We start from the raw sequence: 115,343 nt of genomic DNA, 5'->3' as shown, positions 1-115,343 counted from the left end.
AAATGTCTTCGAACATTTGATCTTCATCAACATCTAAGCCTTCACGTGCAATCGCGATATAACCGCGACGGTCAAACATGTAAGCCACTGAACCAGCAGCGCCCATTGTCCCGCCATTACGAGTAAATGCAACACGAACGTCTGAACTTGTCCGGTTCTTATTGTCAGTTAAAGCGTGTACTAAAACGGCAACACCACCTGGTGCGTAGCCTTCATAAGTAATTTCATCGTAGTTCGCGCCATCGCTACCGTCAGCCTTGTCAATTGCCCGTTTGATGTTATCTTTAGGCATGTTAGCTGAACGTGCTTTATCCATAATTAAACGTAATGCGGCGTTAGAACTTGGGTCAGGACCGCCACTTCTCGCAGCCATGAAAAGCTCACGGGATAGTTTTTGGAAAATCTTGCCGCGTTTTGCATCTTGTGCATTTTTACGACCCTGAATATTATGCCATTTTGAATGTCCTGACATATCTAACTCCTCTTTTCGATTATAGAATTCTGGTACTAAGTCGTTATCTATGATAGCAAATTATCAACTCAAAAGCAATGGTAGTCACGTTTATCGTCGTTTTTTACGACCTGTAAAGTATAAAATAACACTCATAATGACAATCCCTGATAAAGCGCCCACACTATCGAGCATGACATCTTGAAAAAGTGGTGTCCGATCACCCGTTAACATTTGGTGGAATTCATCAGTGGCGGCATACCCGGTGGCGGCCAGCCAACTGAAGATGCCCGCTAAGAAAGTGCCTTCGATTCGGGGACGTAATCCTAAATAACTAAATAACGCTAATAAGAAATATGTGCCGAAGTGGGCACCCTTGCGCACAAAGAATTCGACAAACTTAAAATAACCACTTGCCTTAACACTTTGTTCACTGCCTGCATAATGGAAGGAGAATTGACTCAACCACTGCTTAAGTGGTTCATTTTTCAAGACGCGTTCCAAAAGTGGGACGGATGTTTGTTCATGATACGTCATTGATGAGCTATAAAACAAAATTGCCATCATGACAAGTGCCAACACTAAGAACCAATCGCTCTTTTTCTTAAACATGCTTAATCCTCCGCTAATTAATCTCAGATTACAGTATACCAAAGTTGTTCCAAGCATTAAAATCAGATATACTACCATTTGAAAGAAGGTTTTAAAATGCCCGAGCAAGATCGTTTTTACCAACCTCAAAACGCCAAAGATGCCATGCGTTTTGTCCAAAAATTATTCAACCAATACAACCAAGCACCACTAACTGAAGAATTAGTCGCATACCATCAAAAATTACTCGCTTATCTCACCAATGACGTCACCGTTGAAGTCCAAAAACAAGGCAACTCAGAACAAGCTGCCAAATTAAATGGCATGATTGTCGCCATGCAAGACTGGCTAAAAATTCGTGTCAGCGGGAAACCTTACGCTGGCAAAATGCAACATTTCAAATTTATGCCTGATCAACAACAAACGACATTTAAGCAACGGACAATTAAAGGCAGCAAGCCCAACAACCTCCGGACATCGCCTCGTCGTTAAAGACGCTTGCTATTTTAGCTGAAAGTGCTAAAATATCTTTTGTAAGCGTTTGGGCCCGTAGCTCAGTTGGGAGAGCGCCTGCTTCGCATGTAGGAGGTCGCCAGTTCGAATCTGGTCGGGTCCATCAATTTAATCCCATAAAAAAGAACCGCCAACAATAATTGTTGGCGGTTCTTTTTTACTATCTTAGTCATCGTAGCTTGCTGATGCATCAAATTCACTTAAGCTAGCAGAATCAACCTTCTCAGCATTTAAATAGTCTGTAAACTTCGCTGATTTAATAAAGCCCGTCCCGGGATTTAGATAAATATTGCCATCTTCTCCTAAACCAATTAATTCAACGCCATCAATCTGTTGTTCATCTTTTGGTGAAACATCTTCAATCGTCGTCAGATAAGCAAACCGAATCCCCCCTTGTGTCACGTTACTATCAGTCGCTTTAATTCCAAATGCTTGGGGGCGGCCCCACATACCTGCTAAACTCGGTGTCCGATAGGCAATTAACGCCCACTTACCAAAATTTTCTGCATTTTCAAATTGGCTGATAAGCGGATTAACTTTAGTCATTGTGCCTCGTTTTTCAAGATAAGTTGGCGTTTTGGTTGCTGATTCAGTCATCACTGTACTTGTTTTATAAGCCCCTGAATCCGGTGTTTGATACGCTGCTTTCGACCCACCGACCGAATCCGATAGCCGCATAATAAGCTGATTATCATAAACCGCAAAATTAAAGCGTTCATCAGGCGCTGACACACTTGACCGATCACGGTACTGGTTACCCGCAACACTCAATTGACTCATGTCATAAACATCCCCCTGGTTATGATCAAAAGTAATATGACCTTGATCATCTAAATGGTACTGACCCGTCATATAGGCTACTGAGCCAGCACCATAGGAATTGTAGACTGCTTGCCAGTTAAAAGTACCATCTTGATTAAAGGTTAGCCAAACCTGATTCTTATCAATTCGGCCCATAAAATTCTTACCACCAATCAACTTTTGCGCGACCACTTTCGGTGCTAATTGATATTGCTTAGCTTGTTGTGTCTTGAATTGATCGAAATCAACCACTTTAGTTTTTACTTTATATAATTTAACCTTATTAATTGAACCTTCTAAATATTTAGGCGTTATTTTAATTTCAATTGGCTTATTTTCAGCTGCTGTTAACTGATGTTCGTCCCTATATTGATATGCAGTTGGCGTTGCCTTTTGTTTAAGCGCACTATCACTTGCGTAAGTGACTTCAACTACTTTTTGAATTTTAATGATAATCTGTTGCGTCTTCTTATTCACCTGATAGGTCCCTGATTCAACAAACTTACCAGCATATCCGTTACTGGCGGTAATATCTTGTCGGAATGTACCATCCTTTTTAAAGCTCATTAAATAATCATAATCTGGATCTTCATGAGACTTATTCCCCGTATAAGTCCCGTGATAAGTGCCACCGCTAACATTATTTTGTGTTGTAGTTTGGTGTTGTGCGTGACTAATCTGTTTAGCTAACTTCACTTGGCGACTACATGCAACCAATAGTAAGCTAGCAAATGCCAGCAGCATTACTAATTTCATTTTTTTCATTATGACGCTCCCCCTAGTCATGAATATGTGTCGGTGCGATTGTTGTCGTCCCGATAACCCGCATATTTTTTAAATCAACAATTTCTTTTTCGTAATCTGTTGGATCGGCGCCCGGACCTTCTCTTATAAAGCCATATACAGCAACGTCACCAAAGCGTCTGATAGCGGGTGTGGCAGTGCCTTGAAAGAACAATTTATAACTGCCATCACTTTCTAAAGTTATCACCGCATCATCATCAACGCCACTATTACGCCAGACACGCCACATTACATTCATTCTTTTTCCAACCAATAGATTATACAGTTCAACTCCCATATTCGTATCAATAACCGACTCACTCGTTACCTTTAGACTCGGATCCTGCCCCGCAACTTCTGCCTTCAACTGCGTTAATTCACTACTTCCAGTTGGTGCAGTTTCCACTTTTGTGGTATTCGTTGTTTGACGCGACGTGCTAGTTGTCGTCTTACGACTTTTTTGCGATTGAACTTCATTTTGCGCGGCTGTCTTAAAATGGTTGAACGATATCATCGCATGTTTTGTTGGTCGCAACTGAATGCCATTAACACTTCCCTGTAAATAATCCGACTTAATTAGAATATTAATCGGTTTATCCTCTGCTGCTGTCAGAGCCTTGCCCCCTTGTTGTTTACGATAATCATAACTAATTGGTGGCTGTTGATGGGATAAATCATATTCAGTCGCGTAAGTGACTTCCACAACTTGCTGAATGTTAATCACAATTTTAGCTGTCTGCTTATCAATTGTGTAGGTCCCTTGCTCTACAAACTTGGCATAATAACCATCTGTTGCAGTAATATCTTGTCTGAACGTCCCATCTGCTTTAAACGCCATTAAATACTCGTAGCTTGGGTCCGTCTTCGTACCAGCCCCTTGATAACTACCCGCAAAGTTCTGTCCAATAATCTTAATCCGACCATTTTTAGTAGTAGGTGACACGACATGTTGCTCTACTTTTTTTGCATGCTTAGTGTTGTCCTGACACCCTACTAGTCCCACCGTTAGTAGTAAGAAAGCACCCATTAGTACCTTGTTTTTAACTCTCACCTTTATTCCCCCAATAAAGTATTTTTACATTTTACTAATCATGTGATTAGTTTAACGCATTAATTTTCTTAATATTAACATGGTCCGCCTAACGATGAAAACTATTTCTTAGTGGACTGTCAGATTTAACTATGCCGTGCACAACTTAATTGTTGCCAAATGTTCGCGAAAACGTTATAGTTATGCTAATATCTAGGGGGTTTTTATAATGACTGATAAAATTTTTACAAAAGAAACACTCGCACAATATAACGGTCAAGATGGCCAACCAAGTTACGTTGCTGTTGAAGGTATCGTCTATGACCTATCCGCAATGGGACCTTGGGAAGGTGGCAAACATTTTAAAGGCTTGAGAGCTGGACAAGACTTAACAGAAGCCTTCGCAAACTCACACCACACACCTAAACGACTTCAAAATCTCCCTCAAATGGGCCGCTATGAAGGTTAATAATGACTTTCATCAAAAAAACACCATCAATTCTGGACAATTGCGTCCACATTGATGGTGTTTTTTTAGAATAAGATCGTAATTAATAAAATAGCAGCAGCAACTTGGAAAACGACTAACCCGCCGGCATAAAATAACAATTGTTTGCCTTGATTAAATAGTGTTTTTAAGTTTAACCGTAAGCCGATTGCGGCTAAGGCGGTCATTTCACACCACGTACTCAAGAAATGGCAGATTGTTCCGAATTGACCTGGGAAAAGATGTAGGCTGTTGATCACACAAAAGATTAAAAAGCCTAAAACGTACCAAGGTACTAAGCTACTCTTTTTAGCCAATAGTTGTTGACTTAACTTCGTATCGGTTGCTTGGCTTTGTTTCTTCTGATGTAAATAACCAAAACCGGTCACTACAAAGACTAAACAGATAATTCGCAAGATTTTAAATAAGGTTGCTGTGACGACAGTGCCTTGATTAATCATGGTGGCACTGGCGACCACTTGACCCACAGATTGCACCGTGCCACCAATTAAAATCCCTCGAGCAAGATTATCATGGCCCCATAACAGTGTCCCTAAAACTGGCAGTGCCAACATCAAGATTGTCCCCATAAGATTGACCATTGTGATGGCAATCCCAGTATCTTCATTATCCGCATCAATCACGGGCGCAATCGCCCCGATTGCTGAAGAACCGCAGACCGCATTCCCACCGGCCATCAATAAGTACGTGCCTTCGCTAAAGCGCAAGCGCCGGCCCAACCAGATGGCAAAGCCAATTGTTAAGCTCATCTGCAAGACCGTTAGAACAACCCCTTGCCAGCCAATTTTTTGAATACTTTGGAATGTGATTGTCGCGCCTAATAACATCACCGAATATTCCAAGAGTCTTTTTTCAGAAAATTTCGTGCCCGCGGCTAAGCCCGGTTGTTTTAACCAGGTATTGCCTAAAATAATGCCAACAAATAACGCGATGGTTGCACCACCTAACATTGGTAACCATAATTGTGCAATATAGTAGCTTCCAATCGCGATGACCAATGATACAATAAAGCCAGGTAATTTCTTAATCAATGATTGCATTTTACTCGCTTCCTCTCAAATCAATAAGTTAACTATACCGAAACTCTTTCAATTAATAAAATAAATCTTTATAATAGTTGTTATTAAGAATTTTAATGGAAGTGATATGATGTTTAAAACGCTCGAAATTTTCAAGACGGTTTATGAAACTAAAAATTTTACGACTGCGGCCCAACTCCTTTTCCTGTCGCAACCAACCGTTTCAGTGCAAATCAAACAACTTGAAGAGTCGCTCGATGTTGTTTTATTCGAACGCAATGGTCGCCAACAAATCGTGCCCACCAAACAGGCGGATTTATTCTACGAGCAATGCCAGCAATTACTGGATTTATGGCACCAAGATCTCCATCAACTACAACATCAAGAAAGGCAGGCTAAAATCCCCTGCCGGATTGCTGCTTCACACACCACGGCGGCCTACTTCTTACCGGCGTTACTTAGTCGCCACCGTGCTGCTTTAGATGCTTTAGAAATTGAAATCTGCACGTTAAATTCCTCGCAGATTATCGAACAGTTGTCGCAACACAAATTGGACTTTGGCTTTATCGAAAAACCATTAACGGAAAAAGATATCGTTCGCACGCCGCTACAAACGGATCAATTAGTTTTAGCCGGTCAACCAACCGAACCGTGGCTCTTACGTGAAAATGGTTCTGGCGTCTATCATTACACGATGAATTATTTAAAGGAAAATAATTTAACGCTCGATAACGTGATGACAGTTAAAAGTAATGCCATTATCGTCCAATTATTACGACAAGGATTAGGCCAATCATTGATTTCAAGTGCCGCATTACTTGATTATCCAGAGATTCCCTACCGACCGCTTTCCAAACAGTACCAACGCCAATTTTACCTGGTTAATCGCAAGGGTTTACCCCAACCAATCCAGGATTTCGTTGCGACATTACTGGCGACCCCACTACCAATTGAATAGGAGTGTTCCACTTTGACAAACTCACCACAGATTAAAAAAGAACTGACTGGTTACATCATTCGTGATGTTTTCAGTTCACTCGGCCTTTCCATCTATATTTTGGCCGATACCTACTTCATCGCTTACGCGGTTGGCCCAATTGGCTTGGCCGCGCTCAATATTGATTTACCACTTTTTAACCTTTTTAACGGCTTAGGATTGATGCTCGGTATTGGTGGCGCAACAATTTTCTCGATTAATAAGGTTAACCATCCCGAAAAGAGTCAGGCGATTTTCACTGAAGTCCTCTCCTTCGGAATTTTATTGGGGCTAATCATCATGAGCCTCGGTTTGATTTTTATTCATCCGCTCCTCCATCTACTGGGTGCTAATCATGAAACGCTCGGGCCTAGCTTGGCTTACCTACGCGTTATTTTAATTGGGAGCCCACTCTTTATTCTCAATAATTTGGTTCTCAGTTTCGTGCGAAACGATAGCAATCCACATCTAACCATGATTGCGACCCTTTCTCAAAGTTTATTCGTGATTATTTTTGATTACTTATTGATGTTCCCACTACACATGGGCATGATGGGGGCGGCCCTCGCGACGATTTGTTCACCGCTCGTCAGCCTTTTGATTTTAACGCAACATCGTCATCACCCGGAACGCTTACTCACCCTCAAAAAACTCACGTTAAACTTCAAACCAACGTTTAAAGCTGTCCAATTGGGTTTTCCTTCTTTCTTAACCGAAATGAGTACCGGCGTTAGCATTTTCGTCTTCAACATCGTTATTTTGCATTTAGCCGATAACTACGCCGTCGCAGCTTACGGCATTATTGCTAATATCTTACTTGTCGGTTTATCGTTATTTAACGGTGTTGCCGTTGGAGTCCAACCAATCGTCAGCCGTGAATTTGGTAAACGAAACTGGCATAACGTTAAAACTAGTTTAAGAATCGGTTTGTTATCAGCACTCGGGATCGCAACTGGCCTGTATCTAGTCCTGCTTGGATTTAAAGAACCGATCATCGCCATTTTCAATCATGATCACAATCAATTACTCGTTCATTACGCGGCCGCCGGTATTCCGTTGATTTTCATCAGCTTTTTCTTCTCAAGTATGAATATCGTCAACAACCTATTTATGACGGCCATTGCCCAACCGCGACTATCATTTTTCGTCGCGATTATGCGCGGGTATGTCCTCTTGATTGGGAGCGTCTTATTATTATCAGCCTTGTTTGGCCTAACGGGTGTCTGGCTCAGTGTGCCGCTCACCGAATTAGTGGTCTTAATCGGCGGCTTCTTCATCACTCACAGTTTATTGAACACGCTTGGTGAATAATCTAAAAAGGGTAAGGACAAAAGTTATTTTTGTCCCTACCCTTTTTCAATATTCTATTTTAATTTTGCACTCAGTGGCTTCTGAGGATCGACCGGTTGTTGCACAATTAGTTCCTCAATCAAATAAACAATCGTTTCATTTTCCGGTAAACTTGTGTGTTTGGCATCATTACCACTCACAAACATCGACATGTAATGGGCGATTTGATTTTGGAAGACTTCCCGACCTGCCGCAACGCTAGAAGCTGGGACAATGCCATCATCCCCACCAGTCGTTGTGCCACCAACGGAATAGACAACCATTTTTTTAGAAAGGTGTTCTTTTTGAGATTTTAAATCCGTTAACATTGGGCTTTCATCTTTGATGCTGGCATTTAACCCATTATAGGGTGTGCCAATCGTTAATAAACGGCTTAATTGCGCCTCTTTAGGATAGCGTTCTGCATACCGCGTTAACACTAACCCGCCGTTAGAATAGCCAACACCATTAAATTTCTTAAAATGGTATTGCTTAGTCAGCTGTTGCATTGCCTTTTCAAACCATTCAGTTTGCTTAAAGACATTCTCGTCCCCGTCATTATTGTTTTCAAAACTGACCACAATTAAAGGGACTTTATCGCGCCAAACAATCTGGCCCTTCGTTTTGACTTGACCATCCGCCATCACTTCCACTTTAAGAATACTATGTTGGCGATAATGTTGGTTAACTGTTTTAAAAAGTTGATCGAACCGGTCATTAGTGCCACCACTGCCGGGTACAAAAACAATCGGTTGGCGATCCGCTTTTTGCGGGCTAACCAGGCCTTGAACCGCAACTCTAGTGGTACCCAGTGTCCCAATTACCCCACCAACGACTAAACAAAAAACACAAATCAATACTATTCTTAATTTTCGCATCCTGAAACTTCTTTCTTACAGCTTGTCATTAATTTTAGTTGGTAAAATCATTTGAATATCCGCTGGAATCGGCGCTGTAAACTGTCTTTTCTGTTGACTGAACGGATCATTAAAGGTTAATTGGTACGCATGTAATGCTTGGCGGTCAATTCCCCAACCAAGCGGCCCCTCATAAAGTTGATCACCAACTAACGGATGATCTAAATCACTCAAGTGAACACGAATTTGATGTGTTCGGCCGGTGTGAATCTGGACTTTTAAGACAGTTAAGCGCTCATCTTGTGCTAAACGCCAATAATCAGTCCAAGCACTTTGTCCGTCAGCAATCACCCGCCGACGTGGTTCAACCCCGACACGGCCAATCGGTGCTTTAATCGTCCCAAATTCAGGTAGTCCAGTCCCCGCAACAACTGCTAGATAAAATTTTTGCAATTGATGTTGTTCAATCTGCGGTTGAAGTAAGCTTTGGGCTACTTGGTGTTTAGCCGCTAACACAATCCCGCTCGTGTCAAAATCAAGACGGGTAATAATATGGGGTACTAAATCGATCGCCCCATTTTGTTGCCAGTAACCTTTAATCCGGTTCAACAACGTATCTGTCGTATTAGTTGGTCCAGGGATTGTTGCCAGGCCAGCCGGTTTGTTCACGACTAACCAGTAGTCATCCTCATAGAGCACTTCAATCGGTACTCCACTGACCGCGACCGTTTCATCGGCTGGTTCTGCAGGTAATGTCAGACTGACCTGATCGCCGTTTTGAACTTGGTCAGCAGGACTGCTTAACCGATTATTTAAGCGAACCGGTAGACCCTGCGCCTTAATTTTGGCATATAGGCGCTGACTAATCCCATTTTTTAGAAGGAACTGTTTCATTGTTTGTGATTGTTGTGTGGCGACTTGCCATTTAATTTCCATCACTTGTTAACCTGCTTTCGAAAACTCTTACGTTTATTATACTTGTAATACCTATTTAAATTCAATCCACTAACCCTTTTAGTTGCCAAAATGTGGCGGAATTCGCTATGCTAGAAGTGTAGTCAATTCAATATTGGAGGTTACATCTATGACAAAAAATGTAGCAGTTTTAATTGGTAGTTTACGTAAGGATTCATTTAGTAAGGCAATTGCCAAACAATTGATGCCGTTATTCCCAGAAGACATGCATTTAGAGGTAATTGAAATTGGTGATCTCCCACTTTACAATCAAGACTATGATGATCTTGATCAAGTACCCGAAGCCTACACGACTTTCAGAAATAAAATGCAACAGATGGACGCCGTATTATTCGTCACACCTGAATATAACCGCTCCGTACCGGCCGTCTTAAAAAATGCTTTAGACGTTGGTTCACGTCCTTATGGTGCGAGTGTCTGGGATAACAAGCCTGCCGAAATCGTCAGCGTTTCACCAGGTGCCATTAGCGGTTTTGGCGCTAACCATCATTTACGCCAATCACTCGTTTTCCTAAACATGCCAACAGTTCAACAACCCGAGGCTTACATCGGTAATGTAATGAACCTATTAGACGACAATGGCCAAGTTGCTAACCCAGATACAATCGCCTTCTTCCAAGTGATTGTTGATGCATTTGTTACATTGATTAACCGTTATATTGACTAAATCTTAATTAATTCAACCGTCGATCAGTTTTCGACGGTTTTTTTGTCCATTCAAAATAAATTTAGTTTTAATTCAAACGATTCGTATGCTATACTAACAAATGAATTTATGTCATTTTAGATACATTTTATTTATTTTTGTATCTATTAAGATATAAAAACTAATATACTTATTTTGGGGGAAATTTTTATCATGGCAAAGAAACAATATTCACTAACATTAATCGGCTTTGGTTTAGCGGTATTAGGGTTTCTTTTTTCGCTTCCAGCGGATTTTGGATTGGGGCTTATTATACCATCACTACTTGAAATAGCAGGATTCGTCCTATCAATTATTGGAACAGTTAAGAAGGATCACAAAAAATTAGCGATTACCGGTATCGTAGTGACTAGTTTATTACTTCTAATCTTCATACTAGGATCCGTTGCTGACAACGAAATTGAAAAAGAACAATATCAACAAGAACATCCTATTTCATCTTTAATGCAACAATAAATAACCAATCAAAAAGCCCTTCTAAAATCAAATTTCGATTTTAGAAAGGCTTTTTCTAATCATTACCACTTAGTCGCATTCCAGATACGGCCGTCCAGTTCACCCTGACGTTGTTCAATCCGAGTTGCTAATGCTCGATTGAGTTCTGCAAGCGCTTCATAGAAGGCTTGATCCTCATACGTGGTTGCTTGTTGTTTGAGCATTTGAATTTGTTGGTTTAACCATTCTTCGTTTGTCATTAACCTTCGCCTTCTTCCTGGCGAATCAGTTGCACTTGCCAACCTAAATCGGTTAACAATTCACCTTGTTCTGTCAACTGATCAGCTAATAACGCAAGCTGTTGCTGCTGATCTGAATCAGTCGCAGCCGATTGGCGGTGTCGCAACTGCTGTTCAAACCACGCCACCTTTTGTTCAAAGTTAAAAGTCGTTTGCGTTAAATAGCGCTGGTAATCAACTAATAATAATTGGCGGGCTGTTTCGGTTAAATAACTAAATTGATGAATCGCAAGCGGCGGTAAATAGGTCATCCCTAATTTCCGTGCGACTAATTCATATGGCCGTAAAATTTCGGAAAGCGTTGCTTGCTCGCTGCCACCAGCTTGAAAATGTTTGCCAGCAATCCCGGTCGAGACAACAACCCCCAACGATTTCCCTTGTAGCGGCATTCGCCCGCTAAATGCAAATTCACCAGTTAAAACAGTATCTAACCACGTTTTGAGACTGGCTGGTGCAGCATACCAATAGAGCGGAAATTGGAAAATGATCCGCTCATGGTTGCGCAATAAGGCTTGTTCCGCGGCGATATCCAGCTGTTGAATGGTTGCTAAATCGTGCCAAGTCACTTCATCTTGAAACGGTGTCGCACTCGCCTTCAAAAAATTCTGAACAAGCGAGTTGGCCATTTCAGGATGACTGACAATCACTAATGTTTTCATACACTGCCAACTTTCTATTTCTAAAAGTTCATTGTACAAAAATTAGCTTTAAATTGCGACTAATAGAGTTCCAAATATTGCTCGCGTTCCCATTCAGAAACTTGTTGACGATAGGCTGCCCATTCCAATGACTTAGAATCCATGAAACTTTGATAGAGATAAGTGCCCATTGAATCTTTAATAATATCATCTTTAGCTAGTTCTTTAAGCGCATTGTGCAAGGTTGATGGTAAATCAGTAATATGATTTTCCTTCCGTTCTGTTTCATCCATGCTGTAAATGTTACGATCAACACCTGCTTCTGGTGAAAGGCCTTGTTCTAATCCTGATAAACCAGCTGCTAAGATTGAACTGATCGCAAGATATGGGTTTGCACTGGGGTCAACACTCCGCAATTCAAGACGCGTTGATAAACCACGTGATTGTGGTACTCGGATTAATGGTGAACGGTTATGGCCTGACCAAGCCACATAAACGGGTGCTTCAAAGCCAGGTACCAAGCGTTTGTATGAATTAACAGTTGGGTTGTTGATAGCCGTAATCGCACGAGCATGGCGTAATAAGCCTGCTAAGAAGTGATAGGCTGTTTCTGATAATTGTTCTTTGCCATTTTCATCGAAGAAGGCGTTTGTCCCATCTTGGTTGAATAATGACATGTTGATGTGCATCCCTGAGCCATTGACACCGTGTAATGGTTTTGGCATAAAGGTTGCGTGAAGCCCATGTTTACGGGCAATTGTTTTAACGACTAATTTGAAGGTTTGAATATTATCGGCTGCATCGACTGCATCGGCATACTTGAAATCAATTTCATGTTGGCCAGGTGCAACTTCATGATGACTGGCTTCAACTTCAAAGCCCATCTTTTCAAGTTCCAATACGATATCCCGACGACAATTTTCTCCCAAATCAACAGGGGCAAAATCGAAATAGCCACCTTGATCGTTTAATTTTAAGGTTGGTTTGCCAATTTCATCTAATTTAAAGAGGAAGAATTCTGGTTCAGGCCCGATGTTAAAATCTTTGAAGCCTTTATCTTGCATTTCGCGAACCATTTTTTTCAAGTTATTGCGAGGATCACCTAAGAATGGTTCCCCATCAGCAGTGTAAACGGAACAGATTAAACGAGCTACTTTGCCATGTTCAGCTTCCCATGGGAAAATCAACCAAGTACTTAAATCAGGACGCAAATACATATCACTTTCTTCAATCCGGACAAAACCGTCGATTGAAGAACCATCAAACATCATTTTGTTACTTAAAACTTTGTCTAATTGACTGATTGGGACTTCCACATTCTTGATAATCCCATTAATATCCGTAAACATTAATCTTAAGAACTTAACGTTTTCTTGATCCACTAATTGCTTGATTGCTTCTGCTGTCAACATTTTTCGTGCCATTAATCTAGTCGCCCCTTAATATAATTTAGATGATTGTGAAATAGATGGTCGTTGTCCTACTAATCCACCGACCGAAAGCATTTCTTCGGCTAACAATTGGCGGGCCTTGGTATCGGTCAGATGCCGTTGTTTTATTTTTTGTGCTTGCTTGCGGTAAATCTGGCGAATTTGACCCATCGTGGCTCCTTCTGCTAAATAATCCTTAATCTCTAATAGGCGATCAACATCATTCAACGAAAATAATCGTTGGTGCCCCGGCGTACGTTCGGGCAAAACAAGTTCTTGACTCTCATAATAACGGATTTGACGCGCCGTTTGACCGGTTAACTTCATCACCGTTCCAATCGGTAAAACCGCTAAATTTCGTCTTAATTGCTTTTCAGCCATCTATTTCACCTCACTTGCATTTTATCTTACCAGTCGACTTCTTACCGGTCAACATTTCATGTTAGGTTTTCTGACATGGATGGCATAAAAAAAGGTAAACCGTTTTGGTTTACCTTTTAAAAGCTATTCTTCATCAATCAGCTGGATTAAACCGCCCGCAAGCATAAATAAATGCGTAACGACGGGTCCCACAAATTTAAAGCCCCGTTTCTTTAAGTCTTTGGCAAGTCGGGCACTAATTGGCGCTGATTTATCGGAGACCCCAGCCATTTGTGAATCAAGTAATTGAGGTTGATTGTCAACAAACGCCCACAAGTACGCTGAGAAACTACCGAACTCATCCTGCACTTTTTGAATCGCCCGCGCATTCTGAATAGTGGCGCGAATCTTTCTTGTATTGCGAATCATATCTGGTGCTTCTTGAAGTCGCTCAACATCAATTTCATCAAATTGTGCAACCCGATCAATCACCATCCCCGCCATTTGTTGCCGTAAAATTGGAATTTTACTAGCGGCTACTTTCCAACTTAAACCCACCTGGAAAACACCAACCGTTAAGAGTTCAAACCAAATTTGATCATCATCAGTTGGCGTTCCAAAATAGCGATGATAGGCTTGAATACCATCTGTCGCTATTTTAAAATCATTTTTCGCTGTCTCATCTACCATCGATAAACCGCCTGTCCTGCACTTTCTGTTGGAAAGCCCACTTTCTTCGCTAATTCGCTGTAATGCGTTTCTAAATAATCGTAACACGCTGTCGTGTCATGGGCCATGAAAAACGGTAGTAACCCCATCGAATCATCAAATTGAATGTGTTCCTCTTGCGCATAGGCCTTCAAGACTTTTGCCAACTGATAAAAGTCCTGATTGGTTACATAATATGGCACTAAGGATTGTTTTGTATCAATAGTGACAATGGCGCGATAAGCGTGACCGATACCTGGTAGTCCCCCAATCCCCGCTGCTGGTCCAGCAGTTTGGAAGACTGCATAATGGACAGCTCGAATTACTGTTGTCGCCAATTGCTTAACCATCTTCGTGGGCATCACTTTTAAATAATCTGTCTGTTTCAAACTGATTTGATGTGGTGCTAACGTTATTAAATAAGGCGTCCGTGTTTGCCGCCAATGTGTCGGCATCGTTTGCCCGTCCCTGATAACAGCGACATCTGTCAACGTTTCACTAAACTGTTGCCTTAAGTCAACATAGTACCGCTCTGGTTTTTGGATAAGCTGTCCCAAAGCGGATAACGGCACTGTTTCTTCCGTTTCAGATAAATGCCAATGCTGTCGTAATCGCGTTAACAGCGAACCTGATTTGGTAACTGTTTCAACGTCTAACAGTTCGTTCAAGCTCACGTTATAAAGTTGTGCAAGTCCGACTAATAAGTTCAAATCCGGTACACTTTTGTCGGTTTCCCACTTAGAAATAACTTGGCGTGAAACATTAAGTTTATCCGCAAGCGTCTGTTGTGAATACCCCGCACCTAATCGAAATTGTTTTAAGCGCTGACCAATTAACATCTAACCACCTCCAAGACCTACCGTAGCGAAAACCGCCTTTTTTCACCAGCAACAATCTGAAGCAATGGTTAAATCAGACCGCTACGATTCGTTGCACCCTTATCATACCACGCTTTACATACAAAAAAAGCGGTGAATCAAACGTCAATTTGATTCACCGCTACCTGTTTATTTTTCAAAGAATGTTGTTTGCACTGCCCGACTAATGGCGAGTTTAACGTGCGCATAAGTTAAACCACCTTGTAAATAAAGCGTGTAAGGTGCCCGCAATGGTCCGTCAGCTGAAAATTCGATGCTGGCGCCTTGAATAAAGGTCCCGGCAGCCATCACGATTTGATCTTCGTACCCGGCAAAGTCACTTGGAATTGGCGTGACAAAAGAATCGATTGGTGATTGTGCTTGTACACAACCCGCAAACTTAACCATGTCATCAGGATTACCAAAGTTAACTGTTTGAATTAAATCAGTTCTAGGGGCATCCCATTTTGGCGAAACGTTCAAGCCCATTTGTTCCAAAAGCGCTGCTTCAAAAACGGCACCTTTGATGGCATTTCCTGTAACACTTGGCGCTAAGAAAAAGCCTTCGAACATTAATTGTAAGTTACCTTGTGTGGCCCCTTCACTGGCACCAACACCTGGCACCGTTAAGCGATAACCAATCATTTCAATCAAGCGTTCTGGCCCAACAATGTAACCACCTGTTTGGGCAATACCACCACCAGCATTTTTAATCAATGAACCGGCCATGACATCCGCGCCGACTTCCGTTGGTTCGATTGTTTCTGAGAATTCGCCGTAAGCATTATCAACGAAGACAATCAATTCGGGATTAATCCCCTTGATAAAACGCACCATCTCTTCAATTTTAGCAACCGTAAAACTATCGCGATCGGCATAACCACGTGAACGTTGAATCGCAACGACTTTCGTTTTAGCCGTGATCTTCGTCTTAGCTGTTTCAAAATCGACCGAGCCATCTGCCAATAATGACACGTAATCAAAGCCAATTTGATATTCCTTCATCGAACCAATGCCGTTACCGGCCATCCCGACAACTTCTTGGAGCGTATCGTAAGGTTCTCCGGTCAGATAGAGTAAATCATCTCCAGGGCGTAACATGCCCAATAAAGCTGTTCCAATCGCATGTGTGCCAGAAACCAGTTGTGGCCGAACAAGCGCGTCTTCCGTCTTGAAAAAACGACTATAGACCGCTTCTAACTTATCGCGTCCTTGGTCATCGTTCCCATAACCCGTTGTTCCGTTTAAATGTGATTCTGAAATATTTTCTTCTTGAAAGGCTTGCAGCACCTTTGCTTGATTATTAATGATTTGTTCATCTAACGCTTGAAGTCGTGGCGCAATTTGAGCGTCAACGGCTTCAATTTTGGTCCGTAATTCTGGTGCTAACGAATCTTGCCAATTCATATTATTCACTCCGTTTCCACTATTTCTGTAACCAGGTTTGGATATCTGCTTGGATGCGCGCTAAGTCTGCTTCTTGATGCTCGACTAGATTATACCAGTTAACAGGAATTTGGTTTCTAAACCACGTTAATTGCCGTTTTGCATAATGGCGCGAGTTTTGCTTCACTTGATCAATAGCTGCCTCTAGTGAACACTCACCATCAAAGTACGGGAAAAATTCCTTATAACCAATACCGCGAACTGCTTGCGGACTTGTTGCACGGCGTTCATAAGCCCATCCTGCTTCTTCAATTAATCCGGCGTCCACCATTTGGTCAACACGCTGGTTAATCCGCTCGTACAAGACAGGACGCTCGCAATTCAAGCCAATAATAAAGGTATCATAGCGCAACTCCTTAGGCTTTTGTTGCGAGAATAAAACACCCGTTGTTTCATAAACTTCTAACGCCCGAATAACGCGACGCGTATTGGCCGCTGGAATTTTTGCCGCAGCATCTGGATCAATCTTAGCCAGCGCCTGCCATAAATCAGTTTCTGAATGCTGTTCTAAGTATGCTTGCCATTTATTGCGAATACTGAAATCCTGTTCAGCATCCGTTGCACTTCCCAGCGTCATATCATACAACAAAGCTTGCAAATAAAGACCTGTCCCACCAACAATCAACGGTAGATGTTGACGGTCAGTAATTTTTGTAATCAACTGTTGACCTTGTTGTTGAAAGTCAAAAGCCGTGAAACGTTCATCAATATCAGCGACATCGATTAAATGATGCGGCGCAATGGCTTGTTCTGCCGGCGTTACTTTGGCCGTACCGATATCAAGATGACGGTAAACTTGCATCGCGTCTCCAGAAATAATTTCGCCCTTCAACTGTTGTGCCACTTGTAGGCTAAGTGCCGTCTTACCAACACCCGTGGGCCCTACAATGACAATTATCTTTTCTTTTTTCATTATTTCACCACACTAATTAACGTATTTTACTAGCTATTCGCGCCTAAATACGCGATAATGAACATATAGTTTGAATGAATGATTGAGGAGGTTTTACGATGAAACATAAATTTTTTAAAGGTTTCGTAATCGGGACTGTTTCTACTGTTGGTGCGATTGCCGGTTCACTCTTTGCATTTAAGAAAACCGTGTTAGATCCTATCGAAGAAGAAGAAAATAAAATCGAAGAAAATCGTCGTCGCGCTAACCGTAAGAGCCATTCAGCTCACCAAGGCTAAGCGATTAAAGATGATCACAAGACGTTGACCTGCTTTTGTGGGTGGCGTCTTTTTTTGTGCTGAAACGTGCTTTTCAAAGCTGCCTCTTGTGCTTTGCTACGTACCGCAAACAATCGACTAGCGTCGTTTATTCACGATACTAGGCAAATGCTCAGAATCAAATCGCTTTGAAAAGCACTCTTTTTCTTGAAACGTACTTTTATCGCTAGCTTTCTGTGCTTAACTACGTGTGCCAAACTAGCGATTACATCGCTAATTCGTCACCCTAGGTTAATGCTCAAAAGCTGACCAAGCGGTAAAAGCACTCTTTTTCATATAAAAACCCAAAAGTCTGCTGTTTTTCACTGGCGACTTTTGGGTCTTTTTTTAATCTACTTTTTACGTTTTGTTTTTCCTGTCCAGTTGTTAAAACCTTTTTGGAGCCATTTAACGTTCGTAAAACCTGCTTTGCGAAGTTTTAATGCTGCACGAACGCTTAATGTAATGCCTGTATCATAGAGGTAGACCGGCAAATCCATTCGTAATTCACCCATGTTTTGTTTCAACATTGGGTAAGGAATGCTCCGAGCACCTAAGATATGGCCAGCATCGAAATCCTTGCGTTCACGCAAATCAACGATTTGGGCTTTACGCATGTTTTCTTCAAATGCCTTTTCAGTCAGTTCGCCGCCTAGACGCTTACGTTGGATTTTATAGTAAACCCACACGCCAATTATCCATAACAAAATAGCGATCAAGATAATATTAACAACAAACATTGGATTAATTGTCCCGATTACAAACATCTACAAAACTTCCTTTTTAACAGATTATTGTTGGTCAAATTGTAAAGCTAATGAAGCAGCACCGATAACACCGGCAACGTTACCTAAGTTAGCTAAACGAACCTTCATTGTTTGCTTAACATTTGGGAATGTAAATTCTTCAAAGTAAGCTTCAACTTGTTTACGTAAGAATTCACCAGCAGCTGAAACACCACCACCGATAACGATGTAGGCTGGGTTCAACATGTTACCAACGTTAGCTAAAGCTAAACCAAGGTAGTATGACACGCGGTCAACCACTTTGACAGCCAAAGGATCTGATTCCTTAGCCAAGTCGAAAACAAGTTTTGAACTGATTTGTTCGCCATCATCTAACATTGTCTTCAATTTTGAATTACCAGCATATTCTTCAGCCATGTCACGCGCAACACGCACAACACCTGTTGCTGAAGCATAAGTTTCTAAACAACCTTTTTTACCACAAGTACATTCGTAACCGCGTGGTTCAACAGTCACGTGACCTAATTCACCGGCAGAACCAGCAACACCGTGTAGTAAATGACCATCAGCAACGATCCCGCCACCGACACCAGTACCAAGTGTCACGAAAGCAACGTCAGGTTGGTTTTCACCAGCACCCTTCCAACGTTCGCCTAAAGCGGCTACATTGGCATCATTATCAACTGCTAGTTTCATATGTGTGCCAGCTTCAATATCGCGACGTAAGTATTGCGTTACTTTCCAGTTTAAGTTGAAGGCACCAATAACAGTACCTTCTTCACTGTTAACACTACCAGGTGTTCCCATACCGATTCCGATGAAATCTTCTGGTGTCATGTTGTATAAATCTAAATGATGATTAATCAATTCAACGATATCGGGCACAATGTGGCTACCTTCATCTAAAATATCTGTATCGATACTCCAACGTTGTTGAATGTCGCCATCCACTGTCATAATTGCAAATTTAGCCGTTGTACCACCTAAGTCAACGCCGATTAACTTCTTGTCTGTCATTTAAACTTTTCCTCCAATAATTCATGATTGAATGTTTGTTTTTCTTCCAACCGATGTTCATGTACTAGCACCATCTTAGCGTCGCGATACACTTTACCATCGATTAAACCAGCATCGTAGACATGACGTAACTCGATACTCGTTAGCTCAATATCCCAAAGTCGCTTACCAACATGGACATAAACACCAAATTGTTTTAAAAGTTGTTGTACATCATAAAGTGTTCTCATCAACTTCACCTATCATATTATACCTAAATTTATTAACGATTCATACCCAAGTAGACAAATAAAATGAGGGTAATGACGTAAATTAACCCACTAACCACACGGTTTAGCGGGTTAATTTTCCCGATACGTGGTGCGCCAAGTGCCATACTACTTAAAAAGCCACCTAAAATACCGCCAACCATCCCGTACATCGCATTGCGATTAACGACAAATTGTAATCCGGCTGTTAAAAATAGGAATAACCAATACTGGCGCGCAATCTGACCAAAAACTGGATTATCTTTGAACGCATCACCAAGCATTAAAAAACCACCAAAAATCCCAAGAACGGCTAAGCCCGCTGTAATCGTTTGCGAACCTGTTCCTAAGAAAAGGCCTTGTGTGATTAAACTTGCTAAACTACTGAGTATATAGATTGCTAATAAGCGCCAATGACCAATTAATGATTCTAATTGGCTCCCGACAAAATATAAAATAACACAATCCATTAAGAGACTTAAAAAACTAATATGGTTAATTGAAGCCATTAAAAATGGGACAACCCCACCTGCCAGCAAGCCTTGCACCGACGTAATTCCCTGCGCCCAAATCATTGGTGCAACAAACATTAACCCAAAATAAAGGACGTTCATGATAATCAAAGCATAAGCGACAAATGGTATTTCTCGCCAATCTTTGGTAGTATGATTTACTTTCATCTCTTCTCCTTCTTAAGCCGTAATAATGTGCTTTAGTTTAACATCAAATTGATCAACTGACCAATCAGGCACCTTCACTTGTTGTGGCTTTAAAGCGAGTGCAACATTGTTCATCTGATGCGCTGCCAGATAGCGATCATAATACCCACCACCAAAACCAACACGCCAACCGTCTAGACTAAAGACAACCCCTGGCACAATCATTAAGTCCGGCACAATTGGCTCACCAGTTATCTGCGGCTCTAAGACGTCAAAATGACTTCTCTCAAGGACCGTTGTTGGTGTCAACTCATAAAAGGCCATCTGACGCTTAGGCAAGGTTCTGGGCACTACAATCCGTTTACCAGCCGCTTGTGCAGCCTCAATAATCGGTTGCGTTGCGACTTCAATCGGTTGATTAAGCGTCATTCCAATCACGGTTGCGGATTGAAAAGCCGCACTGTCAATTAATTTTTGTAACAAGATTGCTTCTTGTTGTTGCTTGTTAGCGGGTTGTTGGGCTAAACGCTGTAACGCTGCCAAACCCTGTTGTCGGACTTGTTGCTTAGTTTGCACGAAGACCCCTCCTAACAAAAAAAGCCCGGGCAAGCGCCCCGGCTTTTTTTATGCGTCACTATTTAGTTTCACGGTGTAAAGTTACTTTGCGTTCGCGTGGGCAATATTTCTTTAATTCCAAGCGATCTGGATTGTTACGTTTATTTTTGTTTGATAAGTAACTACGTTCGTGACATTCTGTACATTCCATTGTAATGTGAACACGCATTGATATAGCCTCCAAGCTGTAAGTAAATTTCTAAAAAACTGTTTAATTCTTAGACTCTTAGTATCATACCATTTTTTCTAGTATCTGAAAAGGTTAATTCGCAATATTTCATTTTGAAATATTATTTAATTTGTAGTAATCGGTAATCATTTCACGCGCCAACAAGGTATTGTAGTGCCCTTCATCGGATGTCAAGTTAGGGAAAACAATCGCGATGGCGACTTGTGGATCATTATATGGGGCGAACCCAACAAGACTTGATGTGACGGTTTCCACTTGCTTGCTGTTTGAATCATTAGGATCTTCACGTGCAAATGATTGCGCCGTCCCTGTTTTAGCGCCAAAGGTTGGTTTGATATCTTTCAAGGTGTGCGCTGTCCCCCAAGCATTAGTCCCGTTGACAACGTTGTACATCCCTTCTTTAACAACATTAAAGTACGATTTTGGTGCGTTAATCGTGTTCAAGACCGTTGGACTAGTCTTAGATTCGAGTTTACCTAGATTTCCATCCGTCCCTGTTTGTTGAATGGAATCCACCAAATAAGGTTTCATCCGGTTACCACCGTTGGCAATTGCTGAAATATATTGTGCCAATTGAATCAAGGTATAGGCATCGTAGTTCCCGTAGGATAAATCCAGTGCGGAACCCACGGCTGTACTCCCATCATCCGTTAAAGTTGGTCCTTCAATCCCTTTTGCTTCACCTGGTAAATCGATACCTGTTTTTTGACCTAAACCAAATTGATTGAAGTAACCCCGCATTTTTGTAAAGATATCCGGTGAAATCTTGATGCTCTTATTGGGAATGTACTCAGCTTTCCCTTCGCGCAATGCTAATTGCATCATGTAAATATTGGAAGAAACTTCCAAAGCCGATTGTGCTGATAATGACCCGAAAGTCCCCACTGGGTAAACAGATTTCTTAACTGGGGTACTTGGTAAATAAATTGGCGTATCCGGCAAGGTATTATTACTTGGTGAAATAACACCGTCCATCATCCCACCCATCACTGTGGCCCCTTTGACAGCAGAACCCATGACGAAGGTGCGATTGATAACCCCTAGCGCGTCATCGCTGGCTTGCTTAGTAGTACGGTCGTTTTGTTCACCAGCCATCGCTAAAATCGCACCGGTTTTTGGATTCATCGCAACCGCGTAAGCACCGTCAGAGTAAGTCGTTGCGCCAGCAGCGACTGCTTTGGCATAGATTTTCTTCAAGGCTGCTTCCACTTTTGTTTGGTAGGCTTGATCGATGGTTAAGTTTAAATTACTTCCTTTTTGGCCCTTGAAGAGCACTTTGCTTGAGAGAATTTGGTTGTTATTACCAACTTCCACTTGGGTTTGTGATTTAGAGCCATGCAAAATACTTTCGTATTGCTTTTCTAAATAACTGGTCCCAACCCGGTCGTTTCGTGAATAGCCTTGGGCTAATAACGAATTGATACCGTCTTCTGGTAATCCTTGTTCTTCTGTTGAAACATGCCCGATAATACTGCGCATTGAATCACCGTTAGGATATGAGCGTTCCCAATCGGTCCCGACATTGATCCCAGGTAAACTGGTTAAATGTTCACTAATTTCAGCAATTTCTTTATCCGTTACATTGTCATTCTTGATGTAAACTGTTGAGAGTTGATAAGCACCACTCATGATTTTAAAAATCGCTGCGGCTTGTTTTTGTTTATCTGATAAGCCAGTAAATGACTTTTCAACAAGATCAATTGTTGATTGATAAACCGTCTTATCCGGAATTTTAGAACCATCAGCCGCTACTTTTTTAGATTTTGGTAGGCGAGCATTCCATTTTTTAAGATTCTTCGGATTGCTGAGGTAATAATCAATCTGATCACGTTCCGTCAACGTATCCAACTTATCGATGGTTAGATATTTCGTTAACTGATTAGCCTCCGCATACATTTTATCCGCCAAGACGTTCATATTCTTCGTATACGTAATTGCTGATTTAGCACTATTGCCGACCAACACACGCCCCTTGGCATCTAAAACCATCCCCCGAGGGACATTGCCTGTCACGATTTTTTTATCGGTACTATTGACCATCGCCTGATAACTCGCACCATTTAAAACTTGCAAGCGCCCCAATTGAATAATCAAGGCTGCAAATAATGCAAAAACGATAAAAAATAGGAAGTTAAGTCTGAATGGAATATGGGATCTCTCCCGGTTTCTCTTGGTTTTTTTCTTCATAATTTTCACGGACAATCAGTTACTCCTTATTATTAGGCTTTTTGAAAAAGCCTTGCGATTCTTTATTTAAATCTTAATAAAATAAGATTGTTGTACATAGCATATGCTTCATTGGTTAAGTTTAGCAAAATTATCCATAACAAGCTATGCCCAATCTCTAAATTCAAGTGAGATTATGGTATCCTAAAGAGGATTAACATTACTGTTATATTTTACAGCTTTTCATCATTAAAAGCTGTTCATCAAACTAATTTTTAGATTTTTTTATTAATTGGAGGTTTCTCGTGACTCGATTATACACTTTTTTACGACGCCACTACGCATTAGGCCTTAGCTTCTTACTTCCTTTTGCCATTATTTTTATTTATGGCTTAAGTCGCCACGTCTTTCCGTTTGGCGGACAAACAATTATGACGGTTGATTTAGGGCAACAATACATCGATTTTTTTGCCTATTTTAGAACGACCTTACTTCAGCATCCCGATACCTTCTTTTATTCATTTGCCAAGGGACTTGGCGGTGATATGCTCGGCGTTTGGGCCTACTATTTAATGAGCCCGTTTAACCTACTCGTCTTATTGACGCCCGGTAAATGGTTGAGCTTTGGCGTTTGGCTCATGGTATTGCTCAAATACGGTTTTAGTGGGCTGAGTTTTGCCTATTATCTCAAGAAAAGTCGTCTACTAAGTGGTTGGTGGCTGCCAACACTCAGTCTAGCCTATGCATTATCTGGCTTTGCAATTGCCAACCAATTTAACGTGATGTGGTTAGACGCCATGATTTGGTTGCCACTAGTCGTTTTAGGCATCGAACAACTCTTTGAGCGCCATCGTTTTTGGTTATACCCACTTAGCTTAGCGGCCTTATTGATTATTAACTATTATATGGGCTACATGGTTTGTTTATTTGTGATTGCTTATTTTTTCTGGGCAAGTGTCCATCATTTTAAAACTTGGCGCCAAACTTGCCTCGCCTATCTCAAATTTGCCGGTGGTTCAATCCTAGCTGGCTTGTTAGCGGCTTGGCTGTTATTACCGACTTTCTTCCAATTAACACAAAGTAAGGGCCAATATACGATTCAAAAGATTCATTGGAAAATTGAATATAATCCCCTCAAAATCCTCTCTAAATTAGTGGTTGGGAATTTCAATTTCGATCAGATGCCAAAAGGCGAACCCAACATTTTCGTTGGCAGTCTCGTTTTAATTGGTTTTATCGCCTATTTCCTAACCCGTAGCATTCCGATTAAAGAACGACTGGCCGCATTACTAGTGACTGCTTTTCTCGGCTTATCACTGTGCTTTGAACCACTCGATTTACTCTGGCACGGCATGCAATTCCCAGTTTGGTACCCTTATCGCTTCTCTTATGTGATTAGTTTCTGGCTAATTGTCTTAGCTGTTCAGCGATTGCATTATCAGCCACAGTTTAAGTGGTACAGTTTGCTAGCACCACTTTTACTACTAGCGGCATCACTTGCTTATACTTTCAAACACGTCAAAACATTTTCGGCGTTATCTGAACGACAAGTACTCCTTAGCGTTGGTTTTTTAATCGCGGTCAGCTTAATTTTAATGTTGCCAGCACGCTTCAAACGCTATACTACCGTCTTTTTATTACTGGTTACCGGCGGCGAAATGACCGCCAATGCAGTTCTCAGCTTAAATCAAATTAGCTACGTTTCACAAAAGGATTACGCTGATTATACTGAACAACTCCAATCAGCTATCGCCGCCGTCCCTAACAAGGTCCCATTCCAACGGATTGGTAAAACGTTCATGCGGACTAAAAATGATCCGATGCAAGCCAATTATTTCGGCGGTTCTCACTTTAATTCGATGTTGGAACCGAGCTATCCTAAATTCATGGGTAGTATCGGTGAACCTGCTGGTGATGGTTCCGTTGCCGATACCAACCAAACGATGTTCACTGATGCATTATTAAGTTATCGGTATTATTTAAACAGCACCAGCGTCCAAGCAACCGTGCCGCGCAGTACCAACAAACCCGATTTAAGTGACTATCGCCAAATCAAGCAAAACGGTCAGATTGCTATTTATCAAAATGATAATGCGTTACCACTCGGTTTTGCGGCTTCTGATAAAGTGCTTAAGCATAAAGTCACGGCGGACTATCCGATTCTTGAACAGGGGAACATTGCAACCAAGCTAACGGATAATCCAACACTTGGCAATCAATTATTTACCCTTCAATATTTCAACACCGTTTCTTATCAAAATACTAAACAAAAACCGAAGTTAAACGAAACCTTCCTCCGCATTAATTCTAAAAAAGATGCGCACGTGACCTACACCTTCACGCCGACGACGAATGACCCTTACTATTTAACACTGGGCTCAAGTCTCGAGAAGAATGCTGTGCGCTTGACGTTAAACGGTCAACCGATTACGCAATACGATACCTTTAGAGATACGGTTGCACTTAACTTGACTAACAAGGCACTCGGGAAACCACAGACGTTAGACATCGCCTTTTCAAAGGATGAAATTTGGCTTCAAAACATCAATCTCTACAGTCTTAACTTGGAAACATTAAGCAAGATTACAACGCAATTAAAACAATCACCGTTACACATCAAACACTTTTCAAATACCCATATCAGCGGTGATATCACGATCAAGCACAAGGATCAGGTCTTAATGACGACGATTCCTTATGCCCCTGGCTGGCAAGTAACGGTCGATAACCACCCCGTAAAAGCAGTCAAAGGGCTCAAGAACTTCATCGCAGTTCCATTAAAAGCGGGTCATCACCAAATTGAACTGACTTACCGGCCACCTTATTTCAAACTAGGGCTTCTAATCTCAGTGGTATCAGGACTAATGGCAATCTTAATTGCGATTATAACGCGCTATTTTAGAAGAAGACGATTATTTTAAAAAAGAAGAGTGTGGTATAAGTCGGGTATATTCTGAGGATTAACAGAGAGCGGCGGATAATTGCGTTAGCAATTATTCGTCGTTCGGCGTTAACCACAGGAATATGACTTATAGAACACGTTTAGACAAATCATATTTAAACAGAATAAAAAGACGTTCGGGCAAAATTAATTTTGCCTGAACGTCTTTTTATTCCGTATCCGTGTCCGCCAAGATCAACGCGTTTTCAGCGTAGTTAATATCTTTGCGTAACTCATCCGCCAATCCCCATGAAATCTTATGCTGTTCCAATAATTCTTGAATCGCAAGTCGTTCACTCGTTAGCGCCTTGATTCGTAATTTTTGTAGTTGTTGTTCGTAAATATCCGTCTTCGTATGGCCGATATTTTTCATATTTTCAATTTGATTCCGGTAACGAATAATAATTTGATAAATAACTTGCCGGTTATAATGATGCTGCCGGTTCTCAGGTTGTTTCAAGAAATACGACAGTTGTTTGATGCCCGCTTTAGCCATTTCCTTTTCGGTCGTTCGCCATTCAGTGAGCGCCGCTGTCGATTTCTGCGATGTCTTTAATCTCGCTATCAATCGCTTCAACATCGTCAAACCTCTATAAAACATCAATTGGACATGACGCCAACTGAAATTACTGCCAATCACCGACAAAGCAATTTGTTTTTGCCGTAATTTCCGTTTACCACGACGGTAAGTTTTGGCCGTAATTTCACCATCAGACCGCAATGTTTCTAATTTTTGCCGTTCCCCTTCAAAGGCAACCTGCCGCAAAATTAATTCTTCTGCAATCAACGGTGGTAATTCATCGCCTTCTGTCTGCTCATTTTGTTGATTTTCAAAACGGCGCATCATCAGTTGATATTCAGCAATTAAATCTAGTGCCGCCCGATTATTTTCAATATGACGCAGCGATTCAACCGTCCCAACTGCCACACGATACATATAGATTTTGGCATCAAATTCACTCAGCAGTTGATCATCAACTGGTACGAGTCCTGTCTCATCATTTGTATCTTCGTGGGCAGTCCCCCGTAATTCAATCGGCGTTCTCACCTTAGTTAATATTGGGATAAAGATAATCGCCATCACCAAGCTAACGATAATAACGCCGGCTGCAATAAATAGCATTAAACCGCGTTCTGGAAATGGTGACCCATCAGCAAGCACAGTCGGTACAGAAAGCACCCCGGCCATCGTAATGGCTCCTCGCACACCTGAAAGCCCTGAAAGGACTGAAATTTTAAGGTTATCTTTTAATTGCTTCGGATTCGATTTGTTGGTGTACAACAAGTAACTTAATGTCCAACAGGTTCGAATTAAAATTAGAATTCCCCAAACCGCTAATACCAGGAGAATTTCTTCTCCCGTATTAATCAGTGGACTATGCACCGTCCCCCTCATCGCAACTGGTAATTCAATCCCTAAGATTAAAAAGACAAGGCCATTCAATAAATAAACACCAATCGACCAAGTTTGTTCCGTCACTAATTTTAATTCTGGTAAATAATCCAAGTAAATATTGCGACTTGCGTGACTAATAATCCCAGCCACAACCACGGCAATCACACCTGAGGCATGGAGTAAATCTTCAACCACTAGATAAATCACAAAGGGGGTAATCAACTGCAAGACGGTGTGGAAAACAACATCTTCAATCCCTTGTTGCAACATAAACAGTCGAATAAAATGAATTGCATACATCAACAACATCCCAGCAATTGCGCCAACGATACTGATGTATAAGAAATCACCGGCAGCTTGTTGAATCGAGAAGTAGCCAGTTACCGCAGCGGCAATCCCGTATTTAAAACTAATCAAGCCACTGGCATCGTTAATTAAACTTTCGCCACTAACCAAATGTAAAACACGTGGCGGCAAGTCAGCTTGTTCTGAAATCGACTGGACCGCCATCGGATCCGTTGGTGATAAAATAGCGGCTAACGCAAAACTCGCCGCCAATGGCAACTTAGGCACTAGCAAATGAATCGCTAAGCCCCCAATCAATGTAGTGACAAATACTAAGAAAATCGCGTTTCCAATAATCGGTCCTCGCAGCGCCCATAATTCCCTTTTAGGAAACCGGCGGCCGTCGTTAAACAACAACGGCGCGACAAACACTAACATAAACCAATCTGTTTTTAATGGAATCTCAACTGAAAAAAGTAGTGCCACCAGCAAGCCCAACCCAATTTCAATCAGGCTGACCGGTAGTCGTGGTACATAGTGACCGATGATATTAGCGACAATCAACAGCATCACTAACAAAATAACAGCTTCAATGATAGCCATCTAAATCCCTCACTTTCATGCAAAAATAGGGGTCGTACAATGACTGGCCCCCATTTTCACTATTCTGATTTTTTACCGATAATTCGCACTTCTGGTTCAAGGCGAACTTCGAATTTGTGCCAAATTGTTTCTTGAATATACGCAATTAACGTTAAATAATCAGTGGCAGTTGCGCCGCCACGATTAACAATAAAACCAGCGTGTTTTTCTGAAACTTGTGCGCCGCCAATTTGATGTCCTTGAAGGCCTGCTTTTTGAATTAAAGGCCCCACAAAATGGCCCACTGGTCGTTTAAAGACACTCCCACATGAAGGATATTCCAACGGTTGTTTAGCAGCGCGTAATGCGTTTAACTCATCCATTTTCTCGCGGATGGTTGGTGCAACACCTTTAGCCATTTCAAAACGGGCTGACAATACAATACTCCCATTTTCTTGGATTAAACTATGCCGGTAGCTGAAATTTAATTCGACGTTCGTTAACGTTTCAATTTCATTATCCTGCGTTAAAATTTCGGCAGATGTTAAGACATCACTAATCTCACCACCGTATGCCCCAGCATTCATGAATACCGCGCCCCCAACGCTTCCAGGAATCCCAGCCGCAAATTCTAACCCCGTCAAACTACCACTATAGGCAGCCTCAGAGGTTTGGATAATCCCAGCTCCGGCTTGTGCAACCACAGTTGTGCCCTGCACATCGATTTGATCCATGGCGGTCAAGATAATCACTAAGCCACTAATCCCGTCATCACGGACGATTAAATTACTAGCATTCCCGATCACAGTAATTGGTAATTGATTCTGCTTAGCGGCTACTAATAGTTGGCGCACTTCAGGAACTGACGTTGGTAAGGCTAATAAATCAGCCGGACCACCGGTTTTGGTGAAGGTATATTTACTTAAAGGTTCATTGGTTTTAACATTAATTGTTTGATTTGCTTCTAAAAATGCGTTGATTTGACTTAACACGGCTGTCGTTCCTCTCAAATAATCTTATTCTAGTTTAACAAAGTAGACCGTAATTGAACAGTCAACACTTCTTTTGCGTAATTACTCATAGACCGTTAAAATATAGGATAGAAACGAGGCGAAGCGCTATGAAATTTATCTCTTGGAATGTTAATGGCTTACGAGCCGTTTTAAAAAAGGATTTTATGACTACCTTTGAACAATTAGATGCCGATTTTTTCTGTCTACAAGAAACAAAAATGCAAGCTGGTCAAGTTGAACTTGATTTACCTGGCTACCATCAATACTTTAATTATGCCGAGAAAAAAGGTTATTCTGGTACGGCTATTTTCACGAAACATGAACCACTCAATGTCACTTACGGTATTCAACAACCTGAACATGACCATGAGGGCCGTGTAATTACATTAGAATACCCTCAATTTTTCTTGATCACTTGCTACACCCCTAATTCGCAAAATCAATTAAAACGGTTAGATTACCGCATGACTTGGGAAAACGCGTTTAGAACTTACGTGCAACAACTAGGCACGCAAAAACCGGTTATTTTCTGCGGCGATTTAAACGTGGCGCATGAAGCAATTGATTTGAAAAACGATCGAACCAACCACAAGAGTGCTGGCTTTTCTGATGAAGAGCGGGCCCAAATGACGACACTTCTTCAATCTGGATTCACAGACACCTTCCGTTATTTTTATCCTGAACAAGCCGATATTTATTCTTGGTGGAGCTATCGATTCCATGCACGCGATAACAATGCCGGTTGGCGGATTGACTATTTCATCACTTCTGACGAGCTCCAACCAAAATTAATGGATGCCAAAATCCATACGGAAATCTATGGTTCAGATCATTGTCCCGTAGAACTTGACACACAAGATTTATTCGCTTAGAATAAGCAAACTTCAAATAAAGCGAGGTAGAAACAGTGAATTTCGTTGCAATGGATTTTGAAACCGCCAATGGTCAACGCGACAGTGCTTGTTCAATTGCACTAGTCGTTGTTCGTAACGACCAAATTGTCGATCAATTTTACACCCTTATTAAACCCGAAACTTATTTTAGTAGCCGTAATAGCCAGATTCACGGTATTTATGAAGATGATGTGGCCCAAGCCCCTAAGTTTGATCAAGTTTGGCCACACATCGCACCTTTTTTCACACCGCAAAAATTAGTTGTGGCGCACAATGCGACCTTTGATATCGGTGTCCTTCGTAGCACACTCCAACACTACGACATCCCAGAACCTCACTATTTAGCCCTCGACACTTTAACAACTGGTCGTCGGCTTTATCCCCAATTTAAAAATCATAAGTTAAATACATTATGTACCAACTTAGAAATTCCACTCGAAAATCACCACAATGCACTAGCTGACAGTATCGCATGCGCCAAAATTCTGATTAAAGAAGCACAAGAGTTTGGCACAGACCCACTAAAACAGGTCACGAAAATAATCGGCTAGAGTGCCCTTCAAAGTGGTTTAACTTCGAGTACTTGCATAGTGTTGTGAGTAAGCGACTTTAGTCGATTATTTGCAATACGTAGCAAGATGGAGAAGTTAGCTTTGAACGCACGTTTTAAATAGCATGCCCTTCAAAGCGATTTAATCCTACCAACAAAAGAGGCTATCAGTAACTGAAATGGTTACTGATAGCCTCTTTATTAGCAATGGTGGATTAAAGCTAAATCAACATTAAGGTGTGTCATTAATACATTTAACCATTAGCAATCGCACTAATGATTAAATAGCTTTTTATCCACTAATAATTGTACCACATTTACTTTATTACGTTAACTTATTTTTTGCTGATTCCCCGGCGATTTCCAAAACTAAGAATGAAAACTGTACTGATAACCAACAAGCCCCCGATGACTTCCCAATGATTGAAACTCGTTTTTAAAAATAACACTGTCCCAATTGTCGCAGCTAACGGTTCAAAAGTATTCAATAAACCGGCTGTTGTGGGGGTAATGTAATTCAAGCTCCCTAAAAAGCAAAGGTTAGCCAAAGCTGTCCCAAAAATGGCAATGAATAACACACTGATGATTGTGGGCATGTTCATTGGTGGTGCATCCACCCAAAATGGATGAATCACATTAAATAACACGCCTCCAATTAGCATTGCCCAGGCCACAATCACCAACGTATCATACTTCTGAAATAATTTACCTGGGATTAACGTATTTAATGCACCTGAGAAACCAAGACACAAGCCCAAGCCTAATGCTGCGCCTGAAATCGATAACTGAGTGAGTTGCCCCTTAGTGACCAATAACCAAGTCCCCAATAAAGCGACAATAACAGCGATTAATTCGGTTCGGCTAGGTGTCTTATGATAGATCACAAGACTGATAATGATAATCATGACGGTCCCTAATTGTTGCAAAATCGTCGTAGTCGGTGCGTTGCTAGCTTGAATTGTTAAAAAATAAGCGTACTGGACAGCCGATAATCCTAAAATAGCAAAAGCCAATAGTCGCCCAGCATCTCGCGGTTGCCGCCAAACTGCTGTGACAGTTTTCGGTTGCTTACTGAATGCATAACCTAATAAGAAGAGCCCTGATAACCCCATTTTGACGCCCATCAACCACTCTGGTGCAATTGGTGTATCTGTAAATAGCCATTGTGATACTGGCCCCTGAATACCCCAAAAAATTGAGCCTAAAATTGCTAAATAAATCCCTTTTCTCCGTTGTTGTATCACGTTTAAATCTCCTACTCTATATTAATCAAGCGCACCATTTGCAATACTGGCAGCATGCCAACTGCCGGATCATAATAGCCCGCTTCTAGTTTGGCCTCAATTTGAAAACCAAATTGCTGATAAAGCTGAATCGCACCTTGGTTACGTGCTTGAACTGTTAATACGATTCGGCGCGGTTGTCCACTAGCGCTGATTGCTTGTAATAGTGCGTCTAACAATTGTGTGCCAATTTTTTGTCGCCAGTATACTTTTAAAACGGCAACACTTATTTCGCCAATGTGTTGCAAGCCTGGTTCGGGTTCACTCACAAGCCGAGCAGCCCCGACAATCTTAGCCCCATCAACTGCCACCCATAAAGCATCAGTTGAACTATCAAGCACGGCTCGTAACGTCAGTTCGCAAAACGCCTCAGACATCGCCAAGTTTTCCGCTGCGATTGGTAAAAATGGCGTTTCCTGTACCACTTGGTTTAAAAAACATAAATAAGCCCGTGCATCCGTTACCTGCACAGGCCGAATTACTAAAGATTTAGTTGTCAAAACTAGCCTCAACCAAGGCCGTGTAACGCGCACCGTGCGGTTCAAAAACAAGTGTCCGCATTTGATCGTCGTCATCATTTTTATTGAAATGAATCGTCAAGTAGTCACTTGGTAATTCATCAGCAATAAATTGACTCCATTCAATGACTGAAACGCCATCCCCATCAAAATATTCCTCTAAACCAAGATCACTGGCGCCGGTTTCTTCTAACCGATAAACATCCATATGATAAAGTGGAATCCGGCCATCTGGGTATTCTCGAATCAAAGTAAACGTGGGACTTTTGATATACCGTTTAATATCCAAACCTTCCGCTAATCCCTTAGTGAAAGTTGTTTTACCGGCACCCAAATCACCATCGAGTAGTAAAACATCGCCTGCTTGCAATTGGCGGCCTAATTTTTTAGCAATCGTAATCGTTTCTTCTGGTTGCGTTGTTTGAAATTCTAACATAATTCGCCTCATTCTATTGACTCTTTGTCTGCATTATACCGAAAAATAACAAGTGAGGAAAGCATTGCTATCCGAAGATTCTCAAAAGCAAACATAAAGAGGCTTAAGATAACGTCACCATTATCCTAAGCCTCTTTGATTAAATGCTAAGACACTCTAGTTTTGTAATGCTTGGGCAGCTGTGATGATGGCTAACTTGTAAACATCTTCTTCGTTGCTCCCGCGTGATAAATCTGAGATTGGTTTATTTAAGCCTTGTAGGATTGGACCGATTGCTTCGAAGTTACCGAAACGTTGGGCAATCTTGTAGCCAATGTTCCCTGATTGTAATTCTGGGAATACGAAGACGTTGGCTTGCCCAGCGACTTTTGAATCTGGTGCTTTTTGGTTAGCAACTACTGGGACATAAGCGGCATCGAATTGTAATTCACCGTCGATGTCTAAGTCAGGTGCTAATTCTTGGGCAATCTTCGTTGCTTCTTGGACTTTTGTCACTTCTTCACCACGGGCAGAACCCATTGTTGAGAAGCTCAAAAGTGCCACTTTAGGATCAATATCAAATAATTCAGCCGTGCGTGCTGAAGCCACTGCAATTTCTGCTAATTCTTGTGCATTTGGATTGATGTTGATCGCACAGTCTGAGAATAAATAACGTTCATTGTCGCGACCGCGTTGCATGATGAAGGCCCCACTTGTCCGTTGGATGCCAGGTTTTGTTTTAATAATTTGAAGAGCTGGACGGACTGTATCACCGGTTGAGTGAACAGCACCTGAGACCATCCCGTCGGCCAAATCAAGATAAACCATCATTGTGCCAAAGTAATTAGGATCTTGTAAAATAGTTTGGGCTTGTTCCGCCGTTGCTTTACCTTTACGACGTTCAACAAAAGCTGCTACCATTGTGTCAAAATCTGCTTGAGGATACGCTTTAGGATCAATAATTGTAATCCCTGTGAGGTTAAACCCTTTGGCAGATGCAATGCTTTGAATATCAGCTGCATCCCCGATTAAAATTGGTTTTAAAATTCGATCAGCATTTAAACGGGCTGCTGCACCAATAATTCTAGGTTCTGTTCCTTCAGGAAAAACAATCTTAAAATCATGACTCGTAATTTTTGCTTTCAAACTTTCAAATAAATCCAAAATAGTAACCTCCATAAAAGCGTTTTATTTATAATCTGATACAATCATACAACGTTTCTTATCGTCCGACAAGTCAATAATGAGAGCGTTTTACTTTTGTTCAGAAACGTCTTGTGGTAATTGCCAATTAATGGGCGTCATTGCCCACTGTTTTAACTGCTGATTTGTTTGTGAAAATGGTTTGGAGCCAAAGAAGCCATGGTAGGCTGCTAGCGGACTTGGATGAACAGCCGTTAACACCGCATTTTGACTTTCATCGATTAAGACCCGTTTAGCTTTAGCCGCATTGCCCCATAAAATAAAGACCACGTGCCCGCGTTTTGACAAGGCCGCAATCGCCGCATCAGTTAGTTGCTCCCAACCTTGCTGGCGATGAGAATTGGCCTCACCGGCTCGCACAGTCAACACAGTATTTAATAGGAACACGCCTTGATCTGCCCAGGCCTTCAAATAGCCATGATTAACAGGATTAAAACCGACATCCGTTTGTAGTTCCTTATAGATATTCTTTAATGATGGCGGCACTTTAACCCCTGGCAATACTGAGAAACTACAGCCATGCGCTTGATGTGGACCGTGATAAGGATCTTGACCCAGTATCACAACTTTGACTTGTTCGAATGGCGTCCACTCGAAAGCTTGGAAAATATGGTGCATTTCCGGATAGACCGTAGTCGTCGCATATTCTTGCTTCAAAAATTGATGCAACTGACCATAATAAGGTTTGGCAAACTCTGGTTCTAAGACGGTTTGCCAATCATTATGAATAATTGTTTTCATTTTTTCACCTCATCGATTAGTTTATCCTGTTTTAACACAAGTTGCTAGAAGAAAGTGCCCTCCCATGCTAAGATATAACTAAGTCTTTAAAAATACGTTTTCAGGAGGAATTGAATTGATTTCACTTATCGCATCTGACATGGACGGTACCCTTTTAAATGATAAAATGCAGGTTTCTGACGGTAACATCAATGCCATCAAAGCGGCTCAAGACGCTGGTATTGAATTCATCGTCGCTACCGGGCGCAGTCGCAACGAAGCACTTCCGCTAATGGCTGAAGGTGGTATCAAACCAGCCTTAATTACCATGAATGGCGCCCAAGTCTTCGATCAATTGAGCAACGAAGTCATCAACATTCCAATTGAACCCGCTACTGTCGTGGCAGTTACGGATGAATTACGCGCTAGTGGTTACTATTTTGAATTGATGACCACTGCCGGGAACTATTCTGACAGCCAGGTCAATCGCATTCAAAACGTGGCCGATCTATTAGTCGACCTCAATCCTGATACTAGTTATAAAATTGCCGTTGCCTTAGCTGCAGCGCGTCTAGAATTAATGAATATCAACTATGTCGATGATCATTATGCCGGCATTATTGCTGATCCAACCATCAAAATTGTTAAAATTATTGCTTTCAGTACGAAAGGTCTTGCGGATTTAGAACCCGTGAAGGTTTTCTGTGAAGAACGTGGCGATTTAATTGTCACCTCCTCTTCTAGCAACAATATCGAAATCAACCACATCAACGCGCAAAAAGGGATTGCACTTGCAGCCTATGCCAAGGAAAAAGGAATTCCAATGTCTGAAACAATGGCGATTGGTGATAATCTCAATGATTATTCCATGATCGAAGCAGCAGGCATTGGCGTTGCGATGGCTAACGCAGTGCCCACAATTACCGACTTAGCTAATTACCATACCGCTAAAAACACACAAGACGGCGTTGCCCAAGCCATTTATCACGCCATTGATCTTAACCAAGCAGCCGAAAAGAAGTGATAGGTTATGCCTGATTTATACATTAAGCATCAAGCAAGTGCCTTAAAAGGGGTCTCAACGATTATGGATGACCACCAACGGCCCTTATTCCTCTTAGTCGGCAGTCGCGGCTTACGCCAAGATGGCTTTTCACTCTACCGGCTTTCGGGTGAATTACTCGGTGAAATCAAACAGAAATCACTCGGGTTTTCACCCAGTTTTGAACTATTTCAAAACGGCCAATCAATCGGCAGCCTCCAGAAGATTTGGGGTGTTTGGCATGAATTCGTCTATGTTAAAAATCTCAACTGGCTAATCATGGGCGACCTAATTCAGAATCAATACCGCATTATCTACCATACCCAAACCATCATGCAAACTAATATCATCCTGACAAGTGCTGGGCCTACTTTTAAATTAGCGATTGCGGAAGATGCAGATCAGGTCTCTTGTATCTTGATTGCAGCCGTTTTAAACCATTGGGTGTATACACAACCGAAGGCTTTCATTCGTAAATTAGCACCTAACACGCTTCGCTTTAGTTAAACAAATGAGTCACCGTCAAAAGCGGTGACTTTTTTGTTGCCCAACGTTAAATTCATAAAAATTTGCGTCCCCTTTTTTTAATTGGTATAGTTGAATATGTTATTTTTAAAATTAAAGGGGTCTTTACAATGCCAACTGGCGTCATTATTAATTCATTATCCGTCTTATTCGGCGGTATTATCGGTGGTTTATTGGGTGATAAACTATCCGCTAGATTCAAAACAGAGATCACTTTAATCTTCGGCGTTTGTTCAATGGGAATGGGCATCAACGCAATTGTCGTCATGCGAAATATGCCGGCCGTTATCCTCGCAATTGTCTTAGGGACTGGCATTGGACTAGCCGTTCATTTCGGTCACTGGATTGATCGTGGCGCCATCTTAATGGAAAAGCCCATTTCAAAACTATTTCCAGTTCGTAAAACAACTTTGACAGATGCTGAATTTATTTCAGCCCTCGTAACCGTCATCGTTTTATTTTGTGCAGGCGGCACCGGTATCTATGGTACGCTCGATGCCGGTATGACTGGTAATAGCACCATCCTTATTTCCAAATCAGTGCTCGATTTCTTCACCGCAGCGATTTTTGCTTGCAACTTAGGGTATGTCGTTTCAGCCATTGCCATTCCGCAATTTATCATCTTCTATATTATTTTCTTACTCGCTAAATTAATTTTCCCATTAACCACACCTACCATGATTGCCGATTTCAAAGCCTGTGGTGGCTTTTTAATGCTCGCAACTGGTTTCCGAATGGTTAAAATTAAAGAGTTTCCCATTGCGGATATGATCCCGGCAATGATCCTCGTCATGCCACTTAGCTGGCTATGGACCACGGTGATCATGCCGCTGTTATCGTAAAATTAAGATTCAGTCACCAAACTAAAAAACGTTATTAGCATTCGTGCTAATAACGTTTTTTAGGTTAGTAATCAATACGATACCGGATACTCATACCGACTTTTAATCAATTCGTGTGCTTCATTTGACTCATATAAATTGCGAGACTGCTGATTCTCAAGTTCAATTTCATAAAGACTACCCACTGGAAAATTCCGAATTATTTCTATGGGTAAATATTGCTTCATCATTGGTTCAGATAGTCCCTCATCGTCGGATTCAATCAAATTAGCGAGCATCCCCGTTGACATTTCTTTTACCGGAATATATTTTTTAATATAAAAATAGGTTCTACTATTCGTCTGTCGACTTAGCCACTGGATTCTTTCTTTGAATGGTCTAGTCTTTAGCCACGTATAATGCTCTAAAAAACGACGCCAAAAAGCGAGTTCAGTTGAGTAAAAGCGAATCTCCCCGCCATTGGTCAAATCATTTATTTCTGTTCTATCGGCACTTCCTTCTAATAAACCACTCAGCATTTCAGAAACTGGTTGATTGAATTCTGAATATTCGTTGGACTGCTCCAAAAGCATTGTTTCCTGTTTTGATAAGCCAACAATATTAGGAGTTGTCGAAGTGCCCCTAAATGAATATTCACTATCTCCTGACATTGATTTCATATATAGTCTTGTTAAAGCCTTTTTACGTTGCTCTTTCGTCAATTTAACGGTTATATCAAACCCGCCGTCTTCATCAGCAAACATCCAATCGTGTGTTATCTTGGGTGCTATCCCCAGCACTGTTCGATAGTAACGATTACCTGCCGTAATATATGATCCGTATTCTGCTTTTGGCACATGACACATCGTTAAAATAAGTACACCAAATAACAACATGATAGTTAGGCAACCAATTGAACAGCCCCTTGCCCAGCGCATCGTTTTTTACTTCATTTCTAAATGATCCTCCAATTCTACCGTTCTATAGTTAACGTGTTAAACCACTTTCGTATTAGTATATCATCGCTATTATTAAAGTAAAAGGCTCGGACAAACGTAAATTTGTCCGAGCCTTTTTCTAAAATTTTAAATTAAATAGCTTTGACCATATGTTCATAACGGTGATCACCAATCATTAGCTCACCTTTTTTAACAAAACCCATGCGCTCGTATAATTTCTTAGCACCGGGATTTTGTAAATCGACGCTGAGGCTGATCATCTTCTCGCCGCGTTGTTTCAAGTAATCAGGTAAAGCCCTTCAAAAGTGCGGTCCCAACACCACGTCCTTGTGCGTGTTCAGCCACAGCTAGTGTGTCTAAATACCATTCACCTGGTTGGGCTTCTTTATCCGTGAAAAAGCGAGTTTCTTCAGGTAAACCGATTTGTGGGAAAAGTGGTGCTAATACATCATCGATGTGGGCTTCCTTTTCTTCTGGGAAACCAACGATAATCCCTAATATTTCACCGTCTTCTTCATAAACAAGCGTATTAGCATAACTATACCGGTATTCTGGCATCTCAAATGCTTGTTTTAAGATCTTAAATAGATTTTCGAGCGGTATCTCCTGAAAAAGTGGCATCTCCATTTCTTCAAAAACAATATTAATAATGGGTAAGACACTTTGTGCATCTTCAATTGTTGCTTGACGAATCATTCAAAAACCTCCTTCAATATCCTTTAAGCATACGGGGGAATTCACAAATCGTCAACTTTCAACTAATCTAAATCTGCACGATAATCCGCCATTTTCTTAGCGAATAACTCTCCGTTAGTCGGCGGCGTATAGGTCAACGCATTGGCGCCAGCCTCAATCGTACTTAGAATGGCCTCTTCATCATGCCCACCTGTCGCGATGATTGGAATCTGAGGGTATTTTTGGCGAATCGCTTTAATAATCGCTGGTGTCTTCGCCGCACCACTTACATTGAGAATTGAAACCCCGGCTTCAATCTGGGCCGCATAGTTCTGACGTTCGGAGACAACCGTACCGACGATTGGCACATCCACTACCTTATTAATCATTTTAATGGTCTCAACAGAAGTTGGCGCATTGACCACCACACCCATTGAACCAGCCGCTTCCGCCAATAAGCCCATGTATGCGGAGCGACTACCAGATGTTAATCCGCCGCCAATCCCGTTTAAAACTGGAATGGTCGCGACATTACTGATGGCATTCATTACCGCGGGATGTGGTGTAAAAGGATAAACAGCTAATACAGCATCCGCATTGGTATTATTGACGATTGCTACGTCAGTCGTGAAGATCAACGTTTTAATTTTTTGGCCTAAAATCTTAATACCACCAACTTGGCGCGCAATTGCGGGTGGTCCAACAACACTCGTTTTAAGTGGTGTATAAATTTCCGGTATAAATTTTTCTGTCATTAATCAGTCCTCCTCATTTAAAAGTTGTTGTAATCGCTGCGCCAATGCCGTTAGTTGAGACGTATTGAGACGCGCAAAATTAATTCGAAAAGCAGCCTGGTGCGCACCAAATAATGTGCCTGGTGCTAGTGCCACATGCGACGCAACAAATGGTGCTAGTGCATACGGTTTAACTGCTCGTGTCCCCCAAATATAAAAACCACCTTGGGCCACACTGAACTGCCAGTCAGGTAATGCACGCGCCAAAAACTGTTGCGTCTGCTGTGCCCTTGTCTGTAGTTGTTGACGCAACGTGACTAATTGCGTTTGAAAATGCGGCTCCTGAATTGCCAAGGCCGCCATCACTTGCGACATAATACTCGGAACCAAATCCATTTCCCGCTGAACACGCACCAATTGGTCAATCACTTGCGGCGTTGCGGCGACCCACCCAATTCGGGTGCTGGCACCCATGATCTTGGACAAAGAACTCATATAAATCACATTTTCAGGATCAAGTTGCTTGAGCGTTGGCAAGGCTGGCGTCGTTTCAAAGCGTAACCAACCAAAAACATCATCTTCAACAATCGGCACTTGATAAGTCTGGCAAAGCCGAATAACCGCCTGTCGTCGTTCTAAGCTCATGACTTGACCCGTCGGATTTTGATAATTTGGATTGAGAATGACTAATTTAATGCGATGCTTTACAATCAGCTGCTCCAGCGCAGCCAATTGAATGCCTTCTGCATCGAGCGGTGCACCAAACGAGCGAATCCCCGTTGCCTCAAATAAGGTTGCTTCATGGAAAAACGATGGCGATTCAACCGCCACTGCATCCCCCGGTACCAATAAACCCTGTAATACTAGAAAGAGCGATTGTTGCGCACCCGCTGTCAGTAAAAGTTGCCCTTCAGGGAGCACCAATTTTTGATTCTCCTGATTCAAGCGGTTAATCGCCGTTAACAATGGGGCATAACCAAGTCGTGTTTCTGCTTCTTGAGCTTGGTTAAAATCTTGCCACGTTAACGGTGGAAATTGGAATTGCGGCATCAAATCAGCTGGTAAGTCGCTCGAATAAACATCGATTAAATCGGCGGGTTGCTGTGCAATTAATTGTTGCAGTGCTAGACGCTTAGCCTGCCCAACTTGAAAAGGTTGCGACGTTAAATACGTATGCCAATTAACGCGCCGCTGTGCTTGTTGTTCACCAGCCTGTTGACTGACGAAAGTCCCACTACCAACACGCCGCACCAATATACCATCTGTTGTCAGCTCATCAAACGCTCGCGTCACAGTCGAGCGATTCACTGTTAATTGTGTTGCTAACCACCGTTCTGCCGGTAATTGTTCGCCTGGCGATAATAACCCCTGCTCTAACAGATTAATCACCATTTTTTTAATCGCTAAATATTTTGGTTTCTGTGCTGGTAAATAACGTGCCCAATCTATCAAGTCCTCACCTCTCTTTAAGTGTATAAATTGGCTGGTAAAAAAACAAGCCAATTGGCTCTTTTGTCACCGCACACTATCCGTTAAGGTTAATATAACCAAAAGGAGGCGGCTTATGTCAAACATTCTAACTATTGCTGGTTCTGATACATTGGGTGGCGGTGGCTTGCAGGCGGATTTGAAAACCTTCGAAGCCTTTGGTCACTTCGGTGTCAGTGCTGTGACCTGCCTCGCAACGGTCATGCCGGATCAAACTTTTCAAATTCAGAATATCGAAACCGAAACGGTATTAGCCCAGATTGAAGCCATTTTGCATTACGTGCCACTAACGACTATCAAAATTGGCTTAATCAACGATGCCACGACACTTGAAAAAATTGGTCATCTTTTACAAAAACAACCGCATTTGCAAATCATCACGGATCCGGTCTTGGCCTTCAAAGAAACCACTGATAAGCTGCAACAACACTATCTAGATAGTCTGAAGGAATTCTTATTGCCGCAATCCCTAGTCGTAACCCCTAATCTAGTTGAAGCCCAAATACTAAGTGGCTTGCCCCAGATTCAGACACGGGCAGAACTGGAACAAGCCGCAACCATTATCCAATCTCTCGGGCCACAACACGTCGTTATCAAGGGTGGACAACGTTTCCCTGGTGATGACGCCATCGATTTGTTGCATAGTGGCACAACTAACCACTACCTCAGCGCACCACGCTTAACTAGCGCAACCCGCAACGGTGCTGGTTGTACCCTATCAGCCGCCATTACGGCTGAAATTGCAAGCGGTCATGCCGTTTATCCCGCAGTTAAAGCGGCTAAACAATTCGTCTATCACGGGATTCAAAATGGGATTCAACTGCGCCATGGCTTCGGTAATGTGCGCCAAGGAGGCTCATATGAATTTTAAGCAGCGTCAAATACCCGTTATTGCGATTCTAACGGCCCTCACCGTTTCTTTATCTATGTTATTCATCATTCCCGTCCCAGCAACTAAAGGTTTTGTCACGCTCTGTGAAGTGGGTATTTACACCACGGCAATTATTTTAAAGAATCCGGGTGGTTTAGCAGTTGGTGCGTTGAGCGGTTTACTAATCGATTTATTGTCAGGTTATCCGGAATGGTGCTTGTTCTCCCTTTTAATTCATGGGACCCAAGGCTTTGTTGTGGCGTACCTCACCCGCAATGATGAACGGCCCAGACGCTTATTCATGCCACTGCTATGCGGGAGCGTCATCATGGTCGTTGGTTATTGTTTAGCCACGAGCTGGCTTTTCGGTTGGGCCGCAGGAATCGCCTCTATTTTTAGTAATATCGTCCAAAATGGCTTTGGTATTTTAGTCACAGTTCCCCTGGTCAAACAACTTTACCGGGTTCGTCCCCAACTTTTTAGTGAATAGGAGTTTTTTATATGTCAATTAATCTCAATCAAATTAAACAGGATTTAACCCAAATTACCAACGACGTCTTAACAGCCGCCAATCTAAGCCGCGGCGATATCTTCGTGCTCGGTTGTTCAACGAGTGAAGTCGTTGGCGGTCACATTGGCAAAGCCTCTAGCCGCGAAGTCGGCGCAACGATTATCGAAACCCTTTTAGGCATTCTCAAGCCACTCGATATCCAATTAGCTGTTCAAGGTTGTGAACACATCAATCGTAGTTTAGTAATGGAACGTTCCGTCGCTGAGGCACACGATTTTGAAATTGTCTCAGTCGTTCCTGCAATGCACGCTGGTGGGGCTTGTTCCGTCGCTGCTTTTGAACAATATAGCGACCCCGTTGAGGTGGAACATATCGTCGCCCATGCCGGCCTTGATATTGGGGATACGGCCATTGGCATGCACGTGAAGTTTGTGCAAGTTCCCGTTCGTCCTAGTCTCGATACATTAGGTGCTGCACACGTGACAGCACTCCGATCACGACCAAAATACGTCGGTGGCCCACGCGCTACTTATGACATTTAAGCAAATCTAAAAAAGGCATTCAGAAATTAATCTGAACGCCTTTTTATATTCGTCACTCTAAGTTAATGCTCAAAATCTGATTGAGCTTTAAGACCACTCTTATTTGAAACGTGCCTTTAAAACTAGCTTCTTCCGTTTAGCCACGTTAGACAAATAATCGATTCCATCGCTTATTTGTCTCCCTGAGCTAATCCTCAGAGTTTTAAAACCACTCTTATTCTACTGTAACACTTTTTGCTAGGTTTCTTGGTTGGTCAACGTCGTAGCCTCTTTGAAGACTTGCATAATAAGCAATCAGTTGTCCTGGGATGATCCCTAATAATGGTGCTAGTAATGGATTAACATTTGGTAAGATGACTTGGTCGCCAGCTTGTGCGTGATCTTCGCTGACAATCGTTAACGTCTTAGCGCCACGTGCGCGAACTTCTTGCAAGTTGCCCCGCGTATGATCGATCGTCTTAGCATCTGTTAAGAAGGCCATCACTGGTGTGCCATCTTCAATCAAGGCAATCGTCCCATGTTTCAATTCACCGGCAGCAAAGCCTTCTGCTTGAATATATGAAATTTCCTTCAACTTCAAGGCAGCTTCTAAACTCAAAGCATAATCTTCGCCACGGCCGATGTAAAAGGCATTGCGCGTTGTCTTCAAGTACATCGTTGTGAAATCTTCAATCGCTTGTTTTTCACTCAATAAAGTTTCCATGCCAGTTGCGACTAAAGCCAACTCATGATTAACGTCGAAATCTTGGGCGGCCTTGATAGCGGTATGGCGACCAAGTGCTACTGCTAAGAATAATTCAACTGCAATTTGAGCTGTATAAGCCTTCGTTGAAGCGACCGCAATTTCAGGACCCGCATGAAGCAACAATGTATAATTGGCTTCTCGTGAAAGGGTTGACCCTTGGCTATTAGTAATTGTTAAACTTGGATAACCTAATCTATTCGTTTGCACCAATACTTGACGACTATCAGCTGTTTCACCACTTTGTGTTAGGAAAATGAAGAATGGTTTCTTCGATAGAATTGGCATGTGATAGCCAAATTCACTCGCCACATGAACTTCCACTGGTTTTTCCGCTAATTTTTCAAATAATGATTGACCAATTAAACCGGCGTGGTAACTTGTCCCGGCTGCCACAATGTAAATCCGGTCTGCGTCATCAATTGCCTTAAGAATTGCTGGATCGATTTTCATTTGACCAGCGTCATCCACATATTCGGTTAACAAACGGCGCATTACTGCGGGTTGTTCGTCAACTTCTTTTAACATGTAATGGGGGTAAGTCCCCTTGCCGGCTGCACTGGCATCCATGTCAACATGGTAGCTATCACGGTGAATGAAAGTCCCGTCTAAATCTTCAATTTCAACCTTGTCCTTTTTAAGAGTGACCATTTCGCGGTCGTGAATTTCAATAAAGTCTTTGGTTTCGTTTAACATCGCTAAAGCATCTGAACAAACAACGTTGAAATCAGCACCGACACCAATTAATAATGGTGACTTATTCTTAGCCACGTATAACGTCTCCGGATCGTTCCGATCAATCATGACAAAGGCGTATGAGCCTTCAATCAAGGTTAGGGCCTTGCGGAAAGCTTCCTTAGCTGATAGTTGTTCTGTCTTAGCTAAATAAGCGATTAATTGAACTGCCACTTCAGTATCTGTTTCACTTGCAAAGTTGACTTGGCTTAAATAAGTTGCACGTAATTCAGCGTAGTTTGTTAAAACGCCGTTGTGGACCAAGTAAAAACGGCCATCTTCTGAAACGTGTGGGTGAGCATTGGCTTGACTTGCAACACCATGCGTTGCCCAACGTGTATGACCAACACCAATTGTACCCTGTACTTCAGGACCAACTGCGGCTTTTAAAACACTAATTTTACCTGGTTCTTTAACCAAATAATCGCGACCACTTTGACTATTAACATAAATCCCAGCTGAATCATAACCCCGATAAGCTAATTTTTCTAAACCATTTAATAAAATTTCAGTCGTATCTTCTTTACCAATCACACCGACAATTCCACACATATCAAATTCCTCTTTTTCTCTTTGGTTTTATTTTTAAATTTAATTGGTATAACACTTAAATATAATAACACCAACGTTTTTATTGTCAACATTTTTATTGGTATATATCAATACAAAACATTGGTATAGTCCTGAATGAATCCTATTAAATTATGCTATACTAGACCTATTCAAAACTTAATTGGGAGTCTTGGTCATGAAAAAAGCTATTCTAATGCTTCGCCTCATTTCGCTAATCGGGTTACTAGTCGGGTTGGGTTTCATCTTGGTTGCCCCTCAGACCGTCGCCTTACATATCACCGCTGATAACGTCGTTGATTCATCTGGTAGTCGCTTCATGTTGCTCCTCGAACCACTCTTATTGATAATCGTCAATGAAGTCAGTATCCTCAGCATCAAACGCTATCGCCGCAACTTCTCGTTAACCGAGGCGCCGATGATTCTTGTTAAAGAGTGGTATTACATCTCCGCTGCGATTGTCTTGTTGATTACTTTTAGTTTTTTGATGTATCAACAAATCACTTGGCATTAAAATCATAGGCACAAAAAAATGGCCTTACCTCAGATGAATACTGGGTAAGGCCATTTTAGAAAAACATTCAATTATATATATCAACTTGATAGGGCCTAATACATTTTATCCCCTTTTATTTAATACATAACCAACATTACTTTCTTAAGTAGAAATAACCAAATTGCGCAACAAAAATAATAGTTAAGACGGTTAGAAGCCACCACCAATTAATATCTAAAGGGAGAACCTTTAAAAAAACCAACCCAAAATATATAATTCCTAAAATAATTACCTCTGTTGCAAAATTCCCAATAGCCTTATACAACGCTAATTTCATAATTATTCCTCCTATTTCAATGCCGAGTTTCCATCTAAAAATCTAAATCTATCGGAATTCTTTCCAGAACTATCTATCAGCCTTTTTTGCGCACCCATACTATCATAATATTCTCCAGTTTGTATAACAACTTCCGCTTAATCTAAAATTGCCAGTAATCCTAAAACCCTGGATCACTGGCAATTTTGTATTAATGCTCAGTTGCTACCCGCAACCCAAAGCACTCTTTTTTAATTATTCACCAATTTCAGATTGAACGACTGCGGCAATTTGGTCCGCATATTGGTTAACCTTTTCTTCAGTAGCGGCTTCACACATGACACGTAATAGTGGTTCTGTCCCACTAGGACGAACCAAGACGCGGCCATCACCGTTCATTTCTTTTTCAACAGTATCAATAGCGGCTTGGATCTTATCATTTGTTAACCAAGCATCCTTGTCTTTAACTGTTAAGTTAACTAATTTTTGTGGGTAAGTTTGAACTGGGGCTGCCAATTCTGATAACTTCTTACCGGTTTGTTTCATGACATTCATTAATTGAATCCCAGTTAACATCCCGTCACCAGTGTTATGGTAATCAAAAATAATAATATGGCCAGATTGTTCGCCACCTAAGTTAAAGCCTTTTTCGCGCATTTCTTCAACGACGTGGCGATCACCAACGTCTGTTTGGGCAGATTTCATTCCATTAGCTTCAATTGCTTTATACAAGCCAATGTTACTCATCACTGTTGTGACAATTGTATCTTGTTTCAAACGACCTTTTTCAGAAAGATAGTGACCCAAAATAAACATGATCTTGTCGCCATCAATAATGTTCCCTAATTCATCGACTGCGATACAACGATCGCCATCACCATCAAAAGCTAAGCCCATATCAGCGCCTGATTCCAAAACCTTTTTAACAAGGTTTTCAGGATGAGTTGAACCCACACCATCATTGATATTTAAACCGTTAGGATGAGTAGCAGTTGTTGTGAAATCAGTTTCTAAATCAGCAAAGACCCGGCTAATCAAACCACTTGTTGAGCCGTTAGCGCCATCAACAGCCACTTTTAAGCCTTCTAAATCATCAGGAATTGTATGTTCCAAGAATTGTGTATATTTCAAAGCACCTTCTGGATATTCTTCAACAGTCCCAAGGCCTTCACCTTCTGGACGTGGTAATGTATCTTCTGGTGCATCTAAAATAGCTTCAATTTCTTCTTCAGTGGCATCTGGTAATTTATAACCATCAGCTCCGAAGAATTTAATCCCATTATAAATAGCGGGGTTATGTGATGCAGAAATCATGATCCCGGCACTTGCTTCTTGAACCTTAATTAAATAAGCAACCGCTGGCGTTGTGATGACGCCTAATGATAGGACTTCAATCCCGACTGACAATAAGCCAGAAATTAAAGATTGTTCCAACATTTGTCCTGAAATCCGTGTATCGCGAGCAACTAACACTTTAGGCCGTTGGTTTTTATCAGCATGTTTTGTTAAAACGTAGCCGCCAGCGCGACCTAATTTAAATGCCATTTCTGGGCTTAATTCTAGATTAGCAACGCCACGTACACCGTCAGTTCCAAAATATTTTGTCATGTCTAATTATCTCCATTCCATCTTCTTAAACGTTTTATGATTCGTTCGTATTTGCTGTACTGCTTGAGCTGTCACTACTGCTACTTGACTCACTGCTTTGATTATTATCAGTCGTCTGGCTCTCACTTGTCGTACTACTGCTACTACTTTGCACTTGGCTTTGACTCATTGAAGTCGTCGACTCCGATGAAGACTGCGTCGTTGTTTCTGTACGACTAGTCGTCATCCCAGTTGGTGCTGTCACCTTAATATTGACCTTCACCTGTTTAGGATGACTGTCATAGACGCCACTTGGAAGCGTCAAAGTCACCGTACGCGTCGTATCTTTAGTGATATCCGCCATATCAATCGTTACCGGTAAGTCTGTTAAAGTCGCTAAGGTTTGTTTCTTCCCATACACGGTTACTTGTTCAGTTTCTGAACTCAATGTGTATTCGTAGCCACTCCTCTCACCGGTTTTTTTGTAGACTCAACGGGACCGTTTTTTTATTCATCTGAACGGCAATTTTAATATTAACCGTTTGAGGTGAAATTAAAACATTCACCGTCTTACCATTACGATCAACCGCTTGTAGAAGTGTTTCTTCATTAATATCATTTTTGGTCCCTTTATCAGGATCAATTGTCGCTACCACTCGTGCAACTGAATTAACAGCTGCCTTGGCACCACTGACTTGCACGACATCTTGACTAATCTTAGGATTGCCAATACTATAGCCAGTCGCCAAATTTTCTTCCTTGACGTTAACTTGTACTGGGAATTCCTTAGTCAATTTATGTTCAATTTTAACCTTGATTGTAGCTGGTTCAATCTTCACTTTGATGTCTTTGTTAATCCCGGTTTGTGTTAATTTAACCGTATGCGTCCCAGCACCTAGCTTCGTTAAATCACCAATCACCCGAAAATTCAACGTATTAACAGCAGATGTAATCAACGCATTAGGACCTGATAAGGTTACTTTAACTTTTTGAGGATAACCGGTAATAAAGTATTTATCGGTATCCGCATTAATTTGCAACGGGACCTTCACGGTTTCACTGCGTGTCGCTAACATTTGTGTGTTGTTATTATTAATTTGGCGCGTGGTATTAATTTTATCAATATTAACGTAGCTAAAAAGGAGTAACGATAAGAAAAGCGCTAATATCCGGTACAACCAAGGCCCTTCTATAAAGTTTTTCATTATTTATGGCCTCCTTTTTTGAAGCCGTCGACGAATTCTTGTAATAGGCTCACCTTATCTTCTTCTTGCGTAATTAAGTGTGAGTTTAAGTATTTCAAGTAATCTTCCCGCGTTAAGTCGCGCATCAATTCGTTATTCTTGGTTAACGTGACACCACCGGTTTCTTCAGAAACAACGATCGTCAACGCGTCCGTTACTTCACTAATCCCGACAGCCGCACGATGCCGCGTCCCCAGTTCCTTAGGAATTAGATTACTTTCTGACAGTGGCAAGTAAGCCGCCGCAACGGCAATCTTATCCTCGCGAATAATAACGGCCCCATCATGCAGTGGCGTGTTGGGAATAAAGATATTAATCAATAATTCCCCCGTCACATCAGCATCCAAATCAATCCCGGTTTCAATATAATCTTCTAACCCGGTATTCATCTGAATGGTAATCAATGCCCCAATTCGCCGCTTGGACATGTACTGAATCGCCTTATCTAAGGCTTTAATCAAGTTATTTTCTTTTTCAAGCTTAGGATTGTTGCCCCGCATCAATAGCGAACCGCGCCCGATATGTTCCAAACCACGACGAATTTCTGGTTGGAAGATGACGATTAACGCAATCACAATCCAACTGATAAATTGATCCATGATGTACGAAACGGTTCTTAGACCAAGGTACCAACTGACAATCTTGATGATGGCAATGACCATGATGCCTTTGAAAAGCTGCACGGCTTTCGTGCCCCGAATCAACATGATTAATTTATAAATAAAATACCAGACCACAATGATATCCAAAATATTGGCTAACATGCGCCAGGTTAACAATTGTGCCCAATCAACTGACATGGTGACCTCCATTCAAAAAATTTCTTTTTCCATTATACCATGAAGCCTTTTTGTTTGCTGATAGCTTCACAATTAATGTTGCATCTTAAATTCTAGGAATAAATCGTTGTATAGACCAACCATCTCAGGTGATAAATCACTATAAACTTGTAGTTTATTCAGCACTTTTTGACTTGGGTAATAGGCTGGATTATTCCGGGTTGCTGCCGGCAATAACGCTTTAGCCGGCATATTCGGTGTTGAATAGCCAATGTATTCCGCATTTTGCGCCGCATTCTTAGGTTCTAACATGAAGTTTAAAAAGGCATAGGCTGCTTTAGTATGTTTAGCTGTCTTTGGAATCACGAGGTTATCAAACCAAACGTTACTCCCCTCTTCTGGGATCACATAGTGCAAGTGTTTGTTATTGGCTAACATTTCAGCCGCTTCACCGGACCAGGTCACAGCGACACTCGCTTCATTTTGAACCATGTACATCTTAATTTCATCGGCAACAATCGCCTTAACATTGGGTGCCATCTGATCAAGACGGGCTTTAGCGGCTTTTAACGCCACTGGGTTGGTACTATTAACGGACTGACCGTTTTCAATCAAGCCCACCGCCATCATGTCCCGCGCACTATCGACGACCATGATTTTACCGCGATATTTCGCTTGCCATAAATCGGACCAATGCGTTAAGGGCTGATCGACTAATTGATCATTATAGATAATACCTAATGTTCCCCAGAAATAAGGGAGTGAGTATTTATTGCCCGGGTCAAATGGTTGGTTCAAATAAGGTTTGCCAATGTTTTGAAAGCCGGTTAAGCGTGAATGATCGATTGGTTTCAAAAGATTGGCCTTCCGCATTTTTTCAATCATATATTCACTGGGAACTGCCAAATCGTAAGCCGTGCCACCTTGTTTAATCTTAGTGTACATCGCTTCATTACTATCAAAGGTTTCAACCGAAACGTGATAGCCGGTTTGCTTTTCAAACTTCTTAATTAATGATGGGTCGATATAATCGCCCCAATTATAGAGGGTTAATGTATTATTTTTCGTATAACCTTGCGATTTTTGTAGCTGAACCGTCCCGAACCAAAGGGCTGCACAGACGACGAGGATTGCTAACGTTAATCGTCCTAATTTATTCATTTAACTGGCGCCCCCATTTTCTGCTTCCGTTTTGCTTTATGCGCTTGATTGCGTTGATTTAACAAGTAATAGCCACCCACTAACAATAGTGAGAAGACAAACATCAAGGCTGATAGCGCGTTAATTTCTAAACTAATCCCTTGTCGAGCTCGTGAATAAATCTCAACGGACAACGTTTCAAAACCGTTGCCGGTAACGAAGAAGGTCACCGCAAAGTCATCAAGTGAGTAGGTAAAAGCCATGAAAAAGCCGGCAAAAATGCCTGAACTAATATACGGTAAAATTACCTTGCTGAGTACTTGCCAATCAGTCGCACCTAAATCACGCGCCGCATCAACTAATGCAGGTCGCATTTCGTTTAATTTAGGCAGAACCATTAAAACCACAATTGGAATTGAGAAGGCAATATGACTCAGTAAGACTGACCCAAATCCTAGTCCAAGGCCCAAGAACGTGAAGAAAATCAGGAAGCTGGCCCCAATGATAACATCGGGTGAAACCATCAAAATATTATTCAAAGATAAAATAATATTTCTTAACCGCCGTTGCTTGGTGGAATAAATCCCCAACGCGCCAAAGGTCCCAATGATCGTGGCACATAGTGATGATAAAATCGCAATTAATAGTGTTTCTAAGACAATCTCAATCATCCGTGTATCTGCAAATAAATCTTGGTAATTTTGCCAAGTGAACGATTTAAAGCCGTTCATATTGTCGCCGCTACTGAAAGAATAGAAAATCAGATAAAAAATCGGTGCGTACAACAAAATGAAGACGACAATTAACCAAACATGTTGCCATTTAATCTTAGCTTGTTTCATTTCATCGTCACCTTCTTCTTCGTCTTCTTTTCACCGGTTAACATCATGATAAGGCCCATTGCGACAATCAAGACAACCCCGATTGTCGAACCCATGCCCCAATTCATCGTCGTTAGGAAATGTTCTTCAATCGCGGTCCCTAAAGTAATCACCCGGTTACCCCCGATTAAACGCGTCAACATGAATAGTGATAATGATGGGATGAAGATGGCTTGCACACCCGCTTTAACACCGGCCATCGTCAAAGGTAACACGACTTTTGAAAAGGTCTGCCAATTGCTGGCCCCTAAATCGCGACTCGCATTTACTAAAGAAGGATTTAATTCTTCCAAACTATTGAAAATCGGTAAAATCATAAATGGAATTTCAATATAAGTTGCAACCACCAAGAAACTAAAGTTGGTGAATAAAATCTGTTGTGGCCCGATACCAAACCACCCTAAGAAGTGATTGATGGCGCCATCTTGACTGAAAATCCCGATAAAGGCGTATGCTTTTAACAAGAGATTAATCCAAGTTGGTAAAATAATGAGTAATAGCCATAATTGCTTATGCTTGGTTTGATGGAGCCAATAAGCTGTTGGATAACTGATTAATAACGTAATTAACGTAATCAAAAAAGCATACCACAGTGAATTAAGCGTCATCTTCAAATAAGTGCCGGATTCAAAATAAGTGACATAATTTTGGAGCGTCACATGGTTATTAATATCAAAGAAGGATTGATAAACGATTAAAGCGACCGGCGCTAGCACGAATAACAAAAGCCACAGCGCGTAAGGTAAATAATAAATTAATTGTTTTTTTCGCATAAGCCGCCTTAATCCTCCTCTTCATAACTTTCAAGACGCGCGTCAAAATCTTCTTCAGATTCGCCAAAACGCATGACGTGGACGTCCTCTGGTTCGAAGAATAAGCCAACTTGTTGGCCATCTTTAGCTGGGTTAGTCGAATGAATTAACCACCGGTTACGATCGTCATCATAGGCGGTAATTTCATAATAATCCCCTCGGAATAATTGCGTATCAACGGTCACGACTAACTGTCCTTGGTTGACGGCTACGATATCCAAATCTTCTGGACGTAACACAATTTCAACGGCTTCATTAGGTTTCATCCCTGCATCAGCACATTCAAAAACTTTACCGACAATTTCTACTTGATAATCAGCAACCATTTTCCCGGGCAATATATTACTTTCCCCAATGAAATCTGCGACAAAGTGATTAATTGGTTCATCGTAAATATCAACGGGGGTCCCGCTTTGAAGGACATTCCCCTCGTTCATAACAAAGATTTCATCACTCATTGCAAGTGCTTCTTCTTGATCATGCGTCACAAACAAGAAGGTAATCCCTAATCGTTGTTGGAGATCACGTAATTCATATTGCATTGCTTTTCTTAATTTCATATCTAACGCTGATAACGGTTCGTCTAATAGGAGAACTTTAGGTTCATTGGCCAACGCACGGGCAATTGCCACTCGTTGTTGCTGCCCACCTGATAATTCACTGATTTCACGGTGTTCATAGCCACCCAAACGTACAAGTTTCAGTGCTTCAATCACCTTTTTTTCAACGTCACTTTTCTTAACTTTACGTAAATTCAACCCAAAGGCAACATTATCAAAAACGTTCAGATGGGGAAATAAGGCGTAATCTTGAAAAACGGTATTAACCTGACGCTTATTAGCCGGCAAATCATTCATCCGTTTTCCTTCAAATAACACATCCCCAGAAGAGGCATTTGTAAAACCAGCAATAATTCTCAGAATTGTTGTCTTACCACAGCCTGAGGGCCCCAATAAGGTATAAAACTTACCTTTTTCTAGTGCCATATCAATTCCCTTTAGGATTTGATTATCGTCATACTTCTTGATGACGTTTTTAAATTCCACCATTGGTTGCTGCATTTTCGTAATCCCCTCTACATACTATTATAAATAATGGCTCGATAAGTTAATAAATATCCCTTCAATTATACCGTTTCCAGCTTAGTATGCCAATTCAAACCTTGTTTTGTTGTATAATGAAGCTAACTAAACTATCGGAAATGAGGTTTTATATTATGGTCGCTTATCAAGCTTTGGTTTTAACGCATGACAATGAAACTGTTACTGCTCAATACGCAACAAAATTGACACCTGATTTACCAAAAGAAGGTGTCTTAATCAAAGTTGCCTACTCAGATATCAATTACAAAGACCGCCTCACTATGAATGCTAAAAGTGGCGTTCTTAAAAACTATCCCGCAACACCCGGCGTTGATTTTGTCGGTACCGTGGTCACTTCAGACAATCCTTTTTTTGAAGCAGGTGAATGCGTCTTATGTACAGGCTACGGTACCGGCATTAGCATCGACGGCGGTTATGCACAATACGTCAAAGTCCCTAGCGAATGGCTCTTGAAATGTCCAATTGAACTAACACCCCAAGAAACAATGCAACTGGGAACAGCTGGGTTCACCGCAGCTATCGCCCTTACTAAAATTCTTAGACAGCCTTTTACACGGAATCACGATACACCACTACTAATCACAGGTGCGACTGGTGGTGTTGGTAGCTATGCGCTCACAATGTTAGCACAACTTGGTTTCACCAATATCACAGCGACGACACGCGATCTCAGTCAAACGGATTACTTAACCAAACTGGGTGCCAAACAAGTCATTGCAACCGATGACCTCTTAACCGCCCCACTCAAACCCTTGGCCCACCAATCCTATACTGGTGTCATCGACACACTTGGTGGTGATGTCTTAGCACACATTCTCCCTTACATGGCCCAAGATGGTTTAGTCGCAGCTTGTGGTAACGCTGCAGGCTTTAAGCTCGCAACAACGGTCTTTCCCTTCATTTTACGGGGTGTAACGCTCGTCGGGATCGATTCGGTCAATTATCCCCGTAAGGATCGCAAAGAAATCTGGCAGTTGTTAGCCACTAACTTCAAACCGCAAACCTGGCCATTAATTCGCAACATCGCATTTTCAGAACTCGCAACTGAACTAAGCATGCCAACTAAACAAGCTGGTCGCGTGGTCGTTACAATCGATACTGAACATTAAAAAAGTGATTCTACTCGTCCATAACGGATGCGTAGAATCACTTTTTAGTTAGACTTATTTATCCATTTTTTCTTTGACATCGTCGATGACTTCATTTGTCTTTTCAGCGACTTTATCCTTAGCTTCCGCTAATTTTTCTTTGGCTTTGCCCATCATACCCTTGGCATTACCTTTTGCTTCTGTTTCTTTGTCGCCTGTTACTTTACCGGCTGTTTCTTGAACCTTACCAGTAACTTGATCTTTCATGCCATCTAACTTCTCTTTATTTGTCATTTAAAACACTCCTTACTGATTAGTATATCTTCATGGTAACGAATTACTCAACCATTCGTCAAAGTTTATGATTATCATTTATCAGTCAATTGACCATCACGCATGATGTAAACTTGATCCGTATAAGCTAAAACGCGTTCATCGTGCGAAACCATCACAATCGTCTGACCCGTTTTTTTAGTAATTGCCGATAACTGCTCAGCAACCTGAATGGCACGTTTGCTATCCAAACTGGCGGTCGGTTCATCAGCAAAAATTAACGCTGGCTGACCATAAAGCGCGCGGGCAATCGCAACACGTTGGCGCTGACCACCTGACAAGCTAGCCGGGTATTGACGGCGTTGATCCAATACCCCTAGTTCCTTCAAAAGGTCGTCTGCCTTATTCGGACTAGCTGTTTTCCGGAGTCGATCAACTAGTTCAAATTGTTCACTGACCGTTAAAAAGGAAACGAGGTTTGAACTTTGCAAGATAAAACCAAAATCGTTAAATCGCAAGGCCGACCGTTCCTTTTCCGTTAAGTGTCCTATTTCTTGATCCTTAAAATAGAGCTGACCATCACTAGGACTTTGCAAGCTGCCCATAATCGTTAGCAAGGTGGTTTTCCCTGAACCAGAAGGCCCTGTCAAACCAATGAATTGCCCTTTTTCAATCGTTAAATCGATTTGCTTGAGGGCGGTCGTCTGCTGATCACCACTGCCAAATCGTTTAGTAATTTGTTCTAAGCGCATTAAACTCATATTAAGCCCCTCCAATCGCATCTAGCGGATCAATTTTTAGAATCCGCCAAATTGAAAATAGTGCACCGACCACCGTCATCAGCAATAGCACCGCTGAAAAGGCCCCAATTAATAAACTATTATTAGCATACGGCACACTGACTGGTAATACTAAGGTTGTTAGCAAGTTGCCAATGAAACCAGCACCCACGCCAATTAAGCCTAGGAAGAGTGATTGCCACATCAAACTGGATACTAATTGACCACCTGATATCCCTTGAGTTCGCATGACACCATAAACCGTCGTCTTTTCAATGGTGATAATATACATAAAAATCCCCACAATGAAGGCGACAATGATTAGTAAAGCACCAATCATTAGCGCGAAGGTTTTCACTTGTGGCCCATAACCCGGAATATTATCGATTAACTGTTTAATCGTTAGGTTCGTTAATTGATCATCCTTTTTAATAGAGGCACCATCTCTTAAAACGACGGCATTAATCTGATCGTTAGCCGCTGGGCCATAGCGCATCTGACGAAAATCCTTTAAGCTCAAATACGTGACCGGTTGCGTGTTATAACGGTGATCGTTCGTTAACCCAACTACCTTATATTTTTCAGAACGGCCGTTTAATTTAATCTCCTGATTCAATTTAATCCCTTGGAGACTATCATCAACAGCCACTTCACGGGTCGCTTTTGGTAAGCGGCCCTTCGTTAACGTCGGTTTTAGAAAATCATCAAAATCAATGCCAAAAACACTCGTATTTTGTTTTTCGATTTGCGCACCACTAACAACCCCCATCATCTGACCTAGATAGGCGTGATCTTGTTGGTCCCCTTTAATCGTTGGCAGTGACTTTGTTTGTAACTCAGAGGCCGCCAAATTTTTATTCGCATACTGACTGATCACGATTCGATTGGCATCCCAATGATCAATTGCTGACCGGTTGTTGTTGGCCAACCCATACGCTAAGCCTGTTAAAAAATAAATTAAATAGGCAATCAAAAAAAGCGTAAAAATAATTAATGAATAGCGCAATTTAGCATGCTTCATTTCCTTAATTGCTAGATACAATGTCCTCATCCTCTCATAAAGCCTACTTCCAACTTAACATATCCAGCGTGATCATAATATTTATCTGCTCTAAGTATTAAAAAAGGCCTGGGACAAAATTAATTTTTGTCTCGGGCCTTTTTTAACATCAATTGTCAATGTTTGGGGAAAGCATATTTTGGTTCGTCTAATTGCGCATCATAATCAATTGCTAGGTCATAGTCAGCAAAAAACCAAGCATCCGAATCACTGGCGAAATAAGTAATCCCGTCTTTTTCAACTTGGCCAATCGGTTGACTGACTTCAGCCCGTTCCATCCCTAATGAAAAGCCGTCATGAACAGCCGTTTGACCGTAAACCTTACCGAAAAAGCGCACTGCTTCTCCTGGTTTTAAAGCGAGTTCCTCTTGAAACCAGTGACTTGCTGCATCTGTAACTGTAATTTGCATCTTCATAACCTCCCAAATTTTTAAATTAATCCGCTAATTGGTGCTTGATGGCATAAATTGCGGCCTGCGTCCGATCGTCGACTTGTAACTTCGCTAAAATATTGGAAACATGCGTCTTAACCGTTTTAAGTGTAATGAATAATTCATCCGCAATTTCTTGATTACTGCGACCCTTGGCAATCAAACCTAGGACTTCTCGTTCACGGTTCGTTAAATCTTCGTATAACTTTGTTTCTGCCTGATGCGTCATACGATTCATCATCTTATTAGTGACTTCAGGTTCTAAAACTGATTGCCCCGCAGTTGTCTTCCGAATCGTGTTGGCAATCTCTTCGGCCGTCGACGTTTTTAATATGTAACTTGCTGCACCAGCTTCGATTGCTGGGTAGACTTTTTCATCATCAATAAAGCTGGTTAGAATAATAATCTTGGCTTGAGGCCAAGCCTTTAGAATCGTCTTAGTGGCTTCAATCCCATCCATTTCAGGCATGACGAGATCCATTAAAATCGCATCTGGCCGTAGTGCCAATGCCTTTTCGACACCTTCACGACCATTAACCGCTTGATCGACCACTTCTAAATCGTCTTGCACCCCTAAATAAGTTGAAATCCCCAATCGAACCATCTCGTGGTCATCTACAATCAATACTTTTATCACTTTAATTTCGCTCCTTCAAAAGTGGTACTCTAATTTCAACGCTTGTGCCTTGGTTGGGTAAACTAATAATCTTAGCCGTTCCGCCAACCGATTGTGCTCGCTCTGTAATGTTATTTAAACCGTAACTGCCAGCCTTTTGCGCAACCTTTGGATCAAAGCCCTGGCCATCGTCCATTACTTTCAATAAGACGCTCTGACCGATTTTTTTCAAATAGACTTCAATTTCTTGAGCCTTCGCATGCCGCAAAGTATTTGATAATAATTCTTGGACAATTCTAAACAGATTATCCTCAATCCCACTTGGTAGAGTAACATTATCAATATCCCAAGTAATTTCCACCGCAATTTTAGTCTTCAATTCATTCAACAACTGAATAATCCCATCGCGTAAACTCTTACCTTCCAACGTGACTGGCCGTAGATGTAACAACAATGCCCGCATCTCTGACTGCGCATCATTCAAGACCCGCTCAACCGTCGTTAGCGATTGTAACAGCTGCGGATTATCCGCTTGTTTTTGGGCCACTTCGCTTAACGCCGATAACATCATCGTCGCCGCAAATAACTGCTGACTAACGGAATCATGCAACTCGCGAGCTAGACGGTGCCGCTCTTGGGCCAAAATTTCTTCTTTTGTCTCACCCGCAATCACAGGTGGCCGATCACTATAACTTTGAATGTCACGTTGTAAGCGTATCATTTTTTGTCGTAATTGTTCAACTGTTTGTTCGATTGTCATCGAAAAATTACCATTATCGGCATTAATTTGTTTAAAAACGGGTGATTCATACTGTCCGGAAACTAAATATTGTAATTGGCTCTCCGTATGTGAGACCTGTTGACGCAAAACGAGATAAAAAATACTCGTCACAACCGTCGCCACAATTAACGCTGCCACAATAATATAGGCAATTAACGGTACATAGAAAAAGCGGACTGTTGCTAAACTTAATAACCACTGGTCCTGTTGGATACTATAGAAATACGCAAAAAATAACGCCACTGAAAACAGAAGCGTCAACAATCCGGTACTAATAAACACAAAACTGCGCGCGAGTTTACTCATACTAGAATCACCTCAAGATCGCCAATCACGACATTTGTGATAATTTTCAGATGGCGACTTTCTTCATCATAATTGGTACTATACAACTGAAGTGACTCATTTTTCAAGTGATATTGTTGCTCGTCAATCGTGACAGTCCCTAGCATCGCCGAGTGGTCTAAATAAATCCCGGTGCCAACTGGTACTAAAATCCGCGTTTTACCAAACCCTTTACGAATGACAATATGGTTATCATCCTTAGGCAAAATCGTACTGCCTAAATCAATAATCGTATCACCAGCTAAGACGGCAAAGTTAATATCATCCCATTCAAAAATATTCGTCCCAATCGTCTGATGACCAAACCAATTATGCCGTGTAACAGTTGCTTGTTTTGGCTTGGGGGCAGTCGTATTAATCGGTATGAAATTCTTTTTGCGCCATGGTGCATTTTCAAATAAATTGTTTAAATTACGGTTATTAAAATGACTCGCATGACTATGGTTGATCGCCATGAAAACAACCGCAACAATCAACATCAGCCATAATGAAAAATTAATCAACAATGGCACTGCGACCGCCACACTACTCATCATCGTTAGAAACGTCGTCCAAAAGCCCCGCTTATTAGCCATTCGGCGTTTATTAGCCCAGACTAATCCGAGAATCCCGATAATAATATAAACTAAATAAGGCGGATACGTAATAATCTGCCATATAAAGGTACCAAAGATGATTGCTTCTACGATTAAAAAAATCCGCCAGAAAAACGGCATAATTTGGTCTCCTCTCAACTCTTTAAAATCATTATACAAGCTTAATCATTAAACGCCAATCAGTCTAGGGGCTGATTAACATAAAAAGAGTGCGTTGTCAGTGGTTAACTTTTGCGCATTTGCAGAACTTAGCGAATTGGTGATGAAATGACCGGTTTGATAAGTTTAGCAAAGCACAGAAGTCAGTTTCAAAAAGCACATTTAAAATAAGAGTGCGTCGTAACCCCGGTTATATCCTGAGGATTAACACAGAGTGACGAATAATCGCACGGCGATTGTTTGGTGCTCAGGGTTAACCGAAAGGATATGGGTTACAGAGCACGTTCAGACTATAAAAGTTCAACTAAAAAAAGAGCCGGGACAAATTAACTTTGTCCCGACCCTTTTAGTTAGCAGGTTATTTTTGAAACGTGCTTCTCAAACTGTCTTTTCCGGTTAGCTACATAGGTCAAATAATCGACTATCGTCGCTTATCCGCCCTATTAGGCTAATCCTCAGGTTGCACCCGCTTAATGACGCACTCTATTTAACTTCCGTAATGGTTACGTGCATGTCGCCGCCTGGTGTTTGAACCACGACTTTGTCACCGACGTGTTTGCCAACTAATGCTTGGGCAATTGGTGAGTCATTTGAAATCTTACCGTTAAATGGATCAGATTCTGCAGCGCCAACAATTTGATAAGTTTCTTCTTCGCCATCTTCATCATCTGTGAAGCTGACAGTTTTACCAACAGCGATTTCATCAACAGCAATATTGTCAACATCAATCACTTCAGCAAAACGAAGCATGTTTTCAACTTCAACGATCCGTGTTTCAAGTGAGCTTTGTTCATCTTTAGCAGATTCGTATTCAGAGTTTTCTGATAAATCACCGAAACTACGTGCAATCTTAATCCGATCGATTACTTCTGGTCGTTTAACCATTTTTAAGTTTTCAAGTTCTTTAGCTAGGTTTTCTTTACCTTCTGCAGTCATTGGGAATTTTTTTTGTGCCATTATAGTCACCTCGTTTAATTATTAGTCATTCATATTTAGAATAGATTGAATCTTCGTTACCAAGAGATCAATCGCCACTCGGTTGTTACCACCTTCGGGCACGATTAAATCTGCATACCGTTTTGTTGGTTCAATAAATTCGTGGAACATAGGTTTAACTGTCTTGAGATATTGCATCACAATATCATCAAATGAACGTCCCCGACTCTCCATATCACGACTCATCCGTCTTAATAAACGAATATCATCATCCGTATCAACGTAAACTTTGATGTCCATCAAATCACGTAACCGGGCATCCGCTAATACCAAAATTCCTTCCAAGATAATCACATCTTGTGGTTCCACATGGACAACTTCATCTGTCCGGTTGTGGATCTTATAATCATAAACAGGTTGTTCAATTGATTGATGATTTTTCAACATGGTTGCTTGTTCGATCAATAAATCAGTATCAAACGCATCTGGATGATCATAGTTGGTTTCTTGGCGTTCTTCAAACGAACCATCTTGATGTTTATAATACGCATCCTGTGGTAATAACATCACCGAATGGTTTGCAAATTTTTGTGCGATTGCCTGGCTAACAGTGGTTTTGCCACTACCTGAACCACCAGTTACGCCGATAATTATGGGTGCTTTTTTTTGACTCGTCATTAGACGCTCCTTTTTCTCAACTTCTTTTTGGACAGACAGAAGTCGACCCCGCTTGAGGTCGACTTCTATGATACATTACTAATCTTCGATCGAGCTCGTTGTGTCTGTATGTTGCTCGAAAGTCTTCGAGTAATAAACCTTACCCGTCTTCAAGTTAGCCACAAAGTAGAGATAACCTTGATCACGATCAGCTGGGTTTAAGACCGCCGTTATAGATTGTAAACTTGGCGAGTTAAATGGTCCTGGCCCGTAACCTGAATGAACATAGAGGTTATAAGGTGAGTCGACTTTAGTATCTTTATTATAGAGATGTGTCTTATGCGTATTCAATGCGTACATAACAGAAATATCTGATTGAATTGGCATATCAATATCTAAACGGTTAAAGAAGACACCAGCAATCTTTTGACGATCACTTGCGGTTACCCCTTCACGTTCAACTAATGAGGCCAATGTTAATGTTTGTTGAACAGACAATTTCTTATTCTTCATTGTTGCATAATATGGTTGTAAGTTTTGATCCGTTGTCTTCACCATTTCGGTAATCAATTCTTTCAACGTGCTGTCTTTATAGACCTCATACGTTGCTGGGAAGAGATAACCTTCTAAGTGATAACGAACGTTCTTCTTAGCCATCGTTGATGACAAGAGTTGTGGGTATTTCTTCTCAAGACTTGCCAAGAATTTCTTATCTTGAACCTGCTTCATGAAAGCAGCCTTCGAGAATTTGGTTTCCTTGCCGACTGCAGTTGCAATCTGTTCAAGGGTAACCCCTTCTTTGACTAAGACCTTACCCTTCGAATCGCGAGGACGGGTTGGCGTCCCTTCTTTTTGAAGGTTGGCAATAATCTTATCTAAGCTCATTGATTGTTTCAAAACGTGATAACCAGCTTGGAAATCGGTAAAGTTATGTGTCTTCACGTAATAGTTAAAGACAGATGCATTCCGAATGAGTCGCTTATCTTGTAAGATAGCGGCAATTTCCTTGTTGGTTGATCCGTTAGGAATCTGAACCGTAATTTCTTGTTTAGCATTTGTGTTATAAGGTTTCAACGATGATTGGACAAAGCGATACCCCATAAAACCAATAATGATGACTAAGGCTATCAGGATACTAATAATCCAATAGACAATTTTATTAGCTGCTTTTTTTTCAGCCCGTCGTTCAGCGTATTGCCGTTCTTCAGCCGTTTTTTGATCAACTGGCTCCTTTTGATCAGCATTCTTCAAAGGATGACCTCCTAATTGCTCTTTTAAATACAATCCTTAAAACATTATACCAAATTATTCAAAAATTGCATTAAAGATTCGTAGATTAACGGACTTTCGCTTGGAAAGTTGCCACTAAGTGTGCCACAACTTTTTCAAAAGCCGCGTTAACTTCTTCTTCTGTTAAAGTAGCGTCTTCATTGAGATATGTCAATGTATAAGCCATTGACTTCTCGCCAGCTTCGATATGACTGCCCGCATAAACGTCGAATAATGATACTGAAACAAGATAACGGCCGCCTTTTTCCTTGATTGCGTTGACCAATTCAGCATTCGTAACTGCTTCAGGCACTTGTAAGGCAATATCCCGTGTCACTTCTGGGAACTTAGGTGCTGGTTTGGCAATAATTGTTTGGCGTTGTAATTCTAAGATTTTAGCCAAGTCTAATTCAAAAATATAAGTTTCTTTTAAATGTGTGGCTTTCGCAATTTTAGGGTGGATTTGACCAACAATTCCGATGAATGTTTCACCGACATAAATAGCGGCGGTCCGACCCGGATGCATCTCTGGATAAGCATCTGTTGCTTGGTAGGCAACTGCTTCTTGCAAGTTATAGCTAGCCATCAAGGTATCAACAACACCCTTGATTGTGTAAAAATCCACTGGTGCTGCCGCTTCTTGCCATGATTTCACTTGGCGATTACCGCTCATTAAACCAGCAACATATTCGACTTCATTAGGACGCGCTTGATCAGCGTGTTGTAAAAAGACACGGCCTTGTTCGTACAATGCTAAGTCTGTTTGTTTCCGTGCGACGTTGTAGGCAGCATCATCGAGTAAACCAGTGACAAGATTCATTCGTAAATAAGCATGATCTTGCGTCATTGGCCAATCAAGAACAGTCGCTGTTTGTTTAGCAGCTAATGCAAATTGCCCTGCTTTTTCTTCGGTCGTCAAGGCATAACTAATTGCTTGGGTTAAACCAGCACCTTCAAGCGTATGACGTGTCCGGCGTAGCGCCTTTTGTTCGGTTGTCAAAGCACCAGTTGTCATGTCGCCAGTTGGTAATGTACTTGGTAAATTATCGTAACCGTATAAACGAGCGATTTCTTCAATCACGTCTGCTTGGATTTCAATATCCCAACGACGGGCAGGAATTGTCACCGTCAATTGGTCAGCGTTGTTAACCACTTCAAAACCAAAACGTTCAAGTAAATCAATCATCGTTTGAACACTCATGTCAGTGCCTAATACACGGTTGACCCGTGCTGAATCGATTTGAATTACTTTAGGTTGTGGTGCCAAGTTTGTTGGGCTCACTACCCCAGCAGTCACTTGACCAGCGCCTAATTCAGCCATCATGGCTGCGGCAGCATCTAAAGCCACTTGAACATCAGCAACATTCACGCCTTTTTCAAAACGTGATGAGGCATCTGAACGTAAGTTATGGCGTTGCGCCGTTTTCCGAACAGCCGTTGGGGCAAAAATAGCAGCTTCGATAATCACATTTTTAGTATTAGCCGTAATTTCTGAATTGAAACCACCCATAACACCAGCTAATGCGATTGGTTGGTTGCCATCTGTGATGACAATATCTTCATTGGTTAAATCATGTTCTGCTTCATCAAGAGTCGTTAACTTTTCGCCTGTTTTAGCTAAACGGACTTCAATTTGTTTGTGATCGCCAGTTAAAGTATCGGCATCAAAAGCGTGTAAAGGTTGACCGTACGTTAACATCATGTAGTTCGTCACATCAACAAGGTTATTGATGGGGCGAATACCGGCATTCCAAAGCCGTGTTTGTAACCACAATGGACTTGGTTGGACTGTGACGTTTTGTAACATGCGCAAGTGATAACTAGGGGCTAATTGGTCATCAGCCACTTGAGCGCTCACTTGATCTTTTGTTTGAACATCACTTTCTGAAACAGCTACGTCTTCAAAATGAGGTGTCAATGATTCAATAGCTGCTACTTCATGAGCCACACCGTGAATCCCAAGCGCATCGGCCCGGTTAGCTGTTAAATCAAGATCGATAATGTAATCAGTCATCCCAAGTGCTTCGTAAACTTCAGTACCAGGTGCAATTGCTTCTGGAAAAACGAAGATGCCATCAACATATTCTTTAGGTACAACGCTATCGGCAAAACCAATTTCTTGTAGGCCACAAATCATGCCCATTGAAACAACGCCTCGCATCTTGCCTTTTTTAATCTTCACGTTGTCTGCAATTCGTGAGTTAGGTAAAGCAACAATCACGTATTGACCAGCAGCCACATTAGGGGCGCCACAGACAATTTGGAAAGGTTCTTCTTCACCAACGTCGACTTCACAAACGTGTAGGTGATCTGAATCAGGATGTGGTTCGCAACTTAAAACGTGTCCCACAACAATTTTTTTCAAGCCAGCACTCATTTGCGCAACGTCTACGACTTCGATCCCTGTTCGGGTAATTTTTTCTGCAAGTGCTTCTGGCGCAGTTGTTAAATCTAAATAGTCTTTTAACCAGTTATAAGATACTTTCATTGCTTAACCCTCCTGTGTGAATTGATTTAAGAATCGGACATCGTTTAAATAGAAGTTCCGAATATCATCCACACCATATTTCAACATTGCAAACCGATCGATCCCAAGTCCAAAGGCAAAGCCACCGTAAACTTCTGGATCAACACCACCGGCTTTTAAAACGTTTGGATGCGTCATCCCAGCACCTAAAACTTCAATCCAGCCAGTTTGTTTGCAGACGTTACAGCCTTCACCATTACAACGGAAACATGAGATATCCACTTCGACAGAAGGTTCCGTGAATGGGAAGTAACTTGGCCGGAAACGTAGATTACGATCTTCACCAAAAATATGGTGAATTGTGTATTCTAAAGTCCCTTTTAAGTCAGCCATCGTAATGTTCTTATCAATCACTTGACCTTCCATTTGGTAGAACTGATGTGAATGTGTTGCGTCATCTGTATCACGACGATAAACACGCCCTGGGCTAATCATCTTGATTGGGCCGTTAGCAAAGTCATGGCTTTCAAGGTCACGTGCTTCATTAGGTGACATATGCGTCCGCATCAACGTATCCTTGGTAATGTAGAACGTATCTTGCATATCACGAGCAGGGTGATCAGCAGGCATGTTTAACATTTCAAAGTTATGCTTTTCATCTTCCACTTCAAAACCGGCAACAACTTGGTAGCCCATCCCGATGAATAAATCTTCTAAATCATCAATCACTTGGGTTAACACGTGCGGTGTCCCCTTTTTAACGGGTTGACCTGGTAATGTGACGTCGATTGTTTCGTGTGCTAATTGAGCGGCTTCTTTTCTAGCTTCTAATTCTGCTTTACGGGCTTCAATCGCTTGGGCCAAATCACCCTTGATCTCGTTTGCAAAAGCCCCTACTTTAGGCCGTTCTTCGTTACTTAAGTCCCGCATACCACGTAAAACTTCCGTAATAGGGCCTTTCTTACCAAGTACTTCTACTCGAATCTGATTCAATGCATCTAAATCAACAACTTTTTGGATATCTTGCAAACTCTTTTGTTGCAAGCGTTCCAACTGTTCCTTCAATGACATTTGATTTCCTCCTTATTTTTGCCAACAAAAAAAGCCTCGTCCTCAAAAGGGACGAAGCTTCGCGGTACCACCCTAGTTTATGACCTAGTCATACACTCAAGTTTGCGTAACGGGCAATACCGGACTCAACGGTCAACTCTGAAAGTGAACTTCACCTAAACTCAACTGAATAACTTGCAGTCTATGATTATTCTCCCTGAAAGTTGGTTGTTAGGTTACTCTTTTTCATCTTTGTCTATAAACTTTATTTTAGCGTAAATTCAATGATTAAGCAACTAGTCGTTCGTATCGCACCATTGGTCAGACCAATTATGAACGGCATTCATAACAGGTGCTAGCGATTCGCCTTTTTCAGTTAGTTGATATTCGATCAACGATGAATCGGCACTCGTTATTCGAGCAACGATTCCGGCTTGTTCTAATTCCTTCAAGCGTTCAACTAACACACGATCACTGCACTTAGGTACACTATGAACCAAATGCTTGAAGCGCTGTGCGTCCCCTTCTAATAATACATCAATGATCAGACCATTCCATTTCTTCCCTAAAATTGAGAATGTTTTTTCAAATTTAGGACAGAGTTGGAAGGTCTCTTGACAGTCAGAAATAGCATTTTCTTTTACAATACTCATCATTACTCACCTCACACTTATTATTAATAAGTGTACTCAAAAAGGTTGCAAAAAGCAACCTTGAGGATTGGCACATCTTCTATTTGTTAGTTTGTGTCGCAATTGATTGATGTAATACCTTTTGTTTGAATTTTGTCCAAAATGGTGAGCAAAATTCGGTTACCGCACAATAGTCATCGACCAATGACACGATATAACTCTCCCGATATTTTGGATGGCTAACTGTCGCCCCCCACATATGTTTGACAATAATATCTTTTTCCATTGGTGACAATTCGGTTAGTTTCTCAGCGTTCCGGAGTGCAATCCGTGGGTGCACATAAGCATGCGTCCCAAGATCGAACTTCGTGTCACGCCAGTCGTAGTAGAACAAATCATGTAATAAGCCTGCGCGGGCAACTGAGCGGACGTTAAGATGCCACTTCTTGGCAATCTCGTAGCTTCGATAAGAAACACTAAGTGAATGTTCTAAACGATCCGAATGATGATGCTGTGTGTAATTTGCTAATTTTTGAACTTCTTCTTTTTCTAACAAATCGGCAATCAATGCCATATAATCTGCATCTTGATACCACTTAGCTGTTGCGTTCATTCAAAGACTCCTGACTGATTTAAATTCAAATTCTGCTACAAGAATAACAGCTTTTTGATCAAAAAAGAAGTCATTCGCTTCAAAAAAAACGCTTCATTAAGAAAACTTAAGAATTAGCCTTCGATTAATTTAAACATTAAAATCCCAGCAGCGACTGCGACATTCAATGATTCTGCATTCCCAGGAATTGGAATATAAAGGTTTTGTGTTGTGGCAGCTAAGACGTCTTTTGCAACACCATTACCTTCATTACCTAAGATCAAAGCCATGTCAGCTGCCTTAGGTACATCTTGATAACTGATGGCTTCTGGGTTTAATTCTGTCCCATAAACTGGCACGTCTTGTGAATTGAATTTCTTCATCCAGTCCATTAAGTTGCCTTGATAGATTGGTAAATGGAAGTGACTGCCTTGCATTGACCGCAATAATTTGGGATTGTATAGATCAACACTACCGTTCCCTAAAACGACACCGGCAAAGCCAGCAGCATCAGCTGTCCGAATCATTGTGCCGATATTACCAGGATCTTGAACGGCGTCTAATAACAAGTAACGACCCGTTAATTTTTCAGGCATTGGTGTTTCTGACATTTCAACAACGGCAAAAATCCCTTGAGGGGCTTTTGTTTCGCTAAGGTGTTGGGCTACTTCAGGTGCGATTTCAAAAGTATCGTCGTATAAACCACGTAAGGCGCGTTCATCAACGTATTTTTCTGTCGCAAAGACTTGGCGAATCACCGCTTTATTTTGGATGGCTTCTTGCACTAAATGCCAGCCTTCTAATAAATAAGTATTTTCTTTACGTTGGTTTTTCTTAACGGTTAATTTCTTAGCCGCTTTAATCTTAGTATTTTGGTTCGATTGAATGTATTCCATGTTGTGCTCCAGTCTATTTAGTACTTTCTATTATACGCGACTTGGGCTGTAAATTCTATGGGACCCTCGTCTTGCTTTTTAATCGCCAAATCACCGCCAAGCGATTACAATAGACTGGAGGTGATTTATATGCAAAAAGCAGTCCAATTAGATGTTTTTGGTCGGGTTCAAGGTGTTGGTTTCCGGTGGATGACTAAACTGGTCGCTGATCGATTAGGGATTACTGGCACGGTTGCCAATCAACCCGATGGCTCTGTCAAAATTATTGCGATGGGTCCCGATGCCCTTTTGGAACAATTCATCGGTGCCGTCAAAGCGTCACCGACACCCAGTGGTCGCGTTGACCGCGTCATCCAAACACCCCTGAAAGATGTGTCAGCGTGTCATAAATTTTCAGTTGTCGGTTGAAAAACGTAGCCCCTTACAGTATAGTTACACTTATTGAAACTTATCTTGAAAGGGCTAAATTTATGAAAAATTCAAAACGCTTCGCAACACTTGCGATGCTAGCAATGACCGTTACATTATTTCTATCCGGCTGTATGCCACAAAAAATGAGTAGCCATCCTAAAGTCCCAACCGGCTTCATCTATGGCTCATCGTACAAATACATCGCCGTCCCATTACAACATATTATGGAACGCATCGCTGATTTCTTCGGCGGAATCAATGGTTACGGCTGGGCAATCATCATCATCACCTTCGTGGTGCGGATGATTTTACTCCCATTAATGCTTAACCAATCAAACAAAATGACTGCGCAACAAGAAAAAACGCGTCGTTTGAAACCACAATTAGATATTGTACAAGCACAACAAAAGGTTGCGACAACACCTGAAGAAAAAGCCGAATTAAGCCAATTAATGATGAAGGTTTATAAGGAAAATGATTCAAGTATGATGCCTAGCCTTGGTTGCTTAACCTTATTAATTCAATTACCAATCTTCTCTGGTTTGTACCAAGCCATTCAATACTCACCAGAAATTTCAAGTAGTCACTTCTTCGGGATTGGCTTAGGTCAACCTAATATCATTATCACCATTATCGCGACCCTCTTTTACGTTGGTCAAAGCGCCCTCTCACTTGTTGGGATGCCCGCTGAACAAAAGAAACAAATGCAAACAACCGTCCTCATGAGTCCTGCGATTACATTCTTCATTTCGTTATTCGCACCAGCTGGGTTAGCACTTTACTTCCTTGCCGGCGGGATGATTATGATTATTCAACAAATGATCACAACCTTCATCATCATGCCACGTGTTAAAAAACGCATTGATCAAGAAATTAAAGAAAAACCAATCGTCACAGTTGTGACAAAAGACATGTTCACTAAAAAAGCAGCTGCTAAAGCGACTGAAACACCTGTAACAACAGAACCAACGCACACTAATAAGGCAACGACGCCTTCTGAAACAGGCAAACGTAACTCAGGCAAACAACGCCACAAACCACAAGCATAATTAGAAATACTAAAAGAGGCACAGACAAAATGATTTTGTCTGTGCCTCTTTTTCGATATCCAAATATTAATGGTATAAACGTGTTCTATAAGTCATATCCTTCCGGTTAACCCTGAATGTCAAACGACTGCTTGCAGCAATCATTCGCCATTCTGTGTTAATCCTCAGGACATACCCGACTTATGGCACACTCTCTTTTTTAATTATCATCTTCTGATGTGGTCTTTGTTTCTCTAACGAGTGGTAATTCAATCCGGAAGACTGATCCGTGTCCGACACTACTTTCAAGTGAGACATTACCATCGTAGCCTTCGACTAATTGTTGGGCAATGGCTAATCCTAAACCATTACCGCCTTTTTCCCGACTCCGAGCTTTATCAACCCGGTAGAAACGGTGGAAGACTTTTTTCTTATCTTCTTCCGAAATCCCCTCACCAAAATCTTGAACGGCAACTTGCGCGTAACGCTCGTCGTTGGCCACCGCAATATGAATTTCCTTACGGGTTGTTGAGTATTTAATCGCATTATCCAATAGAATAATCATGATTTGTTCCAGATGATTCCGGTTAATTTTGACCAACGCTTGACCGTGCAAATCATCATCCAAAATAAACGTGAATTCCGGATAAAGCATCTCAAAGTTATGGTAATTTTGTAAGACAACCTTACCAACATCCGTCACTTCTGACGTGCCTTCGGTCACCGCTTGATCGGCCCGCGTTAAATCTAGCATTTCTTGGATCAAATTCTTCATCCGTAAAATTTCTTGCAGTGAAGCTGCCAGAGATTCCGATAAAACTTCCGGATCATCTTTCCCCCAACGATTCAACAATTGAAGATGCCCTTCAATAATCGCAACCGGTGTCCGTAATTCATGGGAGACATCACTCACAAATTGGTCTTGCTGTTCAAAGTAGTGCTGAATCCGGTTTAGCATTTCGTTAAAGGCCACGACTAAGTCCGAGAGTTCGTCTTGGCTGCGACCTGTCTCTGGAATGCGGGCATCTGAATTGGGTTCAACGTTAATCGCTTCAATCGTTTGCTTCATCGCTTCAATCGGCCGCAAGAACCGGTTCGCTAATAAGTAGCCAATCACAGCGCTAAACAACATTGCAAATAACACAACGACCACTAAAACAATCCGTAATTCTAGCATCGCATGATTATAATCACGCAAATTATTGGTAACCTCAACATATCCGATAGTACGGTTCGTATTGGCCGCCTTAATGGGACGAATCCCAATCAAATGAATCTTCCCAAAGATATGCTCCCGCTTTAAAACATCGGTATCTTGCTTTGGAAAAGACGTAGCCCGACCACGCGAGGCAAATAACCCTTGCCGATTTTGATCATAAACTTTAACCGTCGTATCCTGTTGCGCTAAGCGCATTAAGACGGAATCTTGATAGATTGCTTTTGATTGTCTCGGCGCTGGGTCGAGTTGACCCGTAACAAAGTCCGCGGTCAACGCTTTTTCCGGGCGGGCCAATCGTTGCTGGATCACAGTAACCGTATCATGAACATTATCGACTTCCTTATGCAATAAAATGTTCGAAATACTACTGAAAATCACAATTGAAAAAATCGCAAAGGTGATAAAAATGGCCAACCCAACTGCAGCTGCCCATTTCACCTTTAACGATATTTTACGACCCTTATTATTATTTTCACTGGGTGTTTCTAAGTCATTTGTTATCACGAGCGCATCACATATCCAGTTCCCCGAACGGTTTGAATATAGCTTTGTTCGCCCGTTCGATCGATTTTATTCCGTAAATAACGAATATAAACATCGACCACGTTCGTTTCAACGTCGGAATCATAACCCCAGACCTTGCTTAACAAGACATCCCGCGCTAAAACCACGTTGACGTTTTCCATTAAGGTTAATAGTAATTCGTATTCACGTTTCGTTAATTCAATAATATCATCACCACGACGAACGATTCGGTTTTCCTTCTCGACTGTTAAATCGCGATAAGTCACCGTCGTTTGTTTGGCAGCGTTATGTTCGCCTTCAATATCGATCCGGCGTAACAAGGCGCGTAGACGAGCCAAAAGTTCTTCAATCGCAAATGGTTTAACGATATAATCGTCAGCACCATGATCGAGCCCTGATACCCGATCAATGACGGAATCGCGCGCTGTCATCATAATAATCGGTGTATTTTTAACTTGTCGAACCCGTCGGCAAACTTCTAACCCGTTTAATTCAGGTAACATTAGATCCAATAAAATTGAACCCCAGTCTTCGTTTAAAGCAGCTTCTAAACCAGTACGCCCATTGAAATGTACTTCGGTCTCATAGCCTTCGTGCTTTAATTCAAGCTCAACAAACCGGGCTAAATTTTTCTCATCTTCAATAATTAATATGCGACTCATTTAGTCACTCCCTAAAAAAAGAAATTTAATGTCCACGCTGAACGTTCTTCGTAGATAAGAATTCTCTAAGAATCAACTCGTCAGTAGTAGCCACTTACTCATTCATTTTAGCATAGTTCCTCATAAATAACTAACAAATCTCTCTACAAAGCACGCACGGCTAATTATTTAAGCACCACAATGGCGCAGTTGGTAACGCCTCAAAAAAATCCAGACGAAAATGAGGCTTTCGTCTGGATTCTTTAGATTCGATTAAAAATTATTGTTCTTTGTACCATGTGTAATGGAAGATGCCTTCACGGTCTGTCCGTTCGTAAGTATGGGCACCAAAGTAATCGCGTTGTGCTTGGATTAAGTTAGCAGGCAATACTTCTGAACGATATGAATCAAAGTATGTGATAGCAGCTGTTAAACCAGGCGCAGGCACACCTTGTTGGATTGCTAATGCAGCAACATCCCGAACAGCACCTTGATAGTTCTTAGTAATATCTAAGAAGTAATCATCCAATAATAAGTTATTTAAGTCAGCTTTCTTATCAAAGGCATCCGTAATCTTTTGTAAGAAACGAGCACGAATGATACAGCCAGCACGCCAGATTTTAGCGATTTCGCCGTAGTTTAATGACCAGTCATATTGATCTGAAGCCACACGCATTTGTTCGAAACCTTGTGCGTAGCTCATGATCTTACTGAAGTAAAGTGCTTGACGAATTTTTTCAATCAATTCTTTCTTATCTTCAGTTAACTTAGCAACTGTTGGGGCAGGTAAAATCTTGCTTGCAGCAACACGTTCGTCCTTCATTGCTGAGATATAACGTGCATAGACTGATTCTGTAATCAATGATTGTGGCACACCTAATTCAAGGGCACTTTGTGAACTCCACTTACCAGTTCCTTTGTTACCAGCAGCATCTAAGATAACGTCTACGATTGGCTTGTCTGTGCCTAAATCGTCTTTACGTGTCAAGATGTCAGCTGTGATTTCCATCAAGTAACTGTCTAATTCGCCGTGGTTCCATTCTTTGAAGACATCAGCGATTTCTTCTACAGATAAACCAACAACGTTTCTTAACAAGTTATAACTTTCTGAGATTAATTCCATGTCGCCATATTCAATCCCATTGTGGACCATTTTGACATAGTGACCAGCACCGTTAGGGCCGATGTATGTGACACATGGTTGGCCGTCTTCAGCTTTAGCTGACATTTGTTCCAAGATAGGGGCAACTAAGTCATAAGCTTCTTTTTGACCACCTGGCATCATTGAAGGACCTTCTAGGGCACCTAATTCGCCACCAGAAACACCCATACCAATAAAGTTGATACCTGATTTATCTAATTCGGCATTCCGACGAATTGTATCGCCGAAGAAGGTGTTCCCACCATCAATTAAAATGTCGCCTTTATCTAATAAAGGTAACAATTCGTTGATAACGGCATCTGTACCGGCACCAGCTTTAACCATCAAGATAATCCGACGTGGTTTTTCTAATGATTTAACGAAGTCTGCGATTGTGTAACTTGCAACTAATTTCTTTTCGCTATGATCTTGCATCACAGCTTCTGTCTTAGCACCAGTCCGGTTATAAATGGCAACTGTATAACCGCGGCTTTCAATATTCAATGCTAAGTTCTTGCCCATAACTGCCATCCCGATAACACCGATTTGTGGTTGACTCATGTAAAAGGCCTCCTAATAAGTTCTAATTTAATGGTGTATTATCTACTCAAATTGCTTAATACACTTACTCTGATTATGTTAGCAGAATTGTTCACTAAAGAAAAGCATTTTAACCCATTTGGGCCGGTCCATTTTATAAATTAGTGCAAAAAAAAGACGCCCGTCTTAATCGGCGTCGTTTTCTTGTGCTTCTAACAATGCTTTGAGCTTAGCTAATTCTGGATTAGGGGCTTCAGCCTCTTCTGCCTGTTGCTTAGCGTATTCTTCTTCAGAGATAACTGACCAAGCTTGGCCCGTTGGCATCACGTCTTCATTTTCTTCTTCCGGTGTCAAAATATGACTCGGAATGTGTAATAAGATGTGATCTTCAACAGCCACTTGCATGTCTAACATTTCACCTTCTAATGGGAACAACATGTCCTCATCAGGGAAACGTGATAATTCTTCGTCCGTTGGATCAACATAAATTTCAGTGAACGTAAAATCAAGTGGGAGTGCCACCGGATTCAAACTCCGTGTTGATGGGACCGTTAGTTGTCCGACCACGTGTAAGTCAGCGATGATGGCCCGTCGATCAACGGTTAATTGACCGCTGATGACAAACGGCGTTGCTGACAAAACATCATTTTCTCTTTCGTGGAGTTGTTTTTCTAAATCAACTGTTTCTTCAAAAGCAAGCGGATGTTCACGATGCTTTTGTAATGCTTGTACTGACCATTTTAACAATGCGCTTCATCCTTTCCATGATAAAAAATCGGTTGTCTGGCAAAGTTTTGCGACTGCCAGCCAAATTGTTCTCGTAAGCGATCAACGCGGACTTCTAAGCCCAATAAACCAGTTTCGGCCCCCATTTTGGCGGAAACCTTACTGATAATGGGTAAATCAGTCGTCTTCTTCAACTGGTGTAAGTGTTGCTGCCCAATGTCATTAAAGCCCAACAAGCGAATATAAGGCCGTGCAAGCCCTTGTTGAATATCCGCTGGCTGAATGTTTAATAAGACATATAGGCAAACCCGTTGGAGCCGGGCATACGTATATCGTTTTGTTTTTAAGGATTGTAATAAGTCGGTATAACTATTGGCTTTGTGAATCACCTTTTTGAAACGGTATTCCAAGCCCTCTGACATCTGGTAGACCTGCCGTAATTGTGCTAGTGACAGACTCTCGATGCGGTATTTTAAGAGTGGCCATAGTTGGTCTTCTGTAAGAATCGTACTATCAGCTAAGGCTGCTAGGGTTTCTGCCGGGACAACGTGTTGTAAGGCTGCTAAATCGGTGCCTTGCGTCACAATCTTGCGAATCGCACTCGCACTTGCATACGGTGCCGTTGAAATGGTCTGATCCCCATGTTGTGCTTGTTCTCGCTTGATAGCCAATAAGTTTAACGGTTGCGCTAGACGTGCATTAGCGACCGCGTAACTGATTCCTAATAGATGGTTTGGTTGATCAATCTGCAAGGACAACTGTTCTTGATAGAACTCGTTAAGCTGCGTTGCGTACGTTTTTTGATAGTCAACAAAAGCAGCAGATTGCTCAGGTAAGTCGATAATCTGCTGCCCCGCTTGTTGATAATCAAATGCCGGTTGCTCACTGCCAAAGGCGATTGTCTGACAGCCAAGTGCCGCTAACAGTTGCACTGCCCCAGCCGCAAAACGATCAGCTGGTTGCACCGCACTCACAAATGGCAATTCGACCACCATATCCGCACCATTTTGCAACGCTAATTTGGCTCGCGTCCACTTATCCAAAAGGGCTGCTTGCCCGCGCTGAACGTAATTCCCGCTCATGCAGACAATCACTAAATCCGCTTTGGATTGCTGACGCGCCTGTTGAAGTTGATAGATATGCCCATTATGTAGCGGATTGTACTCCGCAATAATTCCTGTAATTCTCATACTAACCTCTATTTAACTGCGCTAAAGAACCAACGAACACTGTCATCTTGAACCGCTTCTTGACCAAAATCAGCGCTGACTTTAATTTGTTTAAAGCCCACCGCTTCTAAAGCCGCCACAAAGTCAGCCATTGGATACGTCCGTTCATGATGTAATTCGTTTAATTCTTGGTAACCACCAAGTTGTTCGTCCCAAACGAAGAAGGTTAAATCATGTTCAACTGAATGAGGCACTTCGCCTTCATAACTCGTCCACATAAAGGCCGTTTCTTCGGTCCGATCATTATACATAAAACCGGGGAATAAAACATCCATTTGATAGAGTGAATGCGCATCAAATAAGAATTGACCGCCCTCTACCAGTTGTTGATAAACCTGTTTAAAGACTTGTTGGACCTGATCCAAATCTTGCATGTAGCAGATTGAATCGTCAAAACAAGTGATCGCATCAAATGTGCCCACTTCACTAAGATCTAACATGTCGCCTTGAAGTAATGGGAAACTGACGCCCGCTTCAGTCGCTTTTTCAGACGCAATACTCAACATTTCTGTTGAAAGGTCCAAGCCAACAACGTCCAGTCCTGCTTGCTTTAAAAGGATCGCTAAATCGCCAGCCCCACAAGCGAGCTCTAAAACGCGGTGTTGATTTTGCAACGTTTGTAATGTGTAATCGCGCCATTGACCATATAATTCATGATCCATTAAGCGATCATAGACCGTTGCGAAACTTTGGTAAATCATTCTTCTGTTAACCATTCTGAAACATCAACCATTGGTGCTTCATCCCATAATTTTTCAAGGTTGTATAATGCACGTTCTTCTGGCATGAAGACATTGATGACAAGGTCGCCAAAATCCATTAAGATCCAACGTGAACCTTTTTTACCTTCAATTTTCTTAACCATCAAACCAGCTTCTTCTTCAGCATCTTCAATAGCGTCCACAATGGCGTCTAATTGGCGTTCTGAAGAACCAGTCATCATTACGAAATAATCAGCTAATAAACTGATACCTTCCATGTTTAATGCCACAATATCTTCTGCTCTTTTACCGTCTGCTGCTTTAACAGCAATTTTTAATAAGTCTAAACTTTTCACTAATGTTCTCCTTTAATGGGCTTGAGTTGGCACCCAAGCATTGTATGTGTCAATTGTTTTAGGATAAATCTTCTTTTGCCCTTCAATTAAAAAGGTCAACGTATTTAAAATTTCAAACCGCACGCCAGCCGCTAAATCAGCGAAGGCAGTTTCCCGCGCTTGTGCCACGCCTGGAAAATCACGACCCGGTTCGATGAAGTCAGCAACAAATAAGATTTGATCAATGACTGTCATCTCTGGGGCGCCAATCGTGTGGCGACGGACCGCGTTTAAAATTGTTTCGTCGTGAATGCCTAAGTCACGTTCGATGAAGTAAGCACCGACGACACCGTGCCAAATTGCATTACCGTATTGTAACAATTCCGGATCAAAGCCAGCTTCATGAATCGCTTCAATAAAGACTTCGTCTGGTAATTGCTTGGCATAATCATGCACCAAACCAGCAATCGCTGCCCGTTCAACATCGGCATGATTAAGCTCAGCGAGCTTAATCGCAGTCTCTTCAACGCGTAAACAATGTTGAAAACGGCCCTCAGATAAATTGGCAGCCACTTTTTGCGCTAGTTCTGCGCGTGAATACGGCACAATATTTTCTTGGTAAGTAAAATCACTCACGGTATAACCCTTCTTCCTCAATATAATCCGCCACTTTAGTCGGTACTAAGTAGCGAATTGAACAACCCTGTTGCACCTTATTGCGAATCTGAGTTGAACTAATATCGACAAGTGGTGCATCAACCCACAATACTGGATAAGGCGTTTGGCGACTATAGCCTGTTCGTTGAATGCCAACAAACTGCACGAGTTGCACTAAGTCATCAATCCGGTGCCAAGTCGGTAAATAATCGACCATATCGCCACCGATGATGAAATAAAAATCCGTATTGGGGTATTGTTTCTTTAACGCCACAATTGTGTCATACGTATAACTGACACCACCGCGTTCAATTTCAGCCATTGATAATTCAAAAAGTGGATTATCGGCAATCGCCCGTTTGACCATCTCAACGCGATGTTTGGCGGGTAACGTTTTTTTGGTATCGACATGTGGCGGGGTCGCATCCGGCATGAATAAAACTTTATCCAAACCTAATTGCGTCCCCACTTGTTCAGCCATGATGAGATGGCCTAAATGTGGTGGGTTAAAGGTGCCACCCATGATACCAACCTGTTGTCGTTGTTTATCTTCGACAACTAAGACAGACGGTTTTGACTCTGATACACCGTGCACTTTTTTTAATGTTGCATTTTGCATCTCATCACCGCCTTATTAACGTCCGAGCTTAGTAACAATCGTTGAAATTTTTTGGTATTTTTCTTTACGTGATGCCTTATAAATGACCAATGTCCGGCCAATTTTTTGGGCAATTTCAATCCGATTATCATGTTGCTTCAAGAAGTTGGCTAATTCATCAACCGTTACCTCTGTTGTTTGCAATAAATTAATCTTGATTAATTCTCGTTTTTCGATAGCTTCTTCGATTTGTTCGAAATAAGCTTCTGACAAACCATTCTTACCTAATTGGAATAATGGTTTTGTTGTTTGCGCTAATCCTCTAAGATAGTGCTTTTGTTTACCTGTTAACACGCGCGTTACTCCCTTCGCTAACCTAAATAAGTGCTTTTCTGATCATCACTGAAACGCCTTTTGGTGCGTACCCTGCGACAACCACATTTTCTGGTAATGTAATCCAGCCTAAACCGGCGAAGACTAAATCACTTTTTTCTTTTGTTGAAAATTCATAACGTTGTAAGTCTGGAAAATCCGCTAAGTCTTCTGGATGAGGTGGCTGTAATAAATCACCTAACTGTCTAACATAGAAATTATCCGCATTTTCTAATTTTGTTCTGTGGATGTAAAGTTCATTATCAAAGTAACCAACAAAACCGTGACGAGGCCCTTGAAGATAATCAAAACGTGCCAAGCCGCCTAAAAATAGCGTTTGTTGTTCATTTAATTGATAAACTTTAGGCTTGATTTGCTTTTGTGGGGCAATCAAACGAAGATCCTTATCATGTAAGTAATGCGCCATTTGTTGCGCATGAATAATCCCTGGTGTATCAATTAAAGCATGATCATCTTCATATAATGGAATATCGATCCGATCCAACGTTGTTCCTGGGAATTGTGACGTTGTAATCACGTCGCTGTCCAAAATCCCAGTTTGTTTGATGATGCGGTTAATTAGCGTTGATTTACCAACGTTAGTTACCCCAACCACGTATACGTCGCGACCTTTTCGTTCCCGTTCGATAACTGCTAGTAAGTCATCGACTGAGTTCCCTTTTTTAGCGCTGACCAACATGGTTTCAATTGGATGTAAGCCATGTTCCTTGGCTTCTTTTTGAATCCAGTTGATGACGCGGTTAGGATTAAGGGCTGTTGGTAAGATATCGACCTTATTGCCGACCAAGATTACTGGGTTATCACCGATGAAACGGTGTAATCCGGGAATCAAGCTCCCGTTAAAGTCAAAGATATCCACAACGTTGACGATTAAAGCATCACTATCACCGATTTGGTTGAGTAACGCTAAAAAATCATCATCGTTTAACTTGATATCACTGATTTCATTATAATGGCGCAATCTGAAACAGCGTTGGCAATAAAGCTGACCCGTTTCCAATCCTTTTTTAAGGGCAGAATTAGGGGTATAGCCTAGTGCTTCCTTATCAGTCGTTTGAATCTGAGCACCGCAACCAATACAAAATAGTGCTTCTTCAGTCTGTTGTTGTTCTTCAGTCATTTAAATCCTCCCGCCAAGTTAAATCTGCGTGTTTTTTTAGTAGTTGTTGCATAATATATTTTTCAAAAAAGCGATTAATAGAAGTATTCCAAGCGTCACTATCAATAATTGGTTTCACTAAGATTGTCCGGACACCGGCAATATTGCCTGCGTGCATATCGGTAATCAATTGATCCCCAACCATCACCACTTCGTGACGTGATAAACCGAGTTGCTTCTTAGCTTTCACAATCCCAGTCGCCAATGGCTTATTAGCTCTGGCGATAAAAGGTAATTGTAATTCGGCCAACGCGTGTTGGACCCGTTGCTGATTATTATTTGAAACCACCATGACCGTAATCTCAGCGGCTTGCATTTGTGCTAACCATTCTTTGAGTTGCGGCGTGCCGTTTGGGTTATTCCAAGCAATTAAGGTGTTATCAAGATCCGTCAAAACGGCTTTAATGCCTTGTGCTTTGAGTTGTTCTGGTGTTAAGTCGTAGATTGCATTAACCATCCAAGTTGGCTTAAAATTCTTTAGCATGCATTTGTCTCCTTTAATCTAGTCACTGACTAATTATAGGTTATTTAGTAATAAATTGCACCTTTACGAGGTTAATTATTTGCCCATTCTAATTGCTTTTCAATTTTCTCAACACTTTCTTCACAATCTAAGTCAAACTAATCGACATTTAAGCGCTTTTCTGGTACGTTTAAAGAAATTGAGAGGATGTGTTGTTATGGAAAAATTTGGGTTTAATCATTTTGGCGGACCGGATGTTTTTGAAACATTGAATCAATCGCAACCAGTGCCAAAGGCAAATCAAGTCTTGATTAAAGTACTCGCGTTTGGGCTTAACCCTTACGATGTTGCCCTTAGAACCGGTTCACAACAAACAGTGCGTCCTTTACCAATGCCAATCGTCCCTGGGACAGATGTGGTTGGTGAAATTGTAATGCTTGGCGCAGACGTTACCGATTATCGTATTGGTGAACTAGTTATTAATCATCGCCCACTCGGCGGTTATAGCGAATTCGTCACAGCTTCAACCAACAAAATCATTCGCAAACCTGTTAGCCTCAGCATCGCTGAAGCTGCTGGTCTCGCAAGTGCTGGTATTACCGCTTATAACACGTTAATGCACTTTACGAACTTTAAACATGGCGATACAATCGCTATCATGGGCGCTAGCGGGGCTGTTGGGAGTTTACTCACTCAACTCAGCCTAGCTGCTCATTTAAACGTCATTGCGATTGCACACAGTTCAAACCTTGATTATTTACGATCATTTGGCGTTCAAGAAACAATCGCCTATGACCAACCAGGCGATTTAAGTCACTTTAAACAAACGGCCAAGATTGCTGTCAACCTCAGCCGCGATCCAAAATCAACTGAATTATTGAATAAACTTGTCCAACCAGATGGTTTCTTTGCAAGTACAACAATCATGCCAAGTGAAGCAGAACAAGTGGCTGGTGTCACTTACCAATCTGTCTATCCTCGCCGTGACTATCCTGATTTGACAGCCCTTCAAGATTTAAGTGAACTTATTGATCAAGGCCTATTACACGTCACAGTCCTTGAAGAATTACCTTTCACACTTGAAGGCGTCATCAAAGGCCATCAACTTTTAGAAAGTCACCATGCACCAGGTAAAATCATCGTTTCCCGTTAAAAATAATGCAATTTATAAAGAAAGAGTCTCGAACAAAACGAAGTTTTGTCCCAGACTCTTTTTTGGTCTTATTAATTATTTGTTTAATGCAGCTTTAGCAGCTTCAACAACTGATGTGAATGCAGCAGCATCGTTAACAGCTAAGTCAGCTAACATCTTACGGTTCATGTCGATTTCAGCGACTCTTAAACCGTGCATTAATTGGCTGTATGACATATCGTTCATACGAGCAGCAGCGTTGATACGAGCAATCCATAACTTACGGAAGTCACGTTTACGTTGACGACGATCACGGAATGCGTAACGGTATGAAACCATTACTTGAGTATTTGCTGATTTGAATAATAAATGTTTAGCGCCGCGATAACCCTTGGCTAATTTTAAAATCTTTTTACGACGTTTGCGCGTCACTGTTCCACCTTTAACACGTGGCATAAGAATTTCCTCCTTGAATAACAAACAACGTCAAAGCGTTGTTGTAGTGATCTAATTTTTACTTGAATCCGAAAATGCTATGGCTTATTTAAGGCCTGATAACATTTGACGGATACGTCTCATATCGCTATTTGAAACCATTCCAGATTTTCTTAATTGACGACGTTGTTTCTTAGTCTTACCGTGGAAACGGTGACTTGTGTAGGCGTGGCTGCGTTTTAGGCCGCCATTACCTGTACGTTTAAAACGTTTTGCTGAAGCACGGTGTGTCTTAAATTTTGGCATGATATTTCCTCCTAATAAATCAGAAACAGATTTTTATTTTTGGTCCTTAAGCGGTTCTAACATTAAGAACATGCTACGGCCATCCATTTTAGGACGTGCTGTAACTTTAGCGATGTCCTCTGTTTCTTTAGCAAGTCTTTCTAATACACGTTGACCAATTTCTTTATGCGTAATTGCTCGGCCCTTGAAACGAATAGAAGCTTTCACTTTATCGCCCTTGCCAAGGAACTTACGTGCATTGTTCAACTTAGTATTAAAGTCATTTTGTTCAATTGTGGGACTAAGACGAACCTCTTTGAGGCTAATGGTTTTCTGCTTCTTACGAGCATCACGTTGTTTCTTTTGAAGCTCGAAACGGTACTTACCATAGTCCATAATACGAGCAACGGGTGGTTTTGCGTTTGGTGAAACCAAGACAACATCCATATTAGCTTGTTCAGCTAATGCAATTGCATCCTGTGTACTCTTGATACCAAGTTGTTCGCCATCTTGAGCAATCAAACGTAATTCTCGTGCACGAATACCATCGTTAACCATCAAATCTTTTGCTATGACTCTTCACCTCCATAAAATTTAGAGAGAAAATGCAGCTAAGCACCAAAAAAACGGCCCCTTCAACAGAAAGGCCCGCTATTCGATAACTTAATTCGTCCGAATTAGAAACTATCAGCCCAGAGACATCAAGTGTCTACTAAGGCGAGAAGCGGGAACTTCTGCTTTATTTCTCAACGAAAATAAGTATACTCGGTTTAAGTTTTAAAGTCAAGGTAATCCCAACTGATTTTCAGAAATTAATTACCATAGTGATTATCGATTAATTGTGTTGCTTTCACTTCATCAATATTATGCGTACCAGCAAGTTGCATAACGAGTTCCAATTCCCTTTGTAAATATTCAAAGACGTTCTTAACACCGATACTACCACCTAATGCTAAACCATAGATCACAGGACGGCCAATTGCAACGATATCTGCCCCTTCTGCTAAGGCCTTGAAGACGTGTTGGCCACGACGAACGCCACTATCAAAGACGATTGGCACCCGCTTATTAACGGCTTTTGCGACTACGTGTAATGAATCGAAGGCTGCAGGGCCACCATCTAATTGACGACCGCCGTGATTTGAAACCCAAATTCCTTTAGCGCCTGCTTGAAGGGCGATTTCAACATCTTCTGCTGTTTGAACACCCTTCACAAAGACTGGTAAGTGGGTGTATTCAGAAATGAATTCAACATCCTTTGGATTCAAACGTTGTTTAGCTGACTTATAAACGGCGTCCATTGTTTGTCCGACACCTGTTTGATAGGCTTCAACAATTGGTAAGCCAACTGGGAATGTAAAATGATTGCGTTTGTCAGTTTCACGATTACCACCAACGGTTGCGTCAGCTGTTAAAACAATTGCTTTCACGTTGTGGGCCATCGCTTCATCTAAAATTTTACGGTTAATATCATTGTCTTTACTCATATAAAGTTGGAACCATTGTGGGCCACCATCGGCTGCCGTTGCCATATCATCAATGCTGGCTGAAGCAAATGAACTCATGGTTAAGATTGAGCCGTATTCCGCCACCCCTTTGGCAGTTGCTGCTTCACCTTGTGTATTGACTAATTTGTGCGCTGCAACGGGTGCCATAATAATTGGTGACGTTAAGTGATCACCAAAAATTTCTGTTGATGTGTCCGGATTTTCAATGTCTTGTAAGACACGTGGTGCGATATATTTATGATTAAATGCTGTGATATTTTCATTAATGGTATAGAGGTCACCTGCACCACTATAGATATACCCAAAACCGCCCTTAGGGACAACTTTACCAGCGGCTTCCTCTAATTCATAGAGATTGATAATATCCAATGCTTTTTCTGCAGAACCTGCCATATATTTTTCAGTTGCCATAATAAAACCCCCATTAATTATCAATTATGAAATCGTTTACAACTATTATTATACCTCTTTTTTAATTGTGCACAACTAAAAGACGTAAAAAAAGGCGTTAAATCAAAATAAATTGATTTAACGCCTTTTTAAGAATGCTAATTCTCAGAAGCTACCCGCTTTGAACGCACTCTTTTTGAAACGTGCTTTTACAACTTGATTCCTGCGCTTTGCGTCACCTATCAAATAAGCGGTAAATACCGCTTATTCGCTAGGCTGTGCAAATGCTCAGAATCAATCAGTTGTAACGCACTCTTTATAGATTAATCTTCTTTGCGTGTTGTTTGCCGTCTCGGCTATAGTTACCAACTTCTGCTACGATTGCGTTGATAAACATGTCTGAGGCTTCTTCAACCGCATTTTCTTCACCGTATTTACGGACAGAAACTGTTGCTTGTGCAAGTTCTTGATCCCCAACAACTAATGTATATGGAATCTTGCTTGTTTGGGCTTCACGAATCTTATAACCCATTTTTTCATTACGATCATCGATCCGAACACGTAAACCGCGTTTGATCATTTCATCTTTGATGTTTTTAGCGTAATCATAGTGAAGATCGTTCTTAACTGGAATGATAACAGCTTGTGTTGGTGCTAACCATGTTGGGAAAGCGCCCTTGTAGATTTCTGTTAAGTAAGCTGTGAAACGTTCCATTGTTGACACTAAACCACGGTGAATCATAACTGGACGATGCATTTCGCCATCTTCACCAACATAGTGTAGGTCAAAACGTTCTGGCAACATGAAGTCTAATTGGATTGTTGAAAGTGTTTCTTCATTCCCCATAGCCGTCTTTGTTTGAACGTCTAATTTAGGACCGTAGAAAGCAGCTTCGCCTTCAGCTTCGACATAGTCTAAGCCAAGATCATCCATAGCGCCCTTCAACATCGCTTGTGCTTTGTTCCACATTTCATCATCGTCGAAGTATTTTTCTGTGTTAGCAGGATCGCGATAACTTAGACGGAATGTGTAATCATTGATGTTAAAGTCAGCATAAACATCGATCATTAGCCCTAAGATTGATTTAAATTCATCTTGAATTTGATCAGGACGAACGAATGTGTGACCATCATTTAAAGTCATTTCACGGACACGTTGTAAGCCTGAAAGTGCACCTGATTTTTCATAACGGTGCATCATACCAAGTTCAGCAATCCGAATTGGTAATTCACGGTATGAGCGTGGGTGATGTTTGTAAACTTGGATATGTGATGGGCAGTTCATTGGACGTAATTCAAGCATTTCGCCATCGCCCATGTCCATTGGTGGGAACATGTCTTCACGATAGTGATCCCAGTGACCTGATTGTTTGTACAAGTCTAAGTTAGCCAAGATTGGTGTGTAAACATGTTCGTAACCATTAGCAACTTCTTTGTCAATGATGTAACGTTCAATTGAACGACGAATTGTAGCACCATTTGGTAACCAGTAAGGAAGGCCTGCGCCAACCTTAGGATCAACGAAGAATAAGTCTAATTGATTACCGATAACACGGTGATCGCGTTCCTTAGCTTCTTGACGACGTTTCAAATCAGCATCAAGTTCTTCTTGTTTAGGATAAGCTGTCCCGTAAATCCGTTGTAACATTTGGTTACTTGATTTACCTTGCCAATAAGCACCAGCAACTGATAATAATTCGAAGAATTTAACGTCACTGACTTTACCTAACATTGGTGCTAAGCTAAAGTCTGAGTAGTCACCTAATTGGTAAACTAAAACTTGGTCAGCTTCAACTTCGTCTAATAAAGCAAGTTTATAAGTTTGGCCGGCAAATAATTTCTTAGCGTCATCTTTTGAAACACTGACACGTGAAATTGCTTCACCTGATTGGATTAATTTAGCCATTTCTGTTTTGATTTCTGGTAAATCTGTTACAGCAACTTGGCCAGCTTCATTATCTGTATCGTAATAGAAACCATCTTCGGTTGCCATTACTTCGCCAAATTGCATTTCTGGATAGTGTTGACTTAAAGTAGCAGCTAATACGAAAGCTGCAGTATGCCAAGTGGCAGTTAGGTTAACCGCTTGATCATCTTTAGTGATGATTTCGATTGCCCCGTCTTCCAAAAGTGGTTGTTGTAAATCAACCACTTCACCGTTAAATTTTCCGGCGATTGCCTTTTTTGCCAAGCTCGTACTGATTGATTTTGCAACGTCTAGTAAACTTGTTGCTTGCTCAAATGTTTTTTGAGCACCATCTGGAAAAGTTAATTGAATTTCTGCCATGCTTGAACACTCCTTCTTATTTTTGTAATCAACAATAAAAAAAGTCCCTGAGACGCATACAAATATGCACCTCAGGGACGAATTGATTTCGCGGTTCCACCCAGATTGAGAATCAAACACTGATTCTCCAACTTTAAGCGTCTTTAACGGAAACGACCCGACTGACTTAAGCCTCTAGAAAGTGGTCAATTAAATGTCCTTATGAAAAACTTTCAGTTATGTTTTTCTCCCTGATCAATATTGCCATTTAAAAGGTATCTTTCATCGTTGATTGACTCTATTAAAACACTTAATCTGACTTTACGCAAGTATTAATTTGATTGTAAACGTCTATTTTGACCGCTGACTTCAACCTCACGGGCTAAATAACGCACGCGTTGCATAATTCGACCAGCCTTCACCGGTTCTTCATCGCCACGCTGACTGGTTGTTAAATGTTTCTCCAATTCGTTCATCGTAAAATTAGAGCTGAAGAAAGTCGCTAGTTGTTCTTGCATCCGGTATTGCAAAATAATGCCTAATACTTCATCCCGAACCCAAGCACTCAAGGCATCCGCACCGATATCATCAATCATTAAAATTGGTGCTTTTTTGATTTGGTTGACCTTTTCGAGGACGTTATTTTGGCCAATCGCATTTTTCATCTCAACTGCAAAGGTCGGGAAATGGATCAACGTCGTTTCAAAGCCTTGTAGTGCTAATTCATTAGCGATTGCGCCCAGTAGATAAGTCTTACCAACACCAAACTGCCCGCTTAAATATAAGCCTTGATGAAAATCAGTGGGTGCTTGCCGGTAAGCTTCGACAAACTTCAACGCTTCGATTAACGGCACTTGGCGCTCACTGGCATCATATTGTGCGAGGCTCGCTTCAACGATGTCCTTAGGCATGTTAATCGACTTCACACGGGCCTTCAATTCGGCTTGTGCGCGTTTTTGAACTAGATCCGCCGTTGGTTCATAACTAACATCGATAAAGTGGTTACTCAACACCAACTTAGGCGCATAACCTGGTGCCAACGTTGTTTCACCGTTTAAAATTTTCTTTTTTTCATTGACATATTCATAGATTTTAGCTGCACTGCGCGCCACTGTTTCTTGTGATAGGGCGGCCTGATTAGCCTGAATAAAGGCCTGCACATCAGGATCTTGCAAGGCTTCTTCAACCAATTTATTAAAGCGTTGATTCAGGCGTTGCCGGTTCATATAGTCGGTTAAATCTTTGCCCATATTTTCCATTATGATTCCCGCCCTTCACGGATTTTCTTGAGTAATTGATCAATTTCTTGCTGATCCGCCTTACTTGATGTGGTTTGTGGCGCTTGATAATCAGACTTGGCCCATTTAGGCACAGTTTCTTGCTTGGTCTTGGCTTGATAGCGCGGTTGTCGTTTAGTTTGTTTCGTTTCTTGTTTGGTTTGGAAATCACGGATTTGTAAAATAGCGTCAGCTGACGTCTTAACCCCTTGTTGCGCCCATTGATTGGCGATTCGATCTAACAAAGCTTGTGTTAGGCCCTCATACTGACTAATGATGTAAACCACTAAGATATTTAAAACATCGTTGTTAAAGATATAGCGATTTTGTAAGTCACGTAATGCGCGAATTTCATTTTTCGCCACAAAGCCATGATTTTTTTGCTTAAGATATTCCAAATAATCAACTGGTAAATACTGCTGACTTTCGGTTAACCACTGCATTTCTTTTTCATTAAAGCCGGCTTTTTGCCATTCTTTTTGTAGCGTCTCAAGCGGTTTTTTAGCCGGTTGTTCACTGTTATTTTGAACGCTATGTCGGCGCGTATAATTATTCAAAACGTTTTGTTCTAACGCATCCATATTGACCCGACTGTCGGCAACATCCATGGTGAGGCCGATTAAGCGTCCCAATTCCATTTCGTCTAATCCGTAAAAATAATGCAAATTAAATAATCGTTGCTCATTACGTAAAATTTCATCCGTATCGATTTGATTCTGTGCAACCACTTCTTGTAATAAAGCCCAATCAAAAGTGCGCAACTCAACTGACGTGAAACTTGGTTTTTGCGCCTTTTTTTGTTGATACGTACTTTGTGCCTCAGCAACTGCCGTAGGGGCCGTTGTTAAATGATCATTTTGAACGTGGAAGACCGTCAAGAAGTTCTTCGTGACCTCTTCGTATTCCTTAGAGCGCACTGGTTGTAGTTTAAAATGCTCTCTCAATTCAATAAACCGCTTCTCACCGACTGATTCGTATAAAATGACACTCAACAAATCATCATTGAAGAAAATATGTGGCTGCATTGGTGCGTATAATTCATACACCAGATTGCGGCCCGTATTGTTATTCTTCTGATAAGTCCGCATTAAGCCTAACGCTTCTAACTTATTGCGCGCGTCATAAAAAGCCGGCAAATCAACCCCTAATAAATTCAACAAGGTCGCATGCGTTTGGAAAGTCATTTGACTCTTGGCCTGTGTTGATTGGCTCCATAACAAAAGATAGAGACTGTACGCGACAGCCCCCATCAGTGGTTGGTATAAATAGGTGACGACTGTTTGATCAAAATCGCTCAAATAGTTAGCTTTTGTCACCATAAACCCATCTTTAGGACTTAAATAATCAAATGCATCTGACATCCGCTAACTCCTTTCGACTAATCTTGGTCTTTAGCCTTTTCTTTTTTCATCATTTCTTGCAATTCCGCCATAAAGACATTCATGTCTTTAAATTGACGGTAGACACTAGCAAAACGAATATACGCAATCTCGTCGACACCTGGTAAAACGGCCATGACGTATTCGCCGACAGCTTGTGACGATACTTCGTTTTCGCCTAATGCCCTGATTTTATTTTCAACTTCATCAACAATTTCAGTCATTTGTTCCATCGTAACAGGTCGCTTTTCGGCAGCCCGGATTAAACCACGTAATAATTTATCGCGGTTAAACTCTTCACGGGTCCCATTTTTCTTAATGACTAATAACGGTGTTTGCTCCACCCTTTCAAAAGTTGTAAACCGGAATTGACAATTTTCGCATTCGCGACGACGCCGAATAACGCGTCCTTCATCTGTTGGTCGACTATCAATTACCCGTGAACTATTTTGATGGCAATGTGGACATAGCATAAAGACACCTTCTTATCTTTTAATTTAAGGAATATTAATTGTATTTTACTATTCTAAACAGACAGTATAACAATATTATAACATGACATGCAACAGAGTGCCTATCGCACCGGGTTACTTTTGAGCATTTACTGAGTGGTGTGAATAAGCGACACAGTCGATTGTTCGCACACCGTGGTAAAGCACAAAAAGTTGATGCGAGAGGCACGTTTTAACCAGCGTGCGTTACCAACCGGGTTGATTCTGAGGATTAGCAGCGTTAGGCGAATAACCGATGCAATCGGTTGTTTGACTGACATCGCTAACCACAGGAATCAGGTTGGTAGTCCACGTTTCAGAGTACTATCGCACCAGGTTACTTTTGCGCATTTACTGCATGGTGCAAATAGATCAAAAAAGGAGCTGGGACAAAAGTAATTTTGTCTTCAGCTCCTTTTCGGTATCCGAACATTGGTGGTATAAACGTGTTCTATAAGTCATATCCTTCCGGTTAACCCTGAATGTCAAACGATTGCTTCCAGCAATCATTCACCATTCTGTGTTAATCCTCAGGACATACCCGACTTATGGTGCACGCCTTCCAAAACTGTCTTTAATTGGGCTTTCAATTGAGCCAGTGAGCCTTGGTTATCAATCACGAAGTCTGCTCTATCCCGTTTTTCAGCCAATGATGCTTGACTGTTAATCCGTTTCAAAGCATCTTCGCGACTTAATTGGTTCCGCGCCATTAATCGCGCTAATTGTTTTTCAACCGGCAAATAAACGACTAACACCCCGTCGCAAACCGTTTCGTAGTGCTGTTCATATAACAACGGTAAGTCCAAAACAACTAGCGGTACTTGGTGCGCTTTGGCCTGAGCCATCTCGGTCATAATCGTCTCCCGAATGACCGGTGCGGTAATCGCGTTGAGTTGCGCTAATACGGCTTGATTGCCAAAGACCAATTTGCCCAAAGCTGCCCGATCAACTTTACCGTTTTGCACAAGCTGCTTCCCAAAAGTGGCTTGAATCTGTTCTTGCACACTTTGATTATCCGCCAACACTTGGTGTGCGACTTGATCCCCATCAATAATAGGAATACCTTGTCGCGCTAGCATTTGCGAAACAGTTGTTTTACCGGTAGCAATACCACCAGTTAAGCCTAGGAAATAAGTCATTATTTTGCATCCCTTTTAATCTGACACTTTGGACAAAAATGCGTCCCCCGCTGTGCCACTTTAATCTTCTCGATTGGTGTCCCACATCGTTCGCAAGGAACCCCTTTTTTGCCGTAAACATGCAGCATTTCTTGGAAGGCGCCAGCATGACCGGTCGCGTTCAAAAATGTGTTAACCGTCGTCCCTCCATGATTAATCGCTAGTTCTAATTCGGCAATAATCTCATCGTGGAGGCGATCCGTTTCAGCACGCGTCAAGTCATTGGCTGGTATTTCTGGATGAATATGGCTTAACCACAACGTTTCATCGACATAAATATTGCCTAGACCGGTCACAACCTTTTGATCCAATAACAATGGCTTGATAGCTTTGTGATGTTTTTGCAACCGTTGATAGAAGTCCGCCTTTAAAAAGGTCGTCGGTGTTGGTTCCGGCCCTAGGTCCTTCAAGCCAGCTACCGTATTTTCCTGACCGGTCTCAATCAACTGCATCCGCCCAAACTTCCGCGTATCTAGGTAACGCATCTGTTGCCCATCCGTGAATTCAAAAATCACGTGCGTATGTTTTGAAATCGGTGCCTCCTTGGCGACCACTTCATACTTACCTTCCATTCGCAGATGGCTGACAACAGTTAGCTGTTCTCCAAAACGAATTAGTAAATATTTCCCCCGCCGATCAACAGCTGTAATCTGTTGGCCCACTAATCCAGCAGTAAAGACTTCATCTGGATTAACAATGATTTTCGACCAGCGAATATCGATTGCTGAAACAGTTTTACCAACCGCTAAGGTTTCAAGTCCCCGGCGGACATTTTCGACTTCTGGTAATTCAGGCATTTTCCGTCACCTTATTTCTTAATATCGTACCAAGTTGGGCCAAAACCACTTTCGACCTTCAATGGCACCGCTAATTTAACGGCTGAATCCATCACACTTGGGACTAATTTTTGTAAGATTGGTATTTCTTCAGTTGGTGCTTCAAAAATCAATTCATCATGTACTTGTAATAACATTCTGGCTTGCAAGTTCGCCTTCTTCAATTCTTGTTGCATTAAAATCATCGCCACCTTGATAATATCCGCAGCACTACCTTGAATTGGCGTATTCATCGCTGTCCGTTCTGCAAAAGAACGGAGGTTAAAGTTCTTAGCGTGAATATCTGGTAAATAACGACGACGGTGGAAAAGCGTTTCGACATAGCCTTCTTCACGCGCTTTTTTAACAATATCAACCATGAATTGTTGAACACCTGGATATTGTTCGAAATAAGCGTCGATAAAGCGTTTGGCTTCTTGCCGCGAAATGCCGATATTTTGAGATAAGCCATAATCGCTAATCCCGTAAACAATCCCAAAATTCGTAGCTTTAGCTTGGCGCCGCATATCTGGTGTCACTTGATCGGCACTGTTTAAGCCAAAGATCTTCATCGCTGTATTTGCATGAATATCCCGGTCTTCTTTAAAGGCTTCTTGCATGTTGGCATCCCCTGAGATGTGTGCCAATACCCGTAATTCGATTTGCGAGTAATCAGAAGCAAACATTTGCCAGTCTGGGTGACTTGGGACAAAGGCTTGGCGAATCTTGCGGCCTTCTGCTAAACGAACTGGAATATTTTGTAGGTTAGGATCAACCGACGATAAACGGCCAGTTTGCGTCAAGGTTTGTAAGTAACGCGTATGGACTTTATTATCTTGATGGATTGATTTCAATAACCCTTCGACATACGTTGATTGAATCTTGGCAATTTGACGATAATCCAAAATTGTTTGGACAATTGGTGCATCCTTCCGTAATTGTTCAAGTACATCAACAGCGGTTGAATAGCCCGTCTTCGTCTTCTTAATCACTGGTAAGCCCATTTTTTCAAATAAAATGACGCCTAGTTGCTTAGGTGAGTTAATGTTAAAGGTTTCGCCAGCTTCAGCGTAAACTTTTTCTTCCAAGATCTTCAAGGTTTGGCTGAATTCTGACCCCATTTGTTGGAGGCGACTGGCATCGACCCGAATCCCGGTTATTTCCATTTGCGCCAATACGAGGGCCAATGGTAATTCCATATCCGTAAAGAGATCGAATTGTTGATGTTCCTTCAATTGTTCTTCAAGTTGTGGTTGTAAATGATAAATGGCTGCCGCTTTTTGAACCAAATGTTGATACAACAAAGCTGGTTCAGTTGGAACAGCCCGTTTAGCACCTTTCCCATAAACGGCCTCGTCTGTTTGCACATTTTGATACTCGTGTAAATTAGCGACCGTCCCTAAATCGTTGCTGTTATTCGTCGTATTCAATAAATAAGATGCTAATAATAAATCAAAATTAACGCCCGCTAAATGAACACCTAATCGATTAGCTGCGACTTGCGTCCGTTTGACATCGAAAACTGCTTTAGGATGACTCGCATCTTCCAACCAATCCTTCAATACTGGTTCAGCTAGTAGTGCAACATCATCACTGACATACCAATGATCTGGTGCGCCGATATAAAAACCAATTAAATCGGCTGTGTGGTAATTATCGGTTAACATTTCAATCCCGAAGGCAACCGGTGTTTTAATCGCTTGAACGGTTTCTAAATTATCCAACGTCAAAACGGTATATTGATAGTTTTCCGCCGGTTTAACTGCTTCTGGTGTCACGTTTAATTGCTTTAAAAAGTTTTGAAAGTTCATCTCTTGATAAAAAGCAATCAACGTATCGATGTTGGGACCTTCATACGTGATGTCCGCTAACGTCGTTTCGATCGGTGCATCCCGCAAAATCGTCGCCAATTTTTTGCTCATAAAGGCTTGATCACGATCTTCAATCAGATGTTCCTTCATCTTACTCTTTTTCATTGCATCGACATTTTCGTAGACCCCTTCGATGCTCCCAAATTCCGTTAAGAGTTTCAGCGCTGTCTTTTCGCCGACCTTTGTGACACCCGGATAATTATCAGAGGTATCACCCATCAAACCTTTTAAGTCTACGATTTTACTAGGTGCTAAGCCTAATTTTTCTTGTACATGTTCCGGTGTGTAGGCTTCTGTATCGTTGACACCTTTGACTGTGATATTAACGGTCGTTTTATCCGTCGTTAGCTGCGTTAAATCCCGATCACCCGTCACAATATTGACGACAAAGCCGTCTTGTTCTGCTTGGCTCGCCAACGTCCCAATAATGTCATCGGCCTCATAGTTGGCTAATTCAGCCGTCTGAATACCATAAGCATGCAATAATTCCTTGATATAAGGAAACTGTTCCGTTAATTCTGGTGGCGTCTTAGAACGACCGCCCTTATAGTCGGCAAACTGTGCCGTTCTAAAAGTCGTTTTGCCCGCATCAAAAGCCACTAAGACGTGTGTTGGTTCAAACCGTTTCAAAATAATATCTAGCATGTTTTTAAACGCATAAATGGCATTGGTATGTAACCCATCTTGATTGGTAAAACTATCTAACACTTGGTGCATCGCGTAAAACGCCCGAAACGCTACACTGTTACCATCAATTAATAATAAACTTTTTTGAGAACCCATCGTGTTCCTCCTAAATTCGTAAAGTCGCTTCCTCTATTCTAACAAAGAAAAGCAAGACTCGATACTGATTTGACCGTACAAAAAAAGGAATCTGGTAAAAATCCTTACCAAGATTCCTTTCAATTATTTTGCGTCTGGTCGATTAAGGTTCATTGATACCATTCGTTCAAAGATTTCTTTACTTTGACCGATAGTAGCATCCACTTTATCCTTACCCACTTCATTTTTGAGATCATTATAAAGATCTAAATAGTAATAAAGTAAGTGATGATAAACTTGTAATCCTTTTTCAGTTAAATGAACACGGCGAATACGTTGATCTTTTTCGTCTGATTGTTCAGCGATAAAGGCCATCTTCCGTAACGAACGACATTGGCGTGAAATGGCAGAGCGACTAACTTGCATCTTATCTGCTAAAGCACTGTTTGTTGTTTCGTTATCGTTGTTCTTAATTTCATGCATCACTAAGAATTGATCAAATGATAACCCGTATTTTTGACTTTCTCGGTTCATCGATTCGCTCAAATTGTTAATGAGCCACCTGTATAATCCTGCGAATTCCATAAAATCGGACCATGAATCACCGATTAGGTCGGACTTATTAGTTGCATCCATGTTTTACCTCCTATATGCCGCACGTTTCTGCTATCGACATAAACTAAGACGATTTTTCGTAAACCACTCACTTAATTTAGGTAAATAAAAATAAAGTAATTAAAACATAAATTATTTGTTCATCTTATTTTATGATTTTAGTAGATTTTAAGCGACATTTCCTTAATAGACTTCAACTCACTAAGACTTAAAGCGTTATAACTAGTTTATAGTATTAAAAACCATATTTCAACCAACATCCCTCAACTTAACAAAAAGATTAGTATCGTTGACTATTTTGAACATTATTCACTTTATTAATTAGAGATATTATCAATATTTTTATAATTTACAAATGATACTATTAAAAAGTTGTCACAGCCGCTTAAACAGTTACTAAAAACCCCTATTTAACCGGATATGATAGCCGTTATTAGTGACACATTAATAAATGAATAAAATATTAATATTTTTGTTTTAAGCATCAAATTCTGTTTAGATGTCATTAGGCAGTGTGACGGTAAAATCGAGCGTTTGATGTGTCAAATCCCATAAATTAACCGTAATTGATTGTGGTAATGGTCCTTCAGTATCATAATCACAACTGACTTCATATTTAAATTCAGTTTCAGACTGCTTTTTACTTAAGATAATGCGCGTTGCCAATTGTTCAAAATCATCCAATGAATAATTAGTACCCGCAACTTCTCCTGGTACATGAACATCGCTTAATATCAGTCGATAATGGTTGTTTTGATAGGCCGCATATAATTGATTAACGCGCGCTTGATTGTGCAACATTAGATAATTAATTTGGGGCCGATCACCATGATTCAAATGTGCCGTACCGGTAAATAATAACCCGTCAATGTTATCCCCTTCTGAGAGCGTGAAGCGAAAAGGTAACAGGTGTGTGCGATGGTATAAATTAAATTGCTTGCCAGCAACTTCTGCGTATTGATGACTTACCAAATCGTACCCTGGTGTATTAGCACTTTTTCTTTTCTCATCGCTTCGTTCGATGATCCCAGTTTGAATCATTGCCTGGCGCGCCTTTAAAATTCCGGTCGTTAACAAAGCAACCGCGCCAACTGGTCGCCTTTGTGCCATTTTGGCGACTAACACATCGCCTAATTGCCCAGGGTTATCCAAGTGGTTCATTGTCTGTTCAAACTGAGCTGTTGTGATGTACCGATACTCAACCTGAGCTTCCTCAAAAAGCGCTTGTGATTGTGTTATTTCATCAGTATCATCCGCTTCATCTTGCCCATGGCGCCGCACAAATTGGTACAGTGCATATCCTAACCAAGCAATGGCAACCGCTGTTATGAGCGGCTGATGACACCATTTACCCAGGTTATATAAAAGCAGTATTCCTAAATATTTTTTCATCAGCTATCCTTTGAGTTAGTTTACGATGCTTTAAAAAAGCAAGATATGGCATATACCAGTTTATAGTATTAAAGAACATGTTTCAACAGACATATTATTAAATTAAGTAAAATTTCGCTAAATGGATTATTAAGTGCCCTAATTGCTATTTTTTCACTAAAAAAACAGCATCTGTTTGGATGCTGTTCTAAATTTATTTAATAATTGTAATTGTAATATGACGCCGTCCCCAGCTGACACATTGAGCGACGCTTGGAAAATGGACGTCAATAATATGGCCTTTAATCGCCCCACCTGTATCTCCGGCGATAGCATAACCATAGCCAGGTACTAAAACGAGCGAGTTTAACTTAATGACTTTTGGATCAACAGCAATACAATTAGGATTTTTCACCAAATCGATTCCGGTTGCACCGTAGCGACTTAGACCCGGTTCTGCCGTTGAATAAGCAGTTGCCTGAACATCAACCGTCTGGCCTGGTTTTCCTTTGGCAGCAGCAACTAATGCCGCTTGTTGCTGATTATTAACTGCTGCTAATTTTTGGCTAGCGGCTTTAGCGGCAGCTTCATCTTTTGCTTTGGCAGCGGCTTTTGCTTGTTCCTCAGCCTCTCTTTTTTGTTCTTCAATCTTCTTTTTACTAATATCAGCAAGTTGTTTTTGGCTCTGGCTCAAGTCTTTTTTCATCTGGTCTACTTGCTTTTGTAAATCAGCCGTTTGTTGATCTAAATCCTTTTTTTGTTTGTCCAAAGCGGCCTTACTTTCTTCTAAGTACTTTTGAATCGTCACCATTTTCTGATAGCTAGTTGCTAAATCAGTCATATTTTGATTATCTGCATCCTGTAAAATCGTCAAAGTATAGACGCGACTCAAAAGATCACTCAACGAGTCTGCCGATAATATGGTATTTAATACGTCACGATCATCTTCTGATTTTTGTAAGGCCTTCAAATGAGCCTTGGCATAATCTTTTCGTTCCGCTAGTTCCTTTTTTTGAGCCGCTAGAATTGTTTCGGTCTTATTAATACGTTCTTCATTTTCTGTAATTTTCTTTTTTAACTGATCGACTTCTTGATACTTAGTATTCACTTTTGTTAACGTACCTTGAATTTTACCATTGATGGTATCAATACTTTTTTGTGTTTGTTCTTCTTGTTGTTTTAGTTCACTGAGACTGGCCGCATTAACTGGTCCGACAGTTGTCACAATGATTATGAGTCCGGTAAGAATCATTAAACCCATTTTTTTGAATTGCATCTTGATTAAGCCCTCCCCCTACGTTATCACTATTCTAGATTAATTATACAGAATAACGATGGTTAACGCCATTACGTTTTAGTATTAACTAACGTCAACTCGCCACGACATCATAAAAGCTGTTGTTTAGTTCGTTCCAACCACCTATAATAGTCGTTAAAGCGCCATCATTCAACTGATTAGGGGGAATTATTATCCAAAAAGCAATTGTTTTGCTATGCCTATTCGCAGCATTTATGATTATTTTGGCGACAAATCATCACTATCAGTCGTTGGCTTTGTTATTTTGGCTAATCGGTTTCACCTCAATTATCATCGCCCTGATTCTCGCATTGTTAATTCAGCGTCAATCTAAATAGTCATCAAAAAAAGAGGTCGGACAATATTGTCCGACCTCTTTTTGATTAACGTTTTCGAAGTGCTCTTGCCATTTCACGATCTTGTTCCTTACGCTTGAGCGTTTCTCGTTTATCGTATTCCCGTTTCCCTTCACCAACGCCGATTAAGACCTTAGCAAAACCGTGTTTTAAATAAACACGTAACGGGACAATTGTAATCCCTTTGTCCTTAGTCAAAGCACCAATTTTAGCAATTTCTTTCTTGTGTAACAATAATTTTCGGTTACGCAATGGATCATGGTTAAATTGGTTACCTTGTTCATAAGGACTGATGTGGACATTTTCCAGATAAGCTTCGCCCTTGCGAACGCGCGCAAACCCATCACGCAAACTAATTTTTCCCTTACGCACCGATTTAATCTCGGTCCCGGTTAAAACTAATCCTGCTTCAAATGTCTCCAGGATATTGTAATCATGCCCAGCTTTTTTGTTTTGAGCGATTAAGTTAGCTGGTTTTTGTGGATGTTTCTTTGCCATTCAATCACCTACTTTTTAAAAGTACGTTTTTGTGAGTCCTTTTTAGCCACTGGTCGTCTTGGATGACTGTTTTTCTTTTGGTCACCACGTCGTTGACCGCCTTTTTCATGGTCTCTTGGACGAGTTGGGCGCTTAGGTCTTGCTTCTATCTTACTCAAAATTTCAGCAGAAGCCAAGGGAACTTCCTCGCTTGCTAATAATTCGAAGTCTACAGAATGTGCATCTAAGTCAACATTAGCGACTTTAACCCGTACTGGTTGGCCAATTCGGAACATTTTATGGGTTCTTTCGCCCACTAAAGCCAATTGACTTTCAACGAAGCTATAATAATCATCTTTCATTTGAGAGATGTGTACAAGCCCTTCAACCGTACTTGGTAAGGCGATAAACATCCCGAAGCTTGTCACAGAACTAATAACAGCATCGTATTCATTACCAACCTTATCAAGCATGTATTCAGCTTTCTTAAGGTCAACAACTTCACGTTCCGTATCAATTGAGCGTCGTTCTTCAAGTGATGTTTGTTCAGCGATTGGTTGTAACTTAGGTGCCCATTTTTCTTTTTCTTCAATCGTCATGCCGTTAGTAGCATAGTTATGAATTAAACGATGGACCATTAAATCAGGGTAACGACGAATTGGTGATGTGAAATGCGTATAGAATTCAGCAGCCAAACCAAAGTGACCAAGTGATTCATCTGAATAATGTGCTTGTTGCATACTTCTCAATAACATTGTTGTAATAATGGGTTGTTCAGGTTGACCTTCAATTTGTGTCAAGACTTCTTGTAACATCATTGGTGTTACTTTTTTGCTTGAGCCTTGGACTTGAATGCCATAAGCGGTGATAAATTCGAAGAAGTTCTTCATCTTATCAGTATCTGGTGTTTCATGAATCCGGTATAAGAAAGGTGCGTTAGCAGTACTGTAATGTTCTGCAACAGTTTCATTAGCAGCCAACATGAATGATTCGATCATGCGTTCTGAAAGACCGCGTTGACGTAATTCAATATCGATTGCCTTACCGTTTTCATCAACAATGATTTTAGCTTCGTCTTCTTCAAAGTCGATTGCGCCACGATTATGACGTTTCTTCAAGAGGATTTCGTGTAATTCAGCCATTGTTTCAAACATTGGCACCAAACGTGCGTATTGATCACGTAAGTCAGCATCTTGATCCGTCAAAATCTTATTAACATTGTTATAAGTCATTCGAGCGGTTGATTTGATAACACTTGGGAAAATGTTGTGATCGACCACGTTACCATGTTCGTCAATTTCCATTTCACAAGTTAATGCCAATCGTTCAACGTCTGGGTTCAATGAACAAATCCCATTAGAAAGACGGAATGGTAACATTGGAATCACGCGATCAGTTAAGTAAGTACTTGTCCCCCGTTCGAGCGCTTCAGCATCTAATGGTGAGCCTTCTGTAACGTAATAACTAACATCGGCAATATGCACGCCTAAGTAGAAGTGACCATTGTCCAATTGACGGACATTAACGGCATCATCAAAATCTTTTGAATCGTCGCCATCGATTGTCACAACTGGTTGGTCGGTTAAATCTTTACGGCCAAACTTATCTGTTTCTAAAACAGTATCTGGAATAGCTTCTGATTGTAAACGAACTTCTTCTGGGAAATCTGTTTTAATATCATGTTGGTAAACAATTGATAAAACATCAACACCAGGATCGTTTTTATTCCCTAAGACTTGTTTGGCAATCCCGCGCATTTGGCCAGGGGTATCGATACTTGGGTATGACGTAATATCGACTTGGACCATGTCTCCTTTTTGAGGGTGCAAACCGTTGTCTGTTAAGTAAATTAAATAGCTGCTTAATTTTTTAGCATGGCTTTGAATGTAACCAATCAAGCCTGTTTTTTCTTTTTGGATATCTGAATAAGGCATGAATTCGCCGACGATTTCTTCAATCCCCCGCGTAATCACTTTAGCCACTTTTCCTTCAGGACCGCGGCGGCTGTTTTCTTCTGCTTCTTTGATGATGGCCACTTCAACAGTGTCACCATTCATTGCGAAGTTTGTGTTTGGTGGTGCGATAAAAATATCTGGATCGCTTGGTTCTTTATCAACCATTGAGACGAAACCAAAGCCTCGATCGTTGGCGTGGAAAACCCCTTCGACTAAGCGTTGGCTAGCTGGTAATCTGAATTTACCGGCATCATCCATTAAAAGGTGTTTGTCCCCTTCTAATTCGGCTAATACTTTCACTAAATCTTTGAATCCTTGTGAGCCGGCCACACCGATTCGTTCACTGATTTCTGATACGTTTAATTGTTGCGTTTCATCTGCTGCAAAAATGGCTAGGATGGCAGCTTTCATTTGGTCAACTTGTGTCAAATCAACACCTCTTTCTTATTTCTCATAACGTTTAATAAATGCTTCAACATCTGTTTCTAATTGGTGGTGTGCCCGATCGACTGTAATCACGTGACCGGCATTGTCATACCAGTGATAATCAACTGGTGTTTGTTGTGCTCCTAAGCGTTGTTTTAATACTGATGCGCCATTAGGATCAATCACTTGATCTTGACCACCTTGACCGATAAAGGCTGGCTTATCACCAATCTGATCTAAATCGGCGGTGACTAACGCGCTAAAATCAGCGATTGCTTGTAGTTGTTGTGGTAACTGTTGCTTAATCTTGGCCAATTGAACGGCTTGATCAGCGGCCGTTTTTTCAGCCATCTGATAAAGGCGTTGCGCATAACCCAGAAATAGCGGTTCTAATTTATCAGTCGGTCCTTCTAGTACTGGCGCGCTAAAAATGCCACCACCAATCACCGCTGGCATCGTTTCGATTGCGCGCATCGCGAACAATCCACCCAATGACAACCCAAAAACAAATAGTGGTTTCTTGGCAGCAACTTGTAACTTCTGAATGGCAGCCGTTGTATCCGCCCACCAAGCTTGGACACTACCTTCTTCTAAGATATCAAGTGGTTCAAAAGTGGCATGCCCCGTAAAATGCGGTGCAAGTACACTGATTTGCTGTTTCTCTAAAAAACGGCCCATCATATGAACATCATTGGCACTTCCTGTATAAGCGTGCAATAACACCACGCCAACAGGGCCACTATCATAATAGTAAGGTTGTGGTAACCGATACTGCATTCAAACCCGCCTCCAGTACTTGACCGATTTAATTCATTTAAAAAGGTCTCCTGCTATTTGAACAGGAGACCGCATCAACGTTCTTATTAGAATTCGATCCGTCCTACTTGCTTTAGTGTGATGATAAATAAACTAATGCAATTGCAAAGACGAAAAATAAAGTTCCGAGGACCACTGTTACCTTCTGCATGAAGGCTTCAAATCCTCTAGCCTTTTGCTTACCAAATAAGTCACCAGATCCACCTGATAAAGCACTCAATGCATCTTGTTGTTTACTTGGTTGCATCATGACTGCTATCACAATCAAGATTGAATCGATTAATAATAAGTTCAGGATAAGATTTTCCAACCTAACTCCCTACCTTTCTATCTACACTGTCTTTTAATACTTTAGCATAAAAAGTAGTTAATCACCACTTTTTTATCAATTATTTCACGAGATTCTCATCCGCTTTTTTTAAGGTTTGGGCAGCGGCTTCAATCTGTCGCCGCACGGTTGCTCGTAAGTGATGATCGGTTAAAATGACCAAGGTGTCACCCGCGCGAATCAGCGTATCACCATGCGGAATCAATTCCGTTTCGCCGCGCCGCACGGCAATTAATAAACAAGTTTCCGGCCAAGCAACATCGCGGACTTGATGATCTTCCAATGGTGCCCCGGCAAAAATCGGTACTTCCAAACGATCTTTAAATTGTGCCATATCGGTTTTGGGTTGGCCAATTAGGCGTTGTAATAACGACGCATAAATCGGTGCGCCACCCATCAAATCAACCACGACATACGCGACTAACGATAAAATCGCCAACGGCATTAAATGGGTGAGTGTCCCGACCATTTCGGTTACCAATAAAATCGCCGTAAACGGTGCTTTCCCGATGCCGGCAAAATAACCACCCATCGCAAAAATAATTAGATTAGGGACATAAACCGGTGCTAACCAGCCCAATTGGACCATCACTAAGCCATAGACGGCCCCAATTAGTGCGCCCAGTGACAAGATGGGCAAGAAGATCCCCCCTGGCAAGCCAGAACCATACGAAATCATTGAGAAAACAAACCGCAAAACTAGTAACAATGCCACCGTGGTTAAAGTTGGCACTTGTTGGCCTAATTGTGTGATCAAACCATTCCCGCCACCTAAGACCGTTGGCCAAAAGTAACCGATGGGCAATACAAGCACTAACGGCAATAAGCCCCAATAATATTTAGGCACTGGTAATCGCTTATAAAACTGCGGTAACCAAAGCAACGTTTTTTGATAGACGTAGCCCAACAACCCGAGCACAATCCCTAAAAGAATCAGATGCCAATACTGATTAATCGGTAAATTATGTGTATACGTAATGTGCAACGTGGGCGTTAATCCGAAAAAATTCAATGAGATGAAGTTAGCCCCGATTGCACTGGTCAATGCGGTTAGCCAAATAAGTGGGGAAAAATTATGATAGATTTCTTCCAGTACGAAAAAGGTTCCAGCAATTGGTGCGTTAAAAGCGGCCGATAAACCAGCCGCCGCCCCACCAGCGATTAAAATACGGCGATCAGCGCCGTGATCGTCTAAGCGGTCCGCTACGCCTTGACCGACTGCCGCCCCTAATTGAATTGAGGGGCCTTCACGTCCTAGGAATAAGCCTGGCGCAATACTTAAAATACCACCAACAAATTTGCGCCAAAGAATCGACCAACAAGCTAGCTCAAATTCGCCTTCTAGTTGCCCTTCCACTTGGGGAATCCCCGAACCACTGATATTAGGTTCTTTTTTCAATAGCTGCGCCACAACCAAGCCTATTAGCAAGTTAGCACCGATTATCCACAACCAGTTAAGTGGTTGACTATGCAAGCTTTGATACAACTTAATCGTTAGTGCTAAGCCTTTTTCAATCGCAAGTCGAAACAAACTGACTACTAAGCCTGTCACACCCCCGACTAATAACCCTTTTAAAATAAAAACAAAGCGGGTTTTATTAAAGCGGCTGGCACGTCTGATTCGTCCGTTTTCCAATAGCGTTCATCCTCCAATAACTTTTCTTTTATCCTATTATAAGCTATAAAACCCGCAATAGCTTAAACAATTTTATTCACAAATTCCTTAATTTAGGATTGCCATTTGATTAAATTTCGATTATATTCAAAGTATACTTATAAAAGGAGGTTGCTCTTATGCAATCTAAATCGAAACAGCTTCGTTGGTATAATGTTGCACTTATTGCCTTTGTAGCGGTTTGGGGTCTTGGTAACGTGGTTAATAACTACGCGCAACAAGGTCTCTCCGTTATCACGTCTTGGATTCTGATCATGCTCTTATATTTCGTTCCTTACGCATTAATCGTTGGTCAATTAGGTTCTACTTTTAAAGATGCTAACGGTGGTGTTTCTTCCTGGATTAAAGCAACAAGTACTAAGCGGCTCGCTTACTACGCTGCTTGGACTTACTGGGTTGTTCACATTCCATATCTTGCGCAAAAGCCACAAGGGATTCTCATAGCACTCAGCTGGCTTTTCAAGGGTAACGGAAACTTCGTCAATACGATTTCATCAATGGCCGTTTCGGTCATCTGTTTGGCCCTTTTCTTGCTCTTCTTATGGCTATCATCGCGCGGAATCGCGACCTTGAACCGGATTGGGAGTATTGCTGGGACCGCTATGTTTGTCATGTCAATTCTGTTCATCATTCTCGCAGTTTCAGCACCTTTTATGACTAAAGGCGCCCACATTGCTACACCAGACATGGGCAATATTAAAACATACATCCCTAAGTTTGATGTTAACTATTTCACAACCATTTCAATGTTAGTGTTTGCGGTTGGTGGTGCTGAAAAGATCTCACCTTACGTTAACAATACTAAAAATGCCGCTAAAGAATTCCCTAAAGGAATGTTAGTCTTAGCCGGCATGGTGGCCTTTTGTGCCATCCTAGGCTCATTTGGGATGGGTATGTTATTTGATTCAAACCATATTCCAACTGATTTAATGGCTAACGGTGCTTACGAAGCCTTCCATCGTCTCGGTGCTTTCTACCACGTTGGACCACTCTTCGTTATCCTTTATGCCTTAGCAAATACACTCGCACAAATCTCAGCGCTAGCCTTTTCAATTGATGCCCCACTTAAAATTTTATTGGGCGACGCTGATAGTAACTTCATTCCTAAAGGTCTTTCAAAACTCAACAAAAAAGGCATCCCAACTAAAGGTTACATGTTAACTGGGGTCCTCGTTGGTCTCTTGATTATCGTGCCTGCCCTAGGGATTGGTAACATGAACGAACTTTACAACTGGTTATTAAACTTAAACTCAGTTGTCATGCCACTTCGTTACCTCTGGGTATTCTTAGCTTATATCCTCTTAAATAAACAACTTAAAAAATTCACGTCAGAATATCACTTTACTAAGAACCCTAAAATCGGCTTAATCGTCGGTAGTTGGTGCTTCTTCTTCACCGCCTTCGCTTGTTTGATGGGCATGATTCCTAAGCTTTCATACGCTGCTAACCCTTCAACATGGTGGTTCCAATTAAGCTTAAACATCATCACACCAATCATCTTCATTGCGCTAGGTATGATCTTACCAGCAATCGCAAGAAGACAAAAAGCATAGAAGTGGTTTTCATAGCGTTTATACTCCGAGGATTAGCCTAACAAGGCGAATAATTGGTGCAACCAATTGTTTGACTTGTGTAGCTAAACGCAGGAGTATGCTATGAAAAGCACGTTATCAATTCTAATCTCAACCAAAAACAGCCGCCCATCATAATATGGGCGGCTGTTTTTATTAACTTAATCTTCTATTTTTAAATCGTTGCCATGGTCGCTCTGTATAAAGCCAACCGATAATCCCGATAATGACGATGTTTCGTAAGATGACCCACAGTAAGACTATTTTTTCATGGTTGGCTAATAGTTCATAAGGTTGGCGGCTGAAAACTCCATTCATCCCAAACAACCATGCCAAATATAATGTGCCGATAACAACCAGCGGCTTTTTAAAGCCAGCAATTTGGACCAATTGGTTCTTATTTTCAAGTGATAAGCGTTTATAAATCCAAGCGCCACCCCATAACAATAGACAAGTTACTACGAACAAACCAATGATTAATCCAATTTGTTGTTGGTTACGATACAACCGGTATTGCCCATCACCCATTGTTAATAACTTAGTGAGTAACCCGCCATTACTATCAGGGTTAACACCATACTGTTCACTTCCTCGACTCATTACAAAACGTCGCGTGTCACTCATACTAGGAATAGCGAAAGAGAGTGAACAAATAAAACCAAAACTACCAATTAATAACGTTGGTAACTTACCAATTAGTAATCCAATTAAACAACCGATTGTAAAAATCCCTAACATTAAAACAAGGCTGCCAATCTCACGTTGGATTAGCGTTGGGATATTTAGCTGAACGTATGACGCGTCAATTTTTAACTTCAGAACTGAATAGTAGATAACATCTCCTATCAACAGACTACTTAATAATGTTCCAATTCCATAACCCAATTTCGTCCAGTATAGCCGTCGTCGCGAACTCTCTAAGCTAAACAAAAACGTATCAAAATTAGTCCGTCGATCATTGGCAAATGTTAAGAGCCCTGCACCAAAAACAATCATTATTAGCACGATCATCGTTGGTGAATAAATCATAAATTCTGACTCGTAAGTCTGTTCAAAAACTGGATTAGCTTCTAATCTATAAGACTCTAATGATTGTTTTTTTGGATGGCCTTTACGATCTTCTTGTAGATATGACTTTGGATGTTGCTTAAAATCTTTAATAAACTGTTCCGAATGATAATGTTGATCAGATGTTTGCCATTTATCAACAACAGTCATACTTCTCATCCCTTGCAGCCCAACAATCATCACAAACAAGCCGACCAAGTATTTCCAATAACGTAATTGCATGATTTTCATTAACTGTTTTTGCATTTTTACTGCCTCCACTTCTAAACGAAGACTTGATAGTCTTGTTCGTTAATTAAGTTTGCTTCGAAAACATCTTCCAATGTAATCGGTAGTGCTTCGCATAAAACAGGGTCCAATGCGGATAACTCCTGTTTAATTTTATCTGTATAGTCTGGGAAATAAACGACCATCACGCGCCCTGAAATATTTAATAACCGCCCTTTTTCTTTTACTAGCGCTGGAATCTCGTTGTTTTTTAATACCAGTTGCAACTTCCGTGCTGTTTGGCGGAGTGTTTCTAAACGATAATCGTGACTAATTGTCCGATCCTTTAAAATCAGTGTCCGGTCAATCAAAGGTTCTAATTCCGCTAGGTTATGCGAGGTAATCAGCAGTGAAAATTGTTGTTCACCCACTTGATCGAGCAATAGTCGAATGACATTTTTACGAATAATGACGTCTAAGCCATCAAATGGTTCATCCAACAAAATGTACCGTGCATGACTACTGATAGCTAAAATAATATTGAATAAGCCCCGCATTCCTTTTGATAATTGCCGATAATTTTGTTTGAGTGGTAAGCGATATTGCGCTAATAAAGTAGTCATCTGATTTTCATCAAACTGCGGATAGGCTTGTTGGTAAAAGCGACCAATCTGTAATAACGTTAAATTTTTGAAAAATAAATGATCTTCATCTAAATAAAAAATTTGTGTCCGCAAGCGACGATCTTCATCGATTGAAACTTGATCAATCAAAATCTGACCACCATCCAATAAATAATGACTGGCGATACTTTTTAGCAATGTCGACTTACCGGCACCGTTACGACCGACCAATCCCAAGATTTCCCCCGGTTCTTGTTCAAAACTAATCTCTTCTAGAATTGATTTTTGATCAATTCGTTTATGTAACTTGTTAATTGTCAGCATCTTTTGGACCCCTTTCAAATTGTGCGGTTAACCATTCACTCATCTCAGCCTCTGAAACATTTAAATAAACAGCTTCTAAAACGAGTTCTTGTAATTGTGCCTTCAGTTGGGCGATTTTAACATTATCCCGGTCGGTCGCTTGGTGTTCAGCGATGTAAGTACCCCGGCCTTTAACCGTCACTATAATGCCTTGCACTTCTAACAATTTATAGGCCTTGCTTACCGTGTTCGGGTTCATCATTAATTGCCGCGCCATTTCTCGAACAGATGGAATTTGTTCACCCGGTTTTAAAATCCCCTGAAGGACTTGTTCCTTAATCAATAAAATAATCTGTTCGTAGTACGGTTTAGCGCTTGTTTTATCAATCATCATCGCCTTGGCACCTCCTTTAAATCAATCACTGTATTACACTGTACTATTATACGTAGTACACTCTTGAAGTCAACCACAAAAAAGACGCTCACCAAAATTATTCGTTTTGATGAGCGTCTTTTTGTTATTCAGATTTTATTTTTAAATGCGTTGCAAAAAAGTCAGTAATCGTCGTCATTAAGGCGGGTTGCACTAAATGGCGCTCTCCTTGGCCCGTCATAAACGTCACGTTTTGTGCATACGATTGCCCTTTTACCTGCCGTTCAAAATCAGCCATTTGATTGTAGGGGATTCGTTCATCCTCGGTACCATGCCAAAATAAAACGGGGCGGTTCGCAAGTGCATTCGGTTGTTGGGTTAAATCATAGGGAGTTAGCCAACTCGTCAACAAGCCAAAATCAGCCGGTTGTTGTAAGCCATGCTGACGAACATTATCGCGGACCAAGCGCGCATAGGTCAATGGGGCTGGCGAGCCCATAATGCAAGCCGCCACTTTGATTTCTGGATGTTTCGTCAATAAAGCCGCCGTTGTCATGCCGCCCATTGAGACACCACCAACGCCAATTAAGTCGTCTTTAATCAGGTGCAGTTGCTGCCAATAATCGATGATTAAACTAAATTCCGCTAGATTGGTTTGGATGCTCTGCCAAAAAGTCCATGACGGAATTTCTGATACTGGCTGCAGCCGTTCACCATGATTAAGCGCGTCTGGTAATACGACGCGCATGCCAGCTTGCGCTAATTTACGCGCCTGTGTCAGGACCAATTCCTTGGCCGAACGCCAACCATGATAATAAACAACCAGTGGTAATGGTTCGTGACGTGCGTTTTCTGCCACAATTTCTAACACCGGAATGCCTTTAATCTGCCGCTTTAATACAAGTGCCATCCCAAAATCCCCCTTTTGAAAAGTTCACCATTACTATAGCGAATTATGAAGGAAAAGTCGCGTGTGGTGTATCCAAAAAGAGGACCAGACAAAATTAATTTGCCTGGCCCTCTTTAACCACCAACACCCGGTTGCTGGTGATTTTGAAACGTGCTTTTTAAAGCTGACTCCTGTGCTTAGTTACGTATCGCAAACGATTGCCTCTAGCACTCATTCACGACACTAGACTAATGCTCGGAGTCAAAACCGCTTTAAACACACTTTGGTTTCTTAAACGTGCTCCGTAAGCCATCTTCTTCCGGTTAGCTACATCAGTCAAATCACCAACTCCGTTGGTAATTCGCCTGATTAGGCTAATCCTCAGAAGATACCAGGCTTACTGCGCACTCTTTTTTATTAAACGTGCTTTCATTAACAGCTTTCTGCGCTTTGCTACGTATCGCAAATAATCGGCTTAAGCCGCTCATTCACGACACTAGGCAAGTGCTCAAAAGCTACCCGTTAATGACGCACTTTACATTTCTTTTGGTGCTTGGACGCCTAATAGGTCTAGGGCTGTTTCTAAGACGATGCTGACACTCTTCACTAATGATAGGCGAGCGTTTCTTTGATCGTCGTCTGCCAAAATCTTAGAGTTAGCATAGTATTTATTAAATGCTTTTGCTAAACGTAATGCGTATTTAGCAACGATTGATGGTTCGTATTCCTTACTTGCGCGTGCAATCACTGCTGGGAAGTTGCTTAACATCTTCAAGACATCCCAAGCGTTATCGTCAGCAACGACTAATTGATCGTCTACAACGACTTCTTGGTTAGCTTTTCTCAAAATACTTTGCGCACGTGCATTTGTATATTGCACGTAAGGACCTGTTTCACCTTCAAAACGAACCACTTCTTCTAAGTCAAAGTCGAAGTTGTCTAAACGATCGTTCTTCAAATCGTGGAAGATAACAGCACCAATACCAACTTGTTTAGCAACTTCTTCACGGTTAGGTAAATCTGGGTTCTTCGATTCAATTTGATCGCCAGCTAATTTAACAGCATCGTTTAAAACTTCTTCCAAAAGAATCACGCGACCACTACGAGTTGATAATTTCTTACCACCTTGTGTAATTAAACCAAATGGAATATGGTGGATTTCGTCTGACCAGTCGTTACCCATTTCTTTTAAAACAGCCTTCAATTGGTTGAAATGTTCCCGTTGTTCGCCACCAACGACGTACAATGATTGTACGAAGTTATAAGTGTCATGACGGTACATTGCGGCTGCCAAATCACGTGTCATATAAAGTGTGGCACCATCTGATTTTTTGATCAAAGCAGGGTTTAAGTTATAAGCTGTTAAGTCAACGATTTCAGCACCGCGACTTTCTTGTAGTAAACCTTTTGATTCGATTGCTTCCACAACAGCATCCATCTTATCATTATAGAAGGCTTCGCCGTTATATGAATCGAATTCAACACCCAACATATCATAAATCTTTTGGAATTCCTTCAATGATTCACTTCTGAACCATGACCAGAGTTGTGTTGCTTCTTCATCTCCAGCTTCTAACTTCCGGAACCATGCGCGCGCTTCGTCGTCTAATTCTGGGTGTTCCACGTCTTCTTGATGGAACTTAACGTAATATTTCAAAAGGTTTGTGATAGGGTCTTTCTTGACTTCTTCTTCACTCCCCCATTTTTTGTAGGCCACGATTAATTTACCGAATTGTGTGCCCCAGTCACCCAAGTGATTGATTTTGATTGGGTTGAAACCAACCTTCGTTAAAATCTTAGCAATTGAGTTTCCGATAACAGTTGAACGTAAATGACCCATTGAAATTGGTTTAGCGATGTTAGGTGATGACATATCGATTGGCACGTTACCACCATGACCTAAATCACTTTCACCGTATTTAGCAGCTTCTGTTAAAACGGTCTTCAAGATTTGGTCGCTAAAAGCAGCCTTGTCTAAGAAGAAGTTGATGTAAGGGCCGTTAGCAATGACTTTTTCAAAGCCAGCAACGTCCATTTGATCGACTAAATCTTGGGCGATTTGTTGTGGTGCCTTCCGTAATGTTTTCGCTAAGATGAATGTTGGGAATGCATAGTCACCCAAATCTGATGTCTTAGGTGTTTCGATGAGTTGTGCGATTTTCTCTGCTGGTAAACTGTCGCCTAAAACGCCAGTTAATGCTGTGACAACTTGTTGTTTAAAATCCATGTTAATAGCCTCCTTAAATTTTCGAACAAAAAAAGTCCCTTCCAAATAAATGAAAGAGACGAGAATTCCCGCGGTACCACTCTGATTGATCAATCGATCCACTCAATAGTATGCAATTGTTCAACCAAAAGTGCGCCACATTAGCTTGATTATCCGGCTTCCACCAATCCCGGACTCGCTATTAATCGCTGCTAACACTATTCTTTTGACTGTTCTAACTTGACTCCTAGTATATAGAAGTCCTGTTAACATTTCAACCCCAATTATTCAGCGGATAAGGCTTCGATTGGGTCTAATTTAGCGGCTTTACGTGATGGTGCGAGCGCTGCTAGTAAACTAATCACTATACTAATAACAATCCCGAAGATCACATAACCACTGGTAATTGCCACAATTGGCATGTGCGTCAACGGTTGGGCAATCACGTTAACCAATGCTTGACCACCCCAGGCAATTAAAGCCCCTAGAATACTTGAGAAGAGGCCAATCAAAAACGCCTCTGACATGAATAAGTGACGAATATCCTTTTTACGTGCACCAATCGCCCGTAAAATACCGATTTCTTTCGTCCGTTCTGAAACACTGATGTAGAGGACGACGATAATCATGATTGCTGAAACTAATAATGAAATCCCTGCAATCCCAGCTAAGACGTAGAAGGCTAACTTGAGGTACGTATTGATTGAATCTAAGATCGCGCCGACACCGGTAATTTGATAATCTTTTTGCGTTTTACCATCTACCTTACTGTCATAAGCTTTGATCTTATTTTGAACCGCTTTGACGTTTTGCGTTTTATTCACCGTAACAGCGGCAAAGTTAGGTTCTAATTCTAAGTTTTGGGCTTGATACATCTTTGCTAAAGTCCCATAAGTAACGGCTTCAGTCCCCGAATTGATAATCCCTGAGACCTTCACATCTTGACGCATTTGAACTGGTCGTTGGTCTTTACTAATTGCGTTGACGTATACAGTTACCGTGCGACCAACCATCTTCTTGTAATTTTTCTTATCTAATTTTTTGGCAGTTGCCTTCGTTAAAAGAACTTCGTTGGCGCCTGGTTTTGTCCCGGTTTTAATATCTTGAACCCGTTCCGTCTTATTAAAGGTTTGGAACATTTGGATTGTTTCACTCTTCTTTTGGTAGTGAACTTGGACACCATCGGCATAATAGCCCTTTTCAACCTTTGTCACATTTTTAATCTTATCAAATCGTTTAATGTCTTTATCGGCTAAATTTCCTTGGTCGCCATCTTCAATTTGCTTTTGGCTCACATTACGAGCAATTTGAATCGTATTGGGGTTCACTTGAGATGATACCTGATCATTGATGTACCCGGTCACCCCTTGGCCTAAGCCTAACATTAAAATCACTGAGAAAATCCCGATGGAGGCACCAAAAATGATTAACAAGTTCCGTTTAATGTCATAGCGCATATGTTGCATCGCCATTTTAAAAGCTGACATGAAGCTCAATGGACTATTCTTCTTAGGTGTTGATTCAGCTGGTGCTGGATAAGCATCCTTGAGGCGCTTATCATAATCGATTTGACCATCAACCATGTGGACAACGCGTGTGCCGTAATCTGCAACAGCTTGCGAATGAGTCACAGCAATAACGAGTTTACCGTCTTCGGCAATTTTTTGTAAAATCGCCAAGATTTCAGCGGTATTTTGGCTATCCAAAGCACCCGTTGGTTCATCAGCAATAATCACATCAGGATCAGCAGCTAATGCGCGAGCAATGGCAACCCGTTGTTTTTGGCCCCCAGATAGTTGGTTCGGATGCTTATTAATATGTTCCTTCAAACCAACTTGTTCTAATAAGGCAGTTGCCTTTGCAACCCGTTCCTTATGCGACAAATCGGTCATTTCAAGTGGTACCATGACGTTTTCTAAGTTGGTTAAGTGACTAATTAAGTTAAAACTCTGGAAGATGAAGCCAATTGTCTGACTGCGATAAGCATCGAACTTCTTTTCAGAAGCATTCTTCAGTGATTCGCCATCAACAATTAATTCACCTTCATATTGATGATCCAAACCACCAATAATGTTCAGTAACGTTGATTTACCGCCACCAGATTCCCCTAAGATCGATACAAATTCGCCCCGATCAAACTTAAGATTAATGCCTTTTAAAACTTTAAACGCTTCTTTATTCACATGGTAGGACTTGTGAATATCTTTAATCTCTAATAATGTCAATTGACTACACTCCCACTACTTATAGTACCCTATGTTTATTCCCCAGGGCTTTGCTCATGAATCTACTTTACCAAACCGACTTTGACAAACAATCAGTCTAAAGTCTTAAAAATGACAACCTGTCATTTATTATTTTTTAGCTGTTCTTTACGCAACTTTTCAAGATTGCATCATTATATCATTTTGATGGCCAATCGGACAAAAAAAGAAGCCAGACCATTTCGGCCTAACTTCTTCAATAATTATTCAACTGTTATTCATGAAGCGAGTGACGGGAATCGGACCCGCGACGCAAGCTTGGGAAGCTTGAGTTTTACCACTAAACTACACTCGCATTACTCACTTATTGTAGCATAATCTCCTAGATTTGTGAATATTTTTTTGAAAAAATGATTCAATGACTTAACAGGCACCCCTTCGGTAATGTATACTAAGGCTAACAACTCAAAGATTGGAGTCCTATTGATGAAAGATTCTCAAGAAACATCACAAGAACTTTCGGAATCATCGGCTTTTCATTGTCCAGCGTGCCAAGCCTCTATTGATTACGGTATCAAACGCTGTCCGAGCTGTCAGACTGCCATCTTTTATCGTGATATGTCTGAAACTTTTTGGAATGATCGCAAGATTAAGATGTTCAAACAAAGCGACGCAATTCACCACAATCACTAACTTAACTATAAATTAAACGTAGACGTCACGCAAAAGCTATTTTGTGTGATGTCTTTTTTAGTGCTTATATTTTTTTAATGTCTAAACGTGTTCTATCAGTCATATTCCTGCGTTTAACGCCGAGTGGTAACTGATGACACACTCTTCTTTTTTAGTGCTTAAAAATTTAATACCAACTTTTTTTGTAACCGTCACCACACTATCAAGCGCACTACTGGCGCCTGTTTTTTGGCTAAAAATCCATTTGTATACCACTTTGATGGTTGTTATAATAGCAAACCATACACAGGAGGTCTTTATGTTAGAAAAGAACAAAATGAGTTTATTCAGCTTAGTCATGTTAGGACTAAGTTCAATCATCGGTTCCGGGTGGCTATTTGGTGCTTGGGAAGCAACCACTGTCGCAGGACCAGCTGCCATTATTTCATGGATTGTCGGTGCGATTGTGATTGGTGCCATCGCCTTTAACTACGTCGAACTGGGGACCATGTTTCCTGAAAGTGGTGGGATGAGTCATTACGCGCAGTACAGTCATGGCTCATTATTAGGTTTTATCGCGTCATGGTCTAATTGGGTGTCGTTAGTCACGATTATCCCCATTGAGGCTGTCGCCGCTGTTCAATACATGAGTTCGTGGCCCTGGTCTTGGGCCAACTGGACGAACCGTTTCATGCATCATAATGAGATTTCAACCCGCGGTTTGTTAGTCGTTTTTGCTTTTATCATTGTCTTTACCCTTTTAAATTTCTGGTCAGTTAAATTCTTGACCCGTTTCACCAGTTTCATCGCCATTTTTAAATTGGCAATTCCATTACTAACAATTATCATGTTAGTTTCAACTGGGTTCCATTCTGAAAACTTTGGCCATTCGGTAGCAACCTTTATGCCATATGGTTCTGCTAAAATTTTTGCGGCAACATCGATTTCCGGGATTATTTTCTCCTACAACGCCTTTCAAACGGTTATTAATGTTGGGAGCGAAATTCGGGATTCTAAACGCAATATTGGTCGCGGGATCGCAATTTCACTTGGTATTAGTATCGTCATCTATTTATTACTTCAAATCACCTTTATCGGTGCTGTTTCTCCCGCTTTAATCGCTAAAACCGGTTGGCATGGTTTGAATTTCCAATCACCATTTGCCGATTTAGCAATCCTATTAGGGATTCACTGGCTCGCCGTCCTATTGTACTTAGATGCTTTCATCTCACCATTTGGGACCGGCGTTTCGTTTGTTGCATCATGTGCCCGAACACTTGCGGCCTTGAAGCAAAACAAACATATGCCCGCTATTGTTGGGAAAATAAACCATCAATACAACATTCCTCGGGTCGCAATGGCGATCAACGCCGTAGTCAGCATGCTGTTAGTTTCCGTCTTCAGAAGCTGGGGGACGCTTGCCAGCGTTATTTCAACGGCCACCCTGATTGCTTACTTGACCGGTCCGGTAACCGTGATGTCACTTCGGAAAATGGCGCCGGACATGAATCGGCCTGTCCATTCATCATGGATGAAAGTGATGGCGCCTTTATCCTTTGTCCTCGCTAGTCTTGCGACTTACTGGGCAATGTGGCCCACAACTATCAAAGTTATCGGCGTAATTATGCTTGGCCTACCATTTTATTTCTACTATGAATATCGGATTCATTGGGAAAATACCTGGGCACAATTCAAAGGCAGTCTCTGGTTGATTATTTATTTAGCCTTGCTGTCATTGATTTCCTTCCTTGGTAGTCGTGAGTTTAACGGTATCAACGTGATTCCTTATCCGCTT

At 41.3% G+C, this 115,343-nt stretch carries 118 protein-coding genes, 2 tRNA genes, 1 pseudogene and 2 other annotated features (2 of these 123 only partly in view); of the genes and pseudogenes, 25 read left to right on the top strand and 96 right to left on the bottom strand.

Features of this window, described 5'->3' with window-relative positions:
* Together LEUCM_RS05770 and LEUCM_RS05765 are read right to left on the bottom strand one after the other, a co-directional pair.
* A protein-coding gene (locus LEUCM_RS05770; protein WP_011375002.1) for a YebC/PmpR family DNA-binding transcriptional regulator crosses the window boundary here: on the bottom strand, window positions 1-472 show its 5' portion. It extends 260 nt beyond the left edge of the window; the window shows 472 of its 732 coding nt (coding positions 1-472); the start codon lies at window positions 470-472; its stop codon lies off the left edge, out of view.
* 90 nt (window positions 473-562) lie between these two features.
* Window positions 563-1,063 carry a VanZ family protein gene (locus LEUCM_RS05765; RefSeq protein ID WP_016265379.1) on the bottom strand — a complete coding sequence of 167 codons (501 nt, stop codon included), beginning with the start codon at window positions 1,061-1,063 and terminating at the stop codon, window positions 563-565.
* Window positions 1,064-1,159: 96 nt separating this feature from the next.
* Between LEUCM_RS05765 and LEUCM_RS05760 the strand changes: the two genes are divergently transcribed.
* Both LEUCM_RS05760 and LEUCM_RS05755 read left to right on the top strand, forming a co-directional pair.
* Window positions 1,160-1,534, top strand: a complete 375-nt coding sequence (locus tag LEUCM_RS05760) for a hypothetical protein (RefSeq protein WP_011375004.1) — start codon at window positions 1,160-1,162, stop codon at window positions 1,532-1,534.
* A 51-nt stretch (window positions 1,535-1,585) separates the two neighbouring features.
* Window positions 1,586-1,658 (top strand) — tRNA-Ala (locus LEUCM_RS05755).
* A gap of 62 nt (window positions 1,659-1,720) precedes the next feature.
* Here LEUCM_RS05755 and LEUCM_RS05750 read toward each other — a convergent pair.
* Both LEUCM_RS05750 and LEUCM_RS05745 read right to left on the bottom strand, forming a co-directional pair.
* Complete coding sequence (locus tag LEUCM_RS05750; RefSeq protein WP_025016379.1) at window positions 1,721-3,121, bottom strand: hypothetical protein; 1,401 nt, start codon at window positions 3,119-3,121, stop codon at window positions 1,721-1,723.
* Between the two features lie 13 nt (window positions 3,122-3,134).
* Entirely contained in the window at window positions 3,135-4,190 is a 1,056-nt protein-coding gene (locus LEUCM_RS05745) for a hypothetical protein (protein ID WP_133285956.1), read from the bottom strand.
* 208 nt (window positions 4,191-4,398) lie between these two features.
* On the opposite strand from LEUCM_RS05745, the gene LEUCM_RS05740 reads away from it, so the two are divergent.
* Complete coding sequence (locus tag LEUCM_RS05740; RefSeq protein ID WP_011375006.1) at window positions 4,399-4,638, top strand: cytochrome b5 domain-containing protein; 240 nt, start codon at window positions 4,399-4,401, stop codon at window positions 4,636-4,638.
* A 65-nt stretch (window positions 4,639-4,703) separates the two neighbouring features.
* On the opposite strand, the gene LEUCM_RS05735 is transcribed toward LEUCM_RS05740, so the two are convergent.
* The gene (locus LEUCM_RS05735) at window positions 4,704-5,717 is read right to left on the bottom strand and encodes a YeiH family protein (RefSeq protein ID WP_025016377.1); all 1,014 of its coding nucleotides are present in this window, start codon (window positions 5,715-5,717) and stop codon (window positions 4,704-4,706) included.
* 106 nt (window positions 5,718-5,823) lie between these two features.
* Here LEUCM_RS05735 and LEUCM_RS05730 point away from each other — a divergent pair, with 106 nt between their 5' ends.
* Both LEUCM_RS05730 and LEUCM_RS05725 read left to right on the top strand, forming a co-directional pair.
* Window positions 5,824-6,654: a LysR substrate-binding domain-containing protein gene (locus LEUCM_RS05730; protein ID WP_226474410.1), complete on the top strand. Its 831-nt coding sequence runs from the start codon at window positions 5,824-5,826 to the stop codon at window positions 6,652-6,654.
* Between the two features lie 12 nt (window positions 6,655-6,666).
* Window positions 6,667-7,983 (top strand): MATE family efflux transporter, encoded by a 1,317-nt coding sequence (locus LEUCM_RS05725; RefSeq protein WP_011375009.1) that lies wholly within the window; start codon window positions 6,667-6,669, stop codon window positions 7,981-7,983.
* Between the two features lie 53 nt (window positions 7,984-8,036).
* On the opposite strand, the gene LEUCM_RS05720 is transcribed toward LEUCM_RS05725, so the two are convergent.
* Window positions 8,037-8,879 carry an alpha/beta hydrolase gene (locus tag LEUCM_RS05720; RefSeq protein WP_025016376.1) on the bottom strand — a complete coding sequence of 281 codons (843 nt, stop codon included), beginning with the start codon at window positions 8,877-8,879 and terminating at the stop codon, window positions 8,037-8,039.
* Window positions 8,880-8,894: 15 nt separating this feature from the next.
* Window positions 8,895-9,794, bottom strand: a complete 900-nt coding sequence (locus LEUCM_RS05715; protein WP_025016375.1) for an RluA family pseudouridine synthase — start codon at window positions 9,792-9,794, stop codon at window positions 8,895-8,897.
* Window positions 9,795-9,942: 148 nt separating this feature from the next.
* On the opposite strand from LEUCM_RS05715, the gene LEUCM_RS05710 reads away from it, so the two are divergent.
* Together LEUCM_RS05710 and LEUCM_RS05705 are read left to right on the top strand one after the other, a co-directional pair.
* Window positions 9,943-10,500, top strand: coding sequence for an NADPH-dependent FMN reductase (locus LEUCM_RS05710; protein ID WP_011375012.1), 558 nt, complete (start codon window positions 9,943-9,945; stop codon window positions 10,498-10,500).
* A 192-nt stretch (window positions 10,501-10,692) separates the two neighbouring features.
* Complete coding sequence (locus tag LEUCM_RS05705) at window positions 10,693-10,995, top strand: hypothetical protein (RefSeq protein WP_025016374.1); 303 nt, start codon at window positions 10,693-10,695, stop codon at window positions 10,993-10,995.
* Between the two features lie 62 nt (window positions 10,996-11,057).
* Here LEUCM_RS05705 and LEUCM_RS09895 read toward each other — a convergent pair whose 3' ends face one another.
* The 8 genes from LEUCM_RS09895 to miaA form a co-directional block, all read right to left on the bottom strand.
* Window positions 11,058-11,234 carry a hypothetical protein gene (locus tag LEUCM_RS09895; protein WP_162926704.1) on the bottom strand — a complete coding sequence of 59 codons (177 nt, stop codon included), beginning with the start codon at window positions 11,232-11,234 and terminating at the stop codon, window positions 11,058-11,060.
* The gene (locus LEUCM_RS05700; protein ID WP_025016373.1) at window positions 11,234-11,932 is read right to left on the bottom strand and encodes an NAD(P)H-dependent oxidoreductase; all 699 of its coding nucleotides are present in this window, start codon (window positions 11,930-11,932) and stop codon (window positions 11,234-11,236) included. The genes LEUCM_RS09895 and LEUCM_RS05700 overlap by 1 nt, the downstream gene beginning before the upstream one ends.
* Window positions 11,933-11,991: 59 nt before the next feature.
* The gene (gene glnA / locus LEUCM_RS05695) at window positions 11,992-13,335 is read right to left on the bottom strand and encodes a type I glutamate--ammonia ligase (RefSeq protein WP_016265390.1); all 1,344 of its coding nucleotides are present in this window, start codon (window positions 13,333-13,335) and stop codon (window positions 11,992-11,994) included.
* A 15-nt stretch (window positions 13,336-13,350) separates the two neighbouring features.
* The gene (locus tag LEUCM_RS05690; protein WP_025016372.1) at window positions 13,351-13,722 is read right to left on the bottom strand and encodes a MerR family transcriptional regulator; all 372 of its coding nucleotides are present in this window, start codon (window positions 13,720-13,722) and stop codon (window positions 13,351-13,353) included.
* Between the two features lie 123 nt (window positions 13,723-13,845).
* Window positions 13,846-14,391 carry a DNA-3-methyladenine glycosylase I gene (locus LEUCM_RS05685; protein WP_025016371.1) on the bottom strand — a complete coding sequence of 182 codons (546 nt, stop codon included), beginning with the start codon at window positions 14,389-14,391 and terminating at the stop codon, window positions 13,846-13,848.
* On the bottom strand, window positions 14,385-15,248 hold the full coding sequence (locus tag LEUCM_RS05680; protein WP_025016370.1) for a helix-turn-helix domain-containing protein: 864 nt from the start codon (window positions 15,246-15,248) through the stop codon (window positions 14,385-14,387). Before LEUCM_RS05680 ends, LEUCM_RS05685 begins: the two co-directional genes overlap by 7 nt.
* Window positions 15,249-15,416: 168 nt before the next feature.
* Window positions 15,417-16,673, bottom strand: a complete 1,257-nt coding sequence (locus LEUCM_RS05675; RefSeq protein ID WP_025016369.1) for a methionine gamma-lyase family protein — start codon at window positions 16,671-16,673, stop codon at window positions 15,417-15,419.
* Window positions 16,674-16,692: 19 nt separating this feature from the next.
* Complete coding sequence (gene miaA, locus LEUCM_RS05670) at window positions 16,693-17,625, bottom strand: tRNA (adenosine(37)-N6)-dimethylallyltransferase MiaA (protein WP_025016368.1); 933 nt, start codon at window positions 17,623-17,625, stop codon at window positions 16,693-16,695.
* A 98-nt stretch (window positions 17,626-17,723) separates the two neighbouring features.
* Between miaA and LEUCM_RS05665 the strand changes: the two genes are divergently transcribed.
* Window positions 17,724-17,903: a DUF3042 family protein gene (locus tag LEUCM_RS05665; protein ID WP_016265394.1), complete on the top strand. Its 180-nt coding sequence runs from the start codon at window positions 17,724-17,726 to the stop codon at window positions 17,901-17,903.
* 371 nt (window positions 17,904-18,274) lie between these two features.
* On the opposite strand, the gene LEUCM_RS05660 is transcribed toward LEUCM_RS05665, so the two are convergent.
* The 7 genes from LEUCM_RS05660 to LEUCM_RS05630 all read right to left on the bottom strand — a co-directional run bounded on the left by LEUCM_RS05660 (window position 18,275) and on the right by LEUCM_RS05630 (window position 23,583).
* Window positions 18,275-18,688 carry a rhodanese-like domain-containing protein gene (locus LEUCM_RS05660; RefSeq protein ID WP_011375023.1) on the bottom strand — a complete coding sequence of 138 codons (414 nt, stop codon included), beginning with the start codon at window positions 18,686-18,688 and terminating at the stop codon, window positions 18,275-18,277.
* A 24-nt stretch (window positions 18,689-18,712) separates the two neighbouring features.
* On the bottom strand, window positions 18,713-19,684 hold the full coding sequence (locus LEUCM_RS05655; protein ID WP_025016004.1) for an ROK family glucokinase: 972 nt from the start codon (window positions 19,682-19,684) through the stop codon (window positions 18,713-18,715).
* The gene (locus LEUCM_RS05650) at window positions 19,681-19,914 is read right to left on the bottom strand and encodes a YqgQ family protein (protein ID WP_011375025.1); all 234 of its coding nucleotides are present in this window, start codon (window positions 19,912-19,914) and stop codon (window positions 19,681-19,683) included. Before LEUCM_RS05650 ends, LEUCM_RS05655 begins: the two co-directional genes overlap by 4 nt.
* Window positions 19,915-19,946: 32 nt before the next feature.
* Window positions 19,947-20,612, bottom strand: coding sequence for a rhomboid family intramembrane serine protease (locus LEUCM_RS05645; protein WP_016265396.1), 666 nt, complete (start codon window positions 20,610-20,612; stop codon window positions 19,947-19,949).
* 12 nt (window positions 20,613-20,624) lie between these two features.
* Complete coding sequence (locus tag LEUCM_RS05640; protein WP_025016005.1) at window positions 20,625-21,167, bottom strand: 5-formyltetrahydrofolate cyclo-ligase; 543 nt, start codon at window positions 21,165-21,167, stop codon at window positions 20,625-20,627.
* A gap of 58 nt (window positions 21,168-21,225) precedes the next feature.
* Window positions 21,226-21,375, bottom strand: a complete 150-nt coding sequence (gene rpmG / locus LEUCM_RS05635) for a 50S ribosomal protein L33 (protein ID WP_011375028.1) — start codon at window positions 21,373-21,375, stop codon at window positions 21,226-21,228.
* A gap of 108 nt (window positions 21,376-21,483) precedes the next feature.
* Window positions 21,484-23,583, bottom strand: a complete 2,100-nt coding sequence (locus LEUCM_RS05630) for a peptidoglycan D,D-transpeptidase FtsI family protein (protein WP_025016006.1) — start codon at window positions 23,581-23,583, stop codon at window positions 21,484-21,486.
* A gap of 284 nt (window positions 23,584-23,867) precedes the next feature.
* On the opposite strand from LEUCM_RS05630, the gene LEUCM_RS05625 reads away from it, so the two are divergent.
* Window positions 23,868-26,483, top strand: a complete 2,616-nt coding sequence (locus tag LEUCM_RS05625; RefSeq protein WP_056936425.1) for a YfhO family protein — start codon at window positions 23,868-23,870, stop codon at window positions 26,481-26,483.
* A gap of 189 nt (window positions 26,484-26,672) precedes the next feature.
* On the opposite strand, the gene LEUCM_RS05620 is transcribed toward LEUCM_RS05625, so the two are convergent.
* Together LEUCM_RS05620 and murB are read right to left on the bottom strand one after the other, a co-directional pair.
* Window positions 26,673-28,787, bottom strand: coding sequence for a cation:proton antiporter (locus tag LEUCM_RS05620; RefSeq protein WP_025016007.1), 2,115 nt, complete (start codon window positions 28,785-28,787; stop codon window positions 26,673-26,675).
* A 59-nt stretch (window positions 28,788-28,846) separates the two neighbouring features.
* On the bottom strand, window positions 28,847-29,758 hold the full coding sequence (gene murB / locus LEUCM_RS05615) for a UDP-N-acetylmuramate dehydrogenase (RefSeq protein ID WP_025016008.1): 912 nt from the start codon (window positions 29,756-29,758) through the stop codon (window positions 28,847-28,849).
* Between the two features lie 128 nt (window positions 29,759-29,886).
* On the opposite strand from murB, the gene LEUCM_RS05610 reads away from it, so the two are divergent.
* A complete protein-coding gene (locus tag LEUCM_RS05610) occupies window positions 29,887-30,651 on the top strand; it encodes an exodeoxyribonuclease III (protein WP_025016009.1) in 765 nt (254 codons plus the stop codon).
* 35 nt (window positions 30,652-30,686) lie between these two features.
* Complete coding sequence (locus tag LEUCM_RS05605) at window positions 30,687-31,223, top strand: 3'-5' exonuclease (RefSeq protein ID WP_016265403.1); 537 nt, start codon at window positions 30,687-30,689, stop codon at window positions 31,221-31,223.
* 334 nt (window positions 31,224-31,557) lie between these two features.
* On the opposite strand, the gene LEUCM_RS05600 is transcribed toward LEUCM_RS05605, so the two are convergent.
* The 5 genes from LEUCM_RS05600 to LEUCM_RS05580 all read right to left on the bottom strand — a co-directional run bounded on the left by LEUCM_RS05600 (window position 31,558) and on the right by LEUCM_RS05580 (window position 35,382).
* On the bottom strand, window positions 31,558-32,466 hold the full coding sequence (locus LEUCM_RS05600; RefSeq protein ID WP_011375035.1) for a DMT family transporter: 909 nt from the start codon (window positions 32,464-32,466) through the stop codon (window positions 31,558-31,560).
* Window positions 32,467-32,477: 11 nt separating this feature from the next.
* Window positions 32,478-33,005 carry a GNAT family N-acetyltransferase gene (locus LEUCM_RS05595; RefSeq protein ID WP_025016010.1) on the bottom strand — a complete coding sequence of 176 codons (528 nt, stop codon included), beginning with the start codon at window positions 33,003-33,005 and terminating at the stop codon, window positions 32,478-32,480.
* Entirely contained in the window at window positions 32,995-33,459 is a 465-nt protein-coding gene (gene tsaE / locus LEUCM_RS05590; RefSeq protein ID WP_011375037.1) for a tRNA (adenosine(37)-N6)-threonylcarbamoyltransferase complex ATPase subunit type 1 TsaE, read from the bottom strand. Before tsaE ends, LEUCM_RS05595 begins: the two co-directional genes overlap by 11 nt.
* A 156-nt stretch (window positions 33,460-33,615) precedes the next feature.
* The gene (gene pta, locus LEUCM_RS05585; RefSeq protein ID WP_056936426.1) at window positions 33,616-34,602 is read right to left on the bottom strand and encodes a phosphate acetyltransferase; all 987 of its coding nucleotides are present in this window, start codon (window positions 34,600-34,602) and stop codon (window positions 33,616-33,618) included.
* Window positions 34,603-34,692: 90 nt separating this feature from the next.
* Entirely contained in the window at window positions 34,693-35,382 is a 690-nt protein-coding gene (locus LEUCM_RS05580; protein WP_035145953.1) for a uracil-DNA glycosylase, read from the bottom strand.
* A gap of 115 nt (window positions 35,383-35,497) precedes the next feature.
* On the opposite strand from LEUCM_RS05580, the gene LEUCM_RS05575 reads away from it, so the two are divergent.
* The 3 genes from LEUCM_RS05575 (at window position 35,498) to LEUCM_RS05565 (ending at window position 37,770) form a co-directional block, all read left to right on the top strand.
* Entirely contained in the window at window positions 35,498-36,385 is an 888-nt protein-coding gene (locus tag LEUCM_RS05575) for a Cof-type HAD-IIB family hydrolase (protein WP_035145950.1), read from the top strand.
* 6 nt (window positions 36,386-36,391) lie between these two features.
* Entirely contained in the window at window positions 36,392-36,910 is a 519-nt protein-coding gene (locus LEUCM_RS05570; protein WP_016265408.1) for an LURP-one-related/scramblase family protein, read from the top strand.
* Between the two features lie 128 nt (window positions 36,911-37,038).
* Window positions 37,039-37,770: a DUF554 domain-containing protein gene (locus LEUCM_RS05565; protein WP_011375042.1), complete on the top strand. Its 732-nt coding sequence runs from the start codon at window positions 37,039-37,041 to the stop codon at window positions 37,768-37,770.
* A 71-nt stretch (window positions 37,771-37,841) separates the two neighbouring features.
* Here the strand turns inward: LEUCM_RS05565 and LEUCM_RS05560 are convergent, their stop codons facing one another.
* The 4 genes and pseudogenes from LEUCM_RS05560 to LEUCM_RS05545 all read right to left on the bottom strand — a co-directional run bounded on the left by LEUCM_RS05560 (window position 37,842) and on the right by LEUCM_RS05545 (window position 41,569).
* Complete coding sequence (locus LEUCM_RS05560; protein WP_016265409.1) at window positions 37,842-38,687, bottom strand: hypothetical protein; 846 nt, start codon at window positions 38,685-38,687, stop codon at window positions 37,842-37,844.
* 152 nt (window positions 38,688-38,839) lie between these two features.
* Window positions 38,840-39,404 (bottom strand): annotated as a pseudogene (locus LEUCM_RS05555) (GNAT family N-acetyltransferase).
* A 62-nt stretch (window positions 39,405-39,466) separates the two neighbouring features.
* Window positions 39,467-40,138 carry a beta/alpha barrel domain-containing protein gene (locus LEUCM_RS05550; RefSeq protein ID WP_016265411.1) on the bottom strand — a complete coding sequence of 224 codons (672 nt, stop codon included), beginning with the start codon at window positions 40,136-40,138 and terminating at the stop codon, window positions 39,467-39,469.
* Between the two features lie 3 nt (window positions 40,139-40,141).
* Window positions 40,142-41,569 (bottom strand): aminotransferase-like domain-containing protein, encoded by a 1,428-nt coding sequence (locus tag LEUCM_RS05545; RefSeq protein ID WP_025016011.1) that lies wholly within the window; start codon window positions 41,567-41,569, stop codon window positions 40,142-40,144.
* Window positions 41,570-41,681: 112 nt separating this feature from the next.
* On the opposite strand from LEUCM_RS05545, the gene thiD reads away from it, so the two are divergent.
* From thiD to LEUCM_RS05530, 3 genes are read left to right on the top strand one after another with little or no spacing between them, the layout of a single operon-like run.
* Window positions 41,682-42,476 (top strand): bifunctional hydroxymethylpyrimidine kinase/phosphomethylpyrimidine kinase, encoded by a 795-nt coding sequence (gene thiD / locus LEUCM_RS05540; RefSeq protein WP_025016012.1) that lies wholly within the window; start codon window positions 41,682-41,684, stop codon window positions 42,474-42,476.
* Window positions 42,466-42,966, top strand: a complete 501-nt coding sequence (locus LEUCM_RS05535; RefSeq protein WP_025016013.1) for an ECF transporter S component — start codon at window positions 42,466-42,468, stop codon at window positions 42,964-42,966. Before thiD ends, LEUCM_RS05535 begins: the two co-directional genes overlap by 11 nt.
* A gap of 11 nt (window positions 42,967-42,977) precedes the next feature.
* Entirely contained in the window at window positions 42,978-43,529 is a 552-nt protein-coding gene (locus LEUCM_RS05530) for a TIGR01440 family protein (protein WP_025016014.1), read from the top strand.
* A 214-nt stretch (window positions 43,530-43,743) separates the two neighbouring features.
* Here LEUCM_RS05530 and glmS read toward each other — a convergent pair whose 3' ends face one another.
* Window positions 43,744-45,558 carry a glutamine--fructose-6-phosphate transaminase (isomerizing) gene (gene glmS, locus LEUCM_RS05525; protein WP_025016015.1) on the bottom strand — a complete coding sequence of 605 codons (1,815 nt, stop codon included), beginning with the start codon at window positions 45,556-45,558 and terminating at the stop codon, window positions 43,744-43,746.
* Between the two features lie 196 nt (window positions 45,559-45,754).
* On the opposite strand from glmS, the gene LEUCM_RS05520 reads away from it, so the two are divergent.
* A complete protein-coding gene (locus LEUCM_RS05520; RefSeq protein WP_025016016.1) occupies window positions 45,755-46,090 on the top strand; it encodes a hypothetical protein in 336 nt (111 codons plus the stop codon).
* A gap of 136 nt (window positions 46,091-46,226) precedes the next feature.
* Here the strand turns inward: LEUCM_RS05520 and LEUCM_RS05515 are convergent, their stop codons facing one another.
* The 9 genes from LEUCM_RS05515 to LEUCM_RS05480 all read right to left on the bottom strand — a co-directional run bounded on the left by LEUCM_RS05515 (window position 46,227) and on the right by LEUCM_RS05480 (window position 53,892).
* Window positions 46,227-46,409 carry a hypothetical protein gene (locus LEUCM_RS05515; RefSeq protein WP_025016017.1) on the bottom strand — a complete coding sequence of 61 codons (183 nt, stop codon included), beginning with the start codon at window positions 46,407-46,409 and terminating at the stop codon, window positions 46,227-46,229.
* A gap of 234 nt (window positions 46,410-46,643) precedes the next feature.
* Window positions 46,644-47,996: a phosphoglucosamine mutase gene (glmM, locus tag LEUCM_RS05510; protein WP_016265419.1), complete on the bottom strand. Its 1,353-nt coding sequence runs from the start codon at window positions 47,994-47,996 to the stop codon at window positions 46,644-46,646.
* 34 nt (window positions 47,997-48,030) lie between these two features.
* A complete protein-coding gene (locus tag LEUCM_RS09990; protein ID WP_231953249.1) occupies window positions 48,031-48,423 on the bottom strand; it encodes a CdaR family protein in 393 nt (130 codons plus the stop codon).
* 22 nt (window positions 48,424-48,445) lie between these two features.
* Complete coding sequence (locus LEUCM_RS09985) at window positions 48,446-49,180, bottom strand: CdaR family protein (RefSeq protein ID WP_235803817.1); 735 nt, start codon at window positions 49,178-49,180, stop codon at window positions 48,446-48,448.
* The gene (gene cdaA, locus LEUCM_RS05500; protein WP_016265421.1) at window positions 49,180-50,019 is read right to left on the bottom strand and encodes a diadenylate cyclase CdaA; all 840 of its coding nucleotides are present in this window, start codon (window positions 50,017-50,019) and stop codon (window positions 49,180-49,182) included. The genes LEUCM_RS09985 and cdaA overlap by 1 nt, the downstream gene beginning before the upstream one ends.
* A 72-nt stretch (window positions 50,020-50,091) precedes the next feature.
* Complete coding sequence (locus LEUCM_RS05495) at window positions 50,092-51,159, bottom strand: ABC transporter substrate-binding protein (RefSeq protein WP_016265422.1); 1,068 nt, start codon at window positions 51,157-51,159, stop codon at window positions 50,092-50,094.
* Window positions 51,156-51,980: an ABC transporter permease gene (locus LEUCM_RS05490; RefSeq protein WP_011375056.1), complete on the bottom strand. Its 825-nt coding sequence runs from the start codon at window positions 51,978-51,980 to the stop codon at window positions 51,156-51,158. Before LEUCM_RS05490 ends, LEUCM_RS05495 begins: the two co-directional genes overlap by 4 nt.
* On the bottom strand, window positions 51,977-52,792 hold the full coding sequence (locus tag LEUCM_RS05485; RefSeq protein ID WP_016265423.1) for an ABC transporter permease: 816 nt from the start codon (window positions 52,790-52,792) through the stop codon (window positions 51,977-51,979). The genes LEUCM_RS05490 and LEUCM_RS05485 overlap by 4 nt, the downstream gene beginning before the upstream one ends.
* 8 nt (window positions 52,793-52,800) lie before the next feature.
* Entirely contained in the window at window positions 52,801-53,892 is a 1,092-nt protein-coding gene (locus LEUCM_RS05480) for an ABC transporter ATP-binding protein (protein WP_011375058.1), read from the bottom strand.
* A 155-nt stretch (window positions 53,893-54,047) separates the two neighbouring features.
* Between LEUCM_RS05480 and LEUCM_RS05475 the strand changes: the two genes are divergently transcribed.
* Window positions 54,048-55,043, top strand: coding sequence for a YhdH/YhfP family quinone oxidoreductase (locus LEUCM_RS05475; RefSeq protein ID WP_016265424.1), 996 nt, complete (start codon window positions 54,048-54,050; stop codon window positions 55,041-55,043).
* A gap of 54 nt (window positions 55,044-55,097) precedes the next feature.
* Here the strand turns inward: LEUCM_RS05475 and LEUCM_RS05470 are convergent, their stop codons facing one another.
* The 15 genes from LEUCM_RS05470 to LEUCM_RS05400 form a co-directional block, all read right to left on the bottom strand.
* A complete protein-coding gene (locus tag LEUCM_RS05470) occupies window positions 55,098-55,316 on the bottom strand; it encodes a CsbD family protein (protein WP_016265425.1) in 219 nt (72 codons plus the stop codon).
* A 74-nt stretch (window positions 55,317-55,390) separates the two neighbouring features.
* The gene (locus LEUCM_RS05465) at window positions 55,391-56,056 is read right to left on the bottom strand and encodes an ABC transporter ATP-binding protein (RefSeq protein WP_016265426.1); all 666 of its coding nucleotides are present in this window, start codon (window positions 56,054-56,056) and stop codon (window positions 55,391-55,393) included.
* 1 nt (window position 56,057) lies between these two features.
* Window positions 56,058-57,125, bottom strand: coding sequence for an ABC transporter permease (locus tag LEUCM_RS05460; RefSeq protein WP_234057514.1), 1,068 nt, complete (start codon window positions 57,123-57,125; stop codon window positions 56,058-56,060).
* 125 nt (window positions 57,126-57,250) lie between these two features.
* The gene (locus LEUCM_RS05455) at window positions 57,251-57,544 is read right to left on the bottom strand and encodes a HesB/YadR/YfhF family protein (protein ID WP_011375063.1); all 294 of its coding nucleotides are present in this window, start codon (window positions 57,542-57,544) and stop codon (window positions 57,251-57,253) included.
* Window positions 57,545-57,569: 25 nt separating this feature from the next.
* Window positions 57,570-58,202: a response regulator gene (locus LEUCM_RS05450; protein ID WP_016265428.1), complete on the bottom strand. Its 633-nt coding sequence runs from the start codon at window positions 58,200-58,202 to the stop codon at window positions 57,570-57,572.
* A gap of 1 nt (window position 58,203) precedes the next feature.
* Window positions 58,204-59,268, bottom strand: a complete 1,065-nt coding sequence (locus tag LEUCM_RS05445; protein WP_016265429.1) for a sensor histidine kinase — start codon at window positions 59,266-59,268, stop codon at window positions 58,204-58,206.
* Window positions 59,265-60,023 (bottom strand): cell wall-active antibiotics response protein LiaF, encoded by a 759-nt coding sequence (gene liaF, locus LEUCM_RS05440; RefSeq protein ID WP_016265430.1) that lies wholly within the window; start codon window positions 60,021-60,023, stop codon window positions 59,265-59,267. Before liaF ends, LEUCM_RS05445 begins: the two co-directional genes overlap by 4 nt.
* Before the next feature lie 522 nt (window positions 60,024-60,545).
* Window positions 60,546-61,019 carry a transcription elongation factor GreA gene (gene greA / locus LEUCM_RS05435; protein WP_011375067.1) on the bottom strand — a complete coding sequence of 158 codons (474 nt, stop codon included), beginning with the start codon at window positions 61,017-61,019 and terminating at the stop codon, window positions 60,546-60,548.
* A 21-nt stretch (window positions 61,020-61,040) separates the two neighbouring features.
* Window positions 61,041-61,715 carry a uridine kinase gene (udk, locus tag LEUCM_RS05430; protein ID WP_226474417.1) on the bottom strand — a complete coding sequence of 225 codons (675 nt, stop codon included), beginning with the start codon at window positions 61,713-61,715 and terminating at the stop codon, window positions 61,041-61,043.
* A 39-nt stretch (window positions 61,716-61,754) separates the two neighbouring features.
* Window positions 61,755-62,906, bottom strand: coding sequence for an endolytic transglycosylase MltG (mltG, locus tag LEUCM_RS05425; protein WP_016265432.1), 1,152 nt, complete (start codon window positions 62,904-62,906; stop codon window positions 61,755-61,757).
* 85 nt (window positions 62,907-62,991) lie between these two features.
* Window positions 62,992-65,412 (bottom strand): phenylalanine--tRNA ligase subunit beta, encoded by a 2,421-nt coding sequence (gene pheT, locus LEUCM_RS05420; RefSeq protein ID WP_025016020.1) that lies wholly within the window; start codon window positions 65,410-65,412, stop codon window positions 62,992-62,994.
* A 3-nt stretch (window positions 65,413-65,415) separates the two neighbouring features.
* Entirely contained in the window at window positions 65,416-66,462 is a 1,047-nt protein-coding gene (gene pheS / locus LEUCM_RS05415) for a phenylalanine--tRNA ligase subunit alpha (protein WP_016265434.1), read from the bottom strand.
* 44 nt (window positions 66,463-66,506) lie between these two features.
* Window positions 66,507-66,703: a binding site (T-box leader), on the bottom strand.
* A 34-nt stretch (window positions 66,704-66,737) separates the two neighbouring features.
* Window positions 66,738-67,094: a winged helix-turn-helix transcriptional regulator gene (locus tag LEUCM_RS05410; RefSeq protein ID WP_025016021.1), complete on the bottom strand. Its 357-nt coding sequence runs from the start codon at window positions 67,092-67,094 to the stop codon at window positions 66,738-66,740.
* Between the two features lie 79 nt (window positions 67,095-67,173).
* A complete protein-coding gene (locus LEUCM_RS05405; protein WP_016265436.1) occupies window positions 67,174-67,686 on the bottom strand; it encodes an HD domain-containing protein in 513 nt (170 codons plus the stop codon).
* A gap of 113 nt (window positions 67,687-67,799) precedes the next feature.
* Window positions 67,800-68,561 (bottom strand): TrmH family RNA methyltransferase, encoded by a 762-nt coding sequence (locus tag LEUCM_RS05400; protein WP_016265437.1) that lies wholly within the window; start codon window positions 68,559-68,561, stop codon window positions 67,800-67,802.
* 129 nt (window positions 68,562-68,690) lie between these two features.
* On the opposite strand from LEUCM_RS05400, the gene LEUCM_RS05395 reads away from it, so the two are divergent.
* Window positions 68,691-68,969: an acylphosphatase gene (locus tag LEUCM_RS05395; protein ID WP_016265438.1), complete on the top strand. Its 279-nt coding sequence runs from the start codon at window positions 68,691-68,693 to the stop codon at window positions 68,967-68,969.
* Window positions 68,970-69,031: 62 nt separating this feature from the next.
* Complete coding sequence (yidC, locus tag LEUCM_RS05390) at window positions 69,032-70,021, top strand: membrane protein insertase YidC (RefSeq protein ID WP_025016022.1); 990 nt, start codon at window positions 69,032-69,034, stop codon at window positions 70,019-70,021.
* Between the two features lie 199 nt (window positions 70,022-70,220).
* On the opposite strand, the gene LEUCM_RS05385 is transcribed toward yidC, so the two are convergent.
* From LEUCM_RS05385 to LEUCM_RS05330, 12 genes are all read right to left on the bottom strand, one after another.
* Complete coding sequence (locus LEUCM_RS05385) at window positions 70,221-71,723, bottom strand: HAMP domain-containing sensor histidine kinase (protein WP_082267605.1); 1,503 nt, start codon at window positions 71,721-71,723, stop codon at window positions 70,221-70,223.
* Complete coding sequence (locus tag LEUCM_RS05380; protein WP_025016024.1) at window positions 71,720-72,406, bottom strand: response regulator transcription factor; 687 nt, start codon at window positions 72,404-72,406, stop codon at window positions 71,720-71,722. The genes LEUCM_RS05385 and LEUCM_RS05380 overlap by 4 nt, the downstream gene beginning before the upstream one ends.
* 259 nt (window positions 72,407-72,665) lie before the next feature.
* Complete coding sequence (gene gnd, locus LEUCM_RS05375) at window positions 72,666-74,087, bottom strand: NADP-dependent phosphogluconate dehydrogenase (protein WP_016265442.1); 1,422 nt, start codon at window positions 74,085-74,087, stop codon at window positions 72,666-72,668.
* A gap of 165 nt (window positions 74,088-74,252) precedes the next feature.
* Window positions 74,253-74,813, bottom strand: a complete 561-nt coding sequence (locus tag LEUCM_RS05370) for a DUF177 domain-containing protein (RefSeq protein ID WP_025016025.1) — start codon at window positions 74,811-74,813, stop codon at window positions 74,253-74,255.
* Window positions 74,807-75,982: a nucleotidyltransferase gene (locus LEUCM_RS05365; RefSeq protein ID WP_025016026.1), complete on the bottom strand. Its 1,176-nt coding sequence runs from the start codon at window positions 75,980-75,982 to the stop codon at window positions 74,807-74,809. Before LEUCM_RS05365 ends, LEUCM_RS05370 begins: the two co-directional genes overlap by 7 nt.
* A gap of 8 nt (window positions 75,983-75,990) precedes the next feature.
* Entirely contained in the window at window positions 75,991-76,722 is a 732-nt protein-coding gene (locus LEUCM_RS05360; RefSeq protein WP_025016027.1) for a class I SAM-dependent DNA methyltransferase, read from the bottom strand.
* Window positions 76,719-77,078 (bottom strand): ribosome silencing factor, encoded by a 360-nt coding sequence (gene rsfS, locus LEUCM_RS05355; RefSeq protein ID WP_011375083.1) that lies wholly within the window; start codon window positions 77,076-77,078, stop codon window positions 76,719-76,721. The genes LEUCM_RS05360 and rsfS overlap by 4 nt, the downstream gene beginning before the upstream one ends.
* Window positions 77,079-77,090: 12 nt before the next feature.
* Entirely contained in the window at window positions 77,091-77,693 is a 603-nt protein-coding gene (gene yqeK / locus LEUCM_RS05350) for a bis(5'-nucleosyl)-tetraphosphatase (symmetrical) YqeK (RefSeq protein ID WP_016265446.1), read from the bottom strand.
* Window positions 77,686-78,333, bottom strand: a complete 648-nt coding sequence (locus LEUCM_RS05345) for a nicotinate-nucleotide adenylyltransferase (RefSeq protein ID WP_016265447.1) — start codon at window positions 78,331-78,333, stop codon at window positions 77,686-77,688. Before LEUCM_RS05345 ends, yqeK begins: the two co-directional genes overlap by 8 nt.
* A 15-nt stretch (window positions 78,334-78,348) precedes the next feature.
* Window positions 78,349-78,666, bottom strand: a complete 318-nt coding sequence (locus LEUCM_RS05340) for a YhbY family RNA-binding protein (protein WP_011375086.1) — start codon at window positions 78,664-78,666, stop codon at window positions 78,349-78,351.
* A 22-nt stretch (window positions 78,667-78,688) separates the two neighbouring features.
* Window positions 78,689-79,825 (bottom strand): ribosome biogenesis GTPase YqeH, encoded by a 1,137-nt coding sequence (gene yqeH, locus LEUCM_RS05335; RefSeq protein WP_011375087.1) that lies wholly within the window; start codon window positions 79,823-79,825, stop codon window positions 78,689-78,691.
* Window positions 79,818-80,348 carry a YqeG family HAD IIIA-type phosphatase gene (locus tag LEUCM_RS05330; RefSeq protein ID WP_016265448.1) on the bottom strand — a complete coding sequence of 177 codons (531 nt, stop codon included), beginning with the start codon at window positions 80,346-80,348 and terminating at the stop codon, window positions 79,818-79,820. Before LEUCM_RS05330 ends, yqeH begins: the two co-directional genes overlap by 8 nt.
* 196 nt (window positions 80,349-80,544) lie before the next feature.
* Here LEUCM_RS05330 and LEUCM_RS05325 point away from each other — a divergent pair, with 196 nt between their 5' ends.
* The gene (locus LEUCM_RS05325) at window positions 80,545-81,480 is read left to right on the top strand and encodes an NADP-dependent oxidoreductase (protein WP_025016028.1); all 936 of its coding nucleotides are present in this window, start codon (window positions 80,545-80,547) and stop codon (window positions 81,478-81,480) included.
* A gap of 75 nt (window positions 81,481-81,555) precedes the next feature.
* Here the strand turns inward: LEUCM_RS05325 and rplT are convergent, their stop codons facing one another.
* The 19 genes from rplT to LEUCM_RS05230 all read right to left on the bottom strand — a co-directional run bounded on the left by rplT (window position 81,556) and on the right by LEUCM_RS05230 (window position 103,393).
* Window positions 81,556-81,915, bottom strand: a complete 360-nt coding sequence (gene rplT / locus LEUCM_RS05320) for a 50S ribosomal protein L20 (protein WP_011375090.1) — start codon at window positions 81,913-81,915, stop codon at window positions 81,556-81,558.
* Window positions 81,916-81,999: 84 nt separating this feature from the next.
* Window positions 82,000-82,200 carry a 50S ribosomal protein L35 gene (gene rpmI, locus LEUCM_RS05315; protein ID WP_004265303.1) on the bottom strand — a complete coding sequence of 67 codons (201 nt, stop codon included), beginning with the start codon at window positions 82,198-82,200 and terminating at the stop codon, window positions 82,000-82,002.
* A gap of 33 nt (window positions 82,201-82,233) precedes the next feature.
* Window positions 82,234-82,737: a translation initiation factor IF-3 gene (gene infC, locus LEUCM_RS05310; protein WP_011375091.1), complete on the bottom strand. Its 504-nt coding sequence runs from the start codon at window positions 82,735-82,737 to the stop codon at window positions 82,234-82,236.
* A gap of 56 nt (window positions 82,738-82,793) precedes the next feature.
* Window positions 82,794-82,925: a sequence feature (ribosomal protein L20 leader region), on the bottom strand.
* Window positions 82,926-82,991: 66 nt separating this feature from the next.
* Window positions 82,992-84,098 carry an alpha-hydroxy-acid oxidizing protein gene (locus tag LEUCM_RS05305; RefSeq protein ID WP_056936427.1) on the bottom strand — a complete coding sequence of 369 codons (1,107 nt, stop codon included), beginning with the start codon at window positions 84,096-84,098 and terminating at the stop codon, window positions 82,992-82,994.
* Between the two features lie 295 nt (window positions 84,099-84,393).
* On the bottom strand, window positions 84,394-86,364 hold the full coding sequence (gene thrS / locus LEUCM_RS05300; RefSeq protein ID WP_025016029.1) for a threonine--tRNA ligase: 1,971 nt from the start codon (window positions 86,362-86,364) through the stop codon (window positions 84,394-84,396).
* A 311-nt stretch (window positions 86,365-86,675) separates the two neighbouring features.
* Entirely contained in the window at window positions 86,676-87,602 is a 927-nt protein-coding gene (dnaI, locus tag LEUCM_RS05295; protein WP_016265452.1) for a primosomal protein DnaI, read from the bottom strand.
* Window positions 87,602-88,981: a replication initiation and membrane attachment family protein gene (locus tag LEUCM_RS05290; protein ID WP_025016030.1), complete on the bottom strand. Its 1,380-nt coding sequence runs from the start codon at window positions 88,979-88,981 to the stop codon at window positions 87,602-87,604. Before LEUCM_RS05290 ends, dnaI begins: the two co-directional genes overlap by 1 nt.
* 17 nt (window positions 88,982-88,998) lie before the next feature.
* A complete protein-coding gene (gene nrdR / locus LEUCM_RS05285) occupies window positions 88,999-89,472 on the bottom strand; it encodes a transcriptional regulator NrdR (protein WP_016265454.1) in 474 nt (157 codons plus the stop codon).
* Window positions 89,473-90,020: 548 nt separating this feature from the next.
* Window positions 90,021-90,629, bottom strand: coding sequence for a dephospho-CoA kinase (gene coaE / locus LEUCM_RS05280; RefSeq protein WP_025016031.1), 609 nt, complete (start codon window positions 90,627-90,629; stop codon window positions 90,021-90,023).
* Window positions 90,629-91,465: a DNA-formamidopyrimidine glycosylase gene (gene mutM / locus LEUCM_RS05275; protein WP_025016032.1), complete on the bottom strand. Its 837-nt coding sequence runs from the start codon at window positions 91,463-91,465 to the stop codon at window positions 90,629-90,631. The genes coaE and mutM overlap by 1 nt, the downstream gene beginning before the upstream one ends.
* Window positions 91,466-91,476: 11 nt before the next feature.
* Entirely contained in the window at window positions 91,477-94,137 is a 2,661-nt protein-coding gene (gene polA / locus LEUCM_RS05270; protein ID WP_025016033.1) for a DNA polymerase I, read from the bottom strand.
* 123 nt (window positions 94,138-94,260) lie between these two features.
* A complete protein-coding gene (locus tag LEUCM_RS05265) occupies window positions 94,261-94,752 on the bottom strand; it encodes a transcriptional regulator, SarA/Rot family (protein ID WP_011375100.1) in 492 nt (163 codons plus the stop codon).
* Window positions 94,753-95,226: 474 nt separating this feature from the next.
* Window positions 95,227-96,123 carry a hypothetical protein gene (locus LEUCM_RS05260; RefSeq protein ID WP_025016034.1) on the bottom strand — a complete coding sequence of 299 codons (897 nt, stop codon included), beginning with the start codon at window positions 96,121-96,123 and terminating at the stop codon, window positions 95,227-95,229.
* 193 nt (window positions 96,124-96,316) lie between these two features.
* On the bottom strand, window positions 96,317-97,378 hold the full coding sequence (locus LEUCM_RS05255; RefSeq protein ID WP_025016035.1) for a 3D domain-containing protein: 1,062 nt from the start codon (window positions 97,376-97,378) through the stop codon (window positions 96,317-96,319).
* A gap of 404 nt (window positions 97,379-97,782) precedes the next feature.
* Complete coding sequence (gene smpB / locus LEUCM_RS05250) at window positions 97,783-98,253, bottom strand: SsrA-binding protein SmpB (protein WP_025016036.1); 471 nt, start codon at window positions 98,251-98,253, stop codon at window positions 97,783-97,785.
* Between the two features lie 8 nt (window positions 98,254-98,261).
* On the bottom strand, window positions 98,262-100,616 hold the full coding sequence (gene rnr / locus LEUCM_RS05245; protein ID WP_016265461.1) for a ribonuclease R: 2,355 nt from the start codon (window positions 100,614-100,616) through the stop codon (window positions 98,262-98,264).
* 15 nt (window positions 100,617-100,631) lie between these two features.
* A complete protein-coding gene (locus LEUCM_RS05240) occupies window positions 100,632-101,390 on the bottom strand; it encodes an alpha/beta hydrolase (protein ID WP_025016037.1) in 759 nt (252 codons plus the stop codon).
* 112 nt (window positions 101,391-101,502) lie between these two features.
* Window positions 101,503-101,739, bottom strand: coding sequence for a preprotein translocase subunit SecG (gene secG, locus LEUCM_RS05235; RefSeq protein WP_011375106.1), 237 nt, complete (start codon window positions 101,737-101,739; stop codon window positions 101,503-101,505).
* Between the two features lie 79 nt (window positions 101,740-101,818).
* Window positions 101,819-103,393 carry a ClC family H(+)/Cl(-) exchange transporter gene (locus LEUCM_RS05230; RefSeq protein ID WP_016265463.1) on the bottom strand — a complete coding sequence of 525 codons (1,575 nt, stop codon included), beginning with the start codon at window positions 103,391-103,393 and terminating at the stop codon, window positions 101,819-101,821.
* Between the two features lie 158 nt (window positions 103,394-103,551).
* Here LEUCM_RS05230 and LEUCM_RS05225 point away from each other — a divergent pair, with 158 nt between their 5' ends.
* Window positions 103,552-104,985 carry an amino acid permease gene (locus LEUCM_RS05225; protein WP_025016039.1) on the top strand — a complete coding sequence of 478 codons (1,434 nt, stop codon included), beginning with the start codon at window positions 103,552-103,554 and terminating at the stop codon, window positions 104,983-104,985.
* A gap of 174 nt (window positions 104,986-105,159) precedes the next feature.
* Here LEUCM_RS05225 and LEUCM_RS05220 read toward each other — a convergent pair whose 3' ends face one another.
* The 7 genes from LEUCM_RS05220 to LEUCM_RS05190 form a co-directional block, all read right to left on the bottom strand.
* On the bottom strand, window positions 105,160-106,317 hold the full coding sequence (locus LEUCM_RS05220) for an ABC transporter permease (protein WP_056936428.1): 1,158 nt from the start codon (window positions 106,315-106,317) through the stop codon (window positions 105,160-105,162).
* 17 nt (window positions 106,318-106,334) lie between these two features.
* Window positions 106,335-107,222: an ATP-binding cassette domain-containing protein gene (locus tag LEUCM_RS05215; RefSeq protein WP_025016042.1), complete on the bottom strand. Its 888-nt coding sequence runs from the start codon at window positions 107,220-107,222 to the stop codon at window positions 106,335-106,337.
* Window positions 107,212-107,598, bottom strand: a complete 387-nt coding sequence (locus LEUCM_RS05210; RefSeq protein ID WP_011375112.1) for a GntR family transcriptional regulator — start codon at window positions 107,596-107,598, stop codon at window positions 107,212-107,214. Before LEUCM_RS05210 ends, LEUCM_RS05215 begins: the two co-directional genes overlap by 11 nt.
* A 124-nt stretch (window positions 107,599-107,722) precedes the next feature.
* The gene (locus LEUCM_RS05205) at window positions 107,723-108,487 is read right to left on the bottom strand and encodes an alpha/beta fold hydrolase (protein ID WP_025016043.1); all 765 of its coding nucleotides are present in this window, start codon (window positions 108,485-108,487) and stop codon (window positions 107,723-107,725) included.
* Window positions 108,488-109,001: 514 nt separating this feature from the next.
* On the bottom strand, window positions 109,002-110,693 hold the full coding sequence (gene argS / locus LEUCM_RS05200) for an arginine--tRNA ligase (protein ID WP_025016044.1): 1,692 nt from the start codon (window positions 110,691-110,693) through the stop codon (window positions 109,002-109,004).
* A gap of 263 nt (window positions 110,694-110,956) precedes the next feature.
* Window positions 110,957-112,897, bottom strand: a complete 1,941-nt coding sequence (locus LEUCM_RS05195; protein ID WP_056936429.1) for an ABC transporter ATP-binding protein/permease — start codon at window positions 112,895-112,897, stop codon at window positions 110,957-110,959.
* 263 nt (window positions 112,898-113,160) lie between these two features.
* A tRNA-Gly gene (locus LEUCM_RS05190) sits at window positions 113,161-113,231 on the bottom strand.
* A 131-nt stretch (window positions 113,232-113,362) separates the two neighbouring features.
* On the opposite strand from LEUCM_RS05190, the gene LEUCM_RS05185 reads away from it, so the two are divergent.
* On the top strand, window positions 113,363-113,569 hold the full coding sequence (locus LEUCM_RS05185; protein WP_025016045.1) for a hypothetical protein: 207 nt from the start codon (window positions 113,363-113,365) through the stop codon (window positions 113,567-113,569).
* Window positions 113,570-113,867: 298 nt separating this feature from the next.
* Window positions 113,868-115,343: the 5' portion of an APC family permease gene (locus LEUCM_RS05180; protein ID WP_056936430.1), read on the top strand. Its footprint extends 117 nt past the window's final position; 1,476 of the gene's 1,593 nt are visible here — the first part of the coding sequence; the start codon lies at window positions 113,868-113,870; its stop codon lies off the right edge, out of view.

It is taken from the genome of Latilactobacillus sakei subsp. sakei DSM 20017 = JCM 1157 (assembly GCF_002370355.1).
GTDB lineage: Bacteria > Bacillota > Bacilli > Lactobacillales > Lactobacillaceae > Latilactobacillus > Latilactobacillus sakei.
The sequence above is the reverse complement of the archived record's forward strand: the minus strand, read 5'-3'. Positions and strand labels throughout refer to the sequence as shown.

What these genes read in the sequence shown, in the direction of transcription:
- LEUCM_RS05455 (WP_011375063.1), bottom strand. Translation starts at nt 57,544, where the DNA reads ATGCAAATTACAGTTACAGATGCAGCAAGTCACTGGTTTCAAGAGGAA.
- LEUCM_RS05705 (WP_025016374.1), top strand. Translation starts at nt 10,693, where the DNA reads ATGGCAAAGAAACAATATTCACTAACATTAATCGGCTTTGGTTTAGCG.
- yidC (WP_025016022.1), top strand. Translation starts at nt 69,032, where the DNA reads ATGAAAAATTCAAAACGCTTCGCAACACTTGCGATGCTAGCAATGACC.
- LEUCM_RS05685 (WP_025016371.1), bottom strand. Translation starts at nt 14,391, where the DNA reads ATGGTAGATGAGACAGCGAAAAATGATTTTAAAATAGCGACAGATGGT.
- LEUCM_RS05210 (WP_011375112.1), bottom strand. Translation starts at nt 107,598, where the DNA reads ATGATGATTGATAAAACAAGCGCTAAACCGTACTACGAACAGATTATT.
- nrdR (WP_016265454.1), bottom strand. Translation starts at nt 89,472, where the DNA reads ATGCTATGTCCACATTGCCATCAAAATAGTTCACGGGTAATTGATAGT.
- LEUCM_RS05480 (WP_011375058.1), bottom strand. Translation starts at nt 53,892, where the DNA reads ATGCAGCAACCAATGGTGGAATTTAAAAACGTCATCAAGAAGTATGAC.
- smpB (WP_025016036.1), bottom strand. Translation starts at nt 98,253, where the DNA reads ATGGCAAAGAAACATCCACAAAAACCAGCTAACTTAATCGCTCAAAAC.
- LEUCM_RS05240 (WP_025016037.1), bottom strand. Translation starts at nt 101,390, where the DNA reads ATGCAGTATCGGTTACCACAACCTTACTATTATGATAGTGGCCCTGTT.
- LEUCM_RS05360 (WP_025016027.1), bottom strand. Translation starts at nt 76,722, where the DNA reads ATGATTTACCAAAGTTTCGCAACGGTCTATGATCGCTTAATGGATCAT.
- LEUCM_RS05515 (WP_025016017.1), bottom strand. Translation starts at nt 46,409, where the DNA reads ATGAAATTAGCGTTGTATAAGGCTATTGGGAATTTTGCAACAGAGGTA.
- LEUCM_RS05660 (WP_011375023.1), bottom strand. Translation starts at nt 18,688, where the DNA reads ATGTTTGTAATCGGGACAATTAATCCAATGTTTGTTGTTAATATTATC.
- pheS (WP_016265434.1), bottom strand. Translation starts at nt 66,462, where the DNA reads ATGTCATTGAAGGAACAGTTGGAACGCTTGCAACAAAAGAGTTTGCAA.
- glnA (WP_016265390.1), bottom strand. Translation starts at nt 13,335, where the DNA reads ATGGCACGAAAAATGTTGACAGCAGAAGCAATCAAGCAATTAGTGGAT.
- LEUCM_RS05495 (WP_016265422.1), bottom strand. Translation starts at nt 51,159, where the DNA reads ATGAATAAATTAGGACGATTAACGTTAGCAATCCTCGTCGTCTGTGCA.
- LEUCM_RS05765 (WP_016265379.1), bottom strand. Translation starts at nt 1,063, where the DNA reads ATGTTTAAGAAAAAGAGCGATTGGTTCTTAGTGTTGGCACTTGTCATG.
- polA (WP_025016033.1), bottom strand. Translation starts at nt 94,137, where the DNA reads ATGGGTTCTCAAAAAAGTTTATTATTAATTGATGGTAACAGTGTAGCG.
- LEUCM_RS05475 (WP_016265424.1), top strand. Translation starts at nt 54,048, where the DNA reads ATGGTCGCTTATCAAGCTTTGGTTTTAACGCATGACAATGAAACTGTT.
- tsaE (WP_011375037.1), bottom strand. Translation starts at nt 33,459, where the DNA reads ATGTTAGAATTTCAAACAACGCAACCAGAAGAAACGATTACGATTGCT.
- rpmG (WP_011375028.1), bottom strand. Translation starts at nt 21,375, where the DNA reads ATGCGTGTTCACATTACAATGGAATGTACAGAATGTCACGAACGTAGT.
- thrS (WP_025016029.1), bottom strand. Translation starts at nt 86,364, where the DNA reads ATGGCAGAAATTCAATTAACTTTTCCAGATGGTGCTCAAAAAACATTT.
- LEUCM_RS09985 (WP_235803817.1), bottom strand. Translation starts at nt 49,180, where the DNA reads ATGAAAAACTTTATAGAAGGGCCTTGGTTGTACCGGATATTAGCGCTT.
- LEUCM_RS05485 (WP_016265423.1), bottom strand. Translation starts at nt 52,792, where the DNA reads ATGCGAAAAAAACAATTAATTTATTATTTACCTTACGCGCTGTGGCTT.
- rplT (WP_011375090.1), bottom strand. Translation starts at nt 81,915, where the DNA reads ATGCCACGTGTTAAAGGTGGAACAGTGACGCGCAAACGTCGTAAAAAG.
- gnd (WP_016265442.1), bottom strand. Translation starts at nt 74,087, where the DNA reads ATGAGTCAACCACAAATCGGTGTTATCGGGATGGCAGTTATGGGCAAG.
- LEUCM_RS05735 (WP_025016377.1), bottom strand. Translation starts at nt 5,717, where the DNA reads ATGCAATCATTGATTAAGAAATTACCTGGCTTTATTGTATCATTGGTC.
- mutM (WP_025016032.1), bottom strand. Translation starts at nt 91,465, where the DNA reads ATGCCTGAATTACCAGAAGTCGAAAATGTCCGCCGGGGACTTGAAACC.
- LEUCM_RS05410 (WP_025016021.1), bottom strand. Translation starts at nt 67,094, where the DNA reads ATGAGTATTGTAAAAGAAAATGCTATTTCTGACTGTCAAGAGACCTTC.
- LEUCM_RS05675 (WP_025016369.1), bottom strand. Translation starts at nt 16,673, where the DNA reads ATGAATTGGCAAGATTCGTTAGCACCAGAATTACGGACCAAAATTGAA.
- cdaA (WP_016265421.1), bottom strand. Translation starts at nt 50,019, where the DNA reads ATGTCAGTTGATTGGGCACAATTGTTAACCTGGCGCATGTTAGCCAAT.
- LEUCM_RS05225 (WP_025016039.1), top strand. Translation starts at nt 103,552, where the DNA reads ATGCAATCTAAATCGAAACAGCTTCGTTGGTATAATGTTGCACTTATT.
- LEUCM_RS05645 (WP_016265396.1), bottom strand. Translation starts at nt 20,612, where the DNA reads ATGAAAGTAAATCATACTACCAAAGATTGGCGAGAAATACCATTTGTC.
- LEUCM_RS05655 (WP_025016004.1), bottom strand. Translation starts at nt 19,684, where the DNA reads ATGACAGACAAGAAGTTAATCGGCGTTGACTTAGGTGGTACAACGGCT.
- LEUCM_RS05470 (WP_016265425.1), bottom strand. Translation starts at nt 55,316, where the DNA reads ATGACAAATAAAGAGAAGTTAGATGGCATGAAAGATCAAGTTACTGGT.
- LEUCM_RS05380 (WP_025016024.1), bottom strand. Translation starts at nt 72,406, where the DNA reads ATGAGTCGCATATTAATTATTGAAGATGAGAAAAATTTAGCCCGGTTT.
- LEUCM_RS05205 (WP_025016043.1), bottom strand. Translation starts at nt 108,487, where the DNA reads ATGGCACTTGTATTAAAGCGGCAGATTAAAGGCATTCCGGTGTTAGAA.
- LEUCM_RS05750 (WP_025016379.1), bottom strand. Translation starts at nt 3,121, where the DNA reads ATGAAAAAAATGAAATTAGTAATGCTGCTGGCATTTGCTAGCTTACTA.
- LEUCM_RS05460 (WP_234057514.1), bottom strand. Translation starts at nt 57,125, where the DNA reads ATGAGGACATTGTATCTAGCAATTAAGGAAATGAAGCATGCTAAATTG.
- LEUCM_RS05610 (WP_025016009.1), top strand. Translation starts at nt 29,887, where the DNA reads ATGAAATTTATCTCTTGGAATGTTAATGGCTTACGAGCCGTTTTAAAA.
- LEUCM_RS05405 (WP_016265436.1), bottom strand. Translation starts at nt 67,686, where the DNA reads ATGAACGCAACAGCTAAGTGGTATCAAGATGCAGATTATATGGCATTG.
- LEUCM_RS05325 (WP_025016028.1), top strand. Translation starts at nt 80,545, where the DNA reads ATGGAAAAATTTGGGTTTAATCATTTTGGCGGACCGGATGTTTTTGAA.
- LEUCM_RS05565 (WP_011375042.1), top strand. Translation starts at nt 37,039, where the DNA reads ATGCCAACTGGCGTCATTATTAATTCATTATCCGTCTTATTCGGCGGT.
- pheT (WP_025016020.1), bottom strand. Translation starts at nt 65,412, where the DNA reads ATGAAAGTATCTTATAACTGGTTAAAAGACTATTTAGATTTAACAACT.
- LEUCM_RS09895 (WP_162926704.1), bottom strand. Translation starts at nt 11,234, where the DNA reads ATGACAAACGAAGAATGGTTAAACCAACAAATTCAAATGCTCAAACAA.
- yqeH (WP_011375087.1), bottom strand. Translation starts at nt 79,825, where the DNA reads ATGACTGAAGAACAACAACAGACTGAAGAAGCACTATTTTGTATTGGT.
- LEUCM_RS05700 (WP_025016373.1), bottom strand. Translation starts at nt 11,932, where the DNA reads ATGAAAACATTAGTGATTGTCAGTCATCCTGAAATGGCCAACTCGCTT.
- LEUCM_RS05560 (WP_016265409.1), bottom strand. Translation starts at nt 38,687, where the DNA reads ATGCGCTGGGCAAGGGGCTGTTCAATTGGTTGCCTAACTATCATGTTG.
- glmS (WP_025016015.1), bottom strand. Translation starts at nt 45,558, where the DNA reads ATGTGTGGAATTGTCGGTGTGATTGGTAAAGAAGATACGACTGAAATT.
- LEUCM_RS05720 (WP_025016376.1), bottom strand. Translation starts at nt 8,879, where the DNA reads ATGCGAAAATTAAGAATAGTATTGATTTGTGTTTTTTGTTTAGTCGTT.
- LEUCM_RS05345 (WP_016265447.1), bottom strand. Translation starts at nt 78,333, where the DNA reads ATGCAAAATGCAACATTAAAAAAAGTGCACGGTGTATCAGAGTCAAAA.
- LEUCM_RS05395 (WP_016265438.1), top strand. Translation starts at nt 68,691, where the DNA reads ATGCAAAAAGCAGTCCAATTAGATGTTTTTGGTCGGGTTCAAGGTGTT.
- LEUCM_RS05465 (WP_016265426.1), bottom strand. Translation starts at nt 56,056, where the DNA reads ATGAGTTTAATGCGCTTAGAACAAATTACTAAACGATTTGGCAGTGGT.
- LEUCM_RS05630 (WP_025016006.1), bottom strand. Translation starts at nt 23,583, where the DNA reads ATGAAGAAAAAAACCAAGAGAAACCGGGAGAGATCCCATATTCCATTC.
- LEUCM_RS05710 (WP_011375012.1), top strand. Translation starts at nt 9,943, where the DNA reads ATGACAAAAAATGTAGCAGTTTTAATTGGTAGTTTACGTAAGGATTCA.
- LEUCM_RS05520 (WP_025016016.1), top strand. Translation starts at nt 45,755, where the DNA reads ATGAAAAAAGCTATTCTAATGCTTCGCCTCATTTCGCTAATCGGGTTA.
- dnaI (WP_016265452.1), bottom strand. Translation starts at nt 87,602, where the DNA reads ATGGAAAATATGGGCAAAGATTTAACCGACTATATGAACCGGCAACGC.
- LEUCM_RS05490 (WP_011375056.1), bottom strand. Translation starts at nt 51,980, where the DNA reads ATGAAACAAGCTAAGATTAAATGGCAACATGTTTGGTTAATTGTCGTC.
- LEUCM_RS05290 (WP_025016030.1), bottom strand. Translation starts at nt 88,981, where the DNA reads ATGTCAGATGCATTTGATTATTTAAGTCCTAAAGATGGGTTTATGGTG.
- glmM (WP_016265419.1), bottom strand. Translation starts at nt 47,996, where the DNA reads ATGACAAAATATTTTGGAACTGACGGTGTACGTGGCGTTGCTAATCTA.
- LEUCM_RS05535 (WP_025016013.1), top strand. Translation starts at nt 42,466, where the DNA reads ATGAATTTTAAGCAGCGTCAAATACCCGTTATTGCGATTCTAACGGCC.
- LEUCM_RS05255 (WP_025016035.1), bottom strand. Translation starts at nt 97,378, where the DNA reads ATGCAATTCAAAAAAATGGGTTTAATGATTCTTACCGGACTCATAATC.
- LEUCM_RS05330 (WP_016265448.1), bottom strand. Translation starts at nt 80,348, where the DNA reads ATGCTAAAGAATTTTAAGCCAACTTGGATGGTTAATGCAATCTACGAC.
- LEUCM_RS05530 (WP_025016014.1), top strand. Translation starts at nt 42,978, where the DNA reads ATGTCAATTAATCTCAATCAAATTAAACAGGATTTAACCCAAATTACC.
- LEUCM_RS05760 (WP_011375004.1), top strand. Translation starts at nt 1,160, where the DNA reads ATGCCCGAGCAAGATCGTTTTTACCAACCTCAAAACGCCAAAGATGCC.
- argS (WP_025016044.1), bottom strand. Translation starts at nt 110,693, where the DNA reads ATGGATTTTAAACAACAAGTTGTCACAGCATTAACTGGCGTTTTAGGC.
- LEUCM_RS05185 (WP_025016045.1), top strand. Translation starts at nt 113,363, where the DNA reads ATGAAAGATTCTCAAGAAACATCACAAGAACTTTCGGAATCATCGGCT.
- thiD (WP_025016012.1), top strand. Translation starts at nt 41,682, where the DNA reads ATGTCAAACATTCTAACTATTGCTGGTTCTGATACATTGGGTGGCGGT.
- LEUCM_RS05665 (WP_016265394.1), top strand. Translation starts at nt 17,724, where the DNA reads ATGAAACATAAATTTTTTAAAGGTTTCGTAATCGGGACTGTTTCTACT.
- LEUCM_RS05305 (WP_056936427.1), bottom strand. Translation starts at nt 84,098, where the DNA reads ATGGCAACTGAAAAATATATGGCAGGTTCTGCAGAAAAAGCATTGGAT.
- LEUCM_RS05580 (WP_035145953.1), bottom strand. Translation starts at nt 35,382, where the DNA reads ATGAAAACAATTATTCATAATGATTGGCAAACCGTCTTAGAACCAGAG.
- LEUCM_RS05400 (WP_016265437.1), bottom strand. Translation starts at nt 68,561, where the DNA reads ATGGAATACATTCAATCGAACCAAAATACTAAGATTAAAGCGGCTAAG.
- LEUCM_RS05730 (WP_226474410.1), top strand. Translation starts at nt 5,824, where the DNA reads ATGATGTTTAAAACGCTCGAAATTTTCAAGACGGTTTATGAAACTAAA.
- rpmI (WP_004265303.1), bottom strand. Translation starts at nt 82,200, where the DNA reads ATGCCAAAATTTAAGACACACCGTGCTTCAGCAAAACGTTTTAAACGT.
- LEUCM_RS05620 (WP_025016007.1), bottom strand. Translation starts at nt 28,787, where the DNA reads ATGGCTATCATTGAAGCTGTTATTTTGTTAGTGATGCTGTTGATTGTC.
- LEUCM_RS05740 (WP_011375006.1), top strand. Translation starts at nt 4,399, where the DNA reads ATGACTGATAAAATTTTTACAAAAGAAACACTCGCACAATATAACGGT.
- LEUCM_RS05265 (WP_011375100.1), bottom strand. Translation starts at nt 94,752, where the DNA reads ATGGATGCAACTAATAAGTCCGACCTAATCGGTGATTCATGGTCCGAT.
- LEUCM_RS05680 (WP_025016370.1), bottom strand. Translation starts at nt 15,248, where the DNA reads ATGTTAATTGGTCAGCGCTTAAAACAATTTCGATTAGGTGCGGGGTAT.
- LEUCM_RS05715 (WP_025016375.1), bottom strand. Translation starts at nt 9,794, where the DNA reads ATGGAAATTAAATGGCAAGTCGCCACACAACAATCACAAACAATGAAA.
- LEUCM_RS05650 (WP_011375025.1), bottom strand. Translation starts at nt 19,914, where the DNA reads ATGAGAACACTTTATGATGTACAACAACTTTTAAAACAATTTGGTGTT.
- LEUCM_RS05365 (WP_025016026.1), bottom strand. Translation starts at nt 75,982, where the DNA reads ATGAGAATTACAGGAATTATTGCGGAGTACAATCCGCTACATAATGGG.
- greA (WP_011375067.1), bottom strand. Translation starts at nt 61,019, where the DNA reads ATGGCACAAAAAAAATTCCCAATGACTGCAGAAGGTAAAGAAAACCTA.
- coaE (WP_025016031.1), bottom strand. Translation starts at nt 90,629, where the DNA reads ATGACTTATTTCCTAGGCTTAACTGGTGGTATTGCTACCGGTAAAACA.
- miaA (WP_025016368.1), bottom strand. Translation starts at nt 17,625, where the DNA reads ATGAAAAAAGAAAAGATAATTGTCATTGTAGGGCCCACGGGTGTTGGT.
- LEUCM_RS05220 (WP_056936428.1), bottom strand. Translation starts at nt 106,317, where the DNA reads ATGCAAAAACAGTTAATGAAAATCATGCAATTACGTTATTGGAAATAC.
- liaF (WP_016265430.1), bottom strand. Translation starts at nt 60,023, where the DNA reads ATGCCGTTTTTCTGGCGGATTTTTTTAATCGTAGAAGCAATCATCTTT.
- LEUCM_RS05550 (WP_016265411.1), bottom strand. Translation starts at nt 40,138, where the DNA reads ATGACAGAAAAATTTATACCGGAAATTTATACACCACTTAAAACGAGT.
- LEUCM_RS05445 (WP_016265429.1), bottom strand. Translation starts at nt 59,268, where the DNA reads ATGAGTAAACTCGCGCGCAGTTTTGTGTTTATTAGTACCGGATTGTTG.
- LEUCM_RS05260 (WP_025016034.1), bottom strand. Translation starts at nt 96,123, where the DNA reads ATGAAAAAATATTTAGGAATACTGCTTTTATATAACCTGGGTAAATGG.
- infC (WP_011375091.1), bottom strand. Translation starts at nt 82,737, where the DNA reads ATGGTTAACGATGGTATTCGTGCACGAGAATTACGTTTGATTGCTCAA.
- LEUCM_RS05570 (WP_016265408.1), top strand. Translation starts at nt 36,392, where the DNA reads ATGCCTGATTTATACATTAAGCATCAAGCAAGTGCCTTAAAAGGGGTC.
- LEUCM_RS05690 (WP_025016372.1), bottom strand. Translation starts at nt 13,722, where the DNA reads ATGGCTGAAAAGCAATTAAGACGAAATTTAGCGGTTTTACCGATTGGA.